Genomic DNA, 112429 nt, shown 5'->3' with positions numbered 1-112429 from the left:
TCGCTGACCACTTCGTCGAGCACCGCGCGCGCCGAGTCGGCCAGATCAACCGACAGGTAGGCCCGGGCCAGATCGAGCTTGACGTCAGCATCCTCGTCGGTCAGGACCGCTTCAGAAGGCGTGCCCGGATCAACCACCGGCTCCTCGGCCGGCGGCAGATCGAACTCGAAGCTCTCATCGTCACCCGACTCGAACGGCGGCTCCTCCGCCTGCTCAGCAGCGCCGGCATCTTCGCTCTCGAGATCGAATTCGAAGCCCCGGTCTGCCTCGATGGGCTCTTCTGCTCCGAACTCGGAATCAAGGTCGAACTCGAGCGCTTCATCGTCGCGTGTGCCGGCCTCGCCAAACACCTCATCGGCTTCCTGCTCCTGGGCGGTTTCTAGATCCAGATCGGGTTCATCGGCCTGCTCCTCCCCGATCGTCACCGGCGCCTCGGAGTGCTCATCCACCTCGGCCTCGGTCGCATCGCCAAGGCTGTACTCGTCGAGCTCCCTGAATTCATTGAAGTCGGCGGCATCCTTGTCATCACCATCGTCGGCGGAGTAAAGATGCGGCACCGACCCTTCGGAAGGCTCATCGAGGCGGTCGGAAAGCTCGGCGAGGTCGGTATCGACGTCGTACTCCGCCTCTCGATCCTGGCCTTCGAGTTCATCGGCGGTAATGTCGCTGTCGCTGTGCTCACCGAAATCGGGTTGGAAACCGCGGCGCTCTGCGGTGTCCTCGAATGCCTCGCTCCCGGATTCGTCTGCGTCGACGTCGAGCATGCCCAGCATCTCGTCGGCGCGGCGATCGAATTCGTCCTCGTACTCGCCTTCGCCGGTCGTCACCAGCGGATGATCGGGCGCCTGAGTGGCCGCCAGGGCCAGCGCCTCCTGCCACTCGCTGGCAGATTCGTCGTCGACGACCTGATACATCTGATCGAAGGCATCGGTGAATGCCTGTTCCTGATCACGGTCAGCCAGCAGTTTGAGCAGCGCCAGGTGGGCGGACAGCTCCCGCGGCTCCTGGGCCACATTCTTGCGGGCCAGGGCAACGGCATCATCGGGGCCCGAACGACCGCCGGCAGCACCGGCGCGGCGGCGACGCAGCCAGATCAATGCAGCGGCCACGAGCGCCACGATCAGCAACAGCCCCAGCAGCGGCCACAGCCACATTGACAAACCACCGGAGCTTGGCGTTGCCGACGACTCGGAACGCTCCGCCACAGCGGACTCCTCGGCCTGTTCAGCCGGCGGCTGGTCGTTTTGAACATCGGAATCCGCCGCTTCCTCGATCAGCGGCTCCTGCATATCGGCGTCAGCCACGGGCTCGCCTGCTGCGCTGTCGTCTTCAAGCGCCGGCTCGTCTTCCGCATCGCCGGGCTGAAAGCGCTCTTCAAGCTCGCGCATGTATTCATCGATGCGCTCGCTGCCGCTGCTGTCGGTCGCCTCGGAGGCGGCGTCGGTCTGCGCCAGGCTTTCCTCTTCGGCGCGGGCTTCACGCGCCTCGCGCAGCCGTGCCTCGAGCTCGGCCAGAGACTCTTTGGCAACCGCCAGGCCGGCCATGTCACGCTGATCGAGCGCGTCGCGAATCTCGGCGATATGATCATCAAAGGCATCATTGGCGAAGCCGTCCATGATGATGTCGCTTTCCAGCGCATTGAGCTCGCTGCGCGCGGCGCGGATCTCTTCATCGGCTACCGCCGAGCTTTCGGAGTAGCCATCCTCTTCGGGCGGCACAACGTCCAGACGGAAGTCGTCTTCGGCCTGATCCGACTCAGCGGACTCGGCGGGGACCGTCGTATCGGCCACTGCATCGGTCGCTTCCGGCTCGGCCGGCGCGGGAGCCTCCGGGATCGCCGCATCGGATACCACCGGCAGCTCCTCGGCGGCCGCCGGCTGCCAGGAGCGCATGTGTTCACGTACGCGGCGCTCGGCCTCGGCGCGTTCCATGGAGCGCAGCTCATCGAGTGCCGGCATGTCCAGCTGCGCGTCGCTGCGCAGCTGATTGATGTTCTCACCCAGAAAGGCGTCACGGTTGCGATTGAAGATCGCCAGCATGACCTGATCCATGCTCAGCGCGGTATCGGGACGCCAGTTGCGGGCAATACTCCAGAGGGTGTCACCCTCCTGGACCTGGATCGAATCTGCGCCGCGCGCAGCGGAAGCAGGCTCGGCCGATGGCGACGAGTCGGCGGCCGGGCGCGACGTCGATGTGCTCGGGGCGCTGTCACGCTCATCGGCCACAGGCGTTGTCGGCGCGGAGGCTTCGCTCTGACCTGCCCCGCTCAACTCACGCGCCGGCGGCGCGGAATCAACCACGGGCGGATCCAGGAACAGGGTGTATTCGCGCAGCACGCGACCGTTGGCCCAGCGCGCATCCAGGAGAACCTGAATGATGGGATCATTGGCCGGACGCTGCGAGCTCAAGTGCACGATCGGCGGCTGCGTGCTGCGATCGATCGTGACCTCCAGCCCCAGCGCGAGCGCATCACTGGGCATGCCCAGACGCTCGAAATCCTTCAGCGCCGCCGGGCCGACGCTGACCGACTCGATGGCTTCACCCTCGATTTCGAGCAGGCGGATGGTCGCGTCCAGCGGCTGCCCCAGCCACGAGTCCACGCGGGCTTCCCCAAGCCCCAGCGCCCGAAGTCCATCGGCCGGAAATAGCAGAATGAGTGCTCCCAGCACGACTGGTGCGATCAGTCGAACAGCATTGTTGGCCATGAGCGCCGTTTCCCTCTGAATGCTTGACAAATGTATTCCAATTCAAGCAAGTATACCAACGTCTTCACACGATGCGAAAGCGTCGCGGCGCGGCGGCGCTCTTTCATGAGTTCGCTGATTGAAATCAAACGCCGAGAAGCGTAGCGAGCGGCTGCGTGACGGTGGCCGCCGGAGCACAGGATCCGGAGTGTACGTAGAAGTACACGAGGAATCCGAGCACCGCCGGACGCCGTCACGCCGTCACGCAGTAGCTCATCGGCGATTGATCAGATATTCGGCGATCTGGATTGCATTCAGCGCCGCGCCCTTGCGGACGTTGTCGGACACCACCCAGAAGTCGAGCCCCCGGGGATGACTGAGGTCGCGCCGGATGCGGCTGACGAAGGTTTCGTCGCGGCCGCTGGCGTGTGTCAGCGGCGTGGGAATCTCGGGCTCGTCGATCACCTTCAAACCGGGCGCGTTGCGCAGCAGATCGCGTGCATCCTCGAGCGACAGCGGCTCGACCGTTTCCAGATGCACTGCCTCGCCGTGGCCGAAGAACACCGGCACGCGCACGGCCGTGGCGTTGACTGAGATCTGATCGGTATCGAAGATGCGCCGCGTTTCGTTGTGCATCTTCATCTCCTCGCCGGTGTAGCCGTTGTCCTGCAGCTTGTCGATCATCGGGATGACGTTGAAGGCGATCGGCGCGTTCAGGGCCTCGACCGTGGGCTCGGTGAAGTTGAAACGGTCCTTGCTCTGCTGGGCCAGCTCTTCCATGGCTTTTGCGCCACCACCGGAAACCGACTGGTAGGTGGCCACGTTGACGCGCGCCACGCCGGCGGCGCGATGAATCGGTGCGATGGCCAGCAGCATCTGGATGGTCGAGCAGTTGGGGTTGGCGATGATGCCGCCATCGGTGCCGAAATCATCCAGGACGTCGCCATTCACCTCGGGCACGATGAGCGGCACGTCCGGGTCGAGCCGGTAATGCGAGGTGTTGTCGATGACCGTGCAGCCGGCGGCCACCGCGCGCGGTGCATGCTCGGCCGACACGCTGCCGCCGGCAGAAAACAGCGCGAAATCCCAGCCGCTGAAGTCGAACTCGGCCAGATCCTGGACGGTGACCGACCTGCCCTTGAAATCAACCTGCGTGCCGGCCGACCGGCTGGAAGCCAGCACCGCCAGTTCGCTGATCGGAAACTCGCGCTCGGCCAGCAGCTCCAGCATGACCTGCCCCACCGCCCCGGTCGCACCGGCCAGGGCCACTCGATAACCTTGCTTCGCTTCGCTCATGATGTCGCTTCTTTAAGTGTGAAGTGTGAAATCTTTTAAGTGTGAAGTGTGAAATGCTCAAGTGTGAAGTGTGAAGTGCGGACCACTCGGGACTGGTTTTCTTCACACTTCACACTGAACACTTCCCACTATGATTCTCCGCCAGGAATGCGCGGCGTCTGCTCGTCCACGTCGCCGCACTGGGCGCGATCGAGCAGGACATGATCCATGATCACCAGCGCCAGCATCGCCTCGACGATGGGCGCCGCGCGAATCCCGACACAAGGGTCATGGCGACCGGTGGTGACGATTTCAACCGGCTCGCCCTGGCGATTCACCGTTTTTCCGGGCAGGCGCAAAGACGAAGTCGGCTTGAAGGCCACCGCGCACTCGACCGCCTGACCCGTCGAAATTCCGCCCAGAACCCCCCCGGCGTGGTTGGACTCGAAACCTTCGGCCGTGATCTCGTCGCGGTGCTCGGTACCCTTTTGCGAAACCGAATCGAAGCCGGCGCCGATCTCCACGCCCTTGGCGGCATTGATGCTCATCATCGCCGCGGCCAGATCCGCGTCGAGCTTGGCGTAGACCGGCGAACCCAGACCGACGGGCACGCCGGTGGCGCGGGCCTTCACCAGAGCGCCAGCGGAGTCACCCGACTTCCAGAGCTTTTTCATGTAGTCCTCGAGCGCCGCGACTCTTGATGCATCGGGACAGAAAAACGGGTTGGTGTCGATCACCGCGGGATCGAATTGCTCGTCGCAAACCTCCTCGCCGATCCGCGACAGCCAGCCGGTGATCTCGACGCCGAGACGCTCGCGCAACCACTTTTTCGCCAGCGCTCCGGCGGCCACCCGCATCGCCGTCTCGCGCGCCGACGACCGGCCACCGCCACGATAGTCGCGGATACCGTACTTGTGGTGCCAGGTGTAGTCAGCGTGCCCGGGCCGGAACTGATCGGCAATCTTCGAGTAATCCTTCGAGCGCGCGTCGGTGTTGTAGACCACAAGCGCAATCGGCGCGCCGGTCGTGCGGCCCTCGAACACGCCCGAGAGGATCTGCACGTCCTCCTGCTCCCGGCGCTGCGAGGTCCAGCGGCTCTGCCCGGTCGCCCGGCGCATCAGCTCGACGCGAATCTCGTCGGCGGCAATCTCCATGCCGGGCGGAAAGCCATCGACCACGCAGCCGATCGCCGGGCCGTGGCTCTCGCCGAAAGTCGTCAGGGTCAGGATGCGACCGAATGAATTGAACATGCAGGACTCCGCAGGGCGATCAGAAACAGGATTGATTGCAATGATACCGCTGGGCTCACAGAGCCGGTCCGTAGAATCCGCACTCTTCTGCCGCGGATCGAAGGACGGCTCCCCGGCTCAGGTCCGACACGGGTTCAGAAGTGATCGGCCGATGCCCGGCGCCAGTCGTCTGCGTAATAGTCGGGAATGTCGTCGCCGAGCAGCTGCTCGGGCTCGAGGCGCACATACATCTCGGCGTGGCTTCGCACCCGTCCCGACGGGCCGCGCTGATGAATGAATTCCGGCCCGAGCTCGTCGGGGCCGGCGCAGCCCATGGCCCCGGTGATATCGAGAAAGGACTGCACGGTGGCTGCGTGAAAATTCTTTACCCGCAGGCCCTTGGATTCGACGTCGATGGCGCGCGCGCGGCGCGGGTCCTGGGTGGTTACGCCGGTGGGGCATTTGTTGGTGTGGCAGCGCCGCGCCTGGATGCAGCCGACGGCGAACATGAACGGCCGCGCGGCGTTGCAGGCCTCGGCGCCGAGGGCGTGCTTGAGCACCATCTCGAAGCCGGTGGCGATCTTGCCGCTGGCCACCAGGCGCATGTCATCGCGCAGGCCGGCGCCGGTGAGCGCGTTGTGCACGTAGGGCAGCGCTTCGTTGATATAGATACCCAGGCGGCCGGCAAACTCGACGGGCGCGGCGCCGGTGCCGCCTTCGGCACCGTCGACGGTGATGAAATCCGGGCGGATGCCGGTGGCGATCATGGCCTTGCAGATGCCGAGAAACTCCGCCGGCCTTCCCAGGCAGAGCTTGAAGCCCACCGGCTTGCCGTCGGTCAGATCACGCAAGCGGGCGATGAATTCCAGCAGGCCGACGGGACTGTCGAACTCCGGATGGGTCGGCGGCGAGAGGCAGTCCTCGCCCATCGGGATATCGCGAACGCGGGCGATTTCCGCGTTGATCTTGGCCGCCGGCAGCAGCCCGCCGTGGGAGGGCTTGGCACCCTGCGAGAGCTTGAGCTCGATCATCTTCACGTGCTCGTCGGCCGCCTTTTCAGCAAACTTCCCGGCGTCGAAGCGGCCGTCTTTCGTGCGGCAGCCGAAATAGGCGGTACCGATTTCCCAGACCACATCGGCGCCGTACTCCAGGTGGTAGGGGCTCAAGCCGCCTTCGCCGGTGTTGTGGGCAAAGCCGCCGAGGCTGGCGCCACGATTCATCGCCAGCACGGCGTTGGCCGAAAGCGAGCCGAAGCTCATCGCCGAAATATTGAGCCGCGAGGCATCATAGGGCTGGCGGCAATCACTGCCGCCGAAGACGACGCGGCTGCAGACGGCATCGACCTGGCGCACGGCCAGCGAATGCTCGGCAAAATCGTAGCCGCTGGCCTGGATGTCGCGAATGGTGCCAAACGGCATGATGCTCTCGACGCCGTCGGCGCGCTGATTGACCACGTCACGCTGCAGGCGGTTGAAGGGCCGCCCGGAGGTTTCGGACTCGAAGAAGTACTGGCGCAGCTCCGGCCGGATGAACTCGAGCATGTAGCGCAAGTGCCCGATGACCGGGTAGTTGGTCAGGACGTTATGGCGCGAAAAGATATCGTAAATGCCCACGGCGACGAGCAGCAGGACAACCGCCAGTGCCCACCAGGCCGCGGGCCAGACCAGAGCGAGTGCAACCGTGACCAGTACGGCCAGCGCAGAGACCCAGTAGAAAATGGTGCGCGCCATGGCGTCATCATACGCCGTCCGCGCCGACGATGACGAAAACACCCGGGATCCGATCCTTGCCGAAAGACAGGGGCTGCACCGGCGCCGCGCAAGTCCGCCCTGCCCGATGCGGCTGATGCGGCTGTCCGGCCCGCCTCCGGGGAGCGCTTCCGCGACATGCGCGCATGGCTGTAACCGCCGGAATCAGGGTACGCGATGGGTCCAGTCGCGGGTCAGAAAGCGGTCCTTGACCAGGGCTTCGGCGCGCTCGAGTTCTTCGGGCCGGTAGCGGCCGGGCCGGGTGTCGTAGCGCTCGGCAAAGTGCGCGAGGAAGGCGCGCATGATGTCCTCGCGGGCCATGCCGGTCTGCGCGCGCATCGGGTCGACGCGCTTGTTGGCGCTGCGCGTGCCCTTGTCGGAGAGCTTCTCGCGGCCGATACGCAGAACCTCGACCATGCGCTCGGCGTCGATGTCGTAGGCCAGGGTGGCGTGATGCAGCACCGCGCCAGTGCCGAAGCGCTTCTGCGCCGCACCACCGATCTTGCCGGCTTCCGAGGCGATGTCGTTGATCGGCACGTAATGGGCCTTGATACCCACCGAAGCGAGGGCGCCAAGCACCCAGTCGTCGAGAAAGGCGTAGGACTGCTCGATCGACAGCCCCTCGACCAGCGAGGTGGGCACGACCAGCGAATAGGTGATGCAGTTGCCCGGCTCCATGAACATCGCCCCGCCGCCCGAAATCCGGCGCACGGCTTCGATGCCGTGGCGCTTTGCTCCATCGGGGTCGATTTCGTTGGCCAGCGACTGAAACGCGCCGATGACGACCACCGAATCGTCCCAGTCCCAGAAGCGCAGGGTGGGCGCGCGCCGGCCCGCACCGACCTCTTCGGCAATCACCTGATCGAGCGCAACGTGCATCACCGGCGCCATGGTTTCAGCCTCGATGACTTCGAAGACGTGGTCACCCCAGCCGCTGGCCTTGCCGAGCGCCCGGCGCACGGCAATGGCAACCGCGTGTGGCGAAAACCCGACCATCTCGACAGAATCATCCAGCGCGTGCTCGATGGCCTGGGCCAGCGCCGGCACGCGCGCGCTCGAGGGCATGCCCTCGAGCGCGGCATTGATCTGATCCAGCGCCGAATCGGGCTCGAGAAAGAAGTCGCCGGAGATGTTGACGCCGGAGAGCCGGCCGTCGACCACTTCGACATCGGCAGCAACCAGCTTGCCGCCGGGAACCTTGTATTCACCGTGCACCGGAAACGCTCCTGGTTTAGAGATTGCTGTAGTTGGGCCCCGAGCCACCCTCGGGCGTGACCCAGGTGATGGCCTGATAGGGATCGGCAATATCGCAGGTCTTGCAGTGCACGCAGTTGGCAGCGTTGATCTGCAGATGCTTTTCGCCGGCCTCGTCCTCGACAATTTCGTAGACGCCGGCCGGGCAATAGCGCGTGCAGGGGTTGCCGTATTCCTCGGCGCATCGGGTCACGCACACGGTGGGGTCGGCAACCTTCAGGTGCACTGGCTGATCCTCGTCGTGCGCGATATCGGCGTAGAACACCGACGCCAGGCGATCGCGCGGCGGCAGGTCGCGCTCGACGTAGTCGTAGTCGAAGCCCGGCTCGTCGAGCTTGCGGAACTGCTCATGATCGGCGTGATTGCGCAGTGTGCGCGGCAGCTTGCCGGCGGTGACCGTCTCGATGACCGCAGTGGCCATGCCCCGCCACAGGCCCTTGTTGAAGCCCGGGCGGATGTTGCGGACCTTCTTCAGCTCCGCCATGACATCGGAGCCTCGCAGGCGGGCATCGAAACCTTCGCTGCTCAATTTCTCGGCCAGGTGTTCGGCCGCAAGCATGCCCGACTTCATCGCCTGGTGGGTGCCCTTGATCTTGGGCACGTTGAGCACGCCGGCGGTATCGCCGATCAGGATGGCACCGGGCATCTCGACCTTCGGCAGCGACTGGTAGCCGCCTTCGGCCAGCGCGCGCGTGCCGGCCGAAAGGATCTCCCCGCCTTCGAGCAGCTCATGCATCATCGGGTGGTGCTTGAACTGCTGGAATGCCTCGAACGGCCTGAACATCGGATCCTGATAGTCCAGGCCGGCAACCAGTCCGATGGCGACGCGATCCTTGTCGAGGTGATAGACAAAGCTGCCGCCATAGATCTCGCCGGGCAGCGGCCAGCCAACGGTGTGCTGAATCAGGCCCGGCTGGCTGCGGCCCTCGGGCAGCTGCCACAATTCCTTCAGACCGATGCCGTAGGTCTGCGGGTCCGAATCGGCGTCGAGCCCGTATTTACGGATCGCGCGCTTGGTCAGGTGACCGCGACAACCCTCGCCGAGCACGGTCACCGGCGCGTGTATTTCAATGCCTTGAACGTAGCTGTCCTTGGGGTTGCCTTCCCGGTCGACGCCCATGTCACCGATGATCACGCCCTGGACTTCGTCGTTGTCGTTGTATGCCAGGTCGGCAGCGGCAAAGCCGGGGAACAAATCCACGCCCAGCGCCTCGGCCTTCGGCGCCAGCCAGGCGCACATGGCTCCCAGCGAGACGATGAAGTTGCCGTGATTCTTCTGCTGCGGGGGCGTGAGCAGCCGGTGTTTGCCGGTCTTGGTCAGGTAGAGGAACTGATCCTTTTTCGCCGGCACGCAGATCGGCGGCGGATCGTCGCGCCAGCCGTCGATCAAGGCATCCAGCGGCTCGGGCTCGATGACCGCGCCGGAGAGGATGTGCCCGCCGATCTCGGCGGCCTTTTCGATCACGCAGACGTTGAGGTCAGCGTTGAGCTGCTTGAGCCGGATCGCACAAGCCAGCCCGGCCGGGCCGGCACCAACGATCACGACGTCGTATTCCATGATTTCGCGTTCGGACATTCAGAATGCTCGAATTCAAGGCCAGACGCTCAAGGATACCGCCTTGCCGCACGAACTGTCAGCCGAATCCCGCTCCTGGGCCCGCTGCTATTAACCCGACATCAAAACAGGTTGCATTCAGCCGCGCTGTACATCCCGACAGCAAGGCAGCGAAACGCCGCTGTAGTGGGCCTGGAGCAAGTTTCGATAACGCCGTCTTTCGGGATGCAGAGCGCAGCCTGTCGTTCAATATCAATATGTCAGGGTCCCAAGGATGCCCCGACTTGGCGTGATCGCTCCTGGAAAGGGAATGACCCTTCACAGCGAGCGACGCCTTGATTCGGGCCATTCTTGGAGCCCTGAGTGCAACCTACTTTGATGCCGGGTTAATAACACCACCGAAGAACCGGCACCCACGACCATGGGCGAGACCTTCAGGTTGATGCATGAGGCCGAACTGATCGGTGAGGCGCTTGCCGATCGTCTGCGCGCCGCCGTTGGCTTTCGCAATATCGCGATCCACAGCTACCGAGACGTCGACTGGGCCATTGTCCACTCGATCTGCACGCATCGGCTGGACGACTTTCGCGATTTTGCGCGGCTGACCGCATCACTTATTTAACCCGGCCGCAGTGCAGCTTGCTGCCGGATCAATCGAGTAGCGCTTGCAGCTTCGGCCAGAGCGTCTCGAGGATTTGCGGCTGGGCATCGGCGGTGGGATGGATACCGTCGTCCATCAGCATGCCGGGCCGGTTGAAGATGTCGTCGAGAAAGAACGGCAGCAGCGCGATGTCGTATTCTCCGGCCAGGCGCGGATAAATGGCCTCGAAACGTTCGATGTAGGTGGGGCCGAGGTTGGGCGGCAGGCGGATCTGCATCAGCGCCACCTCGGCGCCGGCCGACTTGCCTTTGTCGATCAGGGTCGCCAGATTGTCTTCGGTCTGGGTCGGGGACAGGCCGCGCAGGCCGTCGTTGCCGCCGAGGATGATCAGCACGACGTCGGGAGCGTGGCGCTCGAGCAATCCGTCGATGCGCGTCACCGCACCGGCGGTCGTCTCTCCGGAGATGCTAGCGTTGATCACTTCGTGCTCGTCGGCAAGGCGCTCGGACAGCAGATGAACCCAGCCCGATTCACGCGGGATGGAATAGGCGTCGGAGAGACTGTCGCCGACGATCATCAATTTTTCCGCCTGCGCGGGCACAGCCGCCAGCAGGCTCACGGCCAGCATGGCCGGAATCAGGATTCGAGCGAGACAGACAATCATGGCTTCTCCCGGTAAACACATTCTCTCGGCCCGACAGCTGGGCTTTGCCGTCGACGCGCCCGGCGGGCGCCTCGAGATTCTCGAAGATATCAGCCTGGACCTGAACGCGGGCGAAACGCTGGCCATCGTCGGCGCTTCGGGCTCGGGCAAGACCACCCTGCTGGGGCTGCTCGCCGGTCTGGATCGCCCGAGCAGCGGCACGATCCGCCTGATCGGTTCCGAACTCACCGCGCTGGATGAAAACGCGCGCGCCCGGCTGCGCAAGCGCCACGTCGGGTTCGTGTTCCAGAGCTTCCATTTGCTGCCGAGCCTGACCGCGCTGGAGAACGTGATGCTGGCGCTCGAGATCGCCGGCTTCGACCGGCCGCGCCGGCGCGCGCTCGACGCGCTCGACCAGGTCGGCTTGAGCCACCGTCTGGAACACTACCCGCGCCAACTCTCAGGCGGCGAGCAGCAGCGCGTCGCCATCGCCCGCGCCTTCGCCGGCGAGCCCGACATCCTGTTCGCCGACGAACCCACCGGCAACCTCGATCAGCGCACCGGCGAAACCGTCGCCGACCTGCTGTTCGAGCTCAACGAACGCCACGGCACCGCACTGGTGCTCGTCACCCACGACACGCGGCTGGCCCGGCGCTGCGGTCGCGTGGAAGAAATCGAGGATGGTCGGCTCATCGGATCCGAACAGAAGCCGTCTGAGGCGATCGCGGGCACATGATCTGGCGAGCGAGATTGATGCAGCGCTGCAAAACCTTTGAAACGCAAAGACGCAAAGCAGCGAAGAACGCGGAGGAAAAAGACATGACTGCTCGCGAAGCTCCGTCATCCCGAGCCCTGAGGCAACGGGCTCAGGTAACTTTCATTTTCTCCTTCTTTGCGTTCTTTGCTGCTTTGCGTCTTTGCGTGTCAAGGATTTTTCGGATCGAAGCCTTCACAGCATGAACCCCACCACCCTCTCACTCAAGCTCCTCACCCGCCAGGCGCGCTCCGGCGCACTGGTCATGCTGTTTGCCGGCCTGGTGGTAGCCACGGCGGCGCTGGCGGCGGTGAGTCTGTTTACTGATCGGGTCGGCCGCGCGCTCGAGCGCCAGGCCGGCGAGGTGCTGGCCGCCGATCTAGTGGTGACCGGGCGGGAGCGGCTGCCGAGCGAATACCTGGACAAGGCCGGTGAACTGGGCCTGAAAACCGCCGAGATGGCGCTGTTGAGCACCGTGCTGTTCGTCGGCGAGGAAAGCCATCTGATCGATCTCAAGGCGGTAACCGACGACTACCCGCTGCGCGGCCAGCTCAAGCTTGCCGACCGCCTCGGCGGCGCCGAACAGGCGCTGGCCGCCGCACCGCGGCCGGGCAGCGGCTGGATGGCCGCCCGCGGCCTGCGGCTGTTCGAGACCGATACTGGCGTAAGCGTCAATATCGGGCGACGCCCGGTGACCGTCGAGCGAGTGCTGACCTGGGAGCCCGATCGCGGCGGCAGCCGCTTCATGCTCGCCCCGCGCCTGCTCATCCACATGGATGACCTGCTCGAAAGCAAGCTGCTCGGCCCCGGCGCACGCGTGCGCTGGCGCTTGCTGGTAGCCGGCAACGAGCCGGCGGTGACCGAATTCCGGCGCTGGGTCGAACCGCGGCTCGAAGACCGCCAGGGCATCGAAACCGTGGCAATGGCCGAAGCCGATACCGGCCGCGCGCTCGAGCAGGCACGCCGCTTTCTTGGCGTGGCCGCGCTGACCGCGGTCATTCTTGCCGCCGCCGCGGTGCTGCTGGCCGCGCTACGCTTCTCGCGCTCGCAGCGGGACCTGATCGCCCTGCTCAAGGCTTTCGGAGCCGACAGCCGGCAGATCATGCTGGCCCTGACCCTGCTGCTGCTGTGGCTGGCGCTGGCCGCTATCGTCATCGGCGGCCTGCTCGGTTTCGGGGCCCAGGCGATCATCGGCCAGATTCTGGCCGACGGCCCGGCGGGCCAGCTGCCGCCGGCGCGGCTGCTGCCGTTGGCAGGCAGCGGCGGCTTCACGCTGCTGCTGGCCGCCGGTTTTGCGCTGCCGCCGCTTATCGCCCTCAGAACGGTCGCGCCGATGCGCATACTCAACCGCTCGCTCGATACCCGCCCCGGCCTCGCTGGCGGGCTGTGGCTGCTGCCGATCCTGGGCGCGCTGGCCATCCCGGTGATGCAGCTTGGCGATCTGCGCCTGGCGATGATCATGCTCGGCGGCTCGGCCGGGCTCGCTGCCGTGCTGGCGCTCGCGGCCTGGCTGGCGATGGGCCTGAGCCTGAAACTGTCCCGACGCACGCGGGCCGACTGGCGCTTCGGCCTGGCCGGCCTGCACCGTCGCCGCGGCCAGGGCATCATCCAGATCACCGCCTTAGGCCTGGGCCTGATGGCGCTTCTGCTTTTGATGATCGTGCGCAGCGAGCTGCTCGAGCAGTGGCGCGGCAGCCTGCCGGACGACACCGCCGATCACTTCGTGGTCAACATCCAGCCCGATCAGAAGGACGCGGTGCGCGAAGCGCTGGTCGAGGCCGGGGCGCGCGGCCTTCAGATACGGCCGATGGCGACGGTCAGCCTGGTCGAGGTCAACGGCGAAGCACCGCCGGACCATCGCTGGGCCGGCCAGGTCAATCTCTCCTGGATCGAGCGCCTGCCGCCGGCCAACCGCGTGGTCGAGGGCGAGTTTTTCGCGCCGAGCTCAACCGGCGAGATTTCGTTGGCAAAGCGCTGGTCCGAGCGCACCGGCGTCGGCCTGGGCGATCGTCTGGCCTTCGAATCCGGCAGCCGCCGGGTCGAGGCGACGGTGACCAGCGTGCGCGAGGTCGAGTGGGAGACGTTCAACGTCAACTTCTTCATCCTGCTGCCGCCCGCCGCCGGCCAGATCCTGCCGCACCAGTTCATCGCCAGCTTCGGTCTGCCCGAAAACGCCGGGCCGCTGCGCGCCGTGCAGGAGGGCTGGCCGAACGTGTCGATCATTGATATCGGCGCCGTGCTCGATCGCATCGGTGAGATCATCGATCGGGTCTCGCGGGCCGCCCAGGTGGTGTTCTTCTTCACCCTGCTGGCCGGCCTGGTGGTGCTGCTGGCCGCCCTCGAGGCCACCCGCGACGAGCGCCGCCGGGAAGCGGCCCTGATTCGCGCCCTGGGTGCCGGCGACGCCATGGTCCGCCGCGGCCTGCTGATCGAATACGGCGCCATGGCCCTGATTGCCGCGGTGCTGGCCACCGGCGGCGCGGCGCTGACCGGCTGGCTGCTGGCCCGCGAGCTGTTCGAATTCGCCTATCGCCCGTCAGCGCTGTTGCTGGCCACGGGCTTTCTGGCGTCGTTCGTGCTGGTGGTTGGCAGCGGCTGGCTGGGCAACCGCTCGGTGCTGCGCAGCTCCCCGATTCGCATTCTGCGCGCGGGCGGGTAAGGCGGGCTCAGCGCTTGCGCACGTCGCGCAGAATGGTATAGCTCGTGATATGCCGATTCTGGCCAGCGTCGTCCTGGCGCGTTCCCGGCCGGGTGGCTGCATGGCGGCCGAGATATTTCATATCGGCCCCCGGCCCGGCCCGAAACACAAGCAGAGCCCTTCTGGACGCAGGCAGGGGCTGTTCGGAAATCAATACCAGCTGATCGATGGTCTTGCCGGAATCGGCGACCGTTACCTTGCTGAAGCGGCGCCCAGCCGCACCCAAATCGGAAATGGCACCCTTGCAGTACGTCGTCTGGCCGCGGCGCTCGAGGCCGATGGTGCCCGACAGGGATGAGCACATTTCCTCGGCCCGCTTGATCGTGTCGCTGCTGAGGTCCTCGTAGATATCGTCATCGTCTTCCCGGCGCATTGCTCAAACCCCAAGAAATTGATGTGAGTCACATTATAAGGGTCTTTTAGCGCTGCGCATCGCGCGATTTGCAAATAACCCTGAATTTTTCATTCGATCCACTCGTCGGGCAAACGCTCCATCATTCACCTCGTCGCTGCCGCGCCCACCATTCCAGCCGCTTGCGCACCTCACGCTCGAACCCCCGCTCCACCGGCTGATAGAACGACTGGCGCTGCATTTCCTCGGGGAAATGGTCCTGCCCGGAAAACCCGGTCTCGGTGTCGTGATCATAAACATAGCCCTGCCCGTAGCCGAGCTCCTTCATCATCCTGGTCGGCGCGTTGAGAACATGTGCCGGCGGCATCAACGAGCCGGTTTTCTTCGCCGAGTGCCAGGCCGCGCCCGCCGCCTTGTAGACGGCGTTGGACTTTGGCGCGGTGGCCAGATAGAGCGCCGCCTGAACGATGGCCAGCTCGCCCTCGGGCGAGCCCAGCACCTGGAAGGCCTCGCGTGCTGCCAGGGCCTGGGTGAGCGCCTGTGGGTCGGCCAGCCCGACATCCTCGGAGGCGATACGGATCAACCGACGCGCGATGTAGAGCGGATCCTCACCGCCAACGAGCATGCGTGCCAGCCAATACAGGGCCGCATCGGCATCAGAGCCACGCAGCGATTTATGCAGCGCAGAGATCAGGTTGTAATGGGCTTCACGGTCCTTGTCGTAGGCCGGCGCCCGTTGCTGCACGATCTCTTTCAGGCGCTCGCTGTCAATCGTCTCACCGGCGCCGACCAGCTGGTAAATCACCTCAACCAGGTTGAGCAGATAGCGCCCGTCGCCGTCGGCCATGGCCAGCAACAGGCGGCGCGCCTCTTCGTTGACGGGCAGCGCGCGCTCGAGCCGCGCCTGAGCCCGGTCGAGCAGGCCATCGAGGGCGGTGTGGTCCAGCCGCTCGAGCACCAGCACCTGCATCCGCGACAGCAGCGCCCCGTTGAGTTCGAAAGAAGGGTTTTCGGTCGTCGCACCAACGAGCGTGATCGTGCCGTCCTCGACATAAGGCAGAAAGCTGTCCTGCTGCGCCCGATTGAAGCGGTGGATCTCGTCGACGAACAGCAGCGTACCCTTACCGCCGCCGCGGCGACGCAGGTGCGCGGCCTCGAAAATCTTCTTCAGATCGCCCACGCCGGAGAAGATGGCCGAGAGCTGGACGAACTCGAGTTCGCCGACCTGCGCCAGCAGCCGCGCCAGGGTGGTCTTGCCGGTGCCCGGCGGCCCCCAGAACACCAGGGAGGCAACGCGTCCGGACTCGACCATCCGCCGCAGCGGCCTGCCCTGCCCCAGCAGGTGGTCCTGCCCTACCACTTCGTCAAAATCACTCGGCCGCAGCTGGTCGGCCAGCGGTCCGGCAGGCGTCTGATCGTCGGCCCCGGATGCAAACAGATCATTCATGGCGGCATTTTAATGTACCCCGGCCCGCCGCAGGGATCGCCCTGCGCATTGCTATACTCCGACGCGGCACTCCACGGGAGGTATTAACCCGGCATGCGGCGCATTCTTCTGCTGTCGGCTTATCGTTCCCACAGCCATGCTCACTGGGTTGACTGGCTGAGGCGCGAGCTCGACGAATTCGACTGGCAGGTATACGAGCTGCCCGGTCGGCACTTCGCCTGGCGCATTCGCTCCAACCCCCTGAGCTGGATTGACGCTTTGCCCGCATACCCCCGACCAGATCTCGTGCTGGCCACCTCGATGGTCGACCTGGCCACGCTCAAGGGCCTCAACCCGCAGCTTGCCGAAGTGCCGAGCCTCCTCTATTTTCATGAAAACCAGTTTGCCTACCCGGTCAGCAAGCACCAGATCAGGACGGTGGAGCCGGCCATGGTGCAGATCTACGCCGGCTTGGCCGCCGACCGCCTGCGGTTCAACTCCGCCTTCAACCGCGACAGCTATCTCGCCGGCGTATCCGAACTGCTGGCCAGAATGCCCGATCATGTTCCCGCTGGAATCGGGCAACGACTGCGTGAAAAATCAGCGGTTCTGCCGGTCGGTGTCGAACCGATTCAGCCAGCGATCAAGAAGGATCGCCGCCTGATTCTCTGGAACCATCGCTGGGAGTACGACAAGCAGCCGGAGGTCTTCGCCCAGGCCATCACTGCCCTGGCCGATCGCGGCATCGATTTCCGGCTTGCCTTGCTCGGCGCACGCGGCCTCAAATCCGTTGCCGCTCTCGAGCGCTTGCGCAAGGCCCTGCCGAATCACATTGTTGCCGATGGCTTTCTGCCCCGCGATGAATATCAGGCCGTGGTCGCTCGCGCCGGCGTGGTGGTATCCACCGCGGCCCACGAGTTTCAGGGCCTGTCGATGCTCGAAGCCGTCAGCGCGGGCGCCATTCCGATAGTGCCGGACGCCCTGTGCTACCCGGAGCAGTACCCGGCGCGTTTTCGTTACCCGGCGGGAAGCGCCGACAGCCTGGCCAAAAAGCTCGAAGAGCTGCTGACAGGCGCCGACATGCACCCGCCGCCAGTGGATGAATGGCTGGAAAGCCGACTCAGGGCAAGATGGCAGACCACTTTGCTTGCATAAGCTGCTGCCGCTTCCGAGAAACCCGGCGCGTCAGCTCTCTTTTCTTGACGCGGTATCTTCCAGCAGCTCGTGGTGCACCCGCACTGCCGTATTGCGCGGGCGGATGCTGCGATCGCGCGCTTCCAGATGGGCGCGGCAGATGGCAGCCCCGAACAGCAGAATCAGCGACGAGTAGTTGACCCACAGCAGCAGCAGCGCAAGTGAGCCGGCCGCGCCGTAAGCCGAGGCCGCTGCCGTGTTGGCCAGATACCACGCGATCAGCGAGCGGCCGACGGTAAACAGCAAGGCCGTGATGAACGCCCCGGCCAGCACCTCCGACCAGCGCAGAACCACATCGGGCAAGATGCGAAAGATCGCCGCAAAAAGCATCGTGACCACCGTCAGCGACAGCAGCAGCTCAACGCCAACCATGGCTTCGGCCGGCATCGGCAACCACTGCTCGGCATGCACCATGATCGCGCGCACCACCACGCTGAGCAGCAGCGAGACCAGCAGCACGAAACCGATTGCCAGAACGATGGTCAGCGACAGCATGCGCGCCTTGACGAACAGCCAGATGCTGTTGCGCGAAGGCCGCGGCACCACGTCCCAGATCTGGTTGAGCGATTTCTGCATCTGGGCGAACACCGTGGTCGCGCCAACTGCGGTGGCGCCAATACCGGCAAGCGTCGGCCACAGCCCGCTGTCTTCGATGCGGGAGTTGGTGATGGCTGTTTCCACCACCCCGATTGCCTGCTCCCCCAGCACCGCCTCGAGCTGGCTCATCAGTTCTGCGCGGGCGGTATCCTCGCCCAGGAACACGCCGACCAGCGCGACGACGACGATGATGACCGGCGCGATCGAGAAGACGGTGAAAAATGCCAGCGCCGCCGCATAAATGAAAGCCTGGCTGTCGAGCCAGTTCTTGCCCGCCGCCTGGAGAATGCCCGCCCAGCGCCGAACAAACGCGAACACCGATGTCACGAACCTGCCTGTCATTGTCAAAGGATACCGAAGTATCGATCAGCGAAATGAGGAATCGGTGATTTGCCGAGCGCCCGGAACAGGCGCAGAATACGGCCAGTCGGCAACCACAAGAGGGCCGTCCCGATGACCGAGGCAACCGCCATCAAGGCACCGCTCCATTTCTGGATCATCGCGGTCCTGGCCGTACTCTGGAGCGCGGTTGGCGCCTTCGACTTCCTGGCTACGCAACTGCCGCTGGAGTCCTACATGTCCGCTTTCAGCGAAGAGCAGCTGGCGTATTTTCATGCCATTCCGACCTGGGCGGTGATCACCTGGGGCATCGCCACCTGGGGTGCGCTGATCGGCTCGCTGGCCATGCTCGTTCGCCGGCGCTGGGCCTGCCATTTGTTCATCATCTCGCTGATCGCCATGTTGGCGACCTCGTTCCAGAACTTCGTGCTCTCGAACGGAGCCGAAATCATGGGCACCGGCGGCATGTTCTTCTCGGTCGTGATCGTCGCCATCGGCATCTTCCTGGTTTTCTACAGCCGCGCCATGCTCAGGCGCGCTGTGCTCGAATAGACACCGGGGAGACCGTCTACAGGCCCAGGTCCGGCCATTCCAGCGGCTCACCGGCGGGGGCGGGTTCGGGATCGATGTTGCGATCTTCACCGATCGTACCTTCGCCGTCGAGCACCGCTTGCAGCCGATCCATGGCCTTCCAGCCGTAGGGCAGCAGGGGCACGTAGCGCCCGGCCACGCCCGGCGCGCCGAGCAGCACATCGAAGTGCTGCGCGTCGTTGACTTCCCAATAAGTCACGTTGCCGCCAGCAGCACGTGCCTGCTCGACCCAGGGCCGCGAGCTGAACGCGGCCGGAATCAGCCCATCGGCGGCGCCGTGAATGACCATCACCGGCGTATCACCGGGCAGCGCACCAGAAGCGCGGGTCGCCTCGACCGCCTCGCGCAGGCCGCGCGTTTCCCTGCCCTTGCCGTCCCATAGCGACCGCAGGCAGCGCAACGCGGGCAACTGCACGTCCTGCCCTTCACCTTCGCCCAGCGAGTCGGTCAGCACGATGCCCTCGCCGGCGCCGACTCCGGAATGGGTTGCCCACCAGGACTGACGCTGGGCAGTCGTGGCTTCTGCAGCGCTGTAGGCAAAGCCGCAGGGCATGTCGAAGGTGCTGCGCCGCAGATAGGCCGAGGCGTAGCTGGCGGCAACCGAGCGCCACAGGCCAAGGGTCGTATTGACGGCTGCCTGCTCCAGCGCCGGCTGCTCAAAACCCATGGCCTGCAGCCGCGTGCGGGCAGCTTCGGCGCTGGGCGCCTCAAGCAGCCCGACGCGAACCAGCGAAGCGCAGCGCAGCTCACCGAGGGCGGCCAGCATCGGATTGCCCAGCGGCATGGCGTCAAGCTTTTCTGCGTCAGCCAGCATGCAGGGCTGGTAAAGCGCCGCAGCCGTGCCGTAGTCGTAAAGCGGCCTCGCGCCGGGTGCGGTGACGTTGGGCGAAATGGCCACCACGGCGTCGAGCAGGCCAGCCTCATCGAGTTCAGCCGCGCGCAGTACCGCGCCGCCGCCGTTGGACAAGCCGACGGCAATCACGCGCGTGTTGTCGGCCGAATAGTCGCCCTCGAGCTCGTCGGACAACACCCGCAGACCAAAATCCGCCGCGGCGAGAACGTGGCGCCCCCAATCGGCCTCCGGGTGGTCGCCGGAGTGCGCGTGCGGCAGCGCCACGGCCATTGGATCGGGGGCGGCCCGATCGGAGTCGTCGTCGGCGGCGGGGATGGCGCCGGGGTCGAAGCCCAGTTCGGCCTCGTCACGTGCAGCGCGCGTCCCGTCCAGGGCCACGCCGCTGGCGGTGGAATAGTCGAAGATGTCGCTGCCGGCGCCCTTGTCGGTATAAGCCACGGCGCAGCCGGCCGGCAATGCCTGCGGTCCGGCCAGGGCAATGGCGCCGTAGACGCCGCGTGAACCGGAGGCGGGCGCCACCACCAGGCAGGGCGAGGTGGTATCGAAATCGTCAGGCAGCTGGATAAGCGTGCGCACCGGTCGGCTTGCCTCGGCCACCGTGAGAAACGCCTGAAATTCGCGGCCGGGGACCGCCGGTAGTTCATCAAGCAAGCCGCCAAGTCCGCCGGCCGGGGTGAAGCTCTGGATGCCGGTCCAGGACTTGTAGATCGCCAGGCGGCGCAGCTCCGCCGGCGTCGGCGCTTGCGGATCAATGGCTTGCGGTGGCGGGCCGGCCAGACCGTCAAGGCCAAGACCCGCGCTCAGCAGATCGTCGCCGTCGCGGTGCGTGGTCGCCCGGATGTCGAGTTCTGCTGCGGCATCTGGGTCGCCAGCAGACGTCCGGCCCGGATCGCAGGCAACCAACAAGAGCAAGGTGAGCAGGAAGGCAATCGAACTCAGTCGTTTCATCGGCTTTCTCGATCGGTTTCTGGTGGGAACGGTCGGGCAAGTCACTTTAGCAGGGCGCGCTCGCATGCTCCCAATGGACTTTGGTACAGCAGCCGGAGACCAGTGCCTCTGCTAGGCTTTCGCTCACGCTGAACAACCTGCTTCCGGAGCCCGACCCGATCATGAACGACCGTCCCCTGCGCATTCTGATTACCGGCGCCGGCAGCGGCATCGGCGCCGGCATTGCGGCCGAACTGGCGCGCGCCGGCCACCGCATCCTCGCCACCGATCTGGACGCCGACGCCGCCGCGGCAAGCGCCGCGGCGATTGCCGAAGCCGGCGGCATGGCGCAGTCGTTCGCCGTGGATGTCACGCGCGACGACAGCGTCGAACAACTGCTGTCGGCGCTGGATGACGGCGTTGATGTGCTCATCAACAACGCCGGTCTGCAGCACGTTGCCCGGCTCGAGGATTTTCCCATGAACCAGTGGGATCAGCTCGTTCAGGTGATGCTGACCGGCAGCGCGCGCCTGAGCCGCGCGCTGCTGCCGGCGATGCGCGAGCAAGGTTTTGGCCGCATTATCAACATCGGCTCGATCCATTCGCTGGTTGCCAGCCCCTTCAAGAGCGCCTACGTGGCCGCCAAGCACGGCCTGACCGGCTTTTCCAAGGTGCTGGCGCTGGAAACGGCCGACACCGACCTCACCGTCAACACCGTGTGTCCGACCTACGTGAAGACGCCGCTGGTGGAAAAGCAGATCGCCGACCAGGCGAAGACCCACGGAATTTCCGAAGATCGCGTCGTCGACGAAATCATGCTCAAGCCCATGCCCAAGGGCGTGTTCATTTCCTTCGAGGAACTGGCCGGCATCTGCGCCTTTCTGACCAGCCCGGCGGCGCGCAACATCACCGGCCAGTGCATCGTCGTCGACGGCGGCTGGACGGTGCAATAGCATAGGCAGGCATGGACACCCGCGTTCTCATCGCCGACGATCATCCGCTGTTCCGGGCCGCTCTGGTACAGGCGCTCGGCGCCTGTCTGGACGATCTGGAGATCCTCGAAGCCCGCGACCTTCCGGAAACCACCGCGGCACTTGCACGGCATGAAGACGTGGATCTGGTGCTGCTCGACCTGCACATGCCCGGCAGCCATGGCCTCGCCGGGCTGGCCTCGATTCGCAGCAATCATCCCGCGGTTGCCGTTGTCGTCGTGTCGGCCAACGAAGACCCGCGCGTGATCCGCCGCGTGCTCGACCATGGCGCGGCCGGCTTCATACCCAAAAGCTCCGGCCTGAACGACCTGACCACCGCGCTCAACGCCGTGCTCGACTGCCGGGAGTGGGTGCCGGCCCACCTGGAACGCGCCGTGGCCGAGCTCGACTCCGACGATGAAGATCTGGTGCTGGCCGAACGCATTGCCGCCCTCACGCCGCAGCAGTTTCGCGTTCTGGCGCTGGTGGCAGACGGCTGGCTCAACAAGCAGATCGCCGACGAACTGGGCATTCAGGAGCGCACCGTCAAGGCCCACATGAGCGAAATCCTGCAAAAGCTCAACGCTCGCAATCGCACGCAGGCCGGCATCGCGCTCCGGCGGCTCGAACTGGTTGATCCGGCCAGCCGGCTCGACTGACTTCACCGCCGGCGTCAACCCGAACCCGGCCCCTTCCTCAACCCCCAGACCAGCCGCACCGCCGCACGGCAGCGTTTTCAGCGCCCCTTGCAGTTTGCCGCGTTCGCGCGCATCGCGGGCGAGCATGCAACCTCGATCATGCGATGAATCGCGGGATGAATCGCACAACGCTGAACGCTCTTCACAAAAGTGAACCAGATGCTTGCAATTGCCACCAGTTTTGTGGGATTTTCATGCGGCTGAGGGGGGACACAATCCACATATCCAATGACAAATTGTTGGGAGAAGACTCAAATGAAGCAACGTCAACCCAGGCTGAGCGTATTCGCGGCGGCCTTCGCCACGGCGCTTCCGCTGATGCTGGCCGGCAACGCGAGCGCGCAGGAGGAAACCGAAGGTTCCTCGCTCGATCGCGTGGAGGTCACCGGCTCTCGAATCAAGCGGACGGACTTTGAAGGCACCGCGCCGGTCACGGTCATCGACGCCGAAGCCATTGCGCGGACGGGCCACGCACGGCTCGGTGATGTGCTGCAGGACCTGGCCTCGTCGGGCTCGGCGATCAACACCGCATTCAACGCGCCCGATCAGGGCGGTGACGGTGGTACGCGCGTTTCACTGCGCAATCTCGGCCCGGAAAGAACCCTGGTCATGGTCAACGGCCGTCGCTGGGTCAAGGCCACCACCCAGGCCGGCGTGGCCAACGCGGCTGATCTGAGTACCATTCCGGCCGCGGCGGTCGAGCGCATCGAAGTGCTCACCGGCGGCGCTTCTTCGGTCTATGGCTCCGACGCCATCGCCGGCGTGATCAACATCATCACGCGTACCGACTTCGACGGCGTTTCGGCCAGCGCACAGTATGGCCAGACAAGCGAGAGTGACGGCGAGCAAGAGGCCTACAGCTTCACCATCGGCCGCGGCAACGACCAGAGCAATGTGCTGGTCAACCTCAGCTACACCAAGCAGAAAGCGATCATGGCCGCCGACCGCAAGATCTCGCGCGTGCCGCAGTATGGCGCCGACGATTTCGGTGGCCCGATCAGCCGCGGCTCCTCGTTCACGCCCGAAGGGCGCTTCATCTTCACAGACCCGCGAACCGGCGAATCATTCGACCTGACCCGCGATCCGGGCACCGGCATGCCGTCACGTGATGACTTCCGTCCGTTCGACGGCACCGCGGACCGCTACAACTATGCTCCGGACAACTACCTGCAGATTCCGCTGCAGCAGACCTCGGCCTACATCCAGGCCGCGCACGAGTTCGCGCCCCAGCTGCGGGTATTCTCCGAAGCCTTCTACAACCGCCGCGAGTCCACCCAGCTGCAGGCCCCGGTGCCCATCGGCCTGGGCTCGGGCGGCACCCTGCCGCTGGATGTCGGTGTCTCGGCGAGCAACCCCTACAACCCGTTCGGAATCGACCTGGATCCGCGTGAAAATCTGGAGCTGGCGGGCCGCCGCTTCATCGAAGCCGGCACGCGAAACTACAACGGCAAGGTCGACACCTGGCGCTGGACCGGCGGCCTGGAAGGCAGCTTCGACCTCGCCAGTCGGCCTTTTGACTGGGATGTGTCATACACCTACTCACGCTCGGAACGCAACGCCAGCATCGAGAACCTGCTCAACCACGACCGCCTGCGCCGCGCTCTGGGACCGATCGATGAGTGCACCGACGACTGCGTGCCGTTCAACTTCTTCGGCGGGCAGCAGGGCACCGGCAGCGCGCCGGGCAGCGGCGGCTCGATCACGCCCGAGATGGTCGACTACGTCACCTACACCGCGCTCGAGCAGAACGAACAGGAGATGATCAGCTGGCTGGCCAATATCGGCGGCGAGATCGTCGACCTTCCGGCCGGCCCTCTGGCCTTTGCCGCGGGCTTCGAAAAGCGTCGCGAGTATGCCGCCGACACTCCGGACCCGCTGGCCCAGGCCGGATCGGGCGCCGCCAGCGTCAGCGGTGGCCAGCGTTCACCGACTTCGGGCCGGCTCAACCTCGAGGCCTGGTATGCCGAGGTCAACGTTCCCCTGCTGGCCAACGCGCCGGGCGCGGAAATGCTCGAAATCGACGCGTCGCTGCGTTCGTCGGACTTCGAACAACTGGGCTCTGACACCACCGGCCGTCTCGGCCTGCGCTGGCGTCCGGTCGACAGCCTGCTGCTGCGCACCAGCTATGCCGAAGGCTTCCGCGCGCCGGGCATTCAGGAGCTCTACGGTGGTCAGGGCGTGTCCGACCCCGAGCTGGCCGACCCCTGCTCAAACTTCCTCGACACCAACGCGCCCCAGTCGGTCATCGACAACTGCATCAACCAGGGCGTGCCGGCTGACGGCAGCTACGAGCAGATCAACCCCCAGATCCGCATTACCACCGGCGGCAACCCGGACCTGGAACCGGAAACCTCGGAGTCCTTCACGGCCGGTGCCGTGTGGAGCCCCGAGTTCGTTCCGGGACTGAACGTATCGGTTGACTACTACAATATCGAACTGGAGAACTCCATCAGCTCGCTGGGTGCGCAGAGCATCCTCGACGCCTGCGCCTACTCGGCACGGCTGTGCGACCTGGTCGAGCGCACGGGCTCCGGCGAAATCACCAGTCTGCTCGATACCCGGGTCAACCTCGGTGGCACCGAAACCGCCGGCGTGGACTGGTCGGTGGACTACAGCTTTGGCGACATGCCCTGGGGCGCCTTGCGGGCCGTCTGGCGTGGCAACTACACCTCGAAGTTCGAGGAAATCGTTCCCGACTTTTCCAACCCCGACGCGCCGCCGGAGGTCCGCGACCTGCTCGGCACCCTGCTGCCTGGTCAGCCTGACCGCAGCTTCCCGAAATGGCGCAGCAACCTCGACCTGATCTGGTCGATGGGCCCCTGGGAAGCAGTCTGGAACGCAAGCTATGTCCACAGCTATACCGAAGCCTGCAGCGACGGCCTGTCGCCAAGCCTCTCGGAGCTGGGGCTGTGCTCCAACCCGGACCCGCAGAACCCGACCAACAAGCTGTCTTCCGTGGTCTACAACGACATTCAGCTGTCCTACTATCTGGATGATCTGGTGGACTTTGCCGACGGCAAGTTCACGATCGGCGTCGACAACGTCTTCGATCGTGATCCGCCGGTTTCGACAGCGGCTTTCTCCAACAGCTTTGATGCAACGCAGCACCGCATCCCCGGTCAGTTCTTCTACAGCCGGATCAGCTTCGACTTCTGACTCAGCATCGAAAGCCTGAAAGCACAAGGCCCGCAAGCGACTCGCTTGCGGGCCTTTTACCATTGGAGGTTGACCCACATCATGTCCAGACAGTCTTCACTGAACATCACCCCGGCGTTTGCCGCGCCCCTGATCGAGACGCGCCACCCCGAGCCGGAACCGCTCAATCAGGCGCTACGCGCGCTGTTTCTCGAGCGCGAGGGGCCGGAGATCCAGCCGCAGCCGCCGACCCCCACCCTGAAGCACAACGTCTTCGAATCGCACTCCAGCCTGTTCAGCTGGCCCGACGACTGCGTCCAGGCGCTCAAGCGCTTCGTGATCGGCAGCGTGGTGCGCGTGGTCAGCGAACTCAACGGTTACAGCAACGCGCAGATGCAGCAGCTCCAGGTTTCAAACCACAGCTGGTTTCACATCACCCGGCGCGGGGGTTATGCCTCGGTGCACAATCATCCGATGGCTGCCTTTTCCAGCGTTTACTGCGTCTCGCCCGGCGATGACGAGGGCGCCAGAAACCCGGACAACGGAGTGCTGCGCTTCCTCGACGCCCGGCCGGCGGCCAGCATGTATCTTGACCCCGGCAACATGCATCTGCGACGGCCCTACGGGCATGGATCGATCAACTATCGCCTGCAAGCGGGGCAGCTGGTGATTTTTCCTTCACACCTGATGCACGAGGTCGCGCCCTACCACGGCCAGAGCGAGCGCATCACGGTGGCGTCGAACTTCTGGTTTCGATCAGCGCAATAGAGAAAGGGAAGAAGACGGCAGGCAACAGACGGCCTGCCGTCGAACACGCGGGGGCTTCAGAGCTCGGGCAGAATCTGCCAGAAAGCATCCACGCAGGCCGAGCCCAGATGCTTGCAGCGATCCGGCGACCAGCCGATCTCCGGCATCGGCATGTCGGCATTGTCCTTGAACGGCATTTCCAGGGTCATGGCCAGGCAGTCGAAGGTCTCGGCCATGTAGTCGGTGTTCTTCTTCATGTCCGAACTGTTCGGCGCATCCACCTCGTAGCCGTAGCGCGTCTGGAAATCGGGGCTGATGCCGGCAAGCAGACTTTTGAAGGTGTCGAGCTGGTGCTGCTTGCGCTCGTTCCATGAGGCCGTGCCTTCGGCTCCGGCGATGAAGTTGTAGGGCAGCTCTTCGTCACCATGCACATCAAAGGCCAGATCAACGCCGGTGGCATGCATTTTCTGGCGCGTGAAGTAGACCTCGGGCGAATCCTGCTCGGATGGCTCCAGCCATTCGCGGTTGAGATTGCGCCCCTTGGCGTTGCAGCGCAGGTGCCCGCGTACGGCGCCATCGATGCACATATTGGGCACCAGGTAGATCACGGCCTGCTCCAGCAGCCTGCGAGCGACCGGCTCCTCGGCATCGAGCAGACGCTCCAGAAAGCCTTCAACCCACCACTCGGCCATCGACTCACCGGGATGCTGGCGCGCAATCACCCAGATCTTCTTGCGATCTTCCGCCGGCTCACCGATTTGCAACATCGTGTGCGGTCGGCCATCGGGCGTGCTGCACAGCGTTTCGGCGCGAACCCGGGGATCGACCAGAGCAGCGGCGATCAGGTTGTCGTGTTCGAACTGAGTGTAGGGCGCGAAATAGGCATAGTGAACGCTATCGCTTTCGGGCCGATGGCGGATGATCAGCTGCCGGCCGTCGAATTCGGTGGGCACGCGATACCAGTGCACACGGTCGCTGCTGGCCACGGCCTGGTAGTTCTCGAAACCACCGACATACGAAACTTCGCCGGCATTTTCGATGGCCATGCGACAGTCGACCCCGCGCGCGCCCGACAGCTGGAAATGAAACCACTGCATGTGCTCTCCGCCCGCGTCAGGGCGAATCTTGAGACGGATATTGTCTGCGGACTCGGCTTCCAGAATCTCGATATTGCCGCTGTCGAAGGTTGAATTGATCTGCATGGCTTTACTCGGGTCTCGGGTTTTTGGGGGATTCGGATGCTCGCATCCGGGACAACGGCTTTCAGTTTATCGCAGGCGTCAACGCAATATCCGCTGGCGCGATCTGGTCGTCGCGGCCAAAGACAGCCTGCACCACCCGCGCGAACGCGCCATCGAGCGGGGCTGTCAGAGCGAGCCGCCGGCCGCTGCGCGGATGCTCGAGCGCCAGCCCGCTGGCGTGCAGGAGCATGCGATGGCAACCCAGGTGCTGGCGAAACAGGCGATTGTGGCGGCCATCGCCATGCGTGGTATCACCGATCAAGTGGTGCGAGATGTGCTTGAAGTGGCGCCGGAGCTGGTGCCGCCGGCCGGTTTCCGGCATCGCCTCGAGCAGCGAATAACGAGCGGTGTCGAAGCCACCGATCGGGATCGGCAGCTCGCCGGCAGCCAGGCGCCGGTCAAGCGGGTGATTGACGCAGCCGTGTTCATCCGTCCAGCCGCGCACCACCGCCAGATAGCGCTTGTCGACGCGGCGATCGGTGAAGGCCTGACCCAATACCCTGGCCGTTTCCGGATCGAGCGCGAACAGCAGCACGCCCGAAGTCGCACGATCGAGCCGGTGTACCGGCCAGACGCGCTGCCCGAGCTGGTCGCGCAGCTTGTGCATCATGAATTCACGATCCGTGCTGATGCTGCTTTTGTGCACCATGATGCCGGTCGGCTTGATGGCGGCGCACAGCCACTCATCTCGATGCAGGATTTCGAAGGACATCGAACGCTCCGACGCTCAGTCGTGACCCTCGGCAGCGCGGGCCAGCGCCTCGAGACTGTGCAGGAAACGGCGCCTTTCCTCGGGCTCGAGCGCCGCGAGCAGATCGTGCTCGAACCTCAGCGCGGCCGGAACAATGGCGTCGTGGATCGACTCGCCCTCACGGCTGAGATAGAGGCGTCGGGCGCGGCGATCGGGGTGATTGTCGCGCCGTTCGAGCCGACCGGCGGCAAGCAGCCCGCTGACGGCACGGCTGACGGCGACCTTGTCCATCGCCGCCCGCTCGGCCACCTCGGTGGCGGTCACGCCGGGATAGCGCCCGACAATGGCGATGACCCGCCACTGCGTCACGCTCAGATCGAAGCGCGACTCATAGGTTTGCGCAATGGCGTTGCTGATCCGGTTGGACAGAACCGACAGCCGGTAAGGAAGAAAGTCCTCGAGATCGAGCATGGTCTGCAAGAAAAGGGGGGCCCGCTTGAAAGAAGTTACAAATGTAACTATATTGCCCGTATTCGGCAAGTGCATTGTCCGAAATCAGATTTTTCGGCGTTTATGGCCCTGGCGTCATATCTGCCGTTGACGCATTTCTTCCAAGGAGATCGAACCATGAGTCAGTCGCATCCCAACCCGCTCGGCGTCGAGCAGTTCGAGTTCATCGAGTACGCCGCTCCGGACCCAGCGCTGCTGCACGACCTGTTCCAGAAGCTCGGCTTTGTTGCCGTGGGCCGCCACAAGACCCAGCCGGTAACGCTTTACAGTCAGGGCGGCATGAATTTTCTGGTCAACGAAACCGTGGATTCCTTTGCCAGCGAGTTTGCCGCGGCGCACGGCCCGTGCTGCACCGGCTTTGCCCTGCGCGTGAGCGACCCGGCCGACGCTCACCGATCCGTTCTTTCCAAGGGCGCCAAAGACTTCAGCAACAAGGCAGACACCCTGCCCATCGACGTGCCGCGCATTGAAGGCATCGGTGCCTCGGTGTTGTACCTGACCGGCGGCGAGGCTGATCTCGATCGGCACTTCGACTTTGACCCCGGTGTCGAGCGCCACCCGAAGGGCGTGGGCATGAACTTCATCGACCACCTCACTCACAACGTGTATGAGGGCAACATGGGCCAGTGGTCGGAGTTCTACACCGGTCTGTTCGGCTTCTACGAGCGCAAGTACTTCGACATCAAGGGCAAGGCCACCGGACTGCGTTCGCAGGCGATGATGGGCCCCAACGCCAAGATTGCCATCCCCATCAACGAGTCGAGCGACCCCAAGAGCCAGATCAACGAATATCTCAATGAGTACAAGGGCGAAGGTGTGCAGCACATCGCGCTCTACACCGACAATATCTATGAGACCGTAGAAGCGCTGCGCGCCAACGGCATCGAGTTTCTGGACACACCCGACACCTACTTCGACGCCGTCGATGAACGCGTTCCCAATCACGGCGAAGACGTCGAGCGCATGCGCAAGAACAAGATCCTGATCGACGCCGAGCCCGACAACCCCAACCTGCAGCTGCTGCAGATCTTCACCCAGACCAACATCGGCCCGATCTTCTTCGAGGTCATCCAGCGCAAGGGCAACGATGGTTTTGGTGACGGCAACTTCCAGGCCCTGTTCGAAGCCATCGAGCGCGATCAGGAAAAGCGCGGGGTACTTTGAGGGTCGGACCATCAACCACGAAGGGCACGAAGATCACGAAGAAGAATCAGGGAAACAGCTTTCGGCTCACCGGCTTCGTGCCCTTCGTGAACTTCGTGGTTCCAATTCCGAGATCAGAGAACGCTCCCATCGAGAGCGGAGGCAAAGATGAAGAAGTGGATTTCTCACTCCAAGGTTGAAGGCAAGGCCAGCCGACAGGCGCACGTCAACCTCCCCGAAGGCACGTATGAGCGCGAGATGGGCAAGGAGGGCTTTTTCGGCCCGGCCACGCACTTCTATCACGCACACATGCCCACCGGCTGGACCGATTTCGAGGGCCCGCTGCAGCCGCGCGCTTTCGACACTACCAAGCTGGAAGACGGTACCGACTCGCCGTGGCACGCCAGCGAGCTGCTGTCCAACGCGCACTGCAAGTTCCGCTGTTGGCATTCCAACGGCAAGATGAACCACCTGGTGCGCAACGGCGACGGCGACGAGCTGCTGTTCATTCATGACGGCGCCGGCGAGCTGTTCTGCGATTTTGGCCGCCTGCCCTTCCGCGATGGCGACTACATCATGCTGCCGCGCGGCACCATGTGGCGCATTGAATCCGACGGCCCGGTCGAGATGCTGCTGATCGAAGCGACCAACTCCAGCTACATGCTGCCCGAGAAAGGGCTGGTTGGCCCGCACGCCATCTTTGATCCGGCCATGCTCGACACGCCGAAGGTCGACGAGGCCTTTCGCGCCCAGCAGGGCGAGGATGAATGGCAGGTCCGGATCAAGCGCCGCCAGCAGATCTCGACGGTCACCTATCCCTTCAACCCGCTCGATGCGGTCGGCTGGAAGGGTGACCTCATGCCGGTGCGCATCAACTGGCGCGACATTCGCCCGCTGATGAGCCACCGCTATCATCTGCCGCCATCGGCGCATACCACCTTCGTGGCCCACCGCTTTGTCATCTGCACCTTTACTCCGCGGCCGTTCGAGTCCAGCGACGACGCGCTCAAGGTGCCGTTCTTCCACAACAACGACGACTATGACGAAGTGCTGTTCTATCACGCCGGCAACTTCTTCTCGCGCGACAACATTCACCCCGGCATGATGACGCATCACCCCTGCGGCTTCACCCACGGCCCACACCCCAAGGCGATGAACAACGCTTTCACGCCGAAGACGGACAAGACCGAGGAGGTCGCGGTCATGCTCGACACCCGTGACGCCCTCGAGGTCACCCCCGAGGCCGAGAAGATCGAATGGACCGGCTACGTCGACAGCTGGAAACCCAAAGACTGACGACCTCTTTCAACCCGCGCACCAGGCCGGCTGAAAATGACACCTGCCTGCTGCCCGGCTTCACGAACCCCGTATTGCAAAAGGCACAACTCCAATGAAACTAGCTACGCTCAAGGAAGGCGGTCGCGACGGCACGCTGATCGTCGTCAACCGCGAACTGACCCGGGCCGTCCGCGCCGACGGCATTGCACCCACCCTGCAAAGCGCCCTGGATGACTGGGACGCCGCCGCGCCGCGCCTGGCCAGCCTGTACGAAGACCTGATGGAAGGCACGGCCGAGGGCAGTTTCAACCTCGACATCGATACTCTGGCCGCGCCGCTGCCGCGCTGCTTCCAGTTTCTCGACGGCTCGGCCTACCTGCCGCACGTCGAGCGCGTGCGCAAGGCGCGCGGCGCCGAGGTACCCGAAAGCTTCTTTACCGACCCGCTGATGTATCAGGCGGTTTCCGACGGTTTCCTGGCGCCCCACGACCCGATCACCATGGCCTCGACCGAATGGGGCATCGACTTCGAGTCCGAGATCGGCGTTTTCACCGACGATGTGCCGATGGGCGCCACCCCGGAAGAGTGTGCCGAACACATTCAGCTGATCACGATTCTCAACGACGTCTCGCTGAGAGGCCTGATCCCCGGCGAGCTCGCCAAGAACTTCGGCTTCGTCCAGTCCAAGCCGCGCTCGGCACTGGCGCCGGTGGTGGTCACGCCCGACGAGCTGGGCGATGCCTGGCAGGACAGCAAGCTGAACCTGCCACTGCTCACCCACTACAACGGCGAGCTGTTCGGCGAGCCCGAGGCTGGCGAGGACATGCAGTTCAACTTTGCCCAGCTGGTGGCGCACGCGGCCAAATCGCGCCCGCTGGGCGCCGGCACGCTGATCGGCTCGGGGACCATCGCCAATCAGGACACCGAGCGCGGTGCTTCCTGTCTGGCGGAAAAGCGCATGCTCGAGGTCATCGCCGACGGCAAGCCATCCACGCCGTTCATGCAGTTCGGCGACGTCGTGCGCATCGAGATGAAAGACCGCGAAGGTGAATCCATCTTCGGTGCCATCGAGCAGACCGTCGTCCAGTACGAACGCTAGCTGACGGAGCCTGACATGAGCCACTCCTCGCCCGAACACGGCATGGTGCTTTACAGCTATTGGCGCTCCTCGGCCAGCTACCGGGTGCGCATGGCGCTCAATCTCAAGGGGCTGGACCACGAGATCCGCCCCGTGCATCTGGTGCGCGACGGCGGCGAGCAGTTCAGCGACGACTACAGCGAACTCAACCCGCAGCAGCTGGTGCCCACCCTGGTCGACGGTGATACCGTGATCACCCAGTCGATGGCAATGCTCGAATATCTCGAAGAGCGCCACCCCGAACCGGCCCTGCTGCCGCCCGGCAGCGTCGAGCGCGCCCGCGTGCGCGCCATCGCACAGGCCATTGCCTGCGAGATTCACCCGGTCAACAATCTGCGCGTACTCAAATATCTGACCGGCACCGCCGGCCTGAGCGAAGACGCCAAACTGGCCTGGTACCGGCACTGGACCGAATCCGGCCTCGCCGCCGTCGAAAAAATGCTTGCAACGGCACGCACCGGGCGATTCTGCCACGGCGATGAACCCGGCATGGCTGATTGCTGTCTGTTGCCACAGGTCTATAATGCCGAGAGATTCGGCTGCGACATCGATGCCTTCGAGCGCATCCGGAGCATCTGCAGTGCGCTCGAAACGCTGCCGGCCGTAGCCGCTGCAAAACCGGAAAACCAGCTGGACGCGCCCTGAGACGCATCACCACCTGAGAACGGGAAAACAGTGAACAATCCGATGATGAAACGCTCTCGTCTGCTGGCTGGCGGCGCGCTACTGGCGCTGCTGGCCGCCTGCGCCACCGCCCCGCCCGATCTGACGGTACTCGACTCCGCCCGCAATGCCATTGCCCGGGCGGAGTCCGCCGAAGCCGAAGAATACGCCCCGATCGAACTGCGCTACGCCAACCAGCGGCTGACAGCCGCGCGTCAGGCGCTCGAGAACGATCGCCCCGATGACGGCAGGCGCCTCGTCGAGCAGGCCGAAGTCCAGGCGCAACTGGCGCTTTCCCGAACGCTGGCCGCCAAGGCGCGTGCCGAGCTGCAGCGCAAGCAGGAAGAGCTCGAGCAGATCCGCACCGATCTGACCGAAGAGTTCGGCGAGGAGGCCATCCAGCGATGAAACCGATGTATCAACCCGCGCGTGACGCCTTGCTGGCAGTGGCTGTGCTGGCGCTCACGGCCTGCGCCATGCACCCCCCCCGGGAAAATGCGGCGCTGCGTAATCTTGAAAGCGATTTCCAGGAATTCCAGTCCAACAGCGAACTGTCCGACCGCGTGCCGCTGGCTCTGGCCAACGCCAAAAGAGCAGTCCACGCGGCCAACGCCGAAGGCCTTTCCGAGGCCGAGCTGTCTCACCGCATCAACCTGGCGATGAAGCGCATCGAGATTGCACGGGCCGAGGCCTTCCGCGCCCAGGCCCGCGATCAGCTCGACGAAGTGGACGATGAGCGTACCTGCCTGTTGCTGCGCGCCAGCCGCCTGGAGGTACAGCAAGCCCGCCGCGAGGCCGAGCGGGCCTTGCTGCAAAGCGAGGCGGCCCAGGAAGAGACCCAGCGCTCGCGCATGGAAGCGATGACCGCCCAGGAACTGCGCGAAGAAGCCTCGCGTCGTGAACAACAGGCGCGTGAAGAGGCCCGGGCCGCGCGCAGCCTGGCTGAAGCGCAGGCCAGCGAAATCGAACTTGCCCGGCGCGAAGCCGACCTGGCAACCGAAGCCGCCGAGTCGCTGCGGCGGCGACTGGAATATCTGGAGCTGCGCGAAACCGACCGCGGCGTCGTCGTCACTCTGGGCGACGTGCTTTTCGAGACCGGAGAAACCTCGCTGCAGCCGGACGCGCTGAACCAGCTTCAGGATGTGGTCAATCTGGTTCAGGGCGAGCCCGACAAGCAGATACGCATCGAAGGGCACACCGATTCCACCGGATCCGCCAGTGCCAATATGCGCATCTCGCGTCAGCGCGCCGAATCCGTCCGTGAGGCCCTGAGCGAGCAGGGAATTGCCAGGGACCGCATTCAGGCCGTCGGCATGGGTGAGGACTTTCCCATTGCCAGCAACGAGACGGCCGAGGGCCGCCGCAAGAACCGTCGGGTCGACGTGATTCTGCTCAACGACTGAGGCTGGCTTGCCGGCAATGGCGCAGATCGAGCCCGGTGCCTTCCCTTGAACATCCGGAGAGTTGACGCTATAAAGTAGGTGTGATGGTTGAATACTCGAGTGACCTGCTCGCAGCATCCAGCCGCCGCTGGTCCGGTTTCCCGGACGTCTTTCCGGCGGCGCAGCCTCTCATTCCCGAGCTTTCACGGGCCGCCTCAGTGCGGCCCGTTGTTTTCTGTGCGCGCCGTTCGGCAACGCACGTCTTCTCACGACCCCGAATGACAAGGAGTCTGCCCATGTTCGAAAACCAGCCCGACCAGATGGAAACCCTGTTCAACGAGAACGAGGACTTCCGCCGACTCTACAACTACCATCAGAAGCTCGACAAACGCGTTGCCGCCGCTGAAAACGGCACCGCGCCGATGGAAGACCTGGCGCTCAATGATCTCAAGCGTGAAAAGCTGCGCACCAAAGACGAGCTCACCCGGATCATGGAACAGAACCAGGCCGCCTGAGCCCGAACCCACCGCATCGTTTTTGACGCCCGGCCGCCGGGCCGGGCGCCTGAACCGGTGCTCGATTCGGTCGCAGCTTGCCCGCCAAGGGCCGTTTGCGCTATCGTGCTCGGTTGGCAACCCTTCCGACCCGAGCGTTTTACATGAGCGTCCACGGCAACACCCTTGAACTGATCGGCAACACACCGATCGTGCGTGTGAGCAACCTCGATACCGGCCCCTGCGAGCTCTACCTCAAGCTCGAAGACTACAATCCGGCCGGCTCCATCAAAGACCGCATTGCTCTGAAGATGATCGAGGAAGCCGAACGTCGCGGCGACCTCAAGCCCGGCGCCACCATCATCGAAGGCACCGCCGGCAACACCGGCCTGGGCCTGGCCCTGGTTGCCGCCCAGAAAGGCTACCGCCTGATCCTGGTGATTCCGGACAAGATGAGCCGCGAAAAGATCTCCAACCTCAAGGCCATGGGCGCAGAAGTGGTGATCACGCGCTCGGACGTGGGCAAGGGCCACCCGGAGTACTATCAGGATCTGGCCGAAAAACTGGCCAAAGAAACCGAAAACAGCTACTTCATCAACCAGTTCGGCAACCCCGACAACCCCAGAACACACGAGGAAGACACCGGGCCGGAAATTCTCGAGCAGATGAACAACGAGCTTGACGCAGTGGTCGTGGGCGCGGGCTCCAGCGGCACGGTCACCGGCCTGTCGCGGTACTTTGCCAAAGCTGCGCCTGAGCTCGAGCTGGTTCTGGCCGACCCGGAGGGCTCGATCCTGGCCGAATACATTGCCACCGGCAACATCCCGGAGGATGCTGGCGGCTGGACGGTCGAGGGCATTGGCGAGGACTTTCTGCCAAGCATCAGCGACTTCACGCGCGTTCGCAAAGCCTATTCAATTTCGGACAAGGAGAGCTTTCTGACCGGCCGCATGCTGCTGGAAAAGGAAGGCCTGTTCGGCGGCTCTTCCACCGGCACCCTGCTGGCCGCCGCGCTGAAATATTGCCGCGAGCAGACCGAACCGAAAAAAGTGCTCACACTCGTCTGCGACACCGGCAACAAGTACCTGTCGAAAATGTACAACGACACCTGGATGCGCGAGCAGGGCTTTCTCGATATTGAACAGCACGGTGACCTGCGCGACCTCATCGCCAGGCCGGCCGCGAGCCGGGACGCCATCATCGTGGGCCCCGACGAGCCACTGTCCAACGCCTACAAGCGCATGAAACTCTATGATGTTTCCCAACTGCCGGTCATCGAGGGAGACAAAATCGTCGGCATCATCGACGAATCCGACCTGCTGCTGGCCGTCTACGATCGGGAAGAAGGCTTTGCCGAGCCGGTATCCACGGCCATGGTCACCCAGCTCGAGGCCGTACAGGTCAACGCCGGCATCGACGAGCTGCTGCCGATCTTCAACCGCGACCTGGTTGTCATCGTCCTCGACGGCGAGGAATTCATGGGCCTGATCACGCGGGTGGATCTACTGAACTATCTGCGCCGCCGCGCCGACCGATAACTCTGGCCCCCGGGTCAAAAGACACCGGGGTCAAGAGGCTCCGGAACCTGGCGCTCAGGCCAACCAGCCAACAAACCAACGATCAAACGAGTCAATCAACATGAGCAAGCTTGCAACACGCGTCATTCACGCCGGCCAGTCGCCGGATCCTTCCAACGGGGCCATCATGACCCCGATTTACCAGACTTCCACCTACGTGCAGAAAAGCCCGGGCGACCACCAGGGCTTTGAGTATTCGCGCACGCACAACCCCACTCGCCGGGCCTGGGAAGCCTGCATCGCCGACCTGGAAGGCGGCAGTCACGGCTTTGCGTTTGCCTCGGGCATGGCGGCAACCGACGCGCTGATGAATCTGCTCGAACCGGGCGACCATGTGCTCGCCATGCACGATCTCTACGGCGGCACCTGGCGCCTGTTCGAGCGCGTGCGGCGACCGGCTTCGGGGCTGGAGTTCAGCTTTGTCGATCTGGCCGACACCGACGCGGCGCGGGCAGCGCTGACCGACAAGACGAAAATGATCTGGGTCGAAACGCCCACCAACCCCATGCTGCAGCTGGTCGACATTGCCGCCATGGCCGAGCTGGCCCGCGAGGCAGGCGCCATGCTGGTGGTTGACAACACCTTTGCCACGCCGATGCTGCAGCGCCCCATCACTCAGGGTGCCGATATCGTCGTCCACTCGGTGACCAAGTATCTCAATGGCCACTCCGACATGGTTGGCGGTGCGCTGGTGGTCAACGACGACAAACTGGCCGAGGACATCGGCTTCATCCAGAACTCCGCCGGCGGCGTCCAGGGGCCGTTCGACTCCTTTCTGGTCATGCGCGGGGTCAAGACCCTGGCGCTGCGCATGCAGGCCCACTGCGACAACGCCGGCCGCATCGCCGAATGGCTGAGCAAACACCCCAAGGTCGAGAAGGTCATCTACCCCGGCCTCGACAATCATCCGCAGAAGGCACTGGCCGAAAAGCAGATGTCGGGCTTTGGCGGCATGGTCAGCTTCGATATTGGCGGCGACCTGGCCCGCGCCCGCCGCTTTCTGGAAAACACCCAGCTGTTCGCCCTGGCCGAATCGCTGGGCGGCGTCGAGTCGCTGGTCAACCACCCGGCCATCATGACCCACGGCTCGGTACCCAAGGAAAACCGCGACAAGCTCGGTATCAGCGACAGCCTGATCCGCCTGTCGGTGGGCATCGAAGACGTCGACGACCTGATTGCCGACCTGTCGACGGCCCTCGATCAGGTATAGGTAAATCCCCGGAGTGCGTCAGGCCCGACGTCTCGTCGGGCCTGATCCGGAGAGCCTGAAAGTACAGGCTTTGCGTGACCTTCGGCGCTTTCCCCCGTTCCCGGGGTTTACGCCCCCACGCGAGCCCGTGGGGAGCCATCCTTTCTCTGCTGGCTCCCGCCACCACGCGGCTCGGCGTGAACCCCATCCTGAGCGCTAGAATAGCCACCAGAATCAACCACAGCCGCGAGACCAAGATGCAATTTCGTCTGAAAGCCGCCTCCGGATCGATTACCGGCCAGAACTTTCCGCTTGAACAGGACACCTCCATCGGCTCGGCCGAAGACGCCGACATCCGCCTTGATGGCTTGATGGAGCGCCACGCCCGGATTGTCTACGACGGCGAGATACTGATGTTCGAACCCGCCGGCAAGGTCTGGATCAACGGCGAGCCGGTGCAGCGCCGCCCGCTGAAGTCCGGAGATGAAATCCGTATGGGCGAATATCGCTTCGTGCTGCAGGCTCCCGGGCTGCGCCCGCCGAGCGTGCTCAAGGACGCCGAACCGCGCAAGAGCCGCACCTGGCTGTGGATTACGCTGGGCGTCATCGCCGCCGGCAGCGCTGCGGCCGCGGTGTATGTCTACTGGCCGCTGCAGTAAGCAACGGAAAAGCGGGTAACCACGGATTCAACTCACTCGTAATCAACCAGCTCGCGCAAGACCGCGGTGGCGTAACTGCCGGTGCCAAGCGAAAATGCCAGCTTCAGAGTGTGTTCGTCGGCAAACGACCACTCCAGCTCGCTGACACGCATTCGCAGAGGCCGACGCTCCTGTTTCATGCCGAACCTCGCCAGACCCTCGATCAGCTCGCGGTGAGCCTCGAACTGGCGGCGCTCGATCTCGGCTGCCGCGCCTTCGGCCGGGCTGTCACCCTGCCCCGGCAGCGGGCCGCTGGGGTGGATGTCCTGCTCGGCGCAGCGGCGAACCTGGTCGGGGTCATTGGCGTCAGCAACAAAAAACGAGCGGCTGCCGTCAAGCATGGCCAGGTCGCCGTCGATCAACTGGTTCCAGTTGCCGTCCCGAATCCGCTCGGCCAGCACGTGATTGAACACCAGGCTGCGCGCGGCAGACAGATAGAACCCGCGCTTGGTCTTCGAGGGTTTTCTGTGCAGCTCGCCGCGAAACAGCGACAGGGCCCGGGCAACGTTGTTGCCGCCGAAGCGCTGCTCGCCGAATCCGTTGGGCACGCCGTGATCGCAAACCGCCTTGAGCTGCCGCTCCAATGCCGCCGGGTCAGCTTCAATATCGCGCACGACCAGCTCGAAACGATTGCCGCGCAGACGCCCGCGTCTGATCTTGCGCGAACAGCGCGCGGCCGACTCGATGGTTACACCCTCGATCGCCCACCGCTGCCAGTCCGGGTCGGGCTGCCCGGCCAGATGCAGCGAAAAATACTGGCCGGTGACGGCATTACGGTCTTTCAGGCCGGCAAAGCCCACCTCGCGCGGACGGATCCCGGCGGCCCGCGCCAGATCTGCCGCCACATCCACCGTATTGCGCTCGCGCTTGGACACCCAAAGCCATAGATGCTCACCCTGCCCGTCAGGTTCGTGGCCCAGGATCTCAGCGACCCGGAAGTCTTCCGGATGCACCCGGATGCGCCCCCTGGCAGACGGGCTGCCCCAGGCGAATCCGGGGCTCGTGTCGCGCTCCTGACTCATTCCTGATCCTCAACGCGATAGAGCACCGTGGAATAGGGAGAGCGATAATTGTCCACGTTGTAACGCAGCCCGACGTGGTACACCTTGCCGGCCTCGAGCTCCAGCTCGATGCGGTTGGCATTATCACCAAGGCGCGCGCCCGAGCGGGTGAGGCGCGGCGGATTGATGACCCCCGCACGAACGGATATTTCGTAACGGCCGGGCTCCAGCCACATAACCTCGCGCTCGCCGATATTGTCGTCATCAACGCGAATGAATTCGACCGGATAGATGTACGCGGCCTGCCGGCCAACCGTTCCCACGACCTTGGCTGCATCCTTGCTGCCCCACTTGGCAAACGGAACATCGGCCATTGCCGGCTGCCCGATGGCGACGAGCCCCAGCACCGAAAGCGTCAGAAAAACACGATTGAAAGTTCTCATTGCCCTTTCCTGCTATGTGATTTGATGACAATGATGGCGCCGCGCCGGCGACCAGTCCATGAAAGCAGCCTGAAATTGTCATGAAATCCGCCTGTCATCAACGAGTTGGACAAAGGCGGGGCCAGGCACTCGCAAGAGAATCGGTCAGCGGCGTCATCACTGCGTCCAGATCCTGCGTCTGCTCCGGCGTGAAGGTCACGCTCTGAGACCACAGCACGCGGCCGGCCGGCAGCTCCAGCAAACGCGCCTGGATGCGCCATTGCCCTGCCCCGGCGGGCTGCACCGTGCCTTCGATCAACCAGTCGACGCCCAGGTCTTGAGCTACCGCTGCGGCCACATCGCTGCGCCCGATATAGGGCTGAAGGCTGGTGCGCCCCACCAGGCTCATGCCCGCCAGCGGCGCGCGCAGCAGCATCCCCAGAAGGCGGTCTGCAAGCAGCAGATCGGCCTTGCCGGCAAGCCCCGGGGGCGGTTGATAGACCGTGAACGGCAGGATGGCCACGCTGCACTGCGCCGGTTCAGGTGCGGTACCGGCAGGTGGTCGCAAAAGGCCGTAGCTGACCGCAGCCAGCAGCAGAACAATGGCGGTCAACACGGTCGGCCAGCGCCCGCGCCGCGAGCGCCGCACGGGACGCACCCCGGCAGAACGCTCAACCGCGGCATTGAGCCGATAGCCGCGTCGCGGCAAGGTCTCGATCAGTTCCGCAGGGCCATCGAGAGAACGAATGGCCTGGCGCAGCTCACGCAGCAGTGCGGCCAGGCCGGACTCGAAATCGACCACCGTGCTCTCGTCCCAGACCGCTTCGACCAGCCGCTCGCGCGTGACCACCTCGCCCGCATGATCAAGCAGACACTCCAGCAACCGCGCGGCCTTGGGGCGCAGCTGAACGCCGCGGCCGCCGGCGGCCGCCAGTTGACCGTCGTCCGGATTGAAGGTCAGATTGGCGAACTGTCGCACCGCCACGGCAGCTACCCTTGCGGTTCCGCATCCTCGGGGTCAACAACCAGGAAGAAGGACTCGCCCTCGCGGATCAGGCCCAGCTCCGAGCGGGCCCGCTCTTCGATCGCCTCCAGGCCGGCACGCAGGTCTTCAACCTCGGCGGCCAGCGCCGCGTTGCGCCGCTCGAGCTCCTGGTTTCGCTTTTGCTGCTGCTCGACCAGCTCGCCCAGGGTGCTGACCTCGCTGAACTGCCGCCACAGCTGTACCTGCAGGAACAGCAAGACCACCAGCAGGGCGATCAGGATGACGCGCACGAGGCCTTCCCGGACGCGAGCGTATCTTCGATGATGCGACGATACAGGCCCGGCAACAAGAGCAATTCATCGACCGCGATGCATTCATCGACCTGATGAATGGTTGCATTGACCGGGCCCAGCTCGACAACGGGGATGCCGCGCGGTCCGAAAAAGCGACCGTCGGACGTCCCGCCGCTGGTATCCGGCGTCGGCTCCACGCCCAGAAGATCCACACAGGCCGCTTGCACGATGCCGGGCAGTATTCCGGTCGCCGGCCCGAAGGGCTCGCCGGAGACCCGCCAGTGAAGCTCCCAGCGGCCGGGGTCGAACTTCTGAATCAGCGCGCGCAGGCGCGCCTCCAGCTCGTCGGCGGAGGTGTTGGGGTTGTTGCGCAGGTTGAACAGGACCTCGAGCTCGCCGGGGGTGACATTGTCGGCGCCCGTGCCGGCGCGCAGGTTGGAGATCTGCAGCCGCGTGGGCGGGAAGAACTCGTCGCCATCATCGAACTCGAGGCGGCCCAGCTCGGCCAGCAGGGCCCCGGCCCGGTGGGCAGGATTGTCCTGCGGATCGGCATAGGCCGTATGCCCCTGAACGCCGTGCACCAGCAGCTGCCCCTGGATGGAACCGCGTCTTCCGATCCGGATGACATCACCCAGACGATCGCGGCTGGAGGGCTCGCCAACCAGGCAGGCATCCGGCATCAGGCCGCGCGCTTCGAGCTCGGGCACCACAGCGCGAATGCCGTAGCGGGCCGGCCCCTCCTCGTCGGAGGTCAGCAGAATGGAGATGGTGCCCGCATGATCCGGGCGGGCGGCAAGAAACGCCTCCAGCGCCAGAACGAAAGCCGCCACCGAAGATTTCATGTCGGCCGCACCGCGGCCATACAGCACACCGTCACGAATCTCGGGTTCGAACGGCGGCGAGCGCCAGGCCGCTTCCGGCCCCGACGGCACCACGTCGGTATGCCCTATGAGCATCAAGTGCGGCGCGCCGCTGCCGTGCCGGGCGAAGAGGTTGCGTACGTCTTCGACATCGATCGACTCGACGGTCATGCCCGCCGCCTCCAGCCGATTGGCAATCAGCGGCTGGCAGCCAGCATCTTCGGGCGTTACCGACGCGCGCGAAATCAGCTCGCGGGTCAGCTCCAGCAGCGCATCAGAGTCGTTTTCAGAAGGCCTGTTTACCATGGGAACAAAGCTTACCGCATTCACCGGCCGGCGTCGGATTCATCCCGCCCGAATGCCTCGCCACCCGACCCGGCTGCCGGGCATTGATTCAATCCACGATCTGATAGCAGGGCTGATACGGCTTGCCGCCGGGCAGCTTCATGCGCTGCTGGTCGACAAAACGCCTGAGCAGATCATCCAGGGCCCGCAGGATGGCCGGCTCGCCCCGAATCTGGAAAGGCCCGTGTTCGCGGATGGCGCGCAGCCCGTGGGGCTTGACGTTACCGGTGACGATGCCTGAAAACAGCCGCCGCAGGTTGGCGGCCATCTCGTGAGATGGCAAGCCGAAAGCAATGTCGAGCCCGGCCATGTTCTCGTGGGTGACCTCGAACGGCGCTTGAAAATCAGGAGAGGTCTTGAGCATCCAGTTGAAATAGAAGGCATCGTTGGTATCAACCCGCCACTGACGCACGCGCTGCATGCCTTCGGCCATGTAGCGCGCCACCGCCGCCGGGTCGTTGATGATGATGCGGTAGCGTTTGCGCGCCGCCTCGCCGAGCGTCAGCCCAACAAAGCGGTCGATCTCCTCGAAATAGTCGCGCGCCGATTCCGGGCCCGTGAACACCAGGGGAAACGGCATGTCGCTGTTTTCCGGGTTGAGCAATACCCCCAGCAGGTAGAGAATCTCTTCAGCCGTACCCACCCCGCCGGGAAACACGATGATGCCGTGGCCCAGGCGCACAAAAGCCTCGAGCCGCTTTTCGATATCGGGCATGATCACCAGATCGTTGACGATCGGATTGGGTGACTCGGCCGCAATGATGCCGGGCTCGGAAATGCCCACGTAGCGGCCCGGCAGGGTGCGCTGCTTGGCGTGGCCGATGGTGGCACCCTTCATCGGCCCCTTCATCGCGCCCGAGCCGCAGCCGGTGCAGATGTCCATGCCCCGCAAACCCAGCTGATAGCCGGTTTTCTTGGAGTAGTCATATTCTTCGCTGCTGATCGAGTGGCCGCCCCAGCACACCGCCAGGCGCGGTTCGATTTCGGTATCGAGCAGCCGGGCGTTGCGCAGAATCTCGAAGACCGTGTTGGTGATGCCTTCGGAGCTGTCGAGATCAAAATACGGGCTGGGATGAATCTCGGTGTGGAAATAGACGATGTCGCGAATCACCGCCGAGAGCAGCTCGCGAATGCCGCGAATCATCTTGCCATCGACAAAAGCTCGGCCCGGTGCATTTTCCAGATCGATGCGCATGCCGCGATTGACCTGATGCACCTCGATGCGGAAGTCGCGATAGGTTTCGAGCATGCGCTCGGCATCATCGCCCTGCTCACCCGAGGTGAGCACGGCCAGCGCCACCTGCCGCAAGAGCTCCCCGACCTCTGCGGTCGCGTCCGACAGGCGCGCCACCTCGGCCCAGGAGAGCACCTTCAGGCTGCGGGCCGGGTAGACACGGGTCGAAACCGTGTCCGTTGCCGGAGTCATGCTGTGCGCTGCGGTTTGATTCATCACGCTCTCGATTGATTGCCATGGCTGGAATGATGCCCGTCAAACGACGACGGACGGGCTCAAACCCGACCGTGCCTGCCAGAGTCGGCGCAGTGCGCGGGCGCGTTCGTTTCCGCCGCGCAAAACGGGCAGACATGAATCATAACGCAGGGCCCGGCGCGAGAGGCTCCCGAAGCGTACGGAAACCTCGCAGGAAAACCCTGTAGCCGGTGGGCTTGCAGCCCACCCAGATAGGCAAAGGCTCCTGCACCGAGTCAGTGCAGGAGCCTCTGGCGGCCGCCTGGCAGCCGCGTTCTTGCGAAGAATGCGAAGGTCAGGCTTTGTCTTTCAAGGCATCCAGAATGCGGTTCAGAGTGGCGCTGGGACGCATGATGGCGCTCACCTTGTCCGCATCGGGCTTGTAGTAGCCGTCCATGTCCACGGGCCTACCCTGCACCTCGTTGAGCTCATCGACGATGCGCTGCTCGTTGTCGCGCAGCTGACCGGCAATGTCGGCAAAGGCCGCCTTGAGCTCGGCGTCCTCGTCCTGGGCGGCCAGGGCTTCGGCCCAGTACAGGGCCAGATAGAAATGGCTGCCGCGGTTATCGAGCTCGCCGACCTTGCGGCTGGGCGATCTGCCGTTGTCGAGCAGCTGGCCGGTGGCGGTGTCGAGCGTTTCTGCCAGCACGCCGGCCCGGGCATTGTCGTAGGCCTGAGACAAATGCTCCAGCGAGGCCCCGAAAGCCAGGAATTCACCCAGCGAGTCCCAGCGCAGGTGGTTTTCTTCCAGCAGCTGCTGGACATGCTTGGGCGCGCTGCCACCGGCACCGGTTTCAAACAGCCCGCCGCCGGCAATCAGCGGCACGATGGAAAGCATCTTCGCGCTGGTGCCCAGCTCCAGAATGGGAAACAGGTCGGTCAGGTAGTCACGCAGCACGTTGCCGGTCACGGCAATGGTGTCTTCACCGCGGCGAATGCGCTCCAGCGAGTGCCTCATGGCCGCTTCGGGCGTCATGATGCGAATGTCGAGCCCGTCGGTGTCGTGGTCCTCGAGATAACGCTCCACCTTGGCGCGCACCTGCACATCGTGACCGCGCTGATCGTCCAGCCAGAACACCGCCGGCATGCCCGACAGGCGAGCGCGGGTCACACCCAGCTTGACCCAGTCGCGTACCGGCACATCCCGAGTCTGGCACATGCGCCAGATGTCACCTTCTTCGACTGCATGCTCGAAGATGACCTGATCGTTGTCGTCGGTCACCTTGACCACGCCGGCGGCCGGAATCTGGAAGGTCTTGTCGTGCGAGCCGTATTCCTCGGCCTTGTTGGCCATCAACCCGACGTTGGGCACAGTGCCCATGGTGGCCGGATCGAAAGCACCGTTGGCCTGACAGTCTTCGATGACGATCTGATACATGCGGGCATAAGAGCGGTCTGGAATCAGTGCCTTGCAGTCCTGGCGCTCGTCATCGGCGTTCCACATCTTGCCGGAGTCACGAATCATGGCCGGCATGGAAGCGTCGATGATGACATCGGAAGGCACGTGCAGATTGGTGATGCCCTTGTGAGAGTTGACCATGGCAAGCGACGGCCGCTGCTCATACTGCGCGGCAATATCGGCCTTGATGGACTCTCGAGTATCGGCCGGCAACTTGTCCAGACAGGCGTAGAGATCGCCCAGGCCGTTATCGGGGCTGAAGCCGGCCTCATCGAGCACATCGCCGTGCTTTTCCAGCACATCCTTGAAGAACTCGCTGACAACCACGCCAAACATGATCGGATCGGAGACCTTCATCATGGTGGCCTTGAAGTGGGCCGAGAACAGCACCCCCTTCTCGCGCGCGTCGTCGATCTGGCGGGCGACGAAATCGGCCAGGGCGCGACGGCTCATGACCGCGGCATCGACAATCTCGCCCTCTTCGACCTCGACCGGGTCGCGCAGCGCGGTCTGACTGCCGTCCTTGCCATGAAAGATGATGCTCAGACTGCCTGCCGACTCGAGCGTGGCCGATTTTTCACTGCCGTAGAAATCATGGTCGTCCATGTGGGCAACGTGGGTCTTCGAGTCGTTGCTCCACTGGCCCATGCGATGCGGATGCTTGCGCGCAAAGGCCTTGACGGCGCGCGGCGCACGGCGGTCGGAATTACCTTGCCGCAGCACCGGGTTGACGGCGCTGCCCATGGCGCGCGCATAGCGAGCCTGAATATCGCGCTCGTCGTCGGTTTGCGGCTCATCGGGGTAGTCGGGCAGCGCAAAACCCTTGCCCTGCAGCTCGGCAATGGCCGCCTTGAGCTGCGGCCGCGAGGCGCTGATGTTGGGCAGCTTCATGATATTGGCCGACTCGTCAAACACCAGCCGCCCCAGCTCGCCAAGATCATCACTGACCTTCTGATCGTCATCGAGACGATCGGAAAACTGCGCCAGAATACGCCCGGCCAGCGAAATATCGCGGGTCTCCATCGCTACGCCGGCCGTGTCGGTAAAGGCGTCGATAATAGGCAACAGCGACTGGGTGGCCAGAAACGGCGCCTCATCCGTCAGCGTGTAAATGATCTTGGGCGTGGACATGGTTCAGACTCTCCAAAGACGAAACAGCCCGCTATTGTCGCCGAAAACCCGGAACGCTGCCAAACCCCCGCAGAACCGCCGCTCCTTACCCGAAAACTGCCGGAGAGCGCTGGCCCAGCCTCGCGTCGGAGATTTCCCCGAACCGGGCTCGCGCATTGAAGTCAGCCGATGCGCTACCGGTGATCAGACCGTATTTTTCCGGATTCGCCGGCTGATTCCGGCGGGCTCGCGGTGACAGTCGCAAGCAAATACCATTCGGCGTTGGCCTGCAAGCGCACCCGCCAACGTAAGCGTTCATTCCCGACCGTTACTGGTCGATCCACTGCACGTCTGATACAAGCGGCTTGCTGGCGAAGTGCTCTTTCCACAGCCTGGGCGTGAGCTGCTCGACTTTGCTGGCCGGGTGCTGACCTACGCGCTGGAGCACATCGACCAGATAAGTGTAGGGGTTGATGCCGTGGATTCGGCAGGTCACCAGCAGGCTCTGGATGGTGCCGATGTCCCTGGCCCCGAGCTCGGTCCAGCTAAAGAGCCAGTTTTTCTTGCCCATCGGGATGGGCCGAAGGGCGCGCTCGAGGTGGTTGGTGTCGATCGGCACCTCCGGATCGGACAGGAACACCTCCAGTGACGCCTTGCGCGAGAGCGCATAGTTCGCCGCCCGGCGCAGCAGGCTGGTCTTGGGCCGATCCATGCGCCGCATGTGCTGCTCACACCAGGCCCAGAAGGCCTGAACGACCGGCAGGGCGTGCTGGCTGCGATATCCGAGCTTGTTTCGGCCCGTCAGCGCCTGGTCGGTGATCTGCGCCTCGATCCGGTAGAGCTGGCCGATCAACTCCAGGGCCTGATCAGCCGCCTTGGGCTCATCGCCCAGGGCCGCATCGAACTTGCGCCGGGCATGGGCCCAGCAGTTGGCATGGGTGATCTCCGGGCGTGCCTGGGCATAGCGGGCATAGGCCGCATAGCCATCGGTGATGAGCGTGCCCGAGAAGTGCTTGCCCAGCGTGTCGGTAACGACCCGGCTCGCGCGGGTTGGCGAGAACACAAAGCAGACTTCATCATCCTGACCATAGACCGGCCAGAACCAGGCCTGTTTCATCTTGCCTTTCCGGCCCGGCGTCTTCGAACGCCCGGCCTTGATCGGGGTTTCGTCCATGGCCAGCACTTTCGATTGAAGTACTTGCTCAAGCTGGGCGTCATAGACCGGCTCGAGTAGCTGGACGGCGCGCTTGACCAGGTTGGTCAGCGTGCTGCGGCTAACGGTAATGCCGTTGGTGGCCAGGCGCTGGTGCTGGCGATACAGTGGCAGGTGATAGCAGAACTTGTCGACCATCAGACCGGCCAGCAAGCTGACATCAGCCAGACTACCTTCGAGCACGTTGGCCGGGGCCGGCGTGGTATGGACGTGATCATCCCTCAAGTCCTTGATGACCGGACGGACATACTGCAAAATCACATAACTGCCCGGCCGCTGGGCCAGGCGGTGGGTCACCTTCTCGCCGATGACGATCCGGTGTTGTTCCGGGATGGCTTCGATCTCAGGATCGGCGACCCGGATAACTTCGACCGGCACATCCTCGCTGAAGCGAAGGCCCGAGTCAGTTACCGCATTGCCGCGCTCCTTGACTGCCTTCTTGCGCGTATAGCTGATCGACTCGGTTGGTGCCACTTCGGCGGATTCGCCCGCCGTCTCGAACAGCGCCTTCTGGTCCACTGCCTCATCGATCAGACGCTTCTCGGACTTCGGTCCGAACAGCTGGCGCTTGAGCCAGGCGAGCTGCTGCTTGAGCGAGGCAAGCTCGTGGTCATGCTGTCGCTTGAGCGCTGCATGGTCTCGTTGCAGTGCGTCATAATCGCCTTGCAGCCGAGCGTATTGCTGCGGGCTGATCGGGGTTTTCGTGCGAGCCTGTGGCATGGTCTTCATTATACTTCAGCCGGTGTGGCACCTGCCGGTCAAAGCGCTTGAACTGACGCGATTTTTCGACCTTGATGCCATCGAGCAGCAGCCTCAGATCGGTCCAACTCAGCGCCTGCTTGTCACCGCGATGCACGTTGTAGTTGAACTGCCCTTGCTCCAGGCGCTTGCACCACAGGCAATAGCCGCCTCGGTCGAAGTAGAGCACCTTCATGTAGGTCCGCCTGCGGTTGATGAACACGAACAGGTGGCCGCTCATGGGATCCTCTTCGAGCTGGTTGCGCGCCAGGGCCGCCAGACCATCGAACTGTTTGCGCATGTCGGTGGGCCGGGCATACAGCCAGACCCGGACGCGATCTTCAGGGAAAAACATCAGCGCCGCCGCAGCCGCAGGCAGAGGCCACCGCCAAGATCCAGCTCAATGTCCCAGCCCGGCTCCGAACCCGTCATGGCACCCAGATCAATCCACGGCGACGTTGCCGACTCCGGTTCGTCACAGGTGGCCGCTGGACTCTTACCGGCCAGGCGCCGCTTCCAGTTGGCAAAGGTGCTCAGTGCAAGCCTCTCTTGCCTGCAAAACGCCACCTGGCTCAGGCCGCTGCCGGCCTGCTCGTCAATCAGGTTCTGCCACTGCTTTGCCGAGCGGCGAATGCGATAGGTCGAAGACATGATCTGCTCCTTGAGTTGAGTTTGGGAGCAGATTACCGAGCCATATGCCTGGGGGGAAGAACGGCCTGGAATGACCGCTTACCTGCCCCTCAGCCTGTGCCTTGGCAAGTGCAGAAACCGCACTCACCCCCTCGCCCTGCTCCTCCTCGGTACTGAACTGCTGCTCGGGAACCGCACTCTCCAGAATACTCTTGAGCATTCCCAGCGGCTGGGCCACCTGAAGCCGCTTGCTGGTGCTGCCGTTGTGGGTGGTCAGCTGGCTTGGGACCGAATCGAGGTCCATATTCATCCCACCAGCATCGAGCGCCATGGGCATACCGTAGACGTATCTGACCCAGGGCTGGTAGCCATAGGTGCCTACGCTCAGGCCGGTGCGGTAATGGGCGTTCGTCTGGGCCACCATCAATCCGCCCGGTGAACCGGCCCCCAATGCGTATCCGCCGAGAGTTCGCCGCTGACTGTCAGCCCAAAGGCGTAACCGCAGCCTAGACAAGCAATCGCTGCCACAAACAACCGCTGGAAGAAGGTGCGAACACGCTGACCACCAGGCGGCTTGGAGCCTCTGTCATGAAACAGGAAAGCAGCTGGTGCGGGCTGTGAAAAAAGCGCTGGTATGCGCAGAAGTGCAATCATCGGTCCCACCGACAGGTAAATCCATCCCTGAGCCGCTCGTCACGGCCCCCGTTCGGTGGCGCTTTGGCAGGTTGTGACTACTTGCCGATCATGAGGTGGTCACAGATCCTCCCCGATCTGAAACCATAGATTTGTCCACCAGCCTAGCCCCCAACTAGACGGCGCAGATATTACACAGCTTCGTGACAGGCCGCAAGTTCTTGCTTCTGTAAATTGATGCCGTGATGATATACCTCGGCCCGGTGAGACATGATCGGCCGGGTATCTGCTGCCCACGGACCCTGTCGGTTCACGGGAATCAGCTTAGGTGACTGCACTGGTCATCGCTACCCGATTCCAATAAGATTGGGCCCTTGCAAGTGCGGACGCATGTGATGGAGTGGCTTAGCTGGGAACTATTGATCTGGCCGGTTTGGGCACTGGCTCTGGCCCTCGTTCTCGTCGGGTTGGCAGGGACGATTTTGCCGATATTGCCCGGCGTGCCGATCGTCCTGCTGGGCCTTGTGCTGCTGGCCTGGCTCGACGGTTTCGAGCGCGTTGGCTGGTGGACGCTGCTGTGGATGACGGCGCTGACGGCGCTGTCGATGGTGATCGACTTCGTCGCCACTGCTGAGGGTGCGCGGCGCTTTGGTGCCGGGCGTCACGCCATAGTGGGCGCGACTCTGGGGCTGTTGATTGGCCTGTTTTTCGGGATACCCGGCGTTCTCTTCGGTCCCTTTCTGGGAGCCGTACTCGGCCACATGGCCAGCCGCGCCAGGCTCGATGCGTCGCTGCGCGCCGGTGTCGGCGCCAGTGTCGGCGTCGTGGTCGGCACGCTTGCCGGCGCTGTCATTGGTGTGCTGATGGTCGTCTGGTTCGCCCTGGCCTGGTGGCTTTGACAAAGGCGTCTGCCTGTGCTTGCTAGCCCTGCGCGAATGCCGACAGGCACAGGGCAATCAGACCTCCGGAGAAAATCCCGAGTCCAATCATGGCCATGCCATTGACCGTCAGCACCGCGCCAAAGTCTACCGGAGCCGTCATTGGCTCGCTGTCTTCGGGCTCGTCGAAGTACATCAGTTTGACCACGCGCAGGTAGTAGAAAGCACCAATGACCGCCGTAATCACGGCCAGAATGCCCAACCAGGTGTAGCCCGCCGAAAGAGCAGCGACAATCACCTGCCATTTGGCAAAGAAGCCGGCAAAGACCGGAATCCCCGCCAGCGAGAACATCAGAACCAGCATCATCAGTGCATGCCAGGGGTTGCGGCGTGCCAGACCCTTGAGGTCATCGAGCTGATCGGCTTCCCGGCCATCCCGCGACAGCAGGATCAGCACCGCGAAACTGCCGGCTGACATGATGCCGTAAATGATGGCGTAGTACATCGCTGCCGCATAGCCTTCGGGAGTGGCCGGAAGCAGGCCAAGCAGCACAAAACCCATATGCGCAATGGTTGAATAGGCCAGCATGCGCTTGATGTTGGTCTGGGCAATCGCGACGACATTGCCGAGCACCATTGACAGCGCTGCGAGCACAATCAGCATGCCCTGCCAGTCTCCGTGCAGCTGTATCATGCCGTTATCGAGCAGGCGGATGGCCAAAGCAACTGCGGCCAGTTTGGGTACTGAACTGAGCAGCAGCGTGATCGGCAGCGGCGCACCGTCGTAGACGTCCGGAATCCACATATGCAGCGGGACGGCGCCAAACTCGAAGGCAATGCCGAGCACGATGAACACCAGGCCGACAGTCAGGAGCATGTCGTCGCCCATTCCGGCCGTCAGGGCGGCACTCACAGCAGACAGATCAAGCGAACCGGTCGCGCCGAAGATCAGGCTCATGCCGAAAAGGAGAAACCCCGAGGCCATTGCGCTCAGGACGAAAAACTTCATCGCCGCCTCGGAACCCGGAAGCGATTTACGGTTGAGCGCCACCAGCGGGTAGCTTGCCAGCACCATCACCTCGAGACCCAGATAGACGGTCAGCAAGGAGCCAGCCGAGATCAGCACCATCATGCCCAGCAGGGCGAACAGGCTGAGCGTGTAGAACTCGCCCTTGAACAGATTGAACTCGCGCAGATAGTGCTTTGCGTAAACAAACACGCCGATGAAGATCAGATAACTGAACACCTTGAGCACGTCACCAAAGCGATCGCGCACGAAGGTGTCGGAAAAGGCCTGCTCCACCTGGCCCGGCGCCATCATCGAGCCCAGGCTCAGGATGGTGGCAAACACCAGAGTGACCAGGGCCAGAGTGTGGGTCAGGCCGCGGCGCGCATCGGAAATGAACAAGTCGGCAAGCAGGACCACGCAGGTCATGCCGAGCACGAATATTTCAGGCAGCGCCAGTTGCAGTTCGCTAATCGTCATGGTTGAAGTCTGTTGTCATTGTCCGGTTTGAAACCAACGGCCAGCCGCAGCGGCTCTCTGTTGTCGGTTCACTAAACGCCCGCATGGTTTTCCTGTCAGCCCAGCTTCGACTGCATGATGTGCTCGACCAGGTTTTCCACCGACGGCTGCATGAGTTCAATGAGTGGGAACGGATAAACGCCCACCGCGATCACAAGAATGGCCAGCGCCGCCATCACGATCCACTCACGCTTGTCGAGATCTTTCAGTGACGCGATCTTGTCATTGCCCACCTCACCGTAGATCACTCGCTTGACGAGCCACAGGCTGTAGCTTGCGCCGAGCAACAACATGAGCGCCACGCCCAGAGAAATCCAGATATTGGCGTGGAACGCGGCCAGAATGACCATGAATTCGCCGACAAACCCGGAAGTGCCCGGAAGCCCCGAGTTGGCCATGAAAAACAGGATGGTAAACATGGCAAACCACGGCATGGTATGGGCCACGCCACCGTAATCCGCGATCTGGCGGCTGTGAACCCGATCGTAGAGCACGCCCACAAACAGGAACAACGCTGCCGAGATGAAGCCGTGCGAAATCATCTGGACCATGGCACCAGTCATGCCCAGCGTCGCACCCGTCAACTCGCCGGTGTTGCGAGCAATGGCAAAGCCCAGGAATATGCCCAGCGTGACAAAGCCCATGTGCGAAATCGAGCTATAGGCGATCAACTTCTTCATGTCGCGCTGGACAATCGCTACCAGGCCGATATAGATGATGGCGATCAGTGAGAGCGCAATGATGAGCCAGTCGAACTGACCGGCAGCATCGGGCACTATCGGCAGCAGGTAGCGCAGCATGGCGTAGGTGCCGATCTTGAGCATGACCGCGGCCAGCACAACCGAGCCGCCGGTGGGCGCTTCAACGTGCGCGTCGGGCAACCACGTGTGGACCGGCCACATCGGCACTTTGACAGCAAAGGCAATCAGCATGCCGAAGAACAGCCACATCTGCGCCGTCATCGACAGGCCATGTTCCTGCAGCGTGGCAACATCGAAGCTGCCGGAATCCAGGTACAGCCACAGCATTGAGATCAGCAAGAAGACCGAGCCCAGAAAGGTGTACAGAAAGAACTTGATCGTTGCGTAGATGCGGTTGGGCCCACCCCACATGCCGATGATCAGATACATCGGGATCAGACTGAACTCGAAAAAGACATAGAACAGCAGAATATCGAGCGCAGCAAATGTGCCGGTGATCAACGCATGCAGCACAAGGAACGTGGCCATGTACTGGTGCGGTCGATCACTGACATGCCAGCTGCTGATCACGATGACAAGGCTGGTCAGCGTGTTGAGAAGAATCAGCGGCAGAGAGATACCGTCGATACCCAGGTGGTAATGGATATTGAATGCTTCGATCCAAACCAGCTTCTCGACAAACTGCATGTCCGCCGATCCGGTATCGAAGCCGACATACAACAGCAACGACAGTCCGAATGCCACCAGGGCGACGATCAAGGCGAGCACGCGCGCCACATCCGGCGAGCGGCGGCCAAGAGTCGCCACGGCGACTGCACCGACCGCCGGTATCCAGATCAGAAGGCTGAGCAGGGGCCAATCCAGCATGGGTCAAATTCCTTATCGGAGCAGCATGAACGTCGCCAGCATGGCTACCAGCGCGACGGCCATGACGAAAGCGTAGTGAAACAGAAAGCCGGACTGGGCGGTACGAAGAACGGCTGACATGCGGCCGATCAACCGAGCCGAGCCGTTGACCAACCAGCCGTCGATCACGGTCTGGTCGCCACCTTTGGACAGGCCAGAGGCCACTCCGAGCCCGCCGCGAGCCAGGACGTTCTGCCACAGCTCGTCGAATCCGTACTTGCGGTCGAGGATGGTCCAGATCAGGCGGAAGCGCTCTCTGAGGCTGTCGGCCATACCCGGGTTGATCAGGTAGATATAGCTGGCAAGAGCGACGCCCAGCATGGCGAGCCAGAAGACCGGAGTGACAAACCCGTGCAGCGACATCGCCAGCGGGCCATTGAAGTGCTCGCCCAGCGCGGCAACCACATCGTTTTCCGGCCGCACCGAAATGGCATCGGCCAATGCGCCCCCGAACAGCAGTGGCTCGACCGTGAAATAGCCAAAGCCAAGTGACGCGATGGCCAGGAGCACCAACGGCACGGTCACTACGGGGCTGCTTTCACGCGCCTGTGAGCGCGTCTCCTCGTCCATGCGCGTCGGGCCGTGGAAAGTCAGATACAGCATGCGGAAGGTATACAAAGCAGTCACCAGCACGCCGGCATAGACGGCGAAATGAGCAAAGCCCGCGCCCGGACGCTCGGCCAGGCCGACGGCCTCGATGATCATTTCCTTGGAGAAGAATCCGGAAAGAAAGGGGAAGCCGATCAACGCCAGGCTACCTACCCAGGCAGTGATGGCAGTAATGGACATGTATTTTTTCAAGCCGCCCATCTTGCGCATGTCCTGCTCATGATGAAGCGCAATTATGACCGATCCGGCTGCCAGGAACAGCAGGGCCTTGAAAAAGGCATGGGTCGCAAGGTGAAACACCGCTGCCGAATAAGCGGAAGCGCCCAGAGCTACCGTCATGTAGCCCAATTGCGAAACCGTGGAATAGGCGATCACGCGTTTGATGTCATTCTGGACAATGCCCACCAGGCCCATGAACAGGGCGGTGACGCCACCAATCACCAGAATGAAGCTCAAAGCAACCTCGGAGGTCTCGAAGATGGGCGACAGGCGCGCCACCATGAAGATTCCAGCGGTAACCATCGTGGCGGCGTGGATCAATGCCGAAATCGGCGTTGGGCCTTCCATGGAGTCCGGCAACCACACGTGCAGCGGCACCTGAGCCGATTTGGCCATGGCGCCAAAGAACAGCGCCAGACAGATCACCGTCGTGGCCAGCACTTCTGTCTGGCCGAAGAGTCGGATGGTGGTGCCCTCCACCTCCGGGACGCCGGCAAAAACCGTGGCGTAGTCCAGCGAGCCGAAGAACAACAGCACCGCGCCGATGCCGACAACAAAGGTAACGTCACCGACGCGGTTGACCAGAAATGCCTTGAGGTTGGCTTTCACCGCGGACTCGCGCCCGAACCAGAAACCGATCAACAGATAGGAAACCAGCCCCACCGCTTCCCAGCCGAAGAACAGCTGCATGAAGTTGTTGGCCATCACCAGCATCAGCATGGCGAAGGTGAACAGATTGATATACGAGAAGAAGCGTTGGTAGCCGGGGTCGTCATGCATGTAGCCAATGGTGTAGATGTGCACCATCAGCGAGACCGAGGTCACGACCACCATCATCAGGGCAGTCAGGCTGTCGAGCAGGAATCCGACCTGAAAACGAATGCCGTCAGTCACCGCCCAAGTGTAGACGGTGTAATCCATATTCGGCAGGCCATTGAAGAAAACCTGCCAGGCCACGTAGATGGAGAGCGCCGTTGACCCACCAACCGCCAGGATGGTGACCCAATGGGCACCGGCACGGCCCACCTGGTGACGCAACAATCCGGCCACGGCGCTGCCGATCAGTGGCAGCAGCGGTATCAACAGCAGTACGGTCTCTATATTCACAACCAGTTATTCCCGTTACTCGTTGCCGATCCAACGGCTTTTGAATTCAACCACGAAGCGCACGAAGACCACGAAAGCATCCGATGTTCTTCATTTGTCGTTTCCTCGTGACGTTCGTCAATTGGCAGCAGTCATGCTGCCTGCACTCGCGCCGCATCACCCCTTAAGGTCGGCCATGTCTTCGACGCTGATCGAGCGGCGGTTACGGAACAACACCACCAGCAGCGCCAGGCCGATTGCTGCCTCCGCGGCGGCAACAGTCAGGATGAAGAAAACAAACACCTGACCGTCAAGCACGTCAAGGAAGCGGGCAAAGGCGATGAAATTCATATTGACTGCCAACAGCATCAGCTCGATGCACATCAGCAGAATCAGTACGTTCTTCCGGTTCAGGAATATCCCGGCCAGGGCAATGCTGAACAGCACCGCGCCCAGGGTAATGAAATGCGCCAGTGTCAGCATCAGGCGTCCTCTCCTTCGCTTTTCATCTTGACGATGCGCAGTCGGTCCTCGCGCTTGACCCGGATCTGGCGGCCGACATCCTGGTACTTCGTGCCCGGCCGGCGGCGATGAGTCAGCGCAATCGCGGCAACGATCGCCACCAGCAGAACCACGCCGGCAATCTCGAACGGGTACAGATAGTCGGTATACAACAGCTCACCGATCATGCTGGTGTTGCTGTAGCCGGCGCCCTCGGCGGACGGCAGCGGCACCTTTTCCATTCCCCGCGTCCAGATGGCGAGAAACAGCTGGGCCGCCATGGCCAGCGATACCAGTGCTCCGGCCGGCAGATAGCGCGCAAACCCTTCCTTGATGGAGGTCACGTTGATGTCGAGCATCATGACCACAAACAGGAACAGCACCATGACCGCGCCAACATAGACCAGCACCAGCGTGATGGCCAGGAACTCCGCCTGCAGCAACACCCAGATGCATGCGGCCGAGAAGAAGCTCAGAATCAAGAACAACACCGCGTGAATCGGGTTGCCGACCGTAATGACGCTCAGGGCCGAGAGCACGAGGATGGTGCTGAACAGATAGAAAACGATTTCGATGATTGGCATTCCAGACAGACCCTTAGCGGTAGCGTGCGTCTTGCGCGCGGTTGGCGGCAATGCTCTGTTCGAACCGATCCCCGATGGCCAGCAGCTGCTGCTTGTCGACGACCTTCTCCGACGCGTTTTCCATGTGGTACTCGCCGATATCGGTCAGCACAATCGAATCGACCGGGCAGGACTCTTCGCAGAAACCGCAGTAGATGCATTTGAACAGGTCGATATCGTAACGCGTCGTGCGTCGGGTGTTGTCCTCGCGGTTGTGCGACTCGATGGTGATCGCCAGTGCCGGACACACCGCCTCGCAAAGCTTGCAGGCAATGCAGCGTTCCTCGCCATTGGGATAGCGGCGGAGCGCATGCAGCCCGCGAAAGCGCGGAGACGTCGGCGTGTGTTCGTCCGGGTAATTGAGCGTGGTCTTCGGAGCCACACCAAAGCGCCAGGTCACGGCCATGCCGCGGAACAGTTCCAGCAGCATCAGAGAGCGAAGATAGCGTGCGATAGCTTGCATAATTACCTCGATCAGCCTCCGAACCAGCCCATCACGCGGAATCCGCCGGCGACCATGATCCAGACGATGGTAATCGGGATGAAGACCTTCCAGCCCAGGCGCATGATCTGGTCATAGCGATAACGCGGAAAGGTGGCCCGGAACCACAGAAACAGGAAACAGAACACCACGGTCTTGGCCAGGAACCAGTGCACGCCGCCGGCACCCAGAATGGTGTCACCAATGACGGGGATACCGGAAAACGGCGACAGCCAGCCACCCATGAACAGCAGCGAGGCAAGCGCCGAGACCAGAATCATGTTGGCATACTCGGCCAGGAAGAAGACCGCAAAGCCGGCGCCGGAGTATTCAACGTGGAAGCCAGCCACCAGCTCTGACTCGCCTTCGGCCATGTCAAAGGGCAGGCGGTTGGTTTCAGCCACGCCGGAGACAAAATAGATGACGAACAGCGGCATCAGCGGCAGCCAGTACCAGGTCAGAATGCTGCCGGTCTGCGCCTCGACGATGGCGGTCAGATTCAATGAACCGGCCAGCACGATGACCCCTACCAGCGCAAAACCCATCGCGATCTCGTAGGAGACGGCCTGCGCGGCCGCACGCAAGCCGCCAAGCAGCGCGTACTTCGAGTTCGAAGCCCAGCCACCGAGCAGAATGCCGTACACGCCCATCGAGGTCAGCGCCAGCACCAGCAGCAAGCCGGCGTCGATATCGGCCAGCACCAGCCAGTCGTCGAATGGCACCACCGCCCAGGCCGCGAGCGCCGGCCCCAGCGACAGCACAGGCGCCAGCAGGAACAGGAACTTGTTCGCATTGCTGGGAATGATCAGTTCCTTGAACAGCATCTTGAACACGTCGGCAAAAGGCTGCAGCAGCCCCAGCGGGCCAATGCGGTTGGGCCCGCGCCGCGAGTGCATGTAGCCAAGCACCTTGCGTTCGAAGTAGGTGTAGTAGGCCACGGCAATGGTGATCGGCAGAATGATCGCCAGCACCTTGGCGATGGTCCACAACAGGGTCAGGAGCTGATCGATCATGACAGCACCTCCACGCTGATGTCGCCGCCGCCGGCACCCATGGTGGTTACCGGGCAGGTAGCTACCGGCAGGCCGATGGCGCCGGGCGCCACGCGCGCGTCGAGTTCCAGATCAAGCTCCGCGCTGGCCTCGCCCTGGCGAACCCGAACCCGGCTGGCCTGCTCAAGGCCATGACGACGAGCCGTGGCCGGGTGAACGGCACACACGGTCGCCGCAGCCTGAGTGGTCTGTTGTAACGCCGGGGCCCTTCTGAGCAGGCTGTCGCCTGAATACATCGGCACCTCGCCGGTGCGCCAAAGGGTGTCGCCCTCGGCGACGAAAGGGGCCGCGGGCGCATCATGGTCTGCCGCGTCGATGTCGCCGGCAAGCGCCTGTTCGGTCACGGTCTCGAGAGTGGCAAAGTCAAAACCTTGCGCTCCAACCAGCTCTCCGAGCTTGCGCAGGATCTTCCAGCCGGCCTGAGCCTGCTCCGGGGCGCGGCCCACGGCCTGCAGGGTTTCACGATGACCGTCCGCGTTGATCCAGGTGCCGTCGACTTCCGGCGCGGGTGAAAGCGGCAGCAAGACATCGGCCGTTTCGCGCAGCAGCGAGTTGTCAAAGACGGTTGCCGCAACGACCGAAGCGGCACCGTCAAGCGCGCGCCGGGCGGCAGCCGGATCAGCCAGGTCGAAGTCGGGCTCGATATCCCAGAGCAGGTAGGCCTGGCGCCCTTTCGCGATCATGCTGCGAGCGTTCAGGCCACCGCGTTGCGGCACGCTGCCGGCCGCCCAGGCACCCTGGCTGTTGGCTGGCCCGGGCAGCACCACCAGTGCCACTTCAACCGCCTCGGCGAGCCATTCAGCCAGGCGGCGCAGCCAGCCCGCTTCGGGGTGGTTGAGCGCCTGGTCGCCCAGCAACAGCACGCCGGAGTCGGCGTCCTTGAGCATGGCGGCAATCCGTTGCGCTTCCTGCTCCGGATGACGCTCACCGATATATTCGCCCAGCTTGCCTTCAGGCAGACTCTTGCCAGTGAGATCGGCAGCCGCCTTCGCTACCCGTGCCAGGGTGTCGACCATGGCCTGTGGCGGCACGATCATGCGCTCGGCCAGATCGAAGTGGAAATCCCAGGCCACGCTGTTGATGTCGGCAATCTTGGCGCCACCCTGGCGCCAGGCAGTGCGTACCCGGTGCCCCAGAATCGGCTGTTCGTGGCGAACGTTGCTGCCCACCAGCACAATCGCGTCGGACTCGGCCACGCTGGCGGTGGACACATCCAGATGGCCGCGACCGGCCTGCGGATGCGAGAAGTCGAGCAGGCGCAGACGATGATCAACGTTTTCGCTGCCCAGAGCGCGCGCCATCGACGCCGCCAGGTAGTGCTCCTCAACGGTTGCCCGCGGGGAAACCAGCACGCCCAGCTCCTTGCCGCCATGGGTGTCGACCGCTCCCTTGATTGCGCGCGCGGCAGCATCGAGGGCGTCTTCCCAGCTTGCCTCCTGCCATTGGCCGTTGACCTTGATTTGTGGTGTGGTCAGGCGATCTTCGACGTACAGGCCAAAGTGGCTGTAGCGGTCGCGGTCGGCCAGCCAGCACTCGTTGATTGCCTCGTTGCTGCGCGGCACTGCGCGCATGATCTTCTTGCCGCGCGTGTGATAGAACAAGTTCGAACCGAGGCAGTCATGAGTACCAATGTACTTGCGCGCACGCATTTCCCAGGGTCGCGCGGTGTGGCGAAATGGCTTGTTGGTCAGCGCGCCGACCGGGCACAGGTCGATGATGTTGCCCGACAGCTCGGAGTTGATATTGCGCTCGACGAAAGTACTGATTTCCAGATGCTCACCGCGGTTCATGCCGCCCAGCTCGCTGGTTCCGGCAATCTCCTCGAGGAAACGCACGCAGCGCGTGCAGTGAATACAGCGCGTCATGTCGGTTTCGATCAGCGGCCCGACGTTCTTGTCGCGCACCACGCGCTTGCGTTCGGTAAAGCGCGACACCGAGCGCCCATAGCCCATGGACAGATCCTGCAGCTCGCATTCACCACCCTGGTCACAGATCGGGCAGTCAAGCGGGTGATTGATCAGCAGAAACTCCATCACCCCACGCTGGGCATCCACCGTTCGCCGTGACTCGGTGAACACCTTCATGCCGTCAGCTACCGGTGTGGCGCAGGCCGGCAGTGGCTTGGGTGCTTTCTCGACATCGACCAGACACATGCGGCAGTTGGCCGCGATCGAGAGCTTGCTGTGATAGCAGAAGCGGGGAATATGGATGCCGGCACGGTCGGTCACCCGGATGATCATTTCGCCCTTCTTCGCCTCGAGCGCGCGCCCGTCGACTTCGATCGTGACGATATCGTCCTGTTTGTTCTCAGCAGTCGCCATTAGTCAGTCCAGCTCAATTCTGGCGGTCAATAACGCTTGACCATGAAACGCACGCAGGCAGGTCAATGGAGGCACTCATGCCAACTCCCCGCCCTTGGTGGTTCAGATACCCGGCAGCCCGGAAACACGTAATCATCGATTGGCGCCGGCTCATGCCGCCGCTCCCACACCGCCGCTCACCATCGAGCGGCCGTGCTCGACGTAGTGCTCGAACTCCTCGCGGAAGTGCCTGAGGAAACCCTGCACCGGCCAGGCTGCTGCCTCACCGAAGGCGCAAATGGTGTGACCTTCGATCTGGGTCGTCACCGACGCCAGGGTATCGAGGTCTTCTTTCTTGCCCTGACCCGCCATGATGCGATGGATCATGCGGTGCATCCAACCGGTGCCCTCGCGGCAGGGCGTGCACTGTCCACAGGACTCGGCATAGTAAAAGCGCGCGATGCGCAGGCATGCCGCGACCATGTCGGTGGTCTCGTCCATGACGATGACCGCACCCGAGCCCAGACCCGATCCGGCCTTCTGGATGGCGTCGTAGTCCATGGTCAGGTCCATCATCACGTCGCCGGGCAGCACCGGCATCGACGACCCGCCCGGAATCACGCCCTTGATCCGGTTGCCGTCGCGCATGCCGCCGGCCAGCTCCAGGAGCTCGGAAAAGGGCGTACCCAGCGGCACTTCGTAGTTGCCCGGCTTGTTGACGTGGCCGGACACCGAGAAGATCTTCGAGCCACCGTTGTTGGGCTTGCCCAGCTCCAGAAACCAGTCGGCGCCGTTACGCAGAATTGCCGGCACCGAGGCCAGGGTTTCGGTGTTGTTGATCGTCGTGGGCTTGCCGTAGATGCCGAAATTGGCCGGGAACGGCGGCTTGAAGCGCGGCATGCCCTTCTTGCCTTCAACCGACTCCATCAGCGCGGTTTCCTCACCGCAGATGTAGGCACCGGCGCCGAGCAGGTTGTGGATATCCACATCAATACCCGAGCCCATGATGTTCTTGCCCAGATAGCCGGCCTCGTAAGCCTCCTTCAGGGCGCCCTCGATACGCTCGAACGGCTCGTGGCGAAACTCGCCCCGAAGATAGTTGTAGCCGACCGTCGCACCCATGGAATAGGCCGCGATGGCCATACCTTCGAGCAATGCATGCGGGTTATAGCGCAGGATATCGCGGTCGTGACAGGTGCCCGGCTCGGACTCATCGGAATTGCACGCCAGGTACTTCTGTCCGGGGGCCGAGCGCGGCATGAACGACCATTTCAGGCCGCTGGGAAAGCCGGCGCCACCGCGGCCGCGCAGGGCCGACTTCTTGACCGTCTCGATGATGTCTTCCTGAGGCGTTTTTTCCTTGAGGATCCGCTCCCAGGCCTGCCAGCCGCCGTGCTTTCGATAAGCCTCGAGCGTCCAGCAGTTGTCTTCATCGAGATGGGTAAAGCAAACGTTGTGTTCAGCCATAATCAATGCCCGCAAATCCTTGAATCACGCAGAACCGCTGAGCAGCCGAGAGCGCACAGGCCAATCGAATTGACATGCGAAGACCTGCACTCTGCGGCCTCTGTCCGGCGGTGTTGCTGCGCGCTGTTCATTGCATGATCCCTATGCGACACCGAATGTCGCTACTCCAGCCCATCGAGAATCTCATCAACCTTTTCCGGCGTGAGCTTCTCGTGATACTGGCCGTCGACAAGCATCATCGGCGCGCCGACGCAGCCGGCCAGGCACTCTTCCTCGCGCTTGAGGAAAATCCGCCCGTCCGCCGTCGTCTCACCGCTGCGTATCTCCAGCTTTTTCTCGATGTGGTCGACAATTTCGTCGGAGCCGCAGAGCATGCAGGAGATGTTGGTACAGACCGAAATCGAGTGTCGGCCGACCGGCTCGGTCTCGATCGCCGAATAAAACGTCGCCACCTCGTAGACCCAGACCGGCGGCACTTGAAGATAATCGGCCACGCCGTCCATCAGATCGGCGCTCACCCAGCCACCGTTCTGCTCCTGAGCGGCGACAAGCGCCTGAATGATCGCTGACCGCCGGCCTTCGGGCGTTTCGGGAAACTTGCTGACCCAGTGATCGATCTGGCGACGCGTTTCCTCGCTCAGAAGCTCGGCCTTGCCGGCCACGACGCTGGCAGTGGATTTGTCGGTCATCGGTCGATCTCTCCAAACACAATATCCTGAGTCGCGATCAGGGCAGCGATATCGGCCAGCATGTGCCCCTTGGCCATCTCGTGCATCGACGCCAGATGGGCATAACCCGGCGCACGCAAGTGCACCCGGAATGGCTTGTTGGCACCATCGGAGACGAGGTAGCAGCCGAACTCACCCTTGGGTGCCTCGACGGCGGAATAGGTTTCGCCCTCGGGCACGCAGTAGCCTTCGGTAAACAGCTTGAAGTGATGAATGAGCGCTTCCATGTCGTCCTTCATCTCTTCGCGTGTGGGCGGGGCAACCTTGAAGTTGCGCACGATCACCGGGCCCGGATTCTCGCGCAACCAGGCGATGCACTGCTGAATGATCCTGCTCGACTGGCGCATCTCTTCGACGCGAACCAGGTAGCGGTCGTAGCAGTCACCATTGGTGCCGACCGGGACATCGAAGTCAACTTCAGAATACTTGGCGTAGGGCTGTTTCTTGCGCAGATCCCACTCCACGCCGCTGCCGCGCAGCATCGGGCCGGTAAAGCCCAGCTGCAGGGCACGCTCAGCGCTGACCGAGCCGATGCCGACCGTGCGCTGTTTCCAGATGCGGTTGTCGGTCAGCAGGGTCTCGTAATCATCGACGCGGTCGAAGAAGTCTTCGACAAAGGCCTCGATGAAGTCCAGCAGAGAGCCCTGACGCCAGGCGTTCATGTACTCCAGGTCCTTGCCCTTGCGCCAGCGCGTTTCGGCCACCTTGGGCATCTCACCGGGCAAATCGCGATAAACGCCGCCGGGGCGGTAATAAGTGGCGTGCATGCGCGTACCCGAGACCGCCTCGTAGACATCCATCAGGTTTTCACGTTCGCGGAAGGCATACAGGAACACCGCCATGGCGCCCAGGTCGAGCGCGTTCGAACCGATCCACATCAGATGGTTGAGGATGCGCGTGATCTCGTCGAACATCGTCCGGATCCACTGCGCGCGCTCGGGCGGCTCGATATTGAGCAGCTTCTCGATGGCGCGCACATAAGCGTGCTCATTGCACATCATCGAGACATAGTCGAGGCGATCCATGTAGCCGATCGAGTGGTTGAACGGCTTGGACTCGGCCAGCTTTTCGGTCGCGCGATGCAGCAGCCCGACATGCGGATCAACGCGCACGACCGTCTCGCCCTCGAGCTCGAGAATCAGGCGCAGCACGCCGTGGGCCGATGGATGCTGCGGCCCGAAGTTCATGGTGAAGTTGCGAATCTCGCTCATGACCCGGCTCCTTCAAGCTTGTCGTCAACGTAGCGACTGTCACGGCGTACAACGCGGGCCACGGTCACGCGCGGCTCGATTTCGACCGGCTCGTACACCACCCGACCCTTGTCTTCGTCGTAGCGGACGGTCACGTTGCCGATCAGCGGGAAGTCCTTGCGGAACGGATGACCGATAAAGCCGTAGTCGGTCAGGATCCGGCGCAGATCCGGATGCCCCTCGAAGATCAGACCAAAAAGGTCGAACGCCTCGCGCTCGTACCAGTTGACCGAGTTCCATACCTCGATCAGGGACGGCAGCACCGGAAACTCGTTGTCGGGCGCATAGCAGCGCAGGGTCAGCCGACGGTTGTGCTTGATCGACAGCAGCTGGACAACCACGGCAAAGCGATTCTGGATCTCTTCCGCCTCGGGGCGATTCTCCCAGGCAAAGCGTCCGGGACCGAGCTCGTCAGCTGCGCGCGAAAAGCCCTGACCCGTGGCCTCGGCGGTTTCCCACTCGTCGTCGCCATAGCCCAGGTAGTCGATACCGCACAGGTCGATGAGCTGCTCGAACGCCAGATCGGGCTCGTCGCGCAAGAGCCAGGCGGCATCCAGCCAGTGGTCGCGCGGGATCTCCACCGCCAGCTGGCCGCGGTGCTCGGTCATCGAGGCAATGCGCTCGCCCAGCTTGTCGCTCAGCGACTCGGCCAGCGCCTGATTACGTGAAGAAAACTGGGTCATGAGCGGGCAATGGTATTGGTGCGACGAATCTTCTTGTAGAGCTGCAGCACGCCGTAGACCAGCGCCTCGGCCGTGGGCGGACAGCCCGGCACGTAGATATCGGTCGGCACGATGCGGTCGCAGCCGCGGGTAACGGCATACGAGTAGTGATAATAGCCGCCGCCGTTGGAGCAAGAGCCCATGGAAATCACCCACTTGGGGTCGGGCATCTGGTCATAGACCTTCCGGAGCGCCGGCGCCATCTTGTTGACCAGCGTACCGGCCACGATCATGACGTCGGACTGACGCGGACTGGGCCGGAAGATCATGCCGAAGCGGTCGAGGTCGTAGCGCGAGGCGGCCGAGTGCATCATTTCCACCGCGCAGCAGGCCAGGCCGAAAGTGACCGGCCACATCGAGCCGGTACGCGCCCAGTTGATCAGCGCATCGGCACTGGTGGTCACGAAGCCCTTGTCGAGCAGCGGATTGTCGCCGCCGGGGCGCAGAATATCTTCAACCGGGCTCTCGGGAACCGGGTTGTGCATGATGTTGCTTATTCCCATTCCAGCGCTCCCTTTTTCCATTCATAGATGAAGCCGATCACCAGGATCAGCAGGAAGATGCCCATCGCCACCAGACCGGTCAGGCCGACGCTGTCGAGCGCCACCGCCCAGGGAAAGAGGAAGGCAATTTCCAGGTCGAAGATGATGAACAGGATGGCCACCAGGTAGAAGCGCACGTCGAACTTCATGCGCGAGTCCTCGAAGGCCTCGAAGCCGCACTCGTAGGGCGAGAGCTTTTCGCTGGACGGGCGCCGGGGCCCGAGGATGCCGCCAGCCAGCAGCAGCGCCACACCCATGCCCAGGGCGATGACCAGAAACAGCAGAATCGAAAAATAGTCAGCGAGCATTCAGTCTACCCTTAGCCTGTGCGCCGTTTGCCGCAAGACTCTCGCAGCAACCGCTTGCATATACCTGTTACGCCCCGCGGGCGGGGCGCAACATTGTCGCATATTGGTGCCGAAGGCCGGACTCGAACCGGCACAGCCGCTAGGCCACTGCCCCCTCAAGACAGCGTGTCTACCAATTCCACCACTTCGGCATTGTTCATGACCCGAAACCCCTTCTGATTGACGTCAGTCAACCGCGGGCGGCTCCGGTGACTCTTCCCCGGTTGCATCTTCCTCAACCGGCACCTCCAGGAACTCCGGCTCTGACGCCTCGGACTCGGGCGCCTGCGCCTCATCCGCCGAAGCGGGCGCTGCGTCGGCCGGCTGTTCGGCGGCTGGCGGCACCAGCTGCTCGGCCACGCCGAGATCCTGAACCTGCTCGCCAACATCGGCGCTGCGCGCGGCCAGAACCGCCATGGCCAGACTGGCTCCAAAGAACGCCACGCCCAACCAGCTGGTCAGCTTGGTCAGAAAGCCGGTCGCACCGCGCGAACCGAACACCGTGCCCGAGGCACCGGAACCAAAAGCCGCACCCATGGTGGCACCCGGACCCCGCTGCACCAGCACGACGGCAATCAGGGCGGCGGCCAGCAGAACCTGAAAAACGATCAGAATCGTATACATCAAAAATCTCTTTGCGAAACCGTTGGAATCAGACCGCCTGGTAGATCCCCATGAAGGACTCGGCCTGCAGTGACGCACCACCAATCAGACCACCGTCGATGTCTTCACAGGCAAACAGGTCAGCGGCGTTGTCTGGCTTGACGCTGCCACCGTACAGGACCCTGACTCGGCCGGCTATTGTAGCATCCTCTTCAGCGAGCTGCGCCCTGATTGCAGCATGAACTTCCTGCGCCTGTTCCGGCGCAGCCGACTGGCCCGTACCGATGGCCCAGACCGGCTCGTAGGCCACGACAGCCCGCGAAAACGCCTGAATGCCGGCCGCTTCGAGCACCGCGCCGAGCTGCGCGCGAATGACCTCGCGAGTGCGCCCGGCCTCGCGCTGCTCCAGCGCTTCACCAACACACAGGATCGGCTGCAGGCCCGCCTCCTGGGCGGCCACGAATTTTGTCGCCACCAGCGCGTCGTCTTCATTGTGCCGGGCACGGCGCTCGGAGTGGCCCACAAGGACGTGCGAACAGCCCCAGTCGGCCAGCATGGCGCCAGAAACCTCGCCAGTGTGGGCGCCGCCGGCGTGGGCGCTGAGATCCTGGGCGCCCAGCATCACCGGGGTCGAATCGATCAGGGAGTCGACCAGAGGCAGATAAGGAAACGGAGGCAAGATCATGACCTCGGCGCTTCGATTGGGATCGAGGCGGGCAAGAATGCCGCCGATAAGGCGCCGAACCTCGGGCTTGTTGCCGTGCATCTTCCAGTTGCCGGCAATCAGCTTGGTACGCATGATTCCACCATTGGGGGTCAACGAAGGACGCAGATTCTACTGCGTTCGGGCGGGCCGGACAAAGCGGCCGATGAAAACCGCTCGGACGAAGCCCGCGCAGGGCGTATCAGAGCGGAGAAATCTGCCGCAACCGGCCGTTCAGAAAGCGCACTTCCCGAGCCTGCTGTCGCGGCCCGAAGCGATAGGTCCACACCTGGTGCCGGCCAGCCGGACCGCCGCCATGATAACCAAAAGCGGGCAGCTCGTAGCGGTGATCGGGCGCACCGCAGCGAGCGAAGATCTCGGCGATGGTGTCGCCCGCACGAGTCAACTCATAGGGGCCGCAGCCGCGGCTGCCGGGTGTGTATTCGGTGCCGTATCCCAGATTCCTGATGCGTGAAAGCCGCCCGTTGACGAACTCCAGCTGGCGCATGAAACGGCTCGCGCCGAAGTTGATCGTCCACCGCTCGACCCGATCAACTCCAAAAATGCGTCCGTGCCGGCTCACCGCCCGGGGCCGATCGTAGCTCTCCTGCCAGAAGGGCTCGGGGCAGCGGTCGGCCACTCGCCAGATCGGATCACCGGCCTTGACGAGGCGCTGCCCGCAGCGCATGGCGTCATCAACCGCCGGCGCCAGACCGGGCGCGGACAGAAGCAGGGCCAGCAACAGAATCTGGCTGATTCGCATCGGATTCATGCCAGCAGCTTAACCGTCGGCAATGAACCATGACTGAATTGCCGCAGCCCGCGCCGACGCCCCGAACGCCAGATGTAATAATGCGCGGCTTGTGTACTGTCCATCGGAGATCAAGACAAATGAAGATTCGCCTGATCACGGCGCTGTGTGCGCTGGCCCTGGCTTTGCCGCTGCAGGCCGCTGAACGCTACCTGATCGACACCGGGGGCATGCATGCCTTCGTGCAGTTCAGGATCTCGCACCTGGGCTATTCCTGGCTCTACGGTCGTTTCAACGATTTCGAAGGCGAGTTCACCTTCGACCCTGACCAGCCCGAAAACTCCGCCGTGCAGGCAACGATCCGCACCGCCAGCGTTGACAGCAACCACGCGCGCCGCGACCGACACCTGAGGAGCGATGACTTCCTCGACGTCGAAAACCATCCCGAAGCCCGCTTCGAATCCACCGGTTTCGAGCCCCTGGGCGAAGACCGCTATCGCGTGACCGGCGACTTCACGCTGCGGGGCAAGACCCGGGAAATCGAAATCGAACTGACGCAGATCGGCGCCGGCGAGGACCCCTGGGGCGGCTTCCGCCGCGGCTTTGAGGGGCGCACGACTTTCGCGCCCGAAAACTTCGGCATTGACTACGATCTCGGCCCCGCCTCGCAGAACGTCGAGATCATCCTCTCGATCGAAGGCGTTCGTCAGGACGATGCCGGCATGGCGGAGGGTTGAGCGCTCGGCACCCTCTGCAAGCGCGATCCGGAGGGCGCGAAGCAGGCCCGCTGAAAGTCACTGCGTCAGTACGCCGTGACTTCTGTTCGCGTGCTTCGCGCCCTTCTTTGCAGCGTTGACGCTGTCGGGTTGGCGAGTGCTTACTGATCCTGCCCGGCGACGGTCATCCAATCGACCAGCAGTGAGCCGGTGCGGACGTTGTGGCGGGCATCCACGTCGGTGCCCGCGGCAACCAGATTGGCGAACATCTCGCGCAGGTTGCCGGCGATGGTGATTTCCTCGACCGGCCCGGCAAGCTGGCCGTTGCGAACGCGAAAGCCGCTGGCGCCGCGAGAATAGTCGCCGGTAACGATATTAACGCCCTGCCCCATCAGCTCGGTGACCAGCACGCCATCCCCCATTTCGGCCAGCAGCGCATCAAAATCATGCGTGCCCCCGACCAGCTCCAGATTATGCACACCGCCGGCGTTGGCCGTCGTCTCCAGCCCCAGACGCCGCGCCGAGTAACTGCTCAGGACATAGCGTGAAAGCACGCCGTCGGCGACCAGCGGCGATTCACGCGTGGCCACCCCGTCGGCGTCGAAAGCAGCCGAACGGGCAGCCCGGGGCAGCCGCGGACGCTCGATCAGTGATGCCCAGGCCGGCAGCACGCGCTCGCCCATTGCATCGAGCAGGAAGCTGCTGCGCCGATACAGGCTGCCACCGGACACGGCGGCGATCAGGTGGCCTATCAGGCCACGCGCAACCTCGGGGGCAAACAGCACCGGCATGCGGCCGGTGGTAACGCGCCCGGCGCCCAACCGCCGCAGCGCTCGACGGGCGGCTTCAGCGCCGGTTGCCTGCGGCGCATTCAAATCCTGCCAGCAGCGCCGGGTGTCAAAATCATAATCGCGCTGCATGCCCGAATCGTCCCGGGCGATCAGTACGCAGCTTTGTGAAAAGCTGGTGCCGCGCATGCGGCCCACAAAACCGTGGCTGTTGGCATAGACCGCCAGGTTGGCTTCGGTCGCCACGCCCGCGCCTTCGGAGTTGTCGATGCGCTCATCGGCGTCCCGACCGGCCTGTTCGATGGCCAGCGCGCGCTCGACGAGATCGTCCAGGGCAATGTCTCGCGGATGCCACAGATCCAGGTCCGGAAAGTCGCTGGCCATCAACCCGGCCTCCGCCAGGCCCGCTGCGCGGTCAGGCTGCGTGTTGCGGGCAATCGCCAGAGCCCGCGCCACGGTTTCGTCGATCATCTCCGGGCGCAGATCGCCGGTACTGGCGCTGCCGCTGCACTGGTTCAGATAGACGGTCACCTGAACGCTGCGATCGCGCGCCTCTTCCAGCGTTTCGACCTCGCCCAGGCGAACGCTTGCCTCACGCCCCAGACTGGAGCCCAGCGCCACCTCGGCCTGGTCGGCGCCGCCGGCGCGCGCGCGATCGAGCACGCGCTGGGCAATGCCCACCAGCAGCTCGGTCTCGCGGTCGGGGTCGTGCAGCAGCACGGTATGGTCCGAATGGGTCAATTCAGCTGTGCTCATCCCGTCCCCCCGACGGTCAGACCGTCAACCCGCAGCGTCGGCTGGCCGACGCCGACCGGCACCCCCTGCCCTTCCTTGCCGCACACGCCGACGCCCGCATCGAGCGCCAGATCATTGCCGACCATGCCCACGCGCGTGAGCACGTCAGGACCGTTGCCGATCAGGGTCACGCCCTTGATCGGCGCAGCGACCTTGCCGTTTTTCACGCGGTAAGCTTCGGATGCGGCAAACACGAACTTGCCCGAAGTGATATCCACCTGGCCGCCGTTGAAGCCGACGGCGTAGATGCCGTCATCGACTGACGCCAAGATTTCGCCGGGGTCATGCTTGCCCGGCAGCATGTAGGTGTTGGTCATGCGCGGCATCGGCAGGTGAGCAAACGATTCCCGCCGACCGTTGCCGGTCGACTGGCCGCCCATCAATCTGGCGTTGAGCTTGTCCTGCATGTAGCCAACCAGGCGGCCGTTCTCGATCAGGGTGTTGCAGGCGGTGGGCGTGCCCTCGTCGTCGATGCTCAGCGAGCCGCGGCGGCCATCGAGCGTGCCGTCGTCGACCACGGTGCATTCCTCGGTCGCCACGCGCTCGCCCATGCGCCCGGAAAAGGCCGAAACGCCCTTGCGATTGAAGTCGCCCTCGAGGCCGTGGCCCACCGCCTCGTGCAGCAGCACGCCGGGCCAGCCGGGGCCGAGCACCACCGTCATGTACCCGGCCGGTGCCGGCTCGGCCACCAGATTGAGCGCGGCAACACGCACCGCCTCACGCGCGTGCTCCTGCCAGAACTCCGGCGCCATCACCGCCTCCAGAGACCAGCGGCCACCGCCACCGGACATGCCCTGCTCGCGCCGGCCGTCGTCTTCCATCAGAACGCGGATGTCCAGACGCACCAGCGGGCGTACGTCGCCGGCGAGCACGCCATCGGTGGCCGCAACCAGAATCGAATCGTGGCTGGCAGCGAGATTGACGCTGACCTGGCTGATGCGCGTATCGAGCGAGCGCACGTAGGCATCGATGGTGCGCAGCAGCTCGACGCGATCGGATGACTTTCCGTGCGAGACCGGGTCGTGGGCAGCGTAGCGCGCCGGCACCGTCAGCGGCTGACCAACGCGCACCATGCCGCTGCCGCCGGCACGGGCAATGGCCCGAGCGCTACCGGCGGCATCCAGCAGGGCCGGTAGCGCCATCGAGTCGGCATAGGCAAAGCCGCTGCCGGCACCGGCGACAGCGCGCACACCCACACCCTGGTCGGAGTCATAGCTGCCGCCCTTGACTGCGCCGTCCTCGAGCATCCAGCTTTCACCGATCCGGCGCTGGAAATACAGTTCGCCGAAATCGATCTGCGAAGACATCAGCCGGCCAAGCGCCAGCTCCAGTTCTTTTTCGCCCACGTCGGCCGGAGCCAGCAGGCTGTCGAGTACTTGTTCATACATGATGCAGGGGATATCCGGTCAGGACCGCGCGCTTTCAATCCGGCGGCGGCAATTCGTTGGCTTCACTGCTCTGTTCAGGTTCAGATTCAGGCTCAGGCTCCGCTTCCGACTCCGCTTGTGAGTCGGACTCCGGCGGCAGCGACTCGGGCTCGGCGGCGCGGGCGTCGATCAGCGCCACCACGGGATCCGACCATGCACCGGTGACCCGATAGCGGGCTTCGGCGAGGCCCTCCAGGGGGCGCTCCAGCAGGCTGCGCAGTACCAGCCCGGCGGCAGCGCCGGCCGGCCCGCCGGCCAGACCACCGATGACCGGCAGCGTGCCGCTGACACCGGGCTCGACAACGATGGTCTGATCATAGGCTTTCGTTGCCAGATCGGTGCGCCCGTAAACACTGATCTCGGCTGCCGGCGAGTCGAGGCGCAGCCCATCGGTATGGGCAATACCGCTGTCGAGCTCGAAACGACCGCGGATGCGATCGAACTTCAGACCCTGACCGAAAACATCGCGAAAATCGAGCATCAGGCGGCGCGGAACGGCGCTCAGGCTGACCAGCCCCAGCAGGCGGCCCGCGCCTGGCTGGGCCTCGGGAATTCTGCCGTCGCGCATCATCACCTCCAGATTGCCGCTCAGGCGGGCCAGGCTGAAGTCGGAAGGCGCGCCCGGCCAGCGGCCGTCGATCTCGATCTGCGCCCGGGCTGCCTCGAAGCGCGAGGCATGGCCCAGGCTGGTCAGCAGAGCCTCGGGGTCGGTGCTGATCAGGCGCCCCATGAACTCGGTCAGGGGGCGCTCAGGCCCCAGGATCCAGCGGCCGTAGCCGCTTGCTTCCAGATGCGGCCCCTTGATCTCGACACGCTCGATCTCGATGCCGTCCTGACGGGCGTGGGTCTCGATACGCGCACGCCCGAGCTCGAGATCGCCGTAGGCGAGCGCTTCGATCAGCACGTGCATGGGCGGAAACCGGGTCGGCACGCGGGTGTGGGTCTGTCGCGGAAACGGCGCCTGGGCCAGATCCACCACCGGCGCCTCCTGCAGCAGCCTGTCAAGCGTCAGACGGTCGAGCGCGACGGCAACGACGCGGCCGGAATCGACAGGCATCGGAATCGAGACCGTACCCGCGACCGATTCACCTGCCAACCGCAGCTGCCAGCGCTGCGCCAGGCGCTGGGCTTCCAGGTTGACATCGCTGATCTGCAGTCGGCCATAGGCCAGCTGGCCCACCTGCATCCGCAGATGGCCCTGAACGGGCGCGGCAGCTTCCGGGGCAAGGTCGACAAACCCGGAAATCCAGTCACTCCAGGCCGCCAGGTCGAGTCGCTCGATCTGCGCGCCCAACTCGAAGCCGGGCGCCGACGGCAGCGCTGGGGCACCTTGACCGATGCCGGCGGCCAGGCGCCACCCGGCCTGGCGGCGTTCAGCGGTCAGGCTGAGCTTGTCACCCAGACGCCCGCTGACAGCCAGCGCCTGATCGTGACCGCGCAGCCGCAGCTCCAGCGGCATGGCCTCGCCCGCGGGCTTGCCCAGCGGCTCGGGCCAATGCAGGGCCACGTCATCAAGGTTCGAGCGCGCCGCCAGCCGCCAGCCGCCGGCGGGGTGGCCAGCCAGAGTCACCCGCCAGCGCGCGGCGCCGGCCACTCGCTGCGCCAGAGTGGAGGCCGGCGGCTGTTGGGCGGCCAGGCGTGCCAGCGGCGCCACGCCTTCCAGCTCCAGCCACGCCGGTGCCGAGAAGCCGGCGGCCAGGGAAAGATGGTGCGACTCGGGCCCGGCCAGCTGCAGAGTCGTGGCGTCGATGCCTTCGCGATCAAAACTCACGCTGCCGACCAGCTCGGGCAACCGCAGGCCGGCCATCGGCAGGCTCAGCGTCGTTTCTGCAAGCTGCAGCTGGCCTGAAAGCTGCCATTCCGACATGTTGCGCACCGGCAGAACCAGCCCGAGATCCAGAGACAGCGACCCGCTCGCAGCGACCGGATCGACAAAGCGCGACCAGCCTTCAAGCGGCAGCCCGGCTACCGTGGCGTAAACATCCGCGGCGGCGACCGTCTCGGCGGCAAGGTCGATCGCCACTCGCGGCTCGGCGAGATTGTCAATGGCGATTCGTTCGGCAGACAGCGGCACCGGGCCCAGCCGGCCCTGATCGACACGGGCCTGCATGCTGCGACCGATGAAATCAACGCGGCCATCCAGTTCGCGGGCCTGTGGCCAGCCCTCCCAGTAGTCGAGGCGGGCCGACTTAAAATCGGCCCAGGCCTGAAAATCGCCGGCACGCCAGTTTCTGAACCGGCGCCCCAAACGGACATGATAGTTGAGCCCGCCGCTGGCCGACCCCACCCCCAGCAGGGCATGATCGAGCCACTCAAGCGCCCGCGGCGGAATCTGCCCGGCCGGCAGCCAGGGGCGCGGATCAACGGCGTCGATGCGCTCGGCAACCACGGTAAAGTCCATGAACGGCCGCCCGCCGCCCAGCCACACCCAGCCGGCGGCGCGACCCTCGGCCTCCGGACGGGTGGCGACAATATTGTCGAGCTGCACCGCCCGGGGCGAGACAATCACCCGTCCCGACACCGTCTCCACAGGAATCGGCTGGCGCATCTTGGCGGGCCAGTCCACGACCGGGCTGCCCGAAAGCGAGAGCGCGGCGCGATCGCCGGATACGCCCAGGCGGACGTCCACGTCGGCGAGGCTCAGACGATCATCGGGCAACTCGAAGCTCAGCCCGTCGACCTGGCCCGACAGGCGCTGCAGGGAGCCCGGATGCCGATACAGCAGCTCGAGATCGCTGACCCGACCGGCCATCGAATCAGGCCAGTGCGACCACCGCCCCAGCCAGCGGCCAAACAGTGTGTGCAGCGCCGACAGGTCGAGTCGCGGCGCCGACGCCGCCCAGCGCTCGCCGTCGTGGGCGACGACCAGATCGCGGGCCACGATCTGCCCGCCCTGGCGCAAATGCCGGATTTCCGCGTCCAGACGGCGGCCGAGACGCTCGACGCGCAGCGCACCGTCAAGATCGAAACCCCGTTCGCCATCAAGCTGGAACTCCAGCTCGGCCCAGCCGCCCTGCTGGTGATGCCAGCGAAAGCTCAGCTCGGCATTGAGCTGGTTCGGCGGCACGCGCAAAAAATCGGGGAGCAGGCGTTCCATTCCCGGCGCTTCAAGCTGCAGCCGGGCCAGCCGCACGCGACCGCTCATGGCCCGCAACTGCCCGTCGACCTGCTCGCCCAGCAGGGTCAGCAGCAGCTCGGCCTCGGGCGCCGAGGCCGGATGTGCGCGCGCCACCAGGGCCGTCTGTGCGCCGCGGCGCCGGATTTCGCCTTCGCTGATGACCAGGTCCAGCGGTGGCCCGGAACGCGGCCGGATTTGAATGCGCACGTCGCGCACCAGCAGATCACCGGCCAGCCCCTGCCCGGCCGCCGCGTCAGGACGAGACGCGCTGTCGTTGTGCATGTGCAGCCCCCAGCGTCCACGCTCGTCCTGGGCCAGCATCAGCTCGAGGTCCAGCACCACCAGACGGAAAGGATTGCGCCCGGAGCGCAGCAGGTCGGGCAGGTGCAGCTCCAGCCTGGCCGTGGCCGCGTCGATGAGCGGGTTGGCTGCGGGCCCGGCACGCAGGCCCACCAGCGTGATCTGCGGGGTCAGGCGCGGCCAGCGTGCCTGGACGCGCGCGATCGAAACCGGCTGACCAAGCCGCTCGGAGAGACTGTCTTCCAGCCAGGGCCGTAACTCATCGGCGTAGGGAATCAGCAAGCGGCCCAGGCCGACGATGACCGCGGTGGCAATGATGGCCACCGCCGCCAGGGCAGCCAGCCACTGGCGCAGACGCTGCGCGAGCGAACGCATGGCCGGCGACGCATCGTGACCGGCAGGTTGCCTCAAAGCAGAACCACGTCGAACTGTTCCTGGTCGTACTGATCTTCAGGCTGAAGGTGGATACTGGTGCCGAGCTGCTCGATCAGTTCGGCAATCGAGCCATGGTGCTCCTCGAGCATGCGATCAACCACCTTTGGGCAGGCCATGACGCGCATCTGCCCGGTGTCGAACTGGCGCACCGCGCGCATGATCTCGCGAAAGATCTCCGAGCAGATCGTATCGACGCTCTTGATGCGGCCGCGCCCTTCACAGGTCGGGCAGGGCTCCGACAAGCGATGCTCGAGGCTCTCGGTGGTGCGCTTGCGCGTCATTTCCACCAGGCCCAGCGGCGAGATTTCCGAAACCGTCGTGCGCGCATGATCGCGGGCCAGCGCCCGCTGCAAGGTTCTGAGCACCTGGCGCTTGTGGTCATCCTCGCTCATGTCGATGAAGTCGATGATGATGATGCCGCCGAGATTGCGCAGCCGCAGCTGGCGGGCGATGGCCTGTGCCGCCTCGAGATTGGTCTTGAAAACGGTTTCCTCGAGATTGCGATAGCCCAGATAAGAACCCGTATTGACGTCGACGGTGGTCATCGCCTCGGTCTGATCGACAGTCAGGTGGCCACCCGATTTCAGCGGCGTGCTGCGATCGAGGGCGCGCTCGATTTCGGTTTCGACACCATACAGATCGAACAGCGGCCGGTCGCCGCCATAGAACTCGATGCGATCGGCCCACTCCGGGAAGAATTCGCCGGCGAAACGCAGCGCGCGCTTGAACGTTCCGCGCTCGTCGATGCGCACCTTCTCGACATCGCCATGCATCAGATCCCTGAGCGAGCGGTAGGGCAGCGAGAGATCCTCGTACACCAGCTTGCCGGGCGCGGCGTTTTCGGCATCGGCCTCGATGCGCGGCCACAGCCGCCGCAGGTATCTCAGATCGCCTGCCAGCGCCTCGGGTTCGATGCCCTCGGCATTGGTGCGAATGATGAAACCGTGCTCGGAGTCTTCGGCGATCATCTCGCGCAGCTCGTTGCGCAGGCGCTCGCGCTCGGCCTCGATTTCAATGCGCACGGAAACGCCCAGGCTCTGGACCCCGGGCAAGAGCACCAGATAGCGCGAAGGAATGCTCAGCTGCATGGTCAGACGGGCGCCTTTGCTGCCCAGCGGGTCCTTGACGACCTGCACCAGCAGTTTCTGACCCTGCCTCACCAGCTCTGAGATCGGCGGAACGGGCCGCAGCTCACCGCTGACGTCGAGTTCGGGCTGGCGCGGCACGATATCGGCAGCGTGCAGAAAAGCCGTGCGCTCCAGGCCGATATTGACGAAGGCGGCCTGCATGCCCGGCAATACTCGCTCGATCCGGCCCATATAGATGTTGCCGACATGGCTGGCGTCGCCGCTGCGCTCCAGATAGAGCTCCTGCAGCAGGCCGCTCTCGACCACCGCCACGCGCCGTTCGGTCGGCGATATGTTGATCAGGATTTCGTCACTCACGGCCGGGCCATTCGCTCAAGGATTGCACAACGCGCAAGAATAGCATTGCGCAGAAAAATCGAGGCCTGGTCGCCCGCGCCGCCCTCAGCTTGCCAGGCCGGCCTCGCGCAGCAGTTCGCCGGTGACAAACAGCGGCAGGCCCACCACGGCCGAATAACTGCCCGTAATCGAGCGCACCCAGATGCCGGCGCTGCCCTGAATGCCATAGGCTCCGGCCTTGTCGTGCGGCTCGCCCGAGGCGACATAGCGCTCGATCCAGGCCAGCGGCAGCTGCGCCATTTCGACCCGGGTATCGCGCAAACGTTCCCGGCTCGCTCCATCGGGCCCGACCAGGGCCACCGCCGACAGCACCTGGTGCTCGCGGCCGGACAGCCGCCCGAGCATGGCGCGGGCCTCATCATCGTCGGCCGGCTTGCCCAGACACTCGCCGTCGATGACCACTACGGTGTCCGCGCCGAGCACGAAATGATCACTGCAGCGCGCGTGAACGGCCAGCGCCTTTTCGCGCGCCAGCCGCCGGACCAGGGCCGCAGGCGTCTCGTTCGCGGCCGCGGTTTCATCGATATGCGCCGGCTCGATGTCAAAATCCAGCGCGAACAGCGACAGCAACTCACGGCGGCGGGGAGAAGCGGAAGCGAGGATCAGGCGAGGCGGTGTGTTCGCGGGATCGTTCATCGGGTCTGTGGTTGGCTGGTTCGCAACGATTATGCGGTGAGGCTGACAGAATGCAACAGAAGGCGAGCTGGCCCGAGCGCAACCAGCCAACCAGCATCAAGCCTCAGGCCCGATGATAAGGATGCCCGCTCAGAATCGTCGACGCCCGGTAAAGCTGCTCAGCCACCAGGACGCGCACCAGCATGTGCGGCAGGGTCGCCGGGCCCAGCGACCAGTGCTCATGGGCGCGCTCGACCACAGCGGCATCGAGCCCGTTGGCTCCGCCGATCAAGAACCAGACCGGTTCGCCGCCCAGCCGCCAGTGCTCAAGCCGCGACGACAGTTTTTCCGTCGACCAGGCCCGGGCGGCAATCTCCAGAACGACCACCCGTGCGCGCCGGGGCAGTCGGGCGAGCAGACGCTCGGCCTCCAGGGATGCCTCCCGACCTGCGCCGGCCTTGCCGGCAACCGGCACCTCGACCAGACGCAACGGCGTGGAAGCGGGCATTCGCCGGGCGTATTCCCGCCAGCCTGCCGTGATCCAGGAGGGCGCCCGGGTTCCTACGCTGGCGACAACCAGATCCACGAATCGGCACGCATTCTCGGGCGCGATCAGGCCTGAGCGCGTGCCGCGGGCGGCGCCGACCAGAGCTTTTCAAGGTTGTAGAAGGCGCGAGTCTGTGGCTGCATGAGATGAACGACGACATCGGCCAGGTCGACCAGCACCCATTCCGCCTCAGCCCCCCCTTCCGTGCCCAGCGGCTGAATGCCGCGGCTTTTGACGCGCTGCACCAGCCGGTCGGCCATGGCCTTGACCTGACGCGGCGAAGTACCCGAGGCAATCACCATGTAGTCGGCAAAGCTGCTGCGCCCGGACAGGTCGATGACCTGAATGTCCTGGCCTTTGGCGTCTTCCAGGACAGCGACGACGAGTTCCCGCAGCTGCTGCGGGTCAAGCAGTTCTGTTTGCTTCAACGAATCATCCATGACTGTACACAGGGGGCATTTTACGCCTTGTCCGCGTGAAGTTCAGCATTTGCGACCGGATTGTCACCGGGCAAAAGGCCGTTGATAGAGCCCGTGCTTGCGGATGTAGGCCAGCACAGTCGCCGGCAACAGGAATCTCGGATCGCGTCCGGCGGCAAGCTGACGGCGGATATCGGTGGATGAAATCGACAGCTGGGTCACGCCGAGGTAACCCACCCGGCCGGCAGGGCTTGTCATCAGCTCGTCGAGTCGGCCAACCCGCCGCTCATCGAACAGTTCAGCCACTTCAGCGGCGTATTTCGCCTGGCTGCGGGGGCGCTGCATGACCACCAGGTGCGCCAGGGCCACCAGCTCTCGCCAGCGATGCCACTCGTTGAGATGATTGGCCGCATCCTGACCCAGGCACAGAATCAGCGGTCGCGAGCCCGCCTGTTCGCGAATGGAGGCCAGCGTCTCCACCATGTAGGAGGGCCCGTCGCGCCGCACCTCACGCTCGTCGACGGTCAGGTCGGGGTACGGCGCCAGCGCCAGCTCGAGCATGGCCAGACGATGACCGGCTGCGGCCACGGTGTCATCGCGGTGCGGCGGCTCGCCTGCCGGCAGCAGGCGGAAATCATCCGCCGCCAGTCGTTCACAGACCTCCGAGGCGGCGCGCAAATGCCCATAGTGCACCGGATCAAAGGTGCCGCCGAAAACGACCGTCGCCTGATTCATGCCGCGCAGAACTCCCAGCGATTGGTCGCCAGCGCCACGCACAGGCGCTCGAGCCGAAGCCAGAACATCTCGCGGCCGGTCGACTTGGACAACTGATCAAGATCCGACAGCTCCGACAGCGCCCGGGCCACCACCGCCACGGACAGCCGACGCGCAGCATCGGCGATCGGCTGTTGACGGCTTTTCCATATGCCCAGAGCCTGAAACGCCTGCCCCGGCGACTGCGTGCGCGCCAGCATCTGGAAGCTGCCGATGGTCTGCAGTTCGCGCGCCAGAGCACCGACGACCAGCGGCATCGGCGTGTCGGCCTCGCGCAGGCCGCGAACACAGCGCACCGCCGCGCCCGCCTGGCCGGCAAACACCAGCTCGACCAGGCGAAAGCTGTCAAAGCGAGCGCTGTCGGCCACCGCCGCCCGCACCTGCTCGAGTCCGATCTGCCCGCCGGGATAAAGCAGCGCCAGGCGTTCGATCTCCTGGGCTGCCGCCAGCAGGTTGCCTTCCAGGCGCTCGGCCAGAAAGCGGCAGGCGGACTCATCGGCGCGGATGCCGCGGCGCGACAATCGCTGGCTGATCCACTGCACCAGGCGCTGCGGCTTGACCTTCCAGCAGGGTACATAGACACCGGCCTGATCCAGCGCCTTGACCCACGCGGTCCTTTCGCTGGCCATCTCCCAGGCATCGCACTTGACCAGCAGGACGTCGTCGCTGCCGGACTTGACGAAAGCACGCAACGCGGCCCCGCCCTCGCGGCCGGGCTTGCCCGAGGGCAGGCGCACTTCCACCAGGCGCCGGGTGGCAAAAAGAGAGGTGGTCTCGGTAGCAGACTCCAGCTGGCTCCAGTCGAAGCGCGCATCGGCCTCCAGCACCAGACGCTCGGCCACGCCGGCCTTGCGCGCGGCCTGGCGTATGGCGTCGCAGGCCTCCTCGATCAATAACGGCTCCTGGCCGGCCACCAGATAAACCGGATCGAGGCCCCGATCGAGTCGCTGCGGCAGCTTTTCCGGAAACAGTTTCACGATCTGGCGCCGGCCAGCGCCTCCAGGCGCCGGAGCATTCGTGCTGCCATCGAGCGGCTGAGGTCAGCGCGCAGGAACTCTTCTTCGCGCTGCGCGGCCAGAATTTCCTTTTCGTCAAAACTGTAGTCACGCGTGACGCTGAGGCGATCGCGCTCGAGCACGGTCTCGCCGGCGGCATCTTCAAGCCGCCAGTACACCTCGAAAACCAGCAGATACTCACGCACACGAGCCTGGCCTGAAACCGAAAGCGGCTCGCGCCACATGCGCTGCGAGTCGATGCGCAGCGTCGCCGCATCGGAGGCCGGCGACGACAGGAGATCGACACCATTGGCCTCGAGCAACAGGCTCAGCTCGCGGGCAAAAACGGTGCTGTCATCGCCTACGGCCACGTGCGTGCGGCTCATGAACTCCGGCAGGCGGGCATCGCCGCGCAGCTGAAAGCCGCAGGCGCCGACCAGTGCGGCCAGAAACACGATGCCGATCGCGCGCTGCATCAGCCGACCACGATATTGAGCAGCTTGTCGGGCACCAGAATGACCTTGCGCACCTGCTTGCCCTCGAGATGGCGGGCGACGTTGTCATCACCCATGGCGGCCTGCTGAACGCTGTCGCGGTCGGCCCCCGGGCGCACGTCGATGCGACCGCGCACCTTGCCGTTGACCTGCACCACAATGGTCACGGCAGCGCGCGCCAGGGCAGACTCGTCAACCGCCGGCCAGCCGGCCTCGAACACCGACCCTTCGCGCCCGAGATCGTGCCACAGGGACTCGGCCAGGTGCGGCGTCACCGGGGCAATCAGCCGTACCACCGCCTCCCAGGCTTCCTGAGCCAGCTTTCGCCCGGGCTCGTCGGTCGCCGTGAATCGCTGCAGCTGGTTGCAGAACTCCATGGTCGCAGCGATGGCGGTATTGAAGGTCTGGCGCCGGCCCATGTCATCGCCGACCTTGGCAATGGTTTCGTGCAGCTGCCGGCGCAGCTCGCGCGCGTCACCGTCAAGGGCATCGGGCCGCTGGCCGGGCAGAGCCCCTGCGGCCACGTGGGCCTGCACACCGGCATGCAGTCGCCGGAGAAAACGCCAGGCACCCTCGACGCCGGCCTCGGACCACTCCAGCGAGTGTTCGGGCGGCGCGGCAAACATCGAAAACAGGCGTACGGTGTCGGCGCCCCAGGTATCGACCAGCGTCTGCGGGTCCACCCCGTTGTTCTTGGACTTGGCCATCTTCTCGATGCCGCCGGGCTCGACTGCCTTGCCGTCGGCCTTGAGCACCGCGCTGAGCACCTCCCCCTTGCCGTCGCGCTGGACCTCCACGTCGGCCGGATTGAACCAGATCCTGCGACCGGACTCCTCCTCACGGTAGTAGGTCTCGGCCAGCACCATGCCCTGAGTCAGCAGGCGGGCGAAGGGTTCGTCGATCTCGATGAGCTTCTGGTCACGCATCAGCCGGGTCCAGAAGCGCGCATAGAGCAGGTGCAGAATGGCATGCTCGATGCCGCCGATGTACTGATCGACCGGCATCCACTGATCGGCGCGTTCGTCCACCATCGCCTGATCATTGTCGGGGCAGGTATAGCGCAGAAAATACCAGGCCGAGTCGACAAAGGTGTCCAGCGTATCGGTCTCGCGCCGGGCGTCGGCGCCGCATTCGGGGCAGTCGACCTCGAGAAATTCCGGATGCCGACTGAGAGGGTTGCCCGAGCCGTCGGGCACCAGATCCTCGGGCAGGGTCACCGGCAGATCGGCATCGGGCACCGGCACGTCGCCGCATTCGGGGCAGTGAATGATCGGAATCGGACAGCCCCAGTAACGCTGGCGCGAGACACCCCAGTCGCGCAGACGAAACTGCGTGCGGGCCCGGCCGGCACCGCGCTGTTCGAGCTCGGCGACGATGGCATCGAAACCCTGAGACCAGGCAAGGCCGTCGAAACGACCGGAGTTGACCAGATGGCCAGCGCTTTCGGCATAGTCATCGTGCCACTGGCGATCATCGTATTGCCGCTGCTCCGGCAGGCTGATGACCTGCCGAATCGGCAGGCCGTATTTCAGGGCAAAAGCGAAGTCGCGCTCGTCATGCGCGGGAACGGCCATGACCGCGCCCTCGCCATAGGCCATCAGCACATAGTTGGCAACCCAGACCGGAAGTTCGTCACCGGTCAGCGGGTGGACGGCTTTCAGCCCGGTGTCCATGCCCTTCTTTTCCTGCGCCGCAATATCGGCTTCCGACACGCCGCCCTGCTGGCATTCGGCAATGAAGGCGGTCAGCTCGGGATTGCCTTCAGCCGCCTGCCTGGCAAGCGGATGCTCAGCGGCCACCGCCATGAAAGTCGCCCCCATCAGCGTGTCGGGACGGGTGGTGAAGACCCTGATCGTCTCCTCACCACAGGCGAAGTCGACCTCGGCACCCTCGCTCTTGCCGATCCAGTTGGCCTGCATGGCGCGCACGCGCTCGGGCCAGCCGTCAAGGCCATCAAGGCTTTGGAGCAGCTCGTCGGCGTAGTCGGTAATGCGCAGGTAATACATCGGGATTTCGCGCTTTTCGACGGTCGCGCCGGTGCGCCAGCCTTTGCCGTCGATGACCTGCTCGTTGGCCAGCACGGTCTGGTCGACCGGGTCCCAGTTGACCGTGCCGGTCTTCTTGTAGGCAATGCCGCGCTCGAGCAGGCGCAGGAAAAACCACTGGTTCCAGCGATAGTATTCCGGGTCGCAGGTCGCCAGCTCGCGCTCCCAGTCGATGGCAAAACCCAGCTGCCTGAGCTGCTCGCGCATGTGCGCGATGTTTTCACGGGTCCATTGCGCCGGGGGCACGCCGTTGGCCATGGCGGCATTCTCGGCCGGCAGACCGAAAGCGTCCCAGCCCATCGGCTGGAGCACGCGCCTGCCCTGCATGCGCTGATAGCGAGAAATCACGTCGCTGATGGTGTAGTTGCGCATGTGGCCCATGTGCAACCGGCCCGAAGGGTAGGGAAACATGCTCAGGCAATAAAACCGCTCGCCGTCGCCGGATTCGGCACGATTCGCGTGGCGCTCTTCCCAGAAACGCTGGATTACCGGCTCGAGCTCGCCGGGGCGATAGCTGTCTGTCACCGTCTGCTGCTACCCTGCTGTGCTTGGAAACAAGTTTGTGAAAGCAACGCCGCCCCGCATGCGGGGCGGCGCTGGTCTTGTCGCTGGACCGATCGGGTGGTCAGCGGTCTACTGCGGCTCACCGTCGTCGTCGGTTGCCTCGTCGGCGCGCTCGGCCAGTCGATCCCAGGCATCGTTGGCTTCCTGCCAGGCTTCCCGCGCTCTGGCGCTGGCGCCTTCCCAGGTATCACCGGCCTGCTCGCTGACCTTTTCCCAGGCTTCTTCGGCCCGCTCGCGCGCCTGCGCAGCAGCTTCCCGCGTTTCCTGCCAGGCCTCGCTGCCCTTGTCGTCGGCGGCGGCAAGCGCCTCTTCAGCCTTGTCGCGGGCTTCTTCAGCCAGCTCGCGTGTTCTCTCCCAGACGCTGTCGTCAACGGCGTCTTCAGCGGCCTCGACACTCTCGTCAACCGACTCGGCCGCACTCTCCCCGACCTCCCGGCTTCTGTCCCTGACCTCGTCAAAGGCGTCGGCGGTCTTCTCGCCGGCCTCTTCCACGGCTTCGGCCGCCTTGTCGCCAGCGTCCTCGATCTGATCAGCTTCTTCGGACTGGCAAGCAGCCAGCGCCAGAACGGCGACTGCAATCCACATGTAACGCATGATCTCTCTCCTGCTTTGTGCGCAGCCTGTGCGCGTTGTCCACCAGTCTTTATCCTAACCTCATTGTTGCGCCTGCAACACCCCCCGACGCCGGCCGCGGGCGCATGCACCTCAACCGTAGACCGACTCCAGCCACTGCCACATGCTGCGCAGCCCCTGCACCTCGCCTCCGGCCGGACGCCCGGGGCGATCCGACTGATTCCAGGCATAGATATCAAGGTGCAGCCAATCGACATCAGCGGCCACGAAATGATCCAGGAACAGCGCTGCGGTCACGCTGCCGGCAAAACTCGAGGTGCCGGTATTGGAAAGATCGGCGATGGCTGGTTCGATCTGCTGGCGATAGGGCGCGAACAGCGGCATGGGCCACACCGGGTCCTCCAGCGAAAAGCTCAGATCCTGAATCTCCCGGACCGTCGCGGTGTCGCGGCCGTAGATGGGCGGCAGATCTTCGCCCAGGGCAACGCGTGCGGCCCCGGTCAGGGTGGCAAAATCAATCACGCGCTCAGCCCCCTCTTCGCAGGCCAGGGTGAGCGCATCCGATAACACCACACGACCCTCTGCATCGGTGTTGCCAATGGCCACGCTGGTGCCCTTGCGGGTGGAGATGATATCCGAGGGCCGATAGGCATTGCCCGCAATCGCGTTCTCCACCGCCGGAATGTAGACCCGCAGATTGACGTCCAGGCCCATGGCCATGATCACCCGCGCGAGGCCGAGCACGTGCGCGGCACCGCCCATGTCCTTCTTCATCAGCACCATGCCGGCGCCGGGCTTGACGTTGAGTCCGCCGGAATCGAAGATCACGCCCTTGCCCACCAGGGCCAGTGCCGGGGCATCGTCGCGCCCCCACTGCATGCGGACAAGGCGCGGATGGCGGCTGGCGGCCTGCCCGACCACGTGTATGGCCGGGAACTCGCGCTCGAGCCGCGCGCCCTCGATGACCTCACAGCGGGCGCCGTACTCGCCGGCCAGCTGGTCGGCCACATCGGCCAGCTCGCCCGGCCCCAGATCATTGGCCGGAGTATTGACCAGATCGCGTATCTGAAAAGAGGCGTCGAGCAAAACCCGCAGGCGCTTCTCGGCCCCGGCTTCTACCGCCAGACGTGCCGCCGGCCGATCCATTTTCTTGTAGCGATCGAAACGGTAGCAGCCCAGGCCCCAGCCAACGGCAGCGCGCTCAACCTCTTCGCTCGACCAGTCGCTTGCCAGCCGATAATCACCCGCGGGCAGCTCGCCGGGCAGGTGGGCAAGCGCCCAGAGCCGATCATCGCTTTCACGCCCGGCAAGAATGCAGGCCAGAGCGCCCTGATCGTCGGGTACCGCCAGAAACGTGCCTGGCCGGGCGCTGAAGCCGCTGGCCTCGACCCAGCTGCGGCCCGTGGCGTCGGCCTGCTCTTTCCAGGAGGCCAGCGTTTCGGCATCCAGGGAGTGAATGGGAATGGCGCGCTCGGGGGATACGCAGAACATGCTGACTCCGCTTGGTTGAATAAAGTCCTCAAGGATAGCAACTGCCGCGCCTCAGCGCGCGCGCAGCGAGCGCCGGCGTCGCAGCAGCAGGCCGGGCGACTTGATCAACTCATAGGTCAGCAGCGCCAGCACAACGCCAACGGCGGTCCAGATCAGGGAGGGTGCATCGATGGGCAGCGCAGGCGTGAATGCCTCCCAGGCGCGCCGAGCGATCGCGGAATCGCCGTGTTGCAGCATCATGATCGGCTGCAGCAGGGGCGAGGCATCGGCAATCGCGGCATGGGTCGCCTCCAGCTCGGCCACGCGGTCGGCAAAACCGCGCACGGCCTGCGCCCGCTCCGGCGCCGTCAGCTCCGGCACCAATACGCCGCGCTCGACCAGCTCGAGCGTTCGCCGGGCTTCGTCCAGATGCCCTCCCAGACGCTGCAGATAGGCGTGGGTAAACGCCGGCGCCTGGGACAGCCCCATGCCGCCGCCGGCCCCGCTCACGGCGCTGCCCAGATTGTCGAACTTGCGGCCAATCCATCCCATCTGCGCCAGTCTCTGGCGCCCCGGCGGGCAAGTCAAGGCCGCATCAACGCCTGCCGCTTTGTGCCGTCAAGTGACCGCTGCCGTCACCGGCCCGCGGGCAAAAGCCGCCCGGCAATGCGTGGCCGAGGCGGAATCGGACGCCCGTGTCGCTGATGCAGTCCAAACAGAACACCAACATGGCACGAGAGCTGCAAGGAGTACGGCATGGACACGCACACGCAATCTTCTTCGCGGCAGCCGCGAATCCTGTTTGTCGACGACAGCCGCCTGATGCGGGCCTGCGCCAATCAGATACTGGGCAAGCAGTTTGATCTGGTGCTGGCAGAGTCGGCGGAACAGGCCTGGGATCTTCTGCAGACCGACCCGCGCATCGAAGTCGTTTTCAGCGACCTGGTGATGGCCGGCAGGAGCGGCTTCGACCTGCTCCAGCAGATCAGGCAGGCCGAGCAGGCCCGCCTCAAGGAACTGCCCCTGGTGCTGATCACCGGTCAGGAAGACGGCGAGGCCAAACGCAAGCACGCGCTGATGCTCGGCGCTACCGACTTCATCTCGAAACCGTTCCAGGCCAGCGAACTGACTGCCCGCGCCAAAGCCTATGCGCGCAGCGGGCGATCCGCCAGGCGCCTGCGCCTGCTCGAGCAGGCGCACCATATCGACCCTGAAACCGGGCTTGGCAATCGGCGTTACTGCGAAGAGCGGCTGATCCAGGCGATGAGCTTCGCCAGGCGCCATCAACAGCCGCTGGTGCTGATGCATCTGCGCCTGTCAGGGCTCGGAGAACTGCTCGATGAGCTTGGCGAGCGGCACGCCGCGCGCGCGCTCGAGCGCATCGGCGACACCCTTCGGCAACGCATTCGCCGCGAAGACACGGTCTTCCGGACCGAACCGGAAACCTTCAGCTTCCTGCTCACCGCTACCGATGCCGAGGGCGCCCGGCAGCTGCAGCAACGCTTCCTGCCCGATCTCGACGCCCTGGGCCTGAGGCCGGCTGGCGAAGCGCTGGGGGTGGAGGCCGGCTTCATCATCCAGACGCCGCCGCCGATGAACGGACGCGACGGTGCCCAGATTCTCGAAGACGGGCTGGCCGGCAAGAGCCATCCGCCGGAGCCGGCGCAGGACGATGACGAGGCGGCGCCCGACATCGAACAGGCGCTGGCCATGGTCAAGCAGGGCCAGGCAGAGCGCCTGCAGCCGCATCTGCATTCGCTCCGGCGGCGTCTGCAACCGCTGCTCGAGCTGATCGAGGCCGAAACTGCCGGCAATCGCCACGGCCGCGGCGGCAACGGCAGCCGCACCGCTCACTGAATCAGCGCTCGGCGCCCGAAGCTGTCGCTGTGCCCAGCCGCCCCTGCAGCCAGTCGGACAGCTCTGCAAACGCCCGGCGCAGGCTCGATTCCAGGGCCGGCAGGGCCTGATCGATGGCATTTCCCTCGGCTGACTCGTGGCGAACCACCCGGTGGGTTGCCACCAGCCCGCCGCCGGCGTCGAACAAGCGCGCCGCGATATCGAACTCGGCGCGCAGCCCGGTTTCGGTTTCTGCAAACTCGAAGCCGTGCATGACCAGATCAAGGCGGTAGTCCGCGGGCAGGCTGCCATATCCGCCCACCGTGGCGACGCGGCCATCGAGATATTCAATCAGCATTGTCTGCACCAGATCCGGTGCCCGGTCGATCCAAGCCACGCCTGCCCAGGGCAGCAGCGTGCGCTCGCGGCGCAGCAGGATACGGCTGGAATCACGGGTACGGTCGGTACGCGGACGCGAAATGGCCAGCGTGCCGTTGTCACCCGGTTGTTCAGCCGCGGGTTCTGCGTCCAGCTGGGGGGCGATCAGCCGATAGCGGACCTCGCCGCCACCCAGCATGCACGAGCTGGCCAGCAGCGCGACAGTCAGGCACATCAGCGCCCGGTAGACAGAATGTTTCATCAGGGTTCGTACTCCTCTGGCCGCTCATCACCCAACAGGAAGCCGGCGGGGTTGCGCTCGAAACGCTCGGTCACGGCAGACAGCTCGTCGATCAGCTGGCGCATTTCCTGCACCGCGGGCCCAAGCGGGGTGATGACCTGGTCGCCCAGGCCGGAAAAAGCCGCCTCGTTGTCGGCCACGAGACCATCAATGCGTTCGCCGGTCCGGGCCAGGCGGCTCATCGCTTCGCGCAGCGACTCGGCCGCCTTGGGGAAAGACTCCAGCAGCACCGGCTCGATGCGGGCAAACGAGGCGGATATGTCCTCCACCAGGCCGCGAACCTCGCGAATGAGCGGCGCCAGCTCCTCGCTGGTCCGATCGAGGTTGCGCACAATCTGACCAAAGCGGCCGCTCTCCACGTTGAGCGCCGCGGTAAAGTCCTCGATGTTGGCCAGCGCGGCGCTGACGCGTTCGCTGTTTTCCTCGCTGAGCACCTCGAGCAGGCGCAGCATCACCTCGCTGGCGGTACTGGCAATGTCCTCGGAGGCCTCCATCAGGCGCTGCAGGCCCGACTCCTCGGCGATGATCACCGGGCGCTTGCGCTCGGGATCGGCCTTCAGCGGCGGGCTGTCGGCGCTGCCGCCGCGCAGCTGGATGGTCGACACCCCCGTCAGCCCGGAGGCCGAAAGACGCGCCGTCGTATCCTGACGCAGCGGCGCCTGTTCTTCCAGGCGAATGACGGCAATCACCCGCCCGGGATCATCCGGCGACAGGCGCAGGTCGCGCACGCTGCCCATGGTGATGCCGTTGTACTGCACGCTCGATCCGGACGCCAGGCCGGTCACCGGCTGCAGGAAGTGCACCTCCAGCTCCTGCCAGGCCTCGTCGGCAGCCCACTTGGCGGACCACAGGCCGACGAGCACCAGCAAGACCATGCCGGCCAGGGTGAAGGCTCCGATCAATACGTGGTTGGCCCGTGGCTCCATATCAGTTTGTCCCTCCTGCCTGCGCCAGCCTGGCCTGGCGTGCCCGCGGGCCGTGGAAGTAGTCCTGGACCCAGGGATGGTCAAAGGCCTCGACTTGTTCGAGACCATCGTTGATCAGCACGCGCCGGTCGCCGATGACGGCAATGCGATCGCAGATACTGTAGAGCGTATCAAGATCGTGCGTGATCAGAAACACGGTCAGGCCAAGCGCGTCGGTCAGGGTACGCAACAGCCGGTCGAAATCGGCAGCGCCAATGGGATCGAGCCCGGCGGTGGGTTCATCGAGAAACAACAGCTCGGGATCGAGTGCCAGCGCCCGCGCCAGGCCGGCGCGCTTGCGCATGCCGCCCGACAGCTCCGAAGGATACTTGCCGCAAGCCGTCAGCGGCAGGCCGGTCAGACGAATCCTGAGGCGGGCAAGCTCGCAGCGAAGCGCGCCGTCGATCTCCGGATAATGCGTCTGGATCGGCACCTCGACATTCTCGCGCACGGTCAGTGAAGAAAACAGCGCGCCGTCCTGGAACAGCACGCCGGTTCGGCGCCGCAGCGTGCGCAGCGACTCTCCGCTGCCGTTGACCCGCTGCCCGAACACTTCGATGAGGCCGGACTGCGGCTGCAACAGCCCCAGAATCGAGCGCATCAGCACCGACTTGCCGCTGCCGGACCCGCCCACCACGCCGAGGATCTCGCCGCGCTCGACGTCGAGATCCAGCCCGTCGTGCACGGTCTGGGTGCCAAAACGGTTGACCAGCCCGCGAACCCGGATCACCGGGCCGTGTTCCGCTGCTGCCGCGCTCACCAGCCCAGCTCCATGAAAAACACCGCCGCGAAGGCGTCGATGATGATGACCAGGGTAATGCTCTGCACCACCGCCGAGGTGGTGCGCTCACCCACCGACTGGGCGGTTCCGGCCACTTTGAGTCCTTCCAGGCAGCCAATCAGCGCAATGGTGGCAGCAAAGATCGGCGCCTTGCACAGGCCCACCAGATAGTGCTGCAGGGTGACGGCCTCGCGCATTCGGGCAAGAAACATCTCCGGCTCGATGCCCAGCCCCAGCACCGAAACCGCCAGGCCGCCGGCAAACCCGGCCAGCGTGGCCAGCAGCCCGAGAATGGGCAGCATGATCACCAGCGCAAGCAGCCGCGGCAGCACCAGCAGAACGATTGGATCCAGGCCAAGCGTGCGCATGGCATCCAGCTCTTCACGCGCCTTCATGGTGCCGATCTGGGCGGTAAAGGCGCTGGCGGTGCGCCCGGCCATCAGAATGGCGGCCAGCAGCACGCCGAATTCGCGCAGAAAGGAAAAGGTGATCAGGTCGACGACGAACAGCTCGGCGCCGAAGTCGCGCAGCACCGTGGCGCCGAGATAAGCCACCACGGCGCCGACCAGAAAAGCCAGCAGGGCCGTCAGCGGCAGCGCGTTCAGGCCGGTCTGCTGCATATGGTGAACGGTGGGCGTCACGCGCCACTGCGACGGCCGGAACATGGTCGTCGCCAGGCGGCTGAGAGCCAGCCCGAGAAAACCCACGAGCCGGCCAAGGTGGTATCCGGCGTGCGCCACGGTCTTGCCGATTCCGGCCAGCCACTCCTGCCACAGCGGTGCCGGTGCGACCTCCTGCTGCCAGTCGCCGGCCAGCGCAGCGGCCACGGTCTCGAACAGCGGGCGGTGGGCCGCCGCCAGGCGAATGTTTTCGGGCTCGACCGACAGCGAACGGGCGGCGCGGATCAGCAGATAGGCGCCGGCGGCATCCAGCTGCTCGATGGCCGAGGCGTCGATCTCGCGCGCCGCCTCGCCGGCGCGCGCCACCACCGGCTCGAGCGCAGCCGCCTGATCCAGCCGCCAGTCGCCCACGGCAAGCCGGCGCTCGCTGTCGGCGGAGTCGGTTAGCAATTGAGCGGAATCGACCATACGAAATGGCGAGTAATCAGAAAAGTGACAGCTGTGACTTTAGTGTACCCCGGCAGCATTCGTGGTCATTTCAGCAATTGATACGTTTGGCGCTATCAGCGCTCGAAGCGGTCTTCGAAGACAGGCGGGTTTTCATCCATGATGCCCAGGCAGGATGGCGTATTGGCGGCAACCTTCTGCAGCAGCCGGGACTCGACTCTTGAGTGCAGCTCGAATTTGTTGCTACCGCAGCCTGCGGAACTGACATGACAGTAGCTCATCAGCGTGCCCTGGCTCCCGGCCGGACAGCTGACCGGGCCGGAATAGCAGCCCGACTCCGCGGCATAACACTGATCGATCTCGGGTTGATAGCAGTGCGTGTGCGATGAGCCGAGGTTATGCCCCAGCTCGTGCGCCAGCAGCTGAGCGCTCTTCTCGACCGCCACCCCGGCGGAGTGGAACAACTGATTGACGCTGTAGCTACCACCATAGGCCCCTGTGCGGCAATAGGTGTCGAGCCAGGCAATGCCGGAAGCCGAGTCGCCCGAAGACGAGTTGCCTGAAATCAGGGCGGCATGGGTGCGGTCGATATGATCCATATTGCTCGCCCAGTAAGCGCCGAATTCATCGAGATGCGCACGACTGGCGCTCGAGTCCTTTTGTGAATACGGATCCGAGCCCACCCGCAATATGGTGGGGCCCTGCAGCATCCGCAGGTTCAACTGAGACTCGAAAACCGTGTTCGTGGCCACCATCAGTTCTTCGACGTAGGCGGTCGCTGCGGCTTCGTCGTTGCCAAAGCGCTTGTCCAGCCATTCAGCGTCGGTATCCAACGCCAGCACGCCGTAGCGCAAGCCGCCCTGGCGGGCGGCATGCAGCGCATCGCCTGCCGGTACCGGCGGCTGGTCCGATGCATGGTCAGGCTGATCCAGCGCCAGATTGCCGCAACTCTGGGTCAATTCGACGCCCGTGGGCAACAGCGCGTCAACGCCACGGGCTTCGATTTGCCAGCCCCTGTCGCTGCTCAGGTGCAGCGCCTGCATGCCCAGGGCGGTGATCAGCGTGCCGTCCAATCGCAATCCGACCGGGTCGAACAACAGGCCAACGCGGGTGGACTCGCGGCCTGGGCGCCTGCCCATGAAGACCTTCCGGCGCGGATAGTCGAGCACGGCCAGCTCGCCGTCGCGAACGACCTGCACCCGGGCACCCGGCGCTCTGAGCTCGATGCGCTCGAGCACGACCGTACCGTCGATGACGCCACCGAGCAGGGCGGCGTCAACCGCAACGGCCTCGCCAACGGCGACGCGATCGAGCGCCAGCAGCAGGCGCTCCGGTGTTTTGATTGGCGCCGCAAGCGCCGCCGCGCAGGGCAGCAGGCAGGCGAACAGGCACATCAGGATCCGCATGGACATTCTCCCGGGCAGTCAGGTTGCCGGAAGCAGTGTACCCCGCCGCCCCGAAGGATCCGCAATCAACCCAGAGGCACCCGATAAGCCCCGCCCCGGCGGTGAATTTCCAGCGTCAGCTCGTGGCCTTCATCCAGCGGAAAGAGGGTTCGCATTTCGGCAAGGCTGCGCACCCGCTGCCGATTGACGCCAACGATCAGGTCCCCTGAGCGCAGCCCCGCGTTCCAGGCCGATGAGTTGCGGCGAACCTGCTCGATCAGCACACCGGCGGCGCGGGCGCGCTCGGGAATCCGGACCAGAGCGGCGCCCTCCAGGCGTTCGTCGAGACGCCGGCCGGAGATGCGCTCATCGAGATTTTCCTCGATGCGCACGCGGGCCGCCTCACGCCGGCCTTCGCGCAGGTACTCCACCCTCACGCGACGGCCAACGGCCAGCAGACCCTCGATATTGCGCAGTCCCTGGGCGTTCTTGACCGGCCGGTCATCGACCGAAACGATCACGTCACCGGCGTTGAGCCCGGCCTCCAGCAGCGCCGACTTCTCGTCCATGCGGGTTATGACCACTCCCTGCGTGGTCTCCAGGCCGAGCGCCTCGCGCAGCTCTTCATCGAGATCCTGCACCTCCACGCCAAAGGAACCACGTCGCACTTCACCATGCTCGATCAGCTGCGCCATGACGTGCTCGGCGGTGCTGACGGGAATCGCGAAGCCGATGCCGACATTGCCGCCCGAAGGCGTGAAGATCGCCGTATTGATTCCGACCAGCTCGCCGCGCAGGTTGATCAACGCACCGCCGGAGTTGCCGGGGTTGATGGAGGCGTCGGTCTGAATGAAGTTCTGATATTCCAGCCCGCGCAGCCCGCTGCGTCCGAGCGCGGAAACGATTCCGGAGGTGACCGTCTGCCCCAGGCCGAAAGGATTGCCGACGGCGACCACGAAGTCCCCGACCCGCAGGCGGTCGAATTCATCGAGCGGCAGCTCGGCCAGGTCGTCGGCCTCGATGCGGATCACGGCCAGGTCGGTGTCGCGATCGGAGCCGACAAACTCGGCCGCCAGCTGGCGCCCGTCCTGCAGGCGCACGGCAATGTCGTCAGCGCCTTCGATGACGTGATTGTTGGTCAGCACATAACCGCCTGCGGCATCGACAATCACGCCCGAACCCAGGCTTTGCTGCTCGCGCTCGCGCGGCCGCCCCGGAAAATCGAAAAAGCGACGGAAGAAAGGGTCATCCAGAAGCGGGCTGCTGCGCACCTGAACGCGGGTTGTGGTGTGCACGTTGACCACCGCCGGCATGACCTCCTCGAGCACCGGCGCCAGCGAAGGCAGTGGCTCACCGTCGACCGCTGCCGGCAGCGCCGCGGTCGCCGTGTGCAGGCTCAACAGCAGGGTCAGGAACAGCAAAATGCGAAAGCTGGTTTTCATCTATGGCCCTTTTGGTGATGGAATACCGAGTGTCAATGATGCCGCCTTGGACTGATCGGACGGTCGCCAGGTTCACTCCAACCGCCGGTGGCCGCAAAGGCCCGCGGCAGGCGGGCGGCCGCGGCGAACAGGGTTGCAATTGCCCGCAGAATCCGGATGATGTAAACGTCGCCGGTTTCGCTGTCCCCAACATATTGGGCACGAAACGCCTGGAGAACACAATATGCTGAACCTGGACCAGCAAATACTGCGCACCGATGTCACCGGAATGCCGCTTGAATGGATCGGCTACCAGCATGCGGTTCGTCTGATTGTGCTCAACCAGGTCCGCTACGCTCTGGGCCGCGTGCTCTATCGCCTGCACGGCGGCATCAACGCCGGCAGCGGCCGGCGCACGGAAATCCCGATCAATGCCATCATCGCCACTCAGGGCCTGCATCCGGATGCCCATCGTTTTTACGACCGCTACACGCCACCGCTGTCGAACCGCGCGCTTTTCCGGCGCGACGAGAACCTCTGCCTGTATTGCGGCGAACAATTTCCGGAGCGCGCCCTGTCGCGCGATCATGTTCATCCGCTTGCCCGCGGCGGCGCCGACACCTGGGCCAACGTCGTGACCGCCTGCAAGCGCTGCAACAACCACAAGGGCTCGCGCACGCCCGAAGACGCCGGCATGCAGCTGCTGGCCATTCCCTTCACGCCCACGCATGCTGAATACGTCTACCTGCAGGGGCGGCGGATCGTGGCCGACCAGATGGAGTTTTTGCTGGCGCACTTTCCGCGCAACAGCGTGCTGCGCAAACGCCTGACCGCCACCGCCGCCTGATGCTCGACACCGGCAGCAGCCCCAACGGCCCGCAGCGGGCCTACCTGATCGATGCCAGCCTGTACATCTTTCGCGCCTGGTACAGCATGCCCGACCGCTTTGCCGATGCCGCCGGGCGGCCCACCAACGCGGTCTACGGTTTTGCCCGCTTCTTGTGCGAACTGCTCGAACAGACCGAAGCCCACCACGTGGCGGTGGCCTTCGACGAGTCCCTGACCAGCTCGTATCGCAACGAGATCGATCCCGAATACAAGGCCAACCGCGAACCCGCGCCCGAAGCACTCAAGCGCCAGTTTGCCTGGTGCCGCGACCTGGGCCGGGCGCTGGGGCTGACGGTGTGCTCCGACAGCTATTACGAAGCCGATGACCTGATCGCCACGCTGGCTGATCAGTGTCAATCGCGCGGGCAGTCGGTGTGCGTGGTCACCGGCGACAAAGACCTGACGCAATTACTCGTCGATGACGACCACTGGTGGGATTTCTCGCGCCGGCGGCGGCTGGACTGCCGCGGCGTGTTCGAGCACTTCGGCGTCCATCCGCATCAGATGGCCGACTTTCTCGCGCTCACCGGGGATGCCGTCGACAATATCACCGGCGTGCCCGGCGTCGGCCCCAAGACGGCCAGCGCGCTGCTGGCGCACTTCGGCAGTCTGGATGCAATCTACCAACGCCTTGATGAAATCGCCTGGCTGAAGATCCGCGGCGCGAAAACACTGGCGGCCCGGCTGCGCGAGCACGAAGCCGCTGCGCGCCTGGCCCGGCAGCTCACCGGGCTGCACTGCCAAGTACCGCAGCTGGCCGCGATCGGCGATCTGACCCGTGGCAGGGGCGACGGCGACGCCCTCGACGCCCTGCTCGACAGCCTCCACTTCGGCCGTCCGCTGCGCGAACGGCTGCACCGCCTTTCACCGAACTGAGGAATCCGCCCGATCAGCCGCCGCCGGCCTCGCCCCGGCGCTGCATTTGCTCCATGACCTCCTGACCGACGACCTGCACCGAGGCATTGTCGACATCGATGGTCATGATCGGCACTTCGGGCAACTCGCCGCGTGCCTGGCCTTCGGCATCGACGTGCTGCCAGTGGCTGGCGCCGAAGAAGTAGAGGTCCTGCCCGTCCATCACCCCGAAGGTGGGGGTGTCGAACTCATCCAGCGCCGCCGCCAGGGGCGCAACCGCGGTCACGCCCAGGCCGTCATCGCCCAGGGCAAGGCGCACGACCCGCTGTGGGGTAATGGCGTTCTGAATGGCAATCAAATGATTGTTCCACCAGTAAAGGCCGTCGATGCCGCCGGCGTTGAAGGTCTCGGGAATGGCCAGCTGCCAGGCCTGCTGGCCACCGCTGACGTCAACCACGAAAATCCCCAGCTCGTAGTCGGCCACGTAGAGCAGGCTGTCGTCGTCATTGAGGGCCAGACCGCGCAGGCTGGTGAAATTCTGGTGGCCGAAAAATGGCTTCAGCGCGTCGCTGCCCGGGTCCAGGCGATAGACCACCGGCGCCTGGGTATCGGCGGCGAAAACGGTGCCGTCAGCGGCCAGCGCGAGCGAGCCGAGCAGGTTGCGCCCGGCGCCGCTGCTGAGCTCGTATTCGGCCTGCAGCTCGCCGCTTTCAAGATCGAGGCGCAGCAGTGAACTGTGCACTTCGTCATCGCGCGGCGGCCCCTGAAACTGGCCTACCGCACTGCTGGCCACCCACAGATGCCCGCGCTGCGCATCCACGGCAAGGTCGAAAACACCCTGAATCTGCGGCACGGTCTCGGGAGAGGCAAACGTCTGCCATTCCTGGCCGTCCTTGCTGGCGAGAATCAGCCCGTCGCGAATCGTGCCGACAAACAGGCGGCCGCTGTTGTCGTCGTGGGCCATCGCCTCGGGCATGGCGTACTCGTGGTCCAGCTGCGACCACACGGTCACGTCGCCGAAGGCCTCACCGGCACTGGCCATCAGGTCGTTGAGGTGGCTGTAGAGTCCGTGCTCGCGCAGCGGTTCGACAGCGTCGATCCGGTCCCAGTCTTCCGACAGGCCCTGCTGTTGCATCTTGAGCATCATGTTGAACGCCTCGCTGAGATTGCCCAGGCGGGCGTGGCCTTCCACCAGGTGACGCATGAAGTCCTGATTGAAAGGTCGCAGTTGGTGCAGCTCTTCGGTGGCCTCGACCCAGCCTTCCACGTCCTGACGTTCATAGGCCTTTCCGGCCTTGCTGATCCAGTGGGGAAGCCGCTGGCCGGGCAGCATCCGGCTGCTCTGCGGCGGCTGTTCTTCGCCAGCCTCGCCGGAGCGCGGAGTCTCCTGAGCCAGGCCGTGACCGATCCCCGCCAGGCCGGCGATCATGATGAAGATTGAAACGGAAACGCGCATAATTCTTCTCTGTGGGTTTTGCATGAAAGCTGGGTGTGGGACTATCCCCGAACCGATTCGTTCATCCGATCAAGAGCATGGAACGCATGGCACGAGAGACGCAAAAAGATGCCCTATTGTACGCCGGGCGCTACCTGAAGCTGATCGAGCGCAACGGCTGGGAACTGGTCTCGCGTCATCACCGCGTGGCGGTGGTGGTGGCGTGGACACCGACCGACGAGCTGCTGCTGGTCGAGCAGTACCGTATTCCGCTGCAGGCACGAACGATCGAGCTGCCCGCCGGCCTGGTCGGCGACCAGCCGGGCCAGGAAGACGAGCCCCTGCTTGCAGCAGCCGGGCGCGAGCTGGAGGAAGAGACCGGCTGGCGTGCCGGAGCGATCAGGGAAATCATGCCCTGCCCGACCTCCGCCGGCCTCAGCGACGAAGTGGCGGTTTTCGTGCACGCCAGCGAGCTGGTGCGCGTGGGCGAAGGCGGCGGCGACGCTAGTGAGTCCATCCGCGTTCACGCCATTGCGCGCGGGCAGATCGACCGCTGGCTCGACGAGCAGCACCAGCGCGGCCTTGCCATCGACCCCAAGATCTACACGGCACTTTACTGGTTCAGGCGGTCCGATTGACCGCCCTGACGACGGCAACGCCAGTGCTACACTGCAATGCAGTCACCCATCACGGATCAACAACCCATGCTTCGAACCCTGCTGCTTGCCACGCTGCTGTTTCTGACCGGAGCGACGATGGCTGAATCACCCGTTGCCATTGCCATTCACGGCGGCGCCGGCACCATCCTGCCGGAGAACATGACCGCAGAGCGCGAACAGGCAATTCGCGACGCGCTCGAGCGCTCGGCCCGCGCCGGGCACGCGGCGCTCGAACAGGGGCGCCCCGCCCTGGAAGCCGTAGTGGCCGCCATCCGGATTCTCGAGGACGCGCCGCAGTTCAACGCCGCACGCGGGGCCGTTCTGACCAACACCGGCACGGTGGAAATGGACGCCTCGATCATGGACGGGGCAACGCTCGATGCCGGCGCCGTTGCCGCGGTCAAGGGCATTCGCCACCCGGTCGAGGCGGCGTTGCACGTCATGAACGACTCGCCACACGTGATGATGATCGGCGAAGGTGCCATGAATTTTGCCAGGGATCACGGGCTGGAATTCAAGAGCGAGGACTGGTTCATTACCGATTTTCGCCGCCAGCAGCTCGAAGCAATGCAGGCCGACGAACAGGCGGCCCAGGCGCGCCGACAGAACTGGTATTCAACGGTCGGTGCGGTTGCCCTGGACGCCAGCGGCAACCTGGCCGCCGCCACTTCCACCGGCGGCATGGCCAACAAACAGTGGGGCCGCGTCGGCGACTCGCCGATCATCGGAGCAGGCACTTACGCCGACAACCGCGCCTGTGCAGTATCGGCCACCGGCCACGGCGAGTTCTTCATCCGCCACGTGGCCGCCTACAACATCTGTTCGCTGATGCGGCTGACCGACATGTCGCTGGATGAGGCCGCTGATCAGGTCATCAACGCAACGCTCAAGGACGTTGGCGCCGACGGCGGCGTGATTGCCATCGACCCCTCCGGCCGCATCAGCATGCCTTTCAACACCCCCGGCATGTATCGCGCCGCGATTCACCCGGACGGCCGCTTCGAGCTTGGCATCTACCGCGAATCGGAATGATGGAAGACGCGGGCGAGGGCGAGGATTTCGAGTTTGCCTGCCCCTGGTGCGGCGAACCCAACGAACTGTTCATCGATCCGGGGGAGCGCGGTCAGCGCGTGGTTGTCGACTGCCGCGTGTGCTGCAAGCCGATCGAGATCGCCGTACCGCTCGACCCCGGGGGCACGCCCGGGGTGAGCGGCGAGGATCAGTAGCCCAGAAAGCAGCAACCCGGCACGGGGCCGGGTTGCTCGAGCTCGATGCAGGAGGGTCTCAGGCGATGTTGCGCCGAGCCGCGTCATCGAGCCGGCAGAGTCCGAGGTTGCGGCACAGGGCTACCGACGGCGCTGATCGGTTGAGCGTATAGAAGTGAATGCCCGGGGCGCCGCCCTCGAGCAGCTGCTGACAAAGGCGGGTGACGACCTCTTCGCCGAACTGACGCAGCGACTCCATCTTTTCGTCCCTTTCCCAGGTCTCGATGCGCTTGGCGATCCACAGCGGAATCTCGGCGCCGCACATGCGCGAGAACCGGGCCAGGCCCGAATAGTTGGTGATCGGCATGATGCCGGGCACGATCGGCACGTTCACGCCGAGCGCGCGGGCGTCATCGACAAACCGGAAGTAGCTCTCGGCGCCGAAGAAGTACTGCGTGATGGCGCCGTCGGCACCCGCCGCCACCTTGGCGCGAAAGTGCTCGAGGTCGCTGTCGGGTGACTTCGACTCCGGATGATGCTCCGGGTAGCAGGCCACCTCGATATGAAAGCGATCGCCGTATTCCTGGCGAATGAACTGCACCAGATCGACGGCGTAGTCGAACACGCCGGTGCCGCCGCCCGAAGGCCGGTCGCCGCGCAGAACCACCAGGCGGTCGACGCCGTGGTCACGGTAGTCATCGAGCAATCGGCGAATGCTGTCGATGTTTTCCGACATGCAGGAGATATGCGGCGCGGTAGGCACGCCGGTGGCGTCGATAATGCTGCGCACGGTATCGAAGGTGCGCGTACGCGTCGATCCGCCGGCGCCGAAGGTCACCGACATGTATTCCGGTTCCAGCGCGGCCAGATGGCGGCAGGATGCCTCGAAGCTCTCCTGCTGCTTGTCGTTCTTGGGCGGAAAGAACTCGAAACTCAGTTGGGGCTTGCTCATGTTTGACATGGTTCAGGCTCCGGCCTGCGGGTGGCAGCCACCCGCAGGCCCGAACCCGGAACCTGTTTTCCTCCTAGTAGCGATAATGTTCCGGCTTGTACGGTCCTTCGACCTGTACACCGATGTAGTCGGCCTGCTCGGCGTCGAGCTCGGTCAGGCGCACGCCCACGCGCTCCAGGTGCAGACGGGCAACCTTTTCGTCGAGGTGCTTGGGCAGCACGTAGACCTGGTTCTCGTAGCGTTCGCCGTGCTTGAACAGCTCGATCTGCGCCAGCGTCTGGTTGGTGAACGAGTTCGACATCACGAAGCTCGGATGACCCGTGGCGCAACCCAGGTTCACCAGGCGGCCGCGCGCCAGCAGGATGATCTTCTTGCCGTCAGGGAAGGTGATGTGATCGACCTGTGGCTTGATCTCGTCCCACTCGTAGTCGTCAAGGCTGGCAACGTTGATCTCGTTGTCGAAGTGGCCGATGTTGCACACGATGGCCTGATTCTTCATGCGCTGCATGTGGCGGTGGTCGATGACGTTGTAGTTGCCGGTTGCAGTCACGAAGATATCGGCCTCTTCGACCACGCCCTCGTCTTCCAGGTTGACCACCTTGTAGCCTTCCATCGCCGCCTGCAGCGCGCAGATCGGGTCAACTTCGGTAATCCAGACGTTGGCCGACAGCGCTCTGAGCGACTGCGCCGAACCCTTGCCGACGTCGCCGTAGCCGCAGACAATGGCAGTCTTGCCGGCCACCATCACGTCGGTGGCGCGCTTGATCGAGTCGACCAGCGACTCGCGGCAGCCGTAGAGGTTGTCGAACTTGGACTTGGTGACCGAGTCGTTGACGTTGATGGCCGGAAAGTCCAGCGCGCCTTCCTTTTCCATGCGGTAGAGGCGATTGACGCCGGTGGTGGTTTCCTCGGTCACGCCCTGAATGTTGGCCAGCGCCTCGGCATACCAGCCGGGGTTGGACTCGAGCCGCTTCCTGATGGAGGCGAACAGGGCCTTCTCTTCCTCACTGCCGGGGTTGTCGAGCACGCTGGCGTCCTGTTCGGCCTTGGCGCCCAGGTTGAGCAGCAGCGTGGCGTCACCGCCATCGTCGAGAATCATGTTGGCGGTCTGCCCGTCGGGCCACTGGAATATCCGGTGGATGAATTCCCAGTACTCGTCCAGCGTCTCGCCCTTGAAGGCAAAGACCGGAATGCCGCGGTCGGCCATCGCCGCTGCGGCGTGGTCCTGGGTGGAGTAGATGTTGCACGAGGCCCAGCGCACTTCCGCGCCCAGATCGACCAGGGTCTCCATGAGCACGGCCGTCTGGATGGTCATGTGCAGTGAACCGGCAATCCGCGCGCCCTTGAGCGGCTGATCCTTGGCGTACTCGGCCCGGGTCTGCATCAGGCCCGGCATTTCGGTTTCGGCGATCTTGATTTCCTTGCGGCCGAAATCGGTCAGGCTCGAATCGGCGATACAGAAATCCTGATCGGTCGGGGCGATCTGCTCGTCGAAGAGCACGCCCTTGGTTACGTCTTCGGGATTGGCACTCATTTGGTGGTTACCTCTTGGTTTGTTCAAACTTGAAAGATCGTGGACTCACTCGATCTCATCGGCTTCGATTGGACGGAGTGTGAAGTGTGAAGTGTGAAGTGTGAAGTGGCTGGCTTCGAGAAAGCATTCGCCCTGTTCACACTTGCCACTCCACACTTGGTTGGCCCCTAGAGCCCTGCATCCTTGCGCAGGGCGTCGGCCTTGTCGGTCTTCTCCCAGCTGAAGGTCGTGAAGTGCTCGGTCGTTTCATGACCGTCGCGGATGACCTTGGCGGAAGCCTCCTGGGGCTGACGTCCGAAGTGGCCGTTGCTGGCCGTCTGGCGATACATCGGGTGCAGCAGATCCAGGGCCTTGAGAATGCCGTAGGGCCTGAGATCGAAATGCTGACGGATCAGTTCCTCGATCTTTTCTTCCGGCACCTTGTTGGTTCCGAACGTGGTCACCGAAACGGACGTCGGCTCGGCCACGCCAATGGCGTAGCTGACCTGAACCTCGCACTTGTCGGCCAGGCCGGCGGCAACCACGTTCTTGGCCACGTAGCGGCCGGCATAGGTGGCCGAGCGGTCGACCTTGGACGGGTCCTTGCCCGAAAACGCGCCGCCGCCGTGGCGCGCCATGCCGCCATAGGTATCGACGATGATCTTGCGCCCGGTCAGGCCGGCGTCGCCCACCGGCCCGCCGGTGACGAACTTGCCGGTCGGGTTGATGTGGAAGCGGGTATCGTCGTGCAGCCAGCCGGCCGGTATCACCGGCTCGATGATGTGCTTTTTCACGCCCTCGCGCAGTTCTTCCAGACCCACACCCTCGTCGTGCTGGGTTGACAGCACCACCGCGTCGATGGCGACCGGCTGGCCGTCCTCGTAGCGCAGCGTGACCTGGCTCTTGGCGTCGGGGCGTAGCCAGGGCAACGGGTTGTCGGTGTGCTTGCGCAACCGGGTGTGCTGCTCGACCAGACGGTGCGCATAGTAGATCGGCGCGGGCATGAGAACGTCAGTCTCGTTGGAGGCGTAGCCGAACATCAGGCCCTGGTCGCCCGCACCCTGGTCTTCGGGGATTTCCCGATCGACGCCCTGGGCAATGTCGAGCGACTGCTTGCCGATCATGTTGATGACCGAGCAGGTATGGCCGTCAAAGCCCACTTCCGAAGAGTCGTAGCCGATATCGACAACGACCTGCCGAATCAGCTCTTCGAGATCGACCCAGGCACTGGTCGTGATCTCGCCGCCGACAACCACCGCTCCGGTCTTGAGGAAAGTCTCGCAGGCAACGCGGGCGTGCGGATCCTGAACCAGGATGGCATCGAGAATCGCATCGGAAATCTGGTCGGCCATTTTGTCCGGATGCCCCTCGGACACCGACTCGGAAGTAAACAGGTAAGATCTCATGTCGCAGATTTATCTCTTGATCGGGATAGAAAGATATTAGTGTAACGCAGCCGGAATTTCCTTGCATCATCCGATTTCACGGGGAACACTGGCGTATTGCCCCTGCGGGCGCCACAAAAAAGACGATGTCCTGGGAAACGCTCACGCTTCTGCTTTTTCACGCCGTGCTGGCACCGGCAACGGCACTCCATGCCCTGCTGTACAAGCGCGAGCCCCGCGGTGCCTTCGGCTGGATTGCCGTCTGCGTGGTCACGCCGATCGCCGGGCCGGCGCTGTATCTGTTCTTTGGCGTCAACCGCACCCGCAACCGCGCCCAGCGCTTTGCCATGCCGCCGCTGCGTGCGGGCGAGCGCGGCCAGGCCGTCGCCCGCCTGCATCCGCTGCCCGGTGATCTGCCGGCCACCTTCAGCGAGCTGGCGCGCAGCGGCGGGGCGCTCAGCCGCCACGCCCTGGTTGGCGGCAACCGGGTCACGCCGCTGATCAACGGTGAACAGGCTTACCCCGCCATGCTCGAAGCCATCGATCAGGCCCGCGAGCGCGTCTGCCTGACCACCTACATTCTTGATCGTGACGACACCGGGCAGGCGTTCTGCCGGGCGCTGGCCGATGCCGTGGCCCGTGGCGTCGACGTGCGCGTGCTCATTGACGGCATCGGCGAGTGGTATTCGCTGCCGCGGGTCGGCCACCGCCTGCGCCGCGCCGGCGTTCGTACCGCCGCTTTCCTGCCGCCGCGCCTGCTGCCGCCGTCGCTGTCGATCAACCTGCGCAACCACCACAAGATCCTGGTGGTCGACGACCAGGTCGCCTTCACCGGCGGCATGAACATCAGCGACCGCCACCGCGTGGACGACCCCGCCAATGCCAACGCGACCGCCGACATGCACTTCCGGCTGACCGGCCCCATCGTCGGACAACTGACGCTGGAGTTCTACCGCAGCTGGGAATTCGCCACCGGCGAAGTCGTGCGCTATCGCCCGAAGGTGGAAACCGACGGTGGCGAGGTGATTTGCCGCACGCTGACCGACGGGCCCGACGAGGACCTCGACCGCATGACCATGCTGCTGTCGGCAGCCATCGCCAGCGCCCGGCACTCCGTGCGCGTCATGACGCCCTATTTTCTGCCGCCGCGAGAGCTCATCGGCGCCCTGCAGGTCGCGGCCGTGCGCGGCATCGACGTGCACGTGGTGCTGCCGGAGAAAAGCAACCTGCCCTACGTCGACTGGGCAACGCGCAACATGATCTGGGAGCTGCTTTTCCGGGGCGTGCGGGTCAGCCTGCAGCCGCCGCCGTTCAACCACGGCAAGCTGTTTGTCGTCGACGACTTCTACAGCCTGGTCGGCTCGGCCAACTGGGATCCGCGCAGCCTGCGGCTGAATTTCGAACTGCAGGTCGAAGCCTATGACGCCGCGCTGGCCGCTACACTGTCAACGCATATCGACCGGCTGGCCGCAGCCGGCCGCGAGCTGAGCCTCGAGGAAGTTGACGCTCGCAGGCTCCCGACCCGGCTGAGAGACGCCGCCTGCTGGCTGTTCAGCCCCTATCTGTGAACGCCGGCAGAAACGAGTTCGTGCAGCCGTTCCTGAATCGTGCCCCAATCCCTGACCTTGCTCACATCGACTTCGTCAATCACCCCCCCGCTCAGTCACACGATTTTGGTAAGATTCGCCGTCTTATGCGCTATCTCCTCTCACTGGCCCTCATCATGGCCGCGCTCTGGCTGGCACTTTCGGGCATGTTCGACCCGATTGTCCTGGCGCTGGGCGCGCTATCCATCGCCCTGGCCTGCTGGCTGGCCTGGCGCATGGACGTCATCGGCATCCAGCACAATCCCGGGCTCTTTTCCTGGCGGCTGCCGATCTACTGGGCCTGGCTGGCCTGGCAGATCGTGCTGGCCAACATCGATGTCGCCCGCGCCGTGATCGACCCGCGCGGCCACATTCATCAGCGCGTGCTGCGCGTGCCCGTCCGCCAGTCACGCAATGTCACGCGGGTAACCTACGCCAACTCGATTACGCTCACGCCCGGAACCGTCAGCCTGCGTCTGGACAAAGACGAAATCGTCGTGCATGCACTGACCCGCGCCGGCGCTGAAGGCGTGCTGTCGGGTGAGATGGGCGACCACGTCTGCTGGCTGGAGGGCAAGCTCCGATGATCTACACCCTGGCCGCCCTGACCATGCTGGCCACCATGGCCCTGGCCCTGACCCGTGCCCTGCTCGGCCCGCAGGTTTGGGACCGTATCGTGGCCGTCAACGTCTTCGGCACCAAGACCGTGCTGCTGGTCGCGCTGATCAGCTTCGTGCTGGGCCACGAGCTGTTCATCGACGTGGCCCTGGTCTATGCCCTGATCAATTTCATCACGATCATCGCGGTACTCAAGCTGGTGCGCCTGCAGGATCCCGACGAGATCGGCCGCGACGGAGGGAGTTCATGATCGTCGTCGATGTATTCAGCTGGATCCTGCTGCTGGGCGGCGGCCTGGTCGGCATTCTCGGCGGCATCGGCTTGCTGCGCTTTCCGGATTTCTATTCGCGACTGCACGCAGCGGGCATGACCGACACCCTGTGCGCCCTGATGATCATCGCCGGGCTGATTCTCCAGGCCGGCTTTACGCTGCTGGCGGTCAAGCTGGCGCTGATCCTGCTGTTTCTGCTGTTCACCTCGCCGACGGCGGCCCATGCGCTGGCCCGCGCCGGGCTGCACGACGGCCTCAAACCCAAGGGAGAGCAGTCATCGAACAATTGATCGATCTCACGCTGCTGGCCTTTCTGGCGATAGTGGCAATTGCCGTGCTGCGCATGCGCGACCTGTTCGCTGCGGTGATGATGTTCACCATCTATTCGCTGGTCTCGGCGTCGCTGTTTACCGTGCTCGACGCCGGCGACGTGGCGCTGACCGAGGCGGCCGTCGGCGCCGGCATTTCCACCATTCTGATGCTGCTGGCGCTGACGCTTGCGCCGCGCCATGAAGACCGCCGTCCGGGCCGCAACCTCACCGCGTTGGCGGTGGTGCTGGTCACCGGGGCCAGCCTGGTCTACGCGACCTGGGATCTGCCGCCCTTCGGCGCCGCCGATAACCCCATCCATCAGCACGTCGCGCCCTACTACCTGGAGCAGTCCTACGACGACATCGGCATTCCCAACGTGGTGGCTTCGGTACTGGCCGGCTACCGCTCCATCGATACACTGGGCGAGGTCTACGTGATCTTTACCGCCGGCATCGGCGTGATGATGCTGCTCGGCGTTACCCGCAAACGCCGGCGCCCGTCAGTGGACAAGGCCGGCGAGAAGGAGCGCAAGGAATGAACAACAACAGCATCCTGCGCGTGGTCTCGCGCTTTCTCATTCCGCTGATCATGCTGTTTGCGCTCTACATCCAGTTTCACGGCGAATACTCGCCGGGCGGCGGCTTCCAGGCGGGCGTGATCTTCGCCGCCGCCTGGATTCTGTTTGCGCTGGTGTTCGGCCTTGACGAAGCGCTGGCGGTCATCCCCGCCAGAGCCCAGAAAGCGCTGGCAAGCATCGGCGTGATGCTTTACGCGACGACCGGCCTGCTCGGCGTCTTGCTGGGCAGCCACTTTCTCGACTATGCGCCGCTGGTGCCCAGCTCGCCCCAGGCCGCACAGCAGACCGGCATCGTGCTGGTCGAGTTGGGCGTCGGCATTACCGTGGGCGCCGTGATGATGATCGTCTACACCCTGTTTGCCGACCGCGCGCGCGTCGTTGCGGACATGGAGCAGGAGGAGAATGACTGATGGGCTGGCTCGGCCACTTCAACTACTGGATCGTGATCTTTCTGATGATGACCGGCTTCTACGCCGTCATTGCGCGCGGCAGCATGATCAAGATCATCATCGGCCTGAACATCTTTCAGACGTCGGTGTTCATTCTGTTCATTTCCGCCGGCAAGATCATTGGCGCGTCGTCGCCGGTGCTTGAAAAGGGGGTCGACCTCTATTCCAACCCGCTGCCGCACGTGCTGATCCTGACGGCGATCGTCGTTGGTGTGGCCACCACCGCTGTCGGCGTGGGCCTGGTGGTGCGCGTGCGTGAAAACTACGGCAGCATCCAGGACGACCAGCTCACCGAAGACGAGGACGGAGAGCCCGGCACATGAGCATCATTGAGTGGATGCCGTTCAGCGTGCTGCTGCCGCTGATGGCGGCGCCGATTTGCGCCCTTCTGCCCGGCCGTGTGTTGCCGTGGCTGCTGGCCACCGTCAGCGTGACCGCCTCGGCGGTGATCATGGCCTTCGTGCTGCCCGAAGCGGTGCAGGCACCGATGCGCTACTTTTTCGGCCAGTGGCCGCCGCCGATCGGCATCGAATACCGTGTCGATGCGGTCAACGGCTTCATCGGCCTGCTGATCGCCCTGATGGGCGCGGTGATCCTGCCCTGGGGCCGGCTTTCGGTCAATCGCGAAGTCCCGCAGCGCCAGGGCCTGTTCTACGCGCTCTTCCTGCTGGCCTTCTCGGGCCTGATGGGCATCACGCTGACCGGCGACGCCTTCAACGTCTTCGTCTTTCTCGAGATCTCCTCGCTGTCGACCTACGTGCTGGTCAGCCAGGGTCGCAGCCGCGCCGCGCCGCTGTCGGCCTTTCGCTATCTGGTCATGGGCACGCTCGGCGCGACCTTCTACCTGATCGGCCTTGGCCTGATCTACATCATGACCGGCACGCTCAACATGGTCGACCTGGCCGAGCGTCTGCCGGCCGTGGCCGACAGCCGCGCCGTGCAAGCGGCTTTTGCCTTCATCATCGTCGGCATCGGCATGAAGCTCGCGCTGTTTCCGCTGCACCGCTGGCTGCCCGGCGCCTACACCAACGCGCCCTCGCTGGTCTCGGTGTTCGTCGCCTCGACCGCGACCAAGGTGGCGGTCTATCTGCTGCTGCGCCTGATCTTTACCGTCTTCGGCCCGGAGTTCGTCGGCCGGATGCCGTTTTCCGAGACCTTCTTCGTGCTCGGCATCCTCGGCATTCTGTTCACCTCGATCTGGGCCATCGAGCAGAACAACGCCAAGCGCCTGCTGGCCTACTCCAGCGTTGCCCAGGTGGGCTACATGGCGCTGGCAATCAGCTTTGTATCGGTCGCCGGCATCAGCGCCGGCCTGGTTCACATGTTCAACCATGCCCTGATGAAGGGCGCGCTGTTCATGTGCGTATGCACCGTCATCCATCAGACCGGCTCGGCGCAGGTCTCGGCCTTCCGCGGCCTGGGCCGACAGATGCCGCTGACCATGCTGGCCTTCGTGCTGGCGGGCCTGAGTATCATCGGCGTGCCGCTGACGGTCGGCTTCATCAGCAAGTGGATCCTGATCGAAGCGGCCATGGCCGAGAACGCCTGGTTTACCATCGCCGTGGTGCTGATCGGCTCGCTGCTGGCGGTGCTGTATATCGGCAAGATCGCCGAAGCAGCCTGGCTGCAGCCTGCGCCGGAGGGCCAGCGGCCCGTGCGCGAAGCGCCTTTGAGCCTGCTCGTGCCGATGTGGCTGCTGGTGGCGGCCAACTTCTATTTCGGTATCGACACGCGGCTGACCGCTGACGTCGCGCGCCGCGGTGCCGAAGTGCTGCTGGGGGTTTCACCATGAGCCCGACCATGCTGATCATTGCCCTGATCGTCACCCCGCTCATCGGCGCGCTCGCCGTTGGTCTGCTGGGCCGCTGGCCCAACCTGCGCGAGACCGCCACCCTGGTTACCGCGGCTACGCTGTTCGGCCTGGCCACGCAGTTGATCGGCCCGGTGCTCGACGGCCAGGACGTGGCCCTGCAGCTGATCGATATTCTGCCGGGCCTGTCGATCAGCTTTCGCCTGGAGCCACTGGGCCTGATCTTCGCCCTGCTGGCCAGCCTGCTGTGGTTCGTGACCTCGGTGTACGCCATCGGCTACATGCGCGGGGCCAATGAGCCACGGCACACCTCGTTCTTCGTCTTCTTTGCCATCGCCATCAGCGGCGCGATGGGCGTAGCCACCGCCGGCAATCTGCTGACGCTGTTCATTTTCTACGAGGTGCTGACCATCAGCACCTGGCCGCTGGTAGCGCACAAGCACAACGCTGCCGCGCGCGCCGGCAGCCGCACTTACCTGGGCGTGCTGCTGGGCACCTCCATCGGCCTGCTGCTGCCGGCCATCATCTGGGTCTGGATGGCGACCGGCAGCACCGAATTTGTGCCCGGCGGCATCCTGTCAGGCACGCTCGGCCCGGTCGAGGCGGCCATCCTGCTGGCGCTGTTCGTGCTCGGCATCGGCAAGGCTGCGGTCATGCCCATGCACCGCTGGCTGCCGGCAGCGATGGTCGCGCCCACGCCAGTCTCGGCTTTGCTACACGCCGTGGCGGTGGTCAAGGCCGGCGTGTTCACCGTCATCAAGGTCGTGGTCTACATCTTCGGGCTGGATTACCTTTCCGGCGTGCCGCTGGAGCAGTACCTGGTCTATCTGGCCGGCTTTACCGTCATCGCCGCCTCGATCATCGCGCTCAAGCAGGTCGAGCTCAAGCGCCTGCTGGCCTACTCGACCATCAGCCAGCTCAGCTACATCGTGCTGGCGGCCCTGGTGCTGGCGCCGCTTTCCGAGCTTGGCGCGGCGGTGCATATCGTCGCTCACGCCTTCGGCAAGATCACCCTGTTCTTCTGCGCCGGCGCAATCTACGTCGCCTCGAAGAAAACCCGGGTGGACGAATTCAACGGCATCGGCCGACGCATGCCGTGGACGATGGTGGCCTTCGCCATCGGCGCGATCTCGATGATCGGGGTGCCGCCCACGGCCGGGTTCGTATCCAAGTGGTACATGCTCGCCGGGGCACTCCAGGTCGACAACTATTTCGCCCTGACGGTTCTGATTCTCTCAACCGGGCTGAACGCGGCCTACTTTTTGCCGATCGTTCACCGCGCCTTCTTCCGCGACGAGAACGTGACCCCGAAGATCGACCACCGTGAAGCGCCCTGGCCAATGGTGGCGGCGCTGACCTTCACGGCGGCCCTGGTCATTCTGTTCTTCCTGCTCAACGGACCGATCGTGGATATCCAATCACGCATCCTGGAGGTTGGCACATGAGCCGGTCGCCCAGACCCGAGCAACGCCCCGAGCCACGGCCCGACAGCGATCACTGGCTGGTTCGGCCTCGATCAATCCGCCTGATGTGGTGGATTTTTGGCGCCATCCTGGCGCTGACGGTCGCCGGCCAGCTGTTTGTTCACTTCCACGCATACTTCAAGGTCGACGGCTGGTTCGGCTTCTACGCGATCTACGGCTTTGTCACCTGCGTGGCCATGGTGGTGGGCGCCAAACTGCTCGGTTTTGTGCTCAAGCGCCCCGACGATTACTACGCTGACGACACCGGGCCGGTATCCGAGCACGTCGGGGAGGACGACCAGCATGTTTGATTTCGTCCTGCCTCCTGCCCTTGTGATGATCGCCGGCGGGTTTCTGATCGCCCTGGTCCGGCAGTCGACTCTGCGCGCCCTGATTGCGCTGGCCACGCCGCTGATCACGCTGCTTGCCATCTGGCAGGTCGGCGACGGCGTTCAGTTGACGGCCAGCTTCCTGGGTTACGAAGCGCAGCTGGTCGAGGGCAGCAGCCTGCGGCGGCTGTTCGCCACCGTCTTTGCCATCATGGGCTTCGGCGGCGTGCTGTTCGCCTTCCGCCAGTCCAGATGGTGGGAGCTGTCGTCGGCCCTGATCTATGCTGCCGGGGCCATCGGCGTCAGTTTCGCCGGCGACTTGATCGTGATGTTCGTGTTCTGGGAGCTGATGGCAATCTTCTCGACCATCGTGGTCTGGTGCGGCGGCACGCCCAGCGCCCGCGCGGCCGGCATTCGCTACGCCATCATCCACCTGAGCGGCGGCATTCTGCTCAAGATCGGCATCATCGGGCTGATCCTGCAGACCGGATCGACGGAGATCCGGGTGCTCGAGCTGGGTGACTTCGCCACCTGGATGATGTTCCTCGGCGTGCTGGTCAACGCGGCCGCACCGCCACTGAGCGTATGGCTGGCCGACGCCTACCCGGAATCCAGCCCGATGGGCGGGGTGTTCCTGTCGGCGTTCACCACCAAGACCGCAGTGCTCGCGCTGATCCTGCTGTTTCCCGGCACCGAACTGCTGGTGTGGCTGGGCACCATCATGATCTTCTACGGCATCATCTGGGCGCTGCTGGAAAACGACATGCGGCGCATCTTGAGCTACTCGATCGTCAACCAGGTCGGCTTCATGGTGGTCGGCATCGGTATCGGCACCGAGCTGGCGCTCAACGGCGCGGCCGCACATGCCTTTGCCCACATCATCTACAAGGGCCTGCTGTTCATGAGCGCCGGTGCGGTGCTTTACCAGACCGGAGTGAGCAAATGCTCCAGCTTGGGTGGTCTGTTCCGCACCATGCCGCTGACGACCATCTGCGGCACCATCGGTGCGCTGGCGATTTCGGCCTTCCCCTGGACTTCGGGCTTCATCTCCAAGTCGATGATCTCCTCGGGCGCGGCCGAACAGAACATGGCGCTGATCTGGTATTTGCTGGTCGCGGCTTCTGCGGGCGTGTTCCTGCACGCCGGCATCAAGTTCCCCTGGTTCGTGTTCTTCCAGAAGGACTCCGGACTGCGTCCGCCCGAGGCGCCCTGGAACATGCGCCTGGCGATGATCTTCTTCTCGGCCATCTGCATCGGCCTGGGGGTCTTTCCGGGCCTGCTCTACGGCCTGCTGCCCTACCCGGTCGACTACCAGCCCTACACCGCCGACCACGTGCTCAGCCAGCTGCAGCTGCTGCTGTTTGCCGGCCTGGCGTTTTTCGTGATGCTGCCGATGATGCAGCGCACGCTGACCATCACGCTCGATTTCGACTGGCTCTACCGGCGCCTGGCGCCGAAAGCGATTGGCGCTGTCGACCGCGGGCTCAGTACAGTGGGTGGGCGAGCGGCCCAAGCGGCACTGTCGGTGGGGGGCCGGGCCATCAACCTGATTCGGGTGCAGTCCTACCGCTACTTCTCCAGCCGCAGCCCGATGGGGCAGATGGCGATCTGGATGGCGGTTCTGCTGGCAGCGATCATCCTGCTGACCTTCAGCGGGTCCTGATCAGACAACGGCGGGCCGGCGAACCACGCCGGCCCGGCTCACCTGCGGTTGCCGCGCTCGCGGTGAACCACGCGATACTCGACGTCGATCAGGCTGTCATCGCGCTTTTTCCTGCCCGACCGACCCAGCCAGCGGCGCACGGTCAGAACAACAAAGCCGATCACCGCCATGCCGACGGCCACGGCCAGAAAAACCAGCCCGAGCAGGAAGCTCAGAGCGAGAACGCCGATTCCCAGAAGAACCAGCCCGAAGCGCGCCAGCGGACTGGCCGGCGGCTGATAGAATCGCTGTCTTGGATCTTGCATACAGTGTCTGACCCCGTGAATGAATCTGTGTTCCTGTGCCCTGCCGACGACCTGGCCGAAGGGCAATACCGCGAATTCCAGCTCGAGCTGGCCGGCGAGCCAACCTGGCTGATCGTCACCCGGCGCGAGGGCGCCGCGCGTGCCTGGCTCAACATCTGCCCGCATCAGGGCCGGCCGCTGAACTTCGCCCCCGACCGTTTTTTGACCGACGAGAACAATCAGCTCGTCTGCGCCCATCACGGCGCGGTTTTCGAGCCGGCTACTGGTGAGTGCATTGCCGGGCCGTGCAAGAACGCTGCCCTGCGCACGGTCGACATCGACGAAACCGGCGGCAAGATCTTCGTCACCGCGGCACCTTGATTAACCCCGCATAAAGGCAGGTTGCCTTCAGCCGCGCTTCGCGGCGGCCGTCATCATGCAAGCCGGCGCGCTCAGAACAGCAGGTTGAGCCCGGCCAGCATCACCGCCAGGTACACGAGACTCATCCAGCCGCCGACGCGCACAAAATCCTTCACCTTGTAACCCCCCGGTCCGATGAGCAGGGCGCTGACCGGATGCGTGGGCAGAATGAAGGCGTTGGAGGTCGCCAGCGCGATCAGCATGGCATACAGCGCCGGGCTGGCGCCGGTGGCCAGCGCGATATTGATGGCAATCGGCACCAGAAGCACCGTGGCGCCCACGTTGGACATGAACAGGGTAAACACGGTGGCCATGAGCGCCAGTACCAGCTGCACCACCAGTTGCGGCATGTCCCCGAGCAATTCAAGCACCTGCTGGGCCAGCCACGCTGCGGTGCCGGTCACTTCCATGGCGATACCCAGCGGAATCAACCCGGCCATGAGGAACACCGTTTTCCAGCTCACCGCCCGATAAGCCTCGTCCATGCTCAGCACGCCTGTCAGCACCATGCCGATGGCCCCGGCCATCAGCGCAACCGACAGCTGAAAGCCGGTAAACAGGATCAAGAACAGGCTCAGGGCAAAAAAGCCGACCGCATGCACCACCTTCTGCGGGCGCTGCTCTTCCTTGGGAATATCGGTGGCGACGATGAAGTCCTTGACCCGCGCCAGCTTGGCCAGGTCGCGCCAGGTCGAG

The 112429-nt window shown here is 64.2% G+C and carries 106 protein-coding genes, 1 tRNA gene and 1 pseudogene (2 of these 108 running past the window's edge); 39 read left to right on the top strand and 69 right to left on the bottom strand.

Annotation, left to right across the window (positions count from 1 at the left end):
- From ACEWQ0_RS13320 to ACEWQ0_RS13295, 6 genes are all read right to left on the bottom strand, one after another.
- Positions 1-2705 carry the 5' portion of a FimV/HubP family polar landmark protein gene (locus ACEWQ0_RS13320; RefSeq protein WP_476485571.1) on the bottom strand. The gene continues 55 nt to the left of window position 1, outside the view, so the window shows 2705 of its 2760 coding nt (coding positions 1-2705); the start codon lies at positions 2703-2705; its stop codon lies off the left edge, out of view.
- 252 nt (positions 2706-2957) lie between these two features.
- Positions 2958-3980 carry an aspartate-semialdehyde dehydrogenase gene (locus ACEWQ0_RS13315; protein ID WP_476485570.1) on the bottom strand — a complete coding sequence of 341 codons (1023 nt, stop codon included), beginning with the start codon at positions 3978-3980 and terminating at the stop codon, positions 2958-2960.
- A 128-nt stretch (positions 3981-4108) separates the two neighbouring features.
- Entirely contained in the window at positions 4109-5209 is a 1101-nt protein-coding gene (gene aroC / locus ACEWQ0_RS13310; RefSeq protein ID WP_476485569.1) for a chorismate synthase, read from the bottom strand.
- Between the two features lie 134 nt (positions 5210-5343).
- Complete coding sequence (locus tag ACEWQ0_RS13305; protein ID WP_476485568.1) at positions 5344-6918, bottom strand: FMN-binding glutamate synthase family protein; 1575 nt, start codon at positions 6916-6918, stop codon at positions 5344-5346.
- A 183-nt stretch (positions 6919-7101) separates the two neighbouring features.
- Positions 7102-8151, bottom strand: coding sequence for a lipoate--protein ligase family protein (locus ACEWQ0_RS13300; protein WP_476482369.1), 1050 nt, complete (start codon positions 8149-8151; stop codon positions 7102-7104).
- 16 nt (positions 8152-8167) lie between these two features.
- Positions 8168-9766, bottom strand: a complete 1599-nt coding sequence (locus ACEWQ0_RS13295) for an electron transfer flavoprotein-ubiquinone oxidoreductase (RefSeq protein ID WP_476482370.1) — start codon at positions 9764-9766, stop codon at positions 8168-8170.
- Positions 9767-10154: 388 nt separating this feature from the next.
- Between ACEWQ0_RS13295 and hepT the strand changes: the two are divergent.
- Positions 10155-10367: pseudogene (gene hepT, locus ACEWQ0_RS13290) on the top strand (type VII toxin-antitoxin system HepT family RNase toxin); the annotation flags it as partial.
- A gap of 28 nt (positions 10368-10395) precedes the next feature.
- Here hepT and ACEWQ0_RS13285 read toward each other — a convergent pair.
- Positions 10396-11010: an arylesterase gene (locus ACEWQ0_RS13285; protein WP_476482373.1), complete on the bottom strand. Its 615-nt coding sequence runs from the start codon at positions 11008-11010 to the stop codon at positions 10396-10398.
- Between ACEWQ0_RS13285 and ACEWQ0_RS13280 the strand changes: the two genes are divergently transcribed.
- Both ACEWQ0_RS13280 and ACEWQ0_RS13275 read left to right on the top strand, forming a co-directional pair.
- On the top strand, positions 11009-11725 hold the full coding sequence (locus ACEWQ0_RS13280) for an ABC transporter ATP-binding protein (protein WP_476485567.1): 717 nt from the start codon (positions 11009-11011) through the stop codon (positions 11723-11725). The two genes, ACEWQ0_RS13285 and ACEWQ0_RS13280, sit on opposite strands and share 2 nt — an antisense overlap.
- Positions 11726-11945: 220 nt before the next feature.
- Entirely contained in the window at positions 11946-14402 is a 2457-nt protein-coding gene (locus ACEWQ0_RS13275; RefSeq protein ID WP_476485566.1) for an ABC transporter permease, read from the top strand.
- A gap of 7 nt (positions 14403-14409) precedes the next feature.
- Here the strand turns inward: ACEWQ0_RS13275 and ACEWQ0_RS13270 are convergent, their stop codons facing one another.
- Both ACEWQ0_RS13270 and ACEWQ0_RS13265 read right to left on the bottom strand, forming a co-directional pair.
- Positions 14410-14814: a hypothetical protein gene (locus tag ACEWQ0_RS13270; protein WP_476485565.1), complete on the bottom strand. Its 405-nt coding sequence runs from the start codon at positions 14812-14814 to the stop codon at positions 14410-14412.
- A 121-nt stretch (positions 14815-14935) separates the two neighbouring features.
- Positions 14936-16240: a replication-associated recombination protein A gene (locus tag ACEWQ0_RS13265; protein ID WP_476485564.1), complete on the bottom strand. Its 1305-nt coding sequence runs from the start codon at positions 16238-16240 to the stop codon at positions 14936-14938.
- A gap of 93 nt (positions 16241-16333) precedes the next feature.
- Between ACEWQ0_RS13265 and ACEWQ0_RS13260 the strand changes: the two genes are divergently transcribed.
- The gene (locus ACEWQ0_RS13260; RefSeq protein ID WP_476485563.1) at positions 16334-17374 is read left to right on the top strand and encodes a tRNA-queuosine alpha-mannosyltransferase domain-containing protein; all 1041 of its coding nucleotides are present in this window, start codon (positions 16334-16336) and stop codon (positions 17372-17374) included.
- A gap of 30 nt (positions 17375-17404) precedes the next feature.
- On the opposite strand, the gene ACEWQ0_RS13255 is transcribed toward ACEWQ0_RS13260, so the two are convergent.
- On the bottom strand, positions 17405-18352 hold the full coding sequence (locus ACEWQ0_RS13255; RefSeq protein ID WP_476485562.1) for a YihY/virulence factor BrkB family protein: 948 nt from the start codon (positions 18350-18352) through the stop codon (positions 17405-17407).
- A 111-nt stretch (positions 18353-18463) separates the two neighbouring features.
- Here ACEWQ0_RS13255 and ACEWQ0_RS13250 point away from each other — a divergent pair, with 111 nt between their 5' ends.
- Positions 18464-18901, top strand: coding sequence for a hypothetical protein (locus ACEWQ0_RS13250; RefSeq protein WP_476485561.1), 438 nt, complete (start codon positions 18464-18466; stop codon positions 18899-18901).
- 16 nt (positions 18902-18917) lie between these two features.
- Here ACEWQ0_RS13250 and ACEWQ0_RS13245 read toward each other — a convergent pair whose 3' ends face one another.
- The gene (locus ACEWQ0_RS13245) at positions 18918-20741 is read right to left on the bottom strand and encodes a 3-hydroxybutyrate oligomer hydrolase family protein (RefSeq protein ID WP_476485560.1); all 1824 of its coding nucleotides are present in this window, start codon (positions 20739-20741) and stop codon (positions 18918-18920) included.
- 161 nt (positions 20742-20902) lie between these two features.
- Between ACEWQ0_RS13245 and ACEWQ0_RS13240 the strand changes: the two genes are divergently transcribed.
- From ACEWQ0_RS13240 to ACEWQ0_RS13225, 4 genes are all read left to right on the top strand, one after another.
- On the top strand, positions 20903-21673 hold the full coding sequence (locus ACEWQ0_RS13240) for a 3-hydroxybutyrate dehydrogenase (protein WP_476485559.1): 771 nt from the start codon (positions 20903-20905) through the stop codon (positions 21671-21673).
- An 11-nt stretch (positions 21674-21684) separates the two neighbouring features.
- Positions 21685-22350 carry a response regulator transcription factor gene (locus ACEWQ0_RS13235; RefSeq protein WP_476482383.1) on the top strand — a complete coding sequence of 222 codons (666 nt, stop codon included), beginning with the start codon at positions 21685-21687 and terminating at the stop codon, positions 22348-22350.
- A 294-nt stretch (positions 22351-22644) separates the two neighbouring features.
- Complete coding sequence (locus tag ACEWQ0_RS13230; protein ID WP_476485558.1) at positions 22645-25545, top strand: TonB-dependent receptor plug domain-containing protein; 2901 nt, start codon at positions 22645-22647, stop codon at positions 25543-25545.
- An 81-nt stretch (positions 25546-25626) separates the two neighbouring features.
- A complete protein-coding gene (locus ACEWQ0_RS13225) occupies positions 25627-26292 on the top strand; it encodes a putative 2OG-Fe(II) oxygenase (protein ID WP_476485557.1) in 666 nt (221 codons plus the stop codon).
- A 56-nt stretch (positions 26293-26348) separates the two neighbouring features.
- On the opposite strand, the gene ACEWQ0_RS13220 is transcribed toward ACEWQ0_RS13225, so the two are convergent.
- The 3 genes from ACEWQ0_RS13220 to ACEWQ0_RS13210 form a co-directional block, all read right to left on the bottom strand.
- Positions 26349-27473 (bottom strand): M14 family metallopeptidase, encoded by a 1125-nt coding sequence (locus tag ACEWQ0_RS13220; protein ID WP_476482386.1) that lies wholly within the window; start codon positions 27471-27473, stop codon positions 26349-26351.
- Between the two features lie 61 nt (positions 27474-27534).
- Complete coding sequence (locus tag ACEWQ0_RS13215; protein ID WP_476485556.1) at positions 27535-28224, bottom strand: pseudouridine synthase; 690 nt, start codon at positions 28222-28224, stop codon at positions 27535-27537.
- Positions 28225-28239: 15 nt separating this feature from the next.
- On the bottom strand, positions 28240-28674 hold the full coding sequence (locus tag ACEWQ0_RS13210) for a MarR family winged helix-turn-helix transcriptional regulator (protein WP_476482388.1): 435 nt from the start codon (positions 28672-28674) through the stop codon (positions 28240-28242).
- A 156-nt stretch (positions 28675-28830) separates the two neighbouring features.
- Here ACEWQ0_RS13210 and hppD point away from each other — a divergent pair, with 156 nt between their 5' ends.
- From hppD to ACEWQ0_RS13160, 10 genes are all read left to right on the top strand, one after another.
- A complete protein-coding gene (gene hppD, locus ACEWQ0_RS13205) occupies positions 28831-29877 on the top strand; it encodes a 4-hydroxyphenylpyruvate dioxygenase (RefSeq protein ID WP_476485555.1) in 1047 nt (348 codons plus the stop codon).
- A gap of 147 nt (positions 29878-30024) precedes the next feature.
- Complete coding sequence (locus ACEWQ0_RS13200; protein ID WP_476485554.1) at positions 30025-31152, top strand: homogentisate 1,2-dioxygenase; 1128 nt, start codon at positions 30025-30027, stop codon at positions 31150-31152.
- Between the two features lie 94 nt (positions 31153-31246).
- Positions 31247-32233: a fumarylacetoacetate hydrolase family protein gene (locus ACEWQ0_RS13195; RefSeq protein ID WP_476482391.1), complete on the top strand. Its 987-nt coding sequence runs from the start codon at positions 31247-31249 to the stop codon at positions 32231-32233.
- A 15-nt stretch (positions 32234-32248) separates the two neighbouring features.
- Positions 32249-32917, top strand: a complete 669-nt coding sequence (gene maiA, locus ACEWQ0_RS13190) for a maleylacetoacetate isomerase (protein WP_476482392.1) — start codon at positions 32249-32251, stop codon at positions 32915-32917.
- Positions 32918-32959: 42 nt separating this feature from the next.
- The gene (locus ACEWQ0_RS13185; RefSeq protein ID WP_476482393.1) at positions 32960-33343 is read left to right on the top strand and encodes a DUF4398 domain-containing protein; all 384 of its coding nucleotides are present in this window, start codon (positions 32960-32962) and stop codon (positions 33341-33343) included.
- Positions 33340-34338, top strand: a complete 999-nt coding sequence (locus ACEWQ0_RS13180) for an OmpA family protein (protein WP_476485553.1) — start codon at positions 33340-33342, stop codon at positions 34336-34338. The genes ACEWQ0_RS13185 and ACEWQ0_RS13180 overlap by 4 nt, the downstream gene beginning before the upstream one ends.
- A 275-nt stretch (positions 34339-34613) precedes the next feature.
- Positions 34614-34832 carry an HP1242/YdcH family protein gene (locus ACEWQ0_RS13175; protein WP_476482395.1) on the top strand — a complete coding sequence of 73 codons (219 nt, stop codon included), beginning with the start codon at positions 34614-34616 and terminating at the stop codon, positions 34830-34832.
- A 143-nt stretch (positions 34833-34975) separates the two neighbouring features.
- Positions 34976-36349, top strand: coding sequence for a pyridoxal-phosphate dependent enzyme (locus ACEWQ0_RS13170; protein ID WP_476482396.1), 1374 nt, complete (start codon positions 34976-34978; stop codon positions 36347-36349).
- On the top strand, positions 36324-37598 hold the full coding sequence (locus tag ACEWQ0_RS13165; protein WP_476485589.1) for a cystathionine gamma-synthase: 1275 nt from the start codon (positions 36324-36326) through the stop codon (positions 37596-37598). Before ACEWQ0_RS13170 ends, ACEWQ0_RS13165 begins: the two co-directional genes overlap by 26 nt.
- A 236-nt stretch (positions 37599-37834) precedes the next feature.
- A complete protein-coding gene (locus tag ACEWQ0_RS13160) occupies positions 37835-38236 on the top strand; it encodes an FHA domain-containing protein (protein WP_476482397.1) in 402 nt (133 codons plus the stop codon).
- A 32-nt stretch (positions 38237-38268) separates the two neighbouring features.
- Here the strand turns inward: ACEWQ0_RS13160 and truD are convergent, their stop codons facing one another.
- From truD to ACEWQ0_RS13105, 11 genes are all read right to left on the bottom strand, one after another.
- On the bottom strand, positions 38269-39297 hold the full coding sequence (gene truD, locus ACEWQ0_RS13155; RefSeq protein ID WP_476485552.1) for a tRNA pseudouridine(13) synthase TruD: 1029 nt from the start codon (positions 39295-39297) through the stop codon (positions 38269-38271).
- A complete protein-coding gene (locus ACEWQ0_RS13150; protein WP_476482399.1) occupies positions 39294-39719 on the bottom strand; it encodes a hypothetical protein in 426 nt (141 codons plus the stop codon). Before ACEWQ0_RS13150 ends, truD begins: the two co-directional genes overlap by 4 nt.
- Before the next feature lie 97 nt (positions 39720-39816).
- Complete coding sequence (locus ACEWQ0_RS13145; RefSeq protein ID WP_476485551.1) at positions 39817-40683, bottom strand: winged helix-turn-helix domain-containing protein; 867 nt, start codon at positions 40681-40683, stop codon at positions 39817-39819.
- 5 nt (positions 40684-40688) lie between these two features.
- Positions 40689-40973: a septum formation initiator family protein gene (locus ACEWQ0_RS13140; RefSeq protein WP_476485550.1), complete on the bottom strand. Its 285-nt coding sequence runs from the start codon at positions 40971-40973 to the stop codon at positions 40689-40691.
- Positions 40958-42142 carry a succinyl-diaminopimelate desuccinylase gene (dapE, locus tag ACEWQ0_RS13135; protein WP_476485549.1) on the bottom strand — a complete coding sequence of 395 codons (1185 nt, stop codon included), beginning with the start codon at positions 42140-42142 and terminating at the stop codon, positions 40958-40960. Before dapE ends, ACEWQ0_RS13140 begins: the two co-directional genes overlap by 16 nt.
- Before the next feature lie 88 nt (positions 42143-42230).
- Positions 42231-43631, bottom strand: a complete 1401-nt coding sequence (gene ppnN, locus ACEWQ0_RS13130) for a nucleotide 5'-monophosphate nucleosidase PpnN (protein WP_476485548.1) — start codon at positions 43629-43631, stop codon at positions 42231-42233.
- A 313-nt stretch (positions 43632-43944) separates the two neighbouring features.
- Positions 43945-46179, bottom strand: a complete 2235-nt coding sequence (locus ACEWQ0_RS13125; RefSeq protein WP_476485547.1) for an NADP-dependent isocitrate dehydrogenase — start codon at positions 46177-46179, stop codon at positions 43945-43947.
- Between the two features lie 307 nt (positions 46180-46486).
- Entirely contained in the window at positions 46487-48100 is a 1614-nt protein-coding gene (gene tnpC / locus ACEWQ0_RS13120) for an IS66 family transposase (protein ID WP_476481345.1), read from the bottom strand.
- On the bottom strand, positions 48024-48464 hold the full coding sequence (gene tnpB / locus ACEWQ0_RS13115) for an IS66 family insertion sequence element accessory protein TnpB (protein ID WP_476481346.1): 441 nt from the start codon (positions 48462-48464) through the stop codon (positions 48024-48026). Before tnpB ends, tnpC begins: the two co-directional genes overlap by 77 nt.
- Entirely contained in the window at positions 48464-48760 is a 297-nt protein-coding gene (gene tnpA, locus ACEWQ0_RS13110; RefSeq protein ID WP_476481347.1) for an IS66 family insertion sequence element accessory protein TnpA, read from the bottom strand. Before tnpA ends, tnpB begins: the two co-directional genes overlap by 1 nt.
- On the bottom strand, positions 48705-49163 hold the full coding sequence (locus ACEWQ0_RS13105) for a hypothetical protein (protein WP_476485546.1): 459 nt from the start codon (positions 49161-49163) through the stop codon (positions 48705-48707). Before ACEWQ0_RS13105 ends, tnpA begins: the two co-directional genes overlap by 56 nt.
- Positions 49164-49767: 604 nt before the next feature.
- On the opposite strand from ACEWQ0_RS13105, the gene ACEWQ0_RS13100 reads away from it, so the two are divergent.
- On the top strand, positions 49768-50271 hold the full coding sequence (locus ACEWQ0_RS13100) for a DUF456 domain-containing protein (RefSeq protein ID WP_476485545.1): 504 nt from the start codon (positions 49768-49770) through the stop codon (positions 50269-50271).
- Between the two features lie 22 nt (positions 50272-50293).
- Here the strand turns inward: ACEWQ0_RS13100 and nuoN are convergent, their stop codons facing one another.
- The 18 genes from nuoN to ACEWQ0_RS13010 form a co-directional block, all read right to left on the bottom strand.
- Positions 50294-51736: an NADH-quinone oxidoreductase subunit NuoN gene (gene nuoN / locus ACEWQ0_RS13095; protein ID WP_476485544.1), complete on the bottom strand. Its 1443-nt coding sequence runs from the start codon at positions 51734-51736 to the stop codon at positions 50294-50296.
- A 95-nt stretch (positions 51737-51831) separates the two neighbouring features.
- Entirely contained in the window at positions 51832-53343 is a 1512-nt protein-coding gene (locus ACEWQ0_RS13090) for an NADH-quinone oxidoreductase subunit M (RefSeq protein WP_476485543.1), read from the bottom strand.
- Between the two features lie 12 nt (positions 53344-53355).
- A complete protein-coding gene (gene nuoL, locus ACEWQ0_RS13085; RefSeq protein WP_476485588.1) occupies positions 53356-55311 on the bottom strand; it encodes an NADH-quinone oxidoreductase subunit L in 1956 nt (651 codons plus the stop codon).
- 162 nt (positions 55312-55473) lie between these two features.
- Positions 55474-55779: an NADH-quinone oxidoreductase subunit NuoK gene (gene nuoK, locus ACEWQ0_RS13080; protein WP_476481356.1), complete on the bottom strand. Its 306-nt coding sequence runs from the start codon at positions 55777-55779 to the stop codon at positions 55474-55476.
- A complete protein-coding gene (locus tag ACEWQ0_RS13075; RefSeq protein ID WP_476485542.1) occupies positions 55779-56381 on the bottom strand; it encodes an NADH-quinone oxidoreductase subunit J in 603 nt (200 codons plus the stop codon). Before ACEWQ0_RS13075 ends, nuoK begins: the two co-directional genes overlap by 1 nt.
- Positions 56382-56394: 13 nt before the next feature.
- Positions 56395-56883: an NADH-quinone oxidoreductase subunit NuoI gene (gene nuoI / locus ACEWQ0_RS13070; protein WP_476481358.1), complete on the bottom strand. Its 489-nt coding sequence runs from the start codon at positions 56881-56883 to the stop codon at positions 56395-56397.
- A gap of 11 nt (positions 56884-56894) precedes the next feature.
- Positions 56895-57914: an NADH-quinone oxidoreductase subunit NuoH gene (nuoH, locus tag ACEWQ0_RS13065; RefSeq protein ID WP_476485541.1), complete on the bottom strand. Its 1020-nt coding sequence runs from the start codon at positions 57912-57914 to the stop codon at positions 56895-56897.
- Complete coding sequence (nuoG, locus tag ACEWQ0_RS13060) at positions 57911-60274, bottom strand: NADH-quinone oxidoreductase subunit NuoG (RefSeq protein WP_476485540.1); 2364 nt, start codon at positions 60272-60274, stop codon at positions 57911-57913. The genes nuoH and nuoG overlap by 4 nt, the downstream gene beginning before the upstream one ends.
- 150 nt (positions 60275-60424) lie before the next feature.
- Positions 60425-61720 (bottom strand): NADH-quinone oxidoreductase subunit NuoF, encoded by a 1296-nt coding sequence (gene nuoF, locus ACEWQ0_RS13055; RefSeq protein ID WP_476481361.1) that lies wholly within the window; start codon positions 61718-61720, stop codon positions 60425-60427.
- 161 nt (positions 61721-61881) lie between these two features.
- On the bottom strand, positions 61882-62409 hold the full coding sequence (locus ACEWQ0_RS13050) for an NADH-quinone oxidoreductase subunit NuoE family protein (protein WP_476481362.1): 528 nt from the start codon (positions 62407-62409) through the stop codon (positions 61882-61884).
- Positions 62406-63659 carry an NADH-quinone oxidoreductase subunit D gene (locus ACEWQ0_RS13045; protein WP_476485539.1) on the bottom strand — a complete coding sequence of 418 codons (1254 nt, stop codon included), beginning with the start codon at positions 63657-63659 and terminating at the stop codon, positions 62406-62408. Before ACEWQ0_RS13045 ends, ACEWQ0_RS13050 begins: the two co-directional genes overlap by 4 nt.
- Positions 63656-64381 carry an NADH-quinone oxidoreductase subunit C gene (locus tag ACEWQ0_RS13040; RefSeq protein WP_476481364.1) on the bottom strand — a complete coding sequence of 242 codons (726 nt, stop codon included), beginning with the start codon at positions 64379-64381 and terminating at the stop codon, positions 63656-63658. The genes ACEWQ0_RS13045 and ACEWQ0_RS13040 overlap by 4 nt, the downstream gene beginning before the upstream one ends.
- Positions 64378-64905, bottom strand: coding sequence for a NuoB/complex I 20 kDa subunit family protein (locus ACEWQ0_RS13035; RefSeq protein WP_476481460.1), 528 nt, complete (start codon positions 64903-64905; stop codon positions 64378-64380). The genes ACEWQ0_RS13040 and ACEWQ0_RS13035 overlap by 4 nt, the downstream gene beginning before the upstream one ends.
- An 8-nt stretch (positions 64906-64913) precedes the next feature.
- Positions 64914-65270, bottom strand: a complete 357-nt coding sequence (locus ACEWQ0_RS13030) for an NADH-quinone oxidoreductase subunit A (protein WP_476481365.1) — start codon at positions 65268-65270, stop codon at positions 64914-64916.
- A 104-nt stretch (positions 65271-65374) separates the two neighbouring features.
- Positions 65375-65461, bottom strand: a tRNA-Leu gene (locus ACEWQ0_RS13025).
- Positions 65462-65495: 34 nt separating this feature from the next.
- Entirely contained in the window at positions 65496-65933 is a 438-nt protein-coding gene (gene secG, locus ACEWQ0_RS13020; protein WP_476481366.1) for a preprotein translocase subunit SecG, read from the bottom strand.
- 28 nt (positions 65934-65961) lie between these two features.
- A complete protein-coding gene (gene tpiA, locus ACEWQ0_RS13015; RefSeq protein ID WP_476481367.1) occupies positions 65962-66711 on the bottom strand; it encodes a triose-phosphate isomerase in 750 nt (249 codons plus the stop codon).
- Positions 66712-66817: 106 nt separating this feature from the next.
- A complete protein-coding gene (locus ACEWQ0_RS13010; protein ID WP_476481368.1) occupies positions 66818-67387 on the bottom strand; it encodes a DUF2845 domain-containing protein in 570 nt (189 codons plus the stop codon).
- A 119-nt stretch (positions 67388-67506) separates the two neighbouring features.
- Here ACEWQ0_RS13010 and ACEWQ0_RS13005 point away from each other — a divergent pair, with 119 nt between their 5' ends.
- Positions 67507-68103, top strand: coding sequence for a YceI family protein (locus ACEWQ0_RS13005; protein WP_476481369.1), 597 nt, complete (start codon positions 67507-67509; stop codon positions 68101-68103).
- Positions 68104-68243: 140 nt separating this feature from the next.
- Here ACEWQ0_RS13005 and pmbA read toward each other — a convergent pair whose 3' ends face one another.
- The 14 genes from pmbA to ACEWQ0_RS12935 all read right to left on the bottom strand — a co-directional run bounded on the left by pmbA (position 68244) and on the right by ACEWQ0_RS12935 (position 85477).
- Complete coding sequence (pmbA, locus tag ACEWQ0_RS13000; RefSeq protein WP_476481370.1) at positions 68244-69626, bottom strand: metalloprotease PmbA; 1383 nt, start codon at positions 69624-69626, stop codon at positions 68244-68246.
- On the bottom strand, positions 69623-71053 hold the full coding sequence (tldD, locus tag ACEWQ0_RS12995) for a metalloprotease TldD (protein ID WP_476481371.1): 1431 nt from the start codon (positions 71051-71053) through the stop codon (positions 69623-69625). The genes pmbA and tldD overlap by 4 nt, the downstream gene beginning before the upstream one ends.
- A gap of 34 nt (positions 71054-71087) precedes the next feature.
- Complete coding sequence (locus ACEWQ0_RS12990; RefSeq protein WP_476485538.1) at positions 71088-74885, bottom strand: YhdP family protein; 3798 nt, start codon at positions 74883-74885, stop codon at positions 71088-71090.
- 32 nt (positions 74886-74917) lie between these two features.
- Positions 74918-76390, bottom strand: a complete 1473-nt coding sequence (rng, locus tag ACEWQ0_RS12985) for a ribonuclease G (protein WP_476481373.1) — start codon at positions 76388-76390, stop codon at positions 74918-74920.
- Between the two features lie 84 nt (positions 76391-76474).
- A complete protein-coding gene (locus tag ACEWQ0_RS12980; protein WP_476485537.1) occupies positions 76475-77065 on the bottom strand; it encodes a Maf family protein in 591 nt (196 codons plus the stop codon).
- A 103-nt stretch (positions 77066-77168) separates the two neighbouring features.
- Positions 77169-77630: a 23S rRNA (pseudouridine(1915)-N(3))-methyltransferase RlmH gene (gene rlmH / locus ACEWQ0_RS12975; protein WP_476481375.1), complete on the bottom strand. Its 462-nt coding sequence runs from the start codon at positions 77628-77630 to the stop codon at positions 77169-77171.
- A gap of 26 nt (positions 77631-77656) precedes the next feature.
- Entirely contained in the window at positions 77657-78019 is a 363-nt protein-coding gene (rsfS, locus tag ACEWQ0_RS12970; protein ID WP_476481376.1) for a ribosome silencing factor, read from the bottom strand.
- Between the two features lie 75 nt (positions 78020-78094).
- The gene (gene nadD / locus ACEWQ0_RS12965; RefSeq protein ID WP_476481377.1) at positions 78095-78745 is read right to left on the bottom strand and encodes a nicotinate-nucleotide adenylyltransferase; all 651 of its coding nucleotides are present in this window, start codon (positions 78743-78745) and stop codon (positions 78095-78097) included.
- Positions 78742-79761, bottom strand: a complete 1020-nt coding sequence (holA, locus tag ACEWQ0_RS12960) for a DNA polymerase III subunit delta (RefSeq protein WP_476481378.1) — start codon at positions 79759-79761, stop codon at positions 78742-78744. Before holA ends, nadD begins: the two co-directional genes overlap by 4 nt.
- Positions 79758-80255, bottom strand: a complete 498-nt coding sequence (locus ACEWQ0_RS12955; RefSeq protein WP_476481379.1) for an LPS-assembly lipoprotein LptE — start codon at positions 80253-80255, stop codon at positions 79758-79760. The genes holA and ACEWQ0_RS12955 overlap by 4 nt, the downstream gene beginning before the upstream one ends.
- Positions 80255-82843, bottom strand: a complete 2589-nt coding sequence (gene leuS, locus ACEWQ0_RS12950) for a leucine--tRNA ligase (RefSeq protein ID WP_476481380.1) — start codon at positions 82841-82843, stop codon at positions 80255-80257. Before leuS ends, ACEWQ0_RS12955 begins: the two co-directional genes overlap by 1 nt.
- Before the next feature lie 108 nt (positions 82844-82951).
- Positions 82952-83476, bottom strand: a complete 525-nt coding sequence (locus tag ACEWQ0_RS12945) for a hypothetical protein (RefSeq protein WP_476485536.1) — start codon at positions 83474-83476, stop codon at positions 82952-82954.
- Between the two features lie 111 nt (positions 83477-83587).
- Entirely contained in the window at positions 83588-84946 is a 1359-nt protein-coding gene (locus tag ACEWQ0_RS12940) for a leucyl aminopeptidase family protein (protein ID WP_476485535.1), read from the bottom strand.
- 51 nt (positions 84947-84997) lie between these two features.
- Positions 84998-85477: a DUF2937 family protein gene (locus tag ACEWQ0_RS12935; RefSeq protein ID WP_476481383.1), complete on the bottom strand. Its 480-nt coding sequence runs from the start codon at positions 85475-85477 to the stop codon at positions 84998-85000.
- A gap of 204 nt (positions 85478-85681) precedes the next feature.
- On the opposite strand from ACEWQ0_RS12935, the gene ACEWQ0_RS12930 reads away from it, so the two are divergent.
- Entirely contained in the window at positions 85682-86782 is a 1101-nt protein-coding gene (locus ACEWQ0_RS12930) for a GGDEF domain-containing response regulator (RefSeq protein ID WP_476481384.1), read from the top strand.
- 1 nt (position 86783) lies between these two features.
- Here ACEWQ0_RS12930 and ACEWQ0_RS12925 read toward each other — a convergent pair whose 3' ends face one another.
- The 6 genes from ACEWQ0_RS12925 to ACEWQ0_RS12900 all read right to left on the bottom strand — a co-directional run bounded on the left by ACEWQ0_RS12925 (position 86784) and on the right by ACEWQ0_RS12900 (position 93080).
- Positions 86784-87401, bottom strand: a complete 618-nt coding sequence (locus tag ACEWQ0_RS12925) for an ABC-type transport auxiliary lipoprotein family protein (RefSeq protein WP_476481385.1) — start codon at positions 87399-87401, stop codon at positions 86784-86786.
- Positions 87401-88366 (bottom strand): MlaD family protein, encoded by a 966-nt coding sequence (locus tag ACEWQ0_RS12920; protein WP_476481386.1) that lies wholly within the window; start codon positions 88364-88366, stop codon positions 87401-87403. The genes ACEWQ0_RS12925 and ACEWQ0_RS12920 overlap by 1 nt, the downstream gene beginning before the upstream one ends.
- Before the next feature lies 1 nt (position 88367).
- A complete protein-coding gene (locus ACEWQ0_RS12915; protein ID WP_476485534.1) occupies positions 88368-89165 on the bottom strand; it encodes an ABC transporter ATP-binding protein in 798 nt (265 codons plus the stop codon).
- Entirely contained in the window at positions 89162-90256 is a 1095-nt protein-coding gene (locus tag ACEWQ0_RS12910; RefSeq protein WP_476485533.1) for an MlaE family ABC transporter permease, read from the bottom strand. The genes ACEWQ0_RS12915 and ACEWQ0_RS12910 overlap by 4 nt, the downstream gene beginning before the upstream one ends.
- Positions 90257-90369: 113 nt before the next feature.
- The gene (locus ACEWQ0_RS12905) at positions 90370-91659 is read right to left on the bottom strand and encodes a M12 family metallo-peptidase (RefSeq protein ID WP_476485532.1); all 1290 of its coding nucleotides are present in this window, start codon (positions 91657-91659) and stop codon (positions 90370-90372) included.
- Positions 91660-91724: 65 nt separating this feature from the next.
- Positions 91725-93080: a Do family serine endopeptidase gene (locus ACEWQ0_RS12900; protein ID WP_476481390.1), complete on the bottom strand. Its 1356-nt coding sequence runs from the start codon at positions 93078-93080 to the stop codon at positions 91725-91727.
- A 223-nt stretch (positions 93081-93303) separates the two neighbouring features.
- On the opposite strand from ACEWQ0_RS12900, the gene ACEWQ0_RS12895 reads away from it, so the two are divergent.
- Positions 93304-93906, top strand: a complete 603-nt coding sequence (locus tag ACEWQ0_RS12895; protein ID WP_476481391.1) for an HNH endonuclease — start codon at positions 93304-93306, stop codon at positions 93904-93906.
- Positions 93906-94823 carry a 5'-3' exonuclease gene (locus ACEWQ0_RS12890; protein ID WP_476485531.1) on the top strand — a complete coding sequence of 306 codons (918 nt, stop codon included), beginning with the start codon at positions 93906-93908 and terminating at the stop codon, positions 94821-94823. Before ACEWQ0_RS12895 ends, ACEWQ0_RS12890 begins: the two co-directional genes overlap by 1 nt.
- A gap of 13 nt (positions 94824-94836) precedes the next feature.
- Here the strand turns inward: ACEWQ0_RS12890 and ACEWQ0_RS12885 are convergent, their stop codons facing one another.
- Positions 94837-96258 carry an SMP-30/gluconolactonase/LRE family protein gene (locus ACEWQ0_RS12885; protein WP_476485530.1) on the bottom strand — a complete coding sequence of 474 codons (1422 nt, stop codon included), beginning with the start codon at positions 96256-96258 and terminating at the stop codon, positions 94837-94839.
- Positions 96259-96335: 77 nt separating this feature from the next.
- Here ACEWQ0_RS12885 and ACEWQ0_RS12880 point away from each other — a divergent pair, with 77 nt between their 5' ends.
- The 3 genes from ACEWQ0_RS12880 (at position 96336) to ACEWQ0_RS12870 (ending at position 98122) form a co-directional block, all read left to right on the top strand.
- Positions 96336-96875 (top strand): NUDIX hydrolase, encoded by a 540-nt coding sequence (locus tag ACEWQ0_RS12880; protein ID WP_476485529.1) that lies wholly within the window; start codon positions 96336-96338, stop codon positions 96873-96875.
- Positions 96876-96941: 66 nt separating this feature from the next.
- Entirely contained in the window at positions 96942-97928 is a 987-nt protein-coding gene (locus ACEWQ0_RS12875) for an isoaspartyl peptidase/L-asparaginase family protein (RefSeq protein WP_476485528.1), read from the top strand.
- Complete coding sequence (locus ACEWQ0_RS12870) at positions 97925-98122, top strand: CPXCG motif-containing cysteine-rich protein (protein ID WP_476485527.1); 198 nt, start codon at positions 97925-97927, stop codon at positions 98120-98122. Before ACEWQ0_RS12875 ends, ACEWQ0_RS12870 begins: the two co-directional genes overlap by 4 nt.
- Positions 98123-98180: 58 nt before the next feature.
- Here the strand turns inward: ACEWQ0_RS12870 and metF are convergent, their stop codons facing one another.
- The 3 genes from metF to metK form a co-directional block, all read right to left on the bottom strand.
- A complete protein-coding gene (metF, locus tag ACEWQ0_RS12865) occupies positions 98181-99062 on the bottom strand; it encodes a methylenetetrahydrofolate reductase [NAD(P)H] (RefSeq protein ID WP_476481397.1) in 882 nt (293 codons plus the stop codon).
- A gap of 64 nt (positions 99063-99126) precedes the next feature.
- The gene (ahcY, locus tag ACEWQ0_RS12860; RefSeq protein WP_476485526.1) at positions 99127-100587 is read right to left on the bottom strand and encodes an adenosylhomocysteinase; all 1461 of its coding nucleotides are present in this window, start codon (positions 100585-100587) and stop codon (positions 99127-99129) included.
- 167 nt (positions 100588-100754) lie between these two features.
- Positions 100755-101972 (bottom strand): methionine adenosyltransferase, encoded by a 1218-nt coding sequence (gene metK / locus ACEWQ0_RS12855; RefSeq protein ID WP_476481399.1) that lies wholly within the window; start codon positions 101970-101972, stop codon positions 100755-100757.
- Positions 101973-102097: 125 nt separating this feature from the next.
- Here metK and ACEWQ0_RS12850 point away from each other — a divergent pair, with 125 nt between their 5' ends.
- From ACEWQ0_RS12850 to ACEWQ0_RS12800, 11 genes are all read left to right on the top strand, one after another.
- Complete coding sequence (locus ACEWQ0_RS12850; protein WP_476485525.1) at positions 102098-103519, top strand: phospholipase D-like domain-containing protein; 1422 nt, start codon at positions 102098-102100, stop codon at positions 103517-103519.
- Between the two features lie 125 nt (positions 103520-103644).
- Entirely contained in the window at positions 103645-104124 is a 480-nt protein-coding gene (locus ACEWQ0_RS12845) for a Na+/H+ antiporter subunit E (protein WP_476485524.1), read from the top strand.
- Complete coding sequence (locus ACEWQ0_RS12840) at positions 104121-104405, top strand: MrpF/PhaF family protein (RefSeq protein WP_476485523.1); 285 nt, start codon at positions 104121-104123, stop codon at positions 104403-104405. Before ACEWQ0_RS12845 ends, ACEWQ0_RS12840 begins: the two co-directional genes overlap by 4 nt.
- A complete protein-coding gene (mnhG, locus tag ACEWQ0_RS12835) occupies positions 104402-104716 on the top strand; it encodes a monovalent cation/H(+) antiporter subunit G (RefSeq protein WP_476481403.1) in 315 nt (104 codons plus the stop codon). Before ACEWQ0_RS12840 ends, mnhG begins: the two co-directional genes overlap by 4 nt.
- A complete protein-coding gene (locus ACEWQ0_RS12830) occupies positions 104713-105276 on the top strand; it encodes a DUF4040 domain-containing protein (RefSeq protein WP_476485522.1) in 564 nt (187 codons plus the stop codon). Before mnhG ends, ACEWQ0_RS12830 begins: the two co-directional genes overlap by 4 nt.
- Complete coding sequence (locus ACEWQ0_RS12825; RefSeq protein ID WP_476481405.1) at positions 105273-105725, top strand: Na(+)/H(+) antiporter subunit B; 453 nt, start codon at positions 105273-105275, stop codon at positions 105723-105725. Before ACEWQ0_RS12830 ends, ACEWQ0_RS12825 begins: the two co-directional genes overlap by 4 nt.
- Positions 105725-106087 (top strand): cation:proton antiporter subunit C, encoded by a 363-nt coding sequence (locus ACEWQ0_RS12820; RefSeq protein WP_476481406.1) that lies wholly within the window; start codon positions 105725-105727, stop codon positions 106085-106087. The genes ACEWQ0_RS12825 and ACEWQ0_RS12820 overlap by 1 nt, the downstream gene beginning before the upstream one ends.
- Complete coding sequence (locus ACEWQ0_RS12815; RefSeq protein ID WP_476481407.1) at positions 106084-107556, top strand: monovalent cation/H+ antiporter subunit D family protein; 1473 nt, start codon at positions 106084-106086, stop codon at positions 107554-107556. Before ACEWQ0_RS12820 ends, ACEWQ0_RS12815 begins: the two co-directional genes overlap by 4 nt.
- The gene (locus tag ACEWQ0_RS12810) at positions 107553-109019 is read left to right on the top strand and encodes a monovalent cation/H+ antiporter subunit D family protein (RefSeq protein ID WP_476485521.1); all 1467 of its coding nucleotides are present in this window, start codon (positions 107553-107555) and stop codon (positions 109017-109019) included. The genes ACEWQ0_RS12815 and ACEWQ0_RS12810 overlap by 4 nt, the downstream gene beginning before the upstream one ends.
- Complete coding sequence (locus ACEWQ0_RS12805) at positions 109016-109348, top strand: hypothetical protein (protein WP_476481409.1); 333 nt, start codon at positions 109016-109018, stop codon at positions 109346-109348. The genes ACEWQ0_RS12810 and ACEWQ0_RS12805 overlap by 4 nt, the downstream gene beginning before the upstream one ends.
- Positions 109341-111029 (top strand): Na(+)/H(+) antiporter subunit D, encoded by a 1689-nt coding sequence (locus tag ACEWQ0_RS12800; RefSeq protein WP_476485520.1) that lies wholly within the window; start codon positions 109341-109343, stop codon positions 111027-111029. The genes ACEWQ0_RS12805 and ACEWQ0_RS12800 overlap by 8 nt, the downstream gene beginning before the upstream one ends.
- 38 nt (positions 111030-111067) lie before the next feature.
- Here the strand turns inward: ACEWQ0_RS12800 and ACEWQ0_RS12795 are convergent, their stop codons facing one another.
- Positions 111068-111334 carry a hypothetical protein gene (locus ACEWQ0_RS12795; protein WP_476481411.1) on the bottom strand — a complete coding sequence of 89 codons (267 nt, stop codon included), beginning with the start codon at positions 111332-111334 and terminating at the stop codon, positions 111068-111070.
- Between the two features lie 15 nt (positions 111335-111349).
- Between ACEWQ0_RS12795 and ACEWQ0_RS12790 the strand changes: the two genes are divergently transcribed.
- Entirely contained in the window at positions 111350-111694 is a 345-nt protein-coding gene (locus ACEWQ0_RS12790; RefSeq protein ID WP_476481412.1) for a Rieske (2Fe-2S) protein, read from the top strand.
- 71 nt (positions 111695-111765) lie between these two features.
- On the opposite strand, the gene ACEWQ0_RS12785 is transcribed toward ACEWQ0_RS12790, so the two are convergent.
- On the bottom strand, positions 111766-112429 hold the end of the coding sequence (locus ACEWQ0_RS12785) for an SLC13 family permease (RefSeq protein WP_476485519.1). It continues 1175 nt past the right edge of the window; 664 of the gene's 1839 nt are visible here — the last part of the coding sequence; its start codon lies beyond the right edge, outside the window; the stop codon is at positions 111766-111768.

The sequence above is a fragment of the Wenzhouxiangella sp. YN9 genome (assembly GCF_056324165.1).
This window is presented reverse-complemented; position numbering and strand designations above follow the sequence as displayed.

What these genes read in the sequence shown, in the direction of transcription:
- tldD (WP_476481371.1), bottom strand. Translation starts at nt 71,053, where the DNA reads ATGTATGAACAAGTACTCGACAGCCTGCTGGCTCCGGCCGACGTGGGC.
- nuoG (WP_476485540.1), bottom strand. Translation starts at nt 60,274, where the DNA reads ATGGCGACTGCTGAGAACAAACAGGACGATATCGTCACGATCGAAGTC.
- ACEWQ0_RS12885 (WP_476485530.1), bottom strand. Translation starts at nt 96,258, where the DNA reads ATGCGCGTTTCCGTTTCAATCTTCATCATGATCGCCGGCCTGGCGGGG.
- ACEWQ0_RS13180 (WP_476485553.1), top strand. Translation starts at nt 33,340, where the DNA reads ATGAAACCGATGTATCAACCCGCGCGTGACGCCTTGCTGGCAGTGGCT.
- ACEWQ0_RS13265 (WP_476485564.1), bottom strand. Translation starts at nt 16,240, where the DNA reads ATGAATGATCTGTTTGCATCCGGGGCCGACGATCAGACGCCTGCCGGA.
- ACEWQ0_RS12945 (WP_476485536.1), bottom strand. Translation starts at nt 83,476, where the DNA reads ATGCGTTACATGTGGATTGCAGTCGCCGTTCTGGCGCTGGCTGCTTGC.
- ACEWQ0_RS13100 (WP_476485545.1), top strand. Translation starts at nt 49,768, where the DNA reads ATGGAGTGGCTTAGCTGGGAACTATTGATCTGGCCGGTTTGGGCACTG.
- ACEWQ0_RS13200 (WP_476485554.1), top strand. Translation starts at nt 30,025, where the DNA reads ATGAAGAAGTGGATTTCTCACTCCAAGGTTGAAGGCAAGGCCAGCCGA.
- metF (WP_476481397.1), bottom strand. Translation starts at nt 99,062, where the DNA reads ATGTCAAACATGAGCAAGCCCCAACTGAGTTTCGAGTTCTTTCCGCCC.
- ACEWQ0_RS13105 (WP_476485546.1), bottom strand. Translation starts at nt 49,163, where the DNA reads ATGGTGGCCCAGACGAACGCCCATTACCGCACCGGCCTGAGCGTAGGC.
- ACEWQ0_RS13170 (WP_476482396.1), top strand. Translation starts at nt 34,976, where the DNA reads ATGAGCGTCCACGGCAACACCCTTGAACTGATCGGCAACACACCGATC.
- ACEWQ0_RS13160 (WP_476482397.1), top strand. Translation starts at nt 37,835, where the DNA reads ATGCAATTTCGTCTGAAAGCCGCCTCCGGATCGATTACCGGCCAGAAC.
- ACEWQ0_RS12900 (WP_476481390.1), bottom strand. Translation starts at nt 93,080, where the DNA reads ATGAAAACCAGCTTTCGCATTTTGCTGTTCCTGACCCTGCTGTTGAGC.
- dapE (WP_476485549.1), bottom strand. Translation starts at nt 42,142, where the DNA reads ATGGTAAACAGGCCTTCTGAAAACGACTCTGATGCGCTGCTGGAGCTG.
- ACEWQ0_RS12890 (WP_476485531.1), top strand. Translation starts at nt 93,906, where the DNA reads ATGCTCGACACCGGCAGCAGCCCCAACGGCCCGCAGCGGGCCTACCTG.
- ACEWQ0_RS12810 (WP_476485521.1), top strand. Translation starts at nt 107,553, where the DNA reads ATGAGCCCGACCATGCTGATCATTGCCCTGATCGTCACCCCGCTCATC.
- ACEWQ0_RS13295 (WP_476482370.1), bottom strand. Translation starts at nt 9,766, where the DNA reads ATGTCCGAACGCGAAATCATGGAATACGACGTCGTGATCGTTGGTGCC.
- ACEWQ0_RS13250 (WP_476485561.1), top strand. Translation starts at nt 18,464, where the DNA reads ATGACCGAGGCAACCGCCATCAAGGCACCGCTCCATTTCTGGATCATC.
- nuoH (WP_476485541.1), bottom strand. Translation starts at nt 57,914, where the DNA reads ATGATCGATCAGCTCCTGACCCTGTTGTGGACCATCGCCAAGGTGCTG.
- ACEWQ0_RS12990 (WP_476485538.1), bottom strand. Translation starts at nt 74,885, where the DNA reads ATGCGTTCGCTCGCGCAGCGTCTGCGCCAGTGGCTGGCTGCCCTGGCG.
- ACEWQ0_RS13255 (WP_476485562.1), bottom strand. Translation starts at nt 18,352, where the DNA reads ATGACAGGCAGGTTCGTGACATCGGTGTTCGCGTTTGTTCGGCGCTGG.
- ACEWQ0_RS13220 (WP_476482386.1), bottom strand. Translation starts at nt 27,473, where the DNA reads ATGCAGATCAATTCAACCTTCGACAGCGGCAATATCGAGATTCTGGAA.
- ACEWQ0_RS13195 (WP_476482391.1), top strand. Translation starts at nt 31,247, where the DNA reads ATGAAACTAGCTACGCTCAAGGAAGGCGGTCGCGACGGCACGCTGATC.
- hppD (WP_476485555.1), top strand. Translation starts at nt 28,831, where the DNA reads ATGAGTCAGTCGCATCCCAACCCGCTCGGCGTCGAGCAGTTCGAGTTC.
- tnpB (WP_476481346.1), bottom strand. Translation starts at nt 48,464, where the DNA reads ATGTTTTTCCCTGAAGATCGCGTCCGGGTCTGGCTGTATGCCCGGCCC.
- ACEWQ0_RS12930 (WP_476481384.1), top strand. Translation starts at nt 85,682, where the DNA reads ATGGACACGCACACGCAATCTTCTTCGCGGCAGCCGCGAATCCTGTTT.
- ACEWQ0_RS13245 (WP_476485560.1), bottom strand. Translation starts at nt 20,741, where the DNA reads ATGAAACGACTGAGTTCGATTGCCTTCCTGCTCACCTTGCTCTTGTTG.
- nuoK (WP_476481356.1), bottom strand. Translation starts at nt 55,779, where the DNA reads ATGCTGACACTGGCGCATTTCATTACCCTGGGCGCGGTGCTGTTCAGC.
- ACEWQ0_RS12895 (WP_476481391.1), top strand. Translation starts at nt 93,304, where the DNA reads ATGCTGAACCTGGACCAGCAAATACTGCGCACCGATGTCACCGGAATG.
- ACEWQ0_RS12840 (WP_476485523.1), top strand. Translation starts at nt 104,121, where the DNA reads ATGATCTACACCCTGGCCGCCCTGACCATGCTGGCCACCATGGCCCTG.
- ACEWQ0_RS13185 (WP_476482393.1), top strand. Translation starts at nt 32,960, where the DNA reads ATGATGAAACGCTCTCGTCTGCTGGCTGGCGGCGCGCTACTGGCGCTG.
- ACEWQ0_RS12955 (WP_476481379.1), bottom strand. Translation starts at nt 80,255, where the DNA reads ATGCAGCGCGCGATCGGCATCGTGTTTCTGGCCGCACTGGTCGGCGCC.
- ACEWQ0_RS13235 (WP_476482383.1), top strand. Translation starts at nt 21,685, where the DNA reads ATGGACACCCGCGTTCTCATCGCCGACGATCATCCGCTGTTCCGGGCC.
- ACEWQ0_RS12940 (WP_476485535.1), bottom strand. Translation starts at nt 84,946, where the DNA reads ATGTTCTGCGTATCCCCCGAGCGCGCCATTCCCATTCACTCCCTGGAT.
- ACEWQ0_RS12815 (WP_476481407.1), top strand. Translation starts at nt 106,084, where the DNA reads ATGAGCATCATTGAGTGGATGCCGTTCAGCGTGCTGCTGCCGCTGATG.
- ACEWQ0_RS13270 (WP_476485565.1), bottom strand. Translation starts at nt 14,814, where the DNA reads ATGCGCCGGGAAGACGATGACGATATCTACGAGGACCTCAGCAGCGAC.
- truD (WP_476485552.1), bottom strand. Translation starts at nt 39,297, where the DNA reads ATGAGTCAGGAGCGCGACACGAGCCCCGGATTCGCCTGGGGCAGCCCG.
- ACEWQ0_RS13175 (WP_476482395.1), top strand. Translation starts at nt 34,614, where the DNA reads ATGTTCGAAAACCAGCCCGACCAGATGGAAACCCTGTTCAACGAGAAC.
- ACEWQ0_RS13275 (WP_476485566.1), top strand. Translation starts at nt 11,946, where the DNA reads ATGAACCCCACCACCCTCTCACTCAAGCTCCTCACCCGCCAGGCGCGC.
- ACEWQ0_RS12875 (WP_476485528.1), top strand. Translation starts at nt 96,942, where the DNA reads ATGCTTCGAACCCTGCTGCTTGCCACGCTGCTGTTTCTGACCGGAGCG.
- ACEWQ0_RS13010 (WP_476481368.1), bottom strand. Translation starts at nt 67,387, where the DNA reads ATGAATCCGATGCGAATCAGCCAGATTCTGTTGCTGGCCCTGCTTCTG.
- ACEWQ0_RS13225 (WP_476485557.1), top strand. Translation starts at nt 25,627, where the DNA reads ATGTCCAGACAGTCTTCACTGAACATCACCCCGGCGTTTGCCGCGCCC.
- ahcY (WP_476485526.1), bottom strand. Translation starts at nt 100,587, where the DNA reads ATGAGTGCCAATCCCGAAGACGTAACCAAGGGCGTGCTCTTCGACGAG.
- ACEWQ0_RS13040 (WP_476481364.1), bottom strand. Translation starts at nt 64,381, where the DNA reads ATGACCCAGTTTTCTTCACGTAATCAGGCGCTGGCCGAGTCGCTGAGC.
- nuoN (WP_476485544.1), bottom strand. Translation starts at nt 51,736, where the DNA reads ATGACGATTAGCGAACTGCAACTGGCGCTGCCTGAAATATTCGTGCTC.
- pmbA (WP_476481370.1), bottom strand. Translation starts at nt 69,626, where the DNA reads ATGAGCACAGCTGAATTGACCCATTCGGACCATACCGTGCTGCTGCAC.
- secG (WP_476481366.1), bottom strand. Translation starts at nt 65,933, where the DNA reads ATGTATACGATTCTGATCGTTTTTCAGGTTCTGCTGGCCGCCGCCCTG.
- metK (WP_476481399.1), bottom strand. Translation starts at nt 101,972, where the DNA reads ATGAGATCTTACCTGTTTACTTCCGAGTCGGTGTCCGAGGGGCATCCG.
- ACEWQ0_RS13285 (WP_476482373.1), bottom strand. Translation starts at nt 11,010, where the DNA reads ATGATTGTCTGTCTCGCTCGAATCCTGATTCCGGCCATGCTGGCCGTG.
- ACEWQ0_RS13215 (WP_476485556.1), bottom strand. Translation starts at nt 28,224, where the DNA reads ATGTCCTTCGAAATCCTGCATCGAGATGAGTGGCTGTGCGCCGCCATC.
- ACEWQ0_RS13315 (WP_476485570.1), bottom strand. Translation starts at nt 3,980, where the DNA reads ATGAGCGAAGCGAAGCAAGGTTATCGAGTGGCCCTGGCCGGTGCGACC.
- ACEWQ0_RS12805 (WP_476481409.1), top strand. Translation starts at nt 109,016, where the DNA reads ATGAGCCGGTCGCCCAGACCCGAGCAACGCCCCGAGCCACGGCCCGAC.
- ACEWQ0_RS13005 (WP_476481369.1), top strand. Translation starts at nt 67,507, where the DNA reads ATGAAGATTCGCCTGATCACGGCGCTGTGTGCGCTGGCCCTGGCTTTG.
- ACEWQ0_RS13125 (WP_476485547.1), bottom strand. Translation starts at nt 46,179, where the DNA reads ATGTCCACGCCCAAGATCATTTACACGCTGACGGATGAGGCGCCGTTT.
- ACEWQ0_RS12845 (WP_476485524.1), top strand. Translation starts at nt 103,645, where the DNA reads ATGCGCTATCTCCTCTCACTGGCCCTCATCATGGCCGCGCTCTGGCTG.
- ACEWQ0_RS13210 (WP_476482388.1), bottom strand. Translation starts at nt 28,674, where the DNA reads ATGCTCGATCTCGAGGACTTTCTTCCTTACCGGCTGTCGGTTCTGTCC.
- ACEWQ0_RS12795 (WP_476481411.1), bottom strand. Translation starts at nt 111,334, where the DNA reads ATGCAAGATCCAAGACAGCGATTCTATCAGCCGCCGGCCAGTCCGCTG.
- ACEWQ0_RS12850 (WP_476485525.1), top strand. Translation starts at nt 102,098, where the DNA reads ATGTCCTGGGAAACGCTCACGCTTCTGCTTTTTCACGCCGTGCTGGCA.
- ACEWQ0_RS12935 (WP_476481383.1), bottom strand. Translation starts at nt 85,477, where the DNA reads ATGGGATGGATTGGCCGCAAGTTCGACAATCTGGGCAGCGCCGTGAGC.
- ACEWQ0_RS13035 (WP_476481460.1), bottom strand. Translation starts at nt 64,905, where the DNA reads ATGCACAACCCGGTTCCCGAGAGCCCGGTTGAAGATATTCTGCGCCCC.
- ACEWQ0_RS13045 (WP_476485539.1), bottom strand. Translation starts at nt 63,659, where the DNA reads ATGAGCGAGATTCGCAACTTCACCATGAACTTCGGGCCGCAGCATCCA.
- ACEWQ0_RS12905 (WP_476485532.1), bottom strand. Translation starts at nt 91,659, where the DNA reads ATGCGGATCCTGATGTGCCTGTTCGCCTGCCTGCTGCCCTGCGCGGCG.
- ACEWQ0_RS12820 (WP_476481406.1), top strand. Translation starts at nt 105,725, where the DNA reads ATGGGCTGGCTCGGCCACTTCAACTACTGGATCGTGATCTTTCTGATG.
- tnpA (WP_476481347.1), bottom strand. Translation starts at nt 48,760, where the DNA reads ATGTCTTCGACCTATCGCATTCGCCGCTCGGCAAAGCAGTGGCAGAAC.
- tpiA (WP_476481367.1), bottom strand. Translation starts at nt 66,711, where the DNA reads ATGCGTACCAAGCTGATTGCCGGCAACTGGAAGATGCACGGCAACAAG.
- ACEWQ0_RS12925 (WP_476481385.1), bottom strand. Translation starts at nt 87,401, where the DNA reads ATGAAACATTCTGTCTACCGGGCGCTGATGTGCCTGACTGTCGCGCTG.
- ACEWQ0_RS13305 (WP_476485568.1), bottom strand. Translation starts at nt 6,918, where the DNA reads ATGGCGCGCACCATTTTCTACTGGGTCTCTGCGCTGGCCGTACTGGTC.
- ACEWQ0_RS13280 (WP_476485567.1), top strand. Translation starts at nt 11,009, where the DNA reads ATGGCTTCTCCCGGTAAACACATTCTCTCGGCCCGACAGCTGGGCTTT.
- ACEWQ0_RS13230 (WP_476485558.1), top strand. Translation starts at nt 22,645, where the DNA reads ATGAAGCAACGTCAACCCAGGCTGAGCGTATTCGCGGCGGCCTTCGCC.
- nuoI (WP_476481358.1), bottom strand. Translation starts at nt 56,883, where the DNA reads ATGCAAGCTATCGCACGCTATCTTCGCTCTCTGATGCTGCTGGAACTG.
- ACEWQ0_RS13150 (WP_476482399.1), bottom strand. Translation starts at nt 39,719, where the DNA reads ATGAGAACTTTCAATCGTGTTTTTCTGACGCTTTCGGTGCTGGGGCTC.
- ACEWQ0_RS13090 (WP_476485543.1), bottom strand. Translation starts at nt 53,343, where the DNA reads ATGCTGGATTGGCCCCTGCTCAGCCTTCTGATCTGGATACCGGCGGTC.
- ACEWQ0_RS13260 (WP_476485563.1), top strand. Translation starts at nt 16,334, where the DNA reads ATGCGGCGCATTCTTCTGCTGTCGGCTTATCGTTCCCACAGCCATGCT.
- ACEWQ0_RS12870 (WP_476485527.1), top strand. Translation starts at nt 97,925, where the DNA reads ATGATGGAAGACGCGGGCGAGGGCGAGGATTTCGAGTTTGCCTGCCCC.
- nuoF (WP_476481361.1), bottom strand. Translation starts at nt 61,720, where the DNA reads ATGGCTGAACACAACGTTTGCTTTACCCATCTCGATGAAGACAACTGC.
- ppnN (WP_476485548.1), bottom strand. Translation starts at nt 43,631, where the DNA reads ATGAATCAAACCGCAGCGCACAGCATGACTCCGGCAACGGACACGGTT.
- nadD (WP_476481377.1), bottom strand. Translation starts at nt 78,745, where the DNA reads ATGAATCAGGCGACGGTCGTTTTCGGCGGCACCTTTGATCCGGTGCAC.
- ACEWQ0_RS12980 (WP_476485537.1), bottom strand. Translation starts at nt 77,065, where the DNA reads ATGAACGATCCCGCGAACACACCGCCTCGCCTGATCCTCGCTTCCGCT.
- ACEWQ0_RS12800 (WP_476485520.1), top strand. Translation starts at nt 109,341, where the DNA reads ATGTTTGATTTCGTCCTGCCTCCTGCCCTTGTGATGATCGCCGGCGGG.
- ACEWQ0_RS12880 (WP_476485529.1), top strand. Translation starts at nt 96,336, where the DNA reads ATGGAACGCATGGCACGAGAGACGCAAAAAGATGCCCTATTGTACGCC.
- ACEWQ0_RS13030 (WP_476481365.1), bottom strand. Translation starts at nt 65,270, where the DNA reads ATGCTCGCTGACTATTTTTCGATTCTGCTGTTTCTGGTCATCGCCCTG.
- ACEWQ0_RS12825 (WP_476481405.1), top strand. Translation starts at nt 105,273, where the DNA reads ATGAACAACAACAGCATCCTGCGCGTGGTCTCGCGCTTTCTCATTCCG.
- maiA (WP_476482392.1), top strand. Translation starts at nt 32,249, where the DNA reads ATGAGCCACTCCTCGCCCGAACACGGCATGGTGCTTTACAGCTATTGG.
- ACEWQ0_RS12920 (WP_476481386.1), bottom strand. Translation starts at nt 88,366, where the DNA reads ATGGAGCCACGGGCCAACCACGTATTGATCGGAGCCTTCACCCTGGCC.
- mnhG (WP_476481403.1), top strand. Translation starts at nt 104,402, where the DNA reads ATGATCGTCGTCGATGTATTCAGCTGGATCCTGCTGCTGGGCGGCGGC.
- aroC (WP_476485569.1), bottom strand. Translation starts at nt 5,209, where the DNA reads ATGTTCAATTCATTCGGTCGCATCCTGACCCTGACGACTTTCGGCGAG.
- tnpC (WP_476481345.1), bottom strand. Translation starts at nt 48,100, where the DNA reads ATGAAGACCATGCCACAGGCTCGCACGAAAACCCCGATCAGCCCGCAG.
- ACEWQ0_RS13075 (WP_476485542.1), bottom strand. Translation starts at nt 56,381, where the DNA reads ATGCCAATCATCGAAATCGTTTTCTATCTGTTCAGCACCATCCTCGTG.
- ACEWQ0_RS13050 (WP_476481362.1), bottom strand. Translation starts at nt 62,409, where the DNA reads ATGACCGACAAATCCACTGCCAGCGTCGTGGCCGGCAAGGCCGAGCTT.
- ACEWQ0_RS13240 (WP_476485559.1), top strand. Translation starts at nt 20,903, where the DNA reads ATGAACGACCGTCCCCTGCGCATTCTGATTACCGGCGCCGGCAGCGGC.